Source organism: Brevundimonas sp. TSRC1-1, from assembly GCF_049898245.1.
Taxonomy (GTDB): Bacteria; Pseudomonadota; Alphaproteobacteria; order Caulobacterales; family Caulobacteraceae; genus Brevundimonas; species Brevundimonas mediterranea_A.
Map to the genome: position 1 here is coordinate 109485 of NZ_JAFCXI010000001.1, position 112644 is coordinate 222128.

The window sequence follows — 112644 nt, forward strand, 5'->3', positions numbered from 1 at the left end:
GCCGGAAGCCTATATCGGCAATGTCGCCGGTCTGCTGAACGAAGAGGATGGGACACTGAAGAACGAGGGGACGCGGGAGTTCCTGAAGGGGTTCCTCGATGCGTTCGCGGGGTGGATCGAGAAGACGAAGGGGTGAGGCTGCCAATCGAGAGGCGCTCGTGACCTGGTCCTTCTTCGGACTTCCCGTACAGGCTTCTTTAAACCCGTCCAGGTAGGACCGTCTCAACTCAGGGGGAGTGGATATGGGCCTGGTGACTTGGACGGCGGTGTTTGCGCTGCCCAACCTTCGTGACGCCCCGGAGGACGTGGCGGCTTCGCTTAACGGTCTTATCGGCGCTGACCTTCAAAGAAAGGTGAGGCCACTTCTCGCCCAATCGGGCTGGAACTTCGAGGAAGCATGGCCTGAAGACCACGGGTGGCACTCAGAGGCTGCCGTCATTGATGAGGGCAAGACCATCGTCGCCTCTTTCGTGACGAGCCCCGAGGTTGAAACGGTCGAGCCGAATGATCGCGCTCCAGATGATCGTTGGCGTATCGTTATCGGCCTTGACGTCGGCATGTTCGCAAAGACGAAGGCCCGCCGGTCTGATCTTCTTCGCGCCCTTGCCCGAGACGCGGAAACGGCTTGCTGCACGGTGGGCGCGAGGGGGTTCGTCTGGGAGTATGGCGGACCTGAAACTTCTGGTCTCGCCAAGGCCTGGTAGCCACTTTCGTGATCCGGCCGCCCGATACATTTTCGTTCGGCATCAATCGACGCCCCAATTGAAAACGGCGGCTCCTTTCGGAGCCGCCGTCGCCATATCAGCCGTGAAGCTGAAATCAGCCGATGGTTTGCAGCTGGCCAGCGGATTCCTTGCCCGAACGCTTGTCGCGTTCCAGCTCGTAGGAAACCTTCTGGTTTTCATCCAGGCCGCGCAGGCCAGCGCCTTCAACGGCGGAGATGTGGACGAAGACGTCCTTGCCGCCGTCGTCGGGTTGGATGAAGCCGTAACCCTTGGTCGGGTTGAACCATTTGACAGTGCCGGTAGCCATTTTGAGACCTCCGTTAGAAGTTGACCGAGGGAACGCCCCTTCGGCCTGTCGGGTCTGAATGGGAGCGGCCTTGACTCGTGCGTTCGCAGAGAGAGTGGGCGTTACGCAGAGAGATCGACGAAGTCTATGTACTCAGGTCTTCGTGACAAATGCAAGCGCGGCCGCAACAAGGATTTTACAGTCGGTGGAACGGTCCAGCTTGGAGCGCGTTAGATTGGTACACGCAAAGGCTCTACCATGAACCGCATCCACGTTGTGGAGCGCGCCTACCAGCTCGCCCGCACTCCTGACTGTCTGAACACCGGCGACGTCGTCAAGGCCCTGTCGGCCGAAGGCTATTCCGGCGCCGAGATGTCCCATTTCCAGGGCAGCTCGATCCGCGCCGATCTGAACCGCATCTGCAAGATCCCGGTCGAGACCGAAGTCGCCTGATACGGCCCTTGGCCCGGCCTGGAGATCAGACCAGGCCGGCCAGGGTCGGCGCCTCGGCCGCGCTGTCGGGGAAGACGCGGGTGTCCAAGGCCGCGCGATCAAGGCCCATATGATCGCGCAACACGCCCTTGAACACGGATCTGATGTCCAGGGTCGGGGCCAGGTCGCGCCCTTCGAACAGGCGATTGTCCGCCAGGGTCGGCCAGTCGCCGATCAGGCCGCCGGGCTTGAGACCGCCCCCCGCCAGCAGCAGGGACGAGCCCGTGCCGTGGTCGGTGCCCTGGGTGCCGTTGGCGCGGGCGGTGCGGCCGAACTCGGTGGCGACCACCACGACGGTGCGGGACCACTGGTCGGCCAGCCCGTCCTTCAAGCCTGAAATCAACTGATCCAGACCGGTCAGCCGCGTCTGGAGCTGGCCGCGCTGACCCGCGTGGGTGTCCCAGCCGTCCAGGGAGACGGCGACGATATCGGCCCCCTCGGCCCCCGTCATCAACCTGGCGACGGCGCGACCCAGGGCCTCCACGTCGTTGCGGCGGACGGTCTGGCCCGAACCGTCGGCGACCAGGGCCTCGGTCGCCAGACCGCGCGCCAGGTTCTGGCCCAGCATCGGATCGTCGACATAGAGGTCCTGCAGCAGGGCGGCGATCCGGTCCTCGCCCGTGACGCGGCCGCCCGGCGCCCAGCTGGAGACCGGGGCGTCGCCGCGCAGGATCAAGGGCGTCTGGGCGCCGATCGACAGGCCCTGCAGCCGCGCGCCGCCCGCCGCGACGATGGCGCGGTTCAGCCAGCCGTCCTCGCGTTGGCGCAGCGCCTCGCCGCCGTTCTCCAGGACGTCCTGGGCCTCGAAATGCGAGCGGATCCGCACCGGCAGGGCCACGGCGGGGGCGAACCGCATCTGGCCCTGATCGTGCAGCCGGTGCAGCCCGGCGAGGGCGGGGTGCAGGCCGAACCCCTCGGCGAGATCCAACGCCCCGTTCGGTTCGCCCGGCGCCGCCAGCGCCAGGCCGCCGCGCAAGGGGACATAGTCGGGGTCGGCGTAGGGAATGGTCACGGACAGCCCGTCCATGGCGCCCCGGGCGATGACCACCACCAGTTTGGGGCGGGAGGCATCGGTCTGGGCGGCGACACGTCCGGCGAAGGCCAGGCCCATGCCGGCGGTCGCGGCGCCCAGCAGGGCGCGGCGGTCGAGGGTGAGACGGGTCATCGGCGCTGGAACTCCGGCGACATCAGGAGAAGGGTGAGGGCCTCGGTCCGGCTTTCGGCGCGGGCGACGGCGAGGCGGGTGCGTTCGGACAGCCGGTCGCCCAGGGCGTCGCGCGCCGCGGCGGCGATGTCGGCGGTCCGGGCGGTTTCGGCGGCGGTCCGCGCCCAGTTCAGGCGCTTGACCAGGGCGTCGGGACCGGCCCAGTCGGCCGCCGTGTCGGGCCAGCCCTCGGGCGAAGGCGCGGCGAAGGGGGGCTGGCCCATTTCAATCAGGGCCTGACGCAGGGGCTGGATTCGCTGGGGCGGGACGTCCAGGGCCCGATGGGTCGAGACGATGAACTCGTAGGGCGTCTTGATCTTGGTCGGCTGGGGCGTCCAGGTCTCGGGGGCCTCGACCAGGGCGCGCGCGACCTGGGCCAGGTCGCCGTCGGACCGGCGCCAGGCCTGCTCCAGCCGCGCCACGAGGGGTTCAGGCGGCGTGTCCGCGACGAAATGGGCCGCGATCCGTCGCGACAGACGCCGGGCCGTGGCCGGATGCCGGGCCAGGTCCCGCAGGATGGCCTCGCCCTGGGCCGCGCCTCTCTGCGCATAGGTCCGGCCCATCACGGTGCGGGGGCCGGGCTCATGAATATTGGCGCGGAAGACGAAGCCGTTCGGGCCGGGTTCAACCGCCTGGGCCGCCCGGCGCGCGCGGTCCCGGCCGGGCGCGGCCTGGCGATCCTGGGGCCGGGGGATCGACCAGCCGGTCAGGGCGCGGGCCAGTTCTGTGACGTCGGCCTGGGTATAGCCGGCGTCGGCGCCCACGGTGTGAAGCTCCAGCATCTCGCGGGCCAGATTCTCGTTCAGTCCGACCTTGCGTCGCGTCCCCGCCGGGCTGTCCGGCCCGGTCGAACGCGCCTGGTCGAGGTACAGAAGCATGGCCGGATGCTGTTCGGCGGCGACCACCAGATCCTCGAACCGGCCGAAGACGTTCGGTCGGACGGCCTCGCGCTCATAAAGGTCGATGAAGGCGCCGCTGTCGAACTTGACCGCCGACACGGTCAGGGCGTTGGCCCAGAACAGGGCCCACCGCTCGGCGAATCCGTCAGCCGTCGCGGCGCCCAGCCGGGCGCGCGTCAGAAAGGCCTGGGCGGTGTCGTCGGCGAGCGCGCGACGGGCCGCCTGGCGCGCTGTCCGCACCGCCTCGGCGTCCGCAGATGCGCCGGCCCGCTGGCCCCGATCGCCCTGATAGTCGAGGAAAGCCGCCATCCGCTGGCCGGAATCAGCGAAGGGGCCGGCCGGTTGAGGCGCGCCTTCGGAGCGGATCTGGGCCAGGGCCCAGGCGCGCGGATCGGCCGCGACGCGCGCGATCTCGCCGGGGCGGGCGCCGAGGCCCAGTCGGGTCACGGCGATGGCGGCGTCGGTCGAAGATGCGGCCATGAAGGGCTCCTGATCGTCGGTCTGAGTGTAACGCCTCGGAAACAAAACTCCGTCGCGGATCAGATTCGCGTGCATCTGTCGCCAAGCGGGCGGCGGCGCGCTAGGTTGTGTTTCGATGGCCCTCCTGGACTGGATGAGCGATGTAGCCGGACCCGTGGTCCGGGGCGACGGCGTGCTGTTGAGGCCGCCGCGGGCGTCCGATTATGCAGCCTGGTCCGCCCTGCGCGACGGGTCGCGCGACTATCTTCAACCGTGGGAGCCGGCCTGGCCGGACGACGATCTGAGCAAGGGCGCGTTCCGGCGTCGGCTGTCGATCTATGCGCGGGAGATGGAGCTGGGCAACGCCTGGCCGTTTTTCATCTTCGTCGACGGCGGCAAGACCCTGGCGGGCGCCGTCACCCTGTCGAACGTGCGCCGCGGCGTCGCCGAGACCGGCACCCTGGGCTACTGGATCGGCCAGCCCTACGCCGGGCGCGGCTATGCGACGGCGGCGATGCGGGCGGTGGTCGGCTACGCCTTCGACCGGCTGAAACTGCACCGGCTGGAGGCGGCCTGCCTGCCGACCAACCAGGCCTCGCGCCGGGTGCTAGAGAAATCCGGCTTCCAGAACGAGGGTCTGGCGCGGGCTTATTTGAAAATTAACGGCGAGTGGGCAGATCATCTGCTGTTCGGCCTCGTCGAGGACGAGATCGATCGCGGCGGCCGGACGCCGTCTTGAGAGGGCGACAGCTTTGACCGCGCGACCCCGATCCCTGGCCTGGGACGCCACGAGCGCCATCGAGGCGCTGGCGGCCGCCGATACGGCCCTGTGGGTCTGGACGCCGTCGCAGGATCAACTGCGGTTCACCGGCGCGACGCGCGTCCTGGGCCTGGGGCCGCTGGCGCCGGAATGCTCGGGCGCCGGCTTCGTCGCCTCGACCCTGCCGCAGGACCGGTCGCTGGCCGAGAAGATGCTGAAGCCCCAGGACGAGGGGACCGAGGTCGCCGTGCGCCTGCGCATGCGCGGATCCGACACCTGCATGTGGCGCGGGGTCTGGCTGGAGGACGGGCTGCGCGCCGCCGGGGTGGTGGCGCTGGAGACCAAGTTCGCCGGGTCGGACCGGGATGCGCTGACCGGCCTGCTGGATCGCCGGGCCTTCATCACGCGGGTCGGCGAGGTCCTGACCCAGGCCGGCGAATACGAGATCGTGGTCGGCGACGTCGACCGTCTGAGGCGGCTGAACGAGGCCCTGGGCCACGAACGGACGGATCTGGTGCTGTCGGCCCTGGGGTCGCGCCTGGCGGCCGCCTTCTCCAAGGAGGCCTCGCCTGCGCGGATCGGCGAGGACGAGTTCGCCGTCATCGTGCAGAAGACCGCCTCACACGCCAGCTTTCGCCTGCGCGAGGCGCTGGAGCAGCCGCTGCGGGTCGCGGGCTTCGACATCTATCCGACCGTCTCCATCGGGGCCGTGGTGGTCGAGGGCGGGCCGGACGCGCCGGACGCCTCGGAACTGTTGCGCCGGGTCGAACTGGCGGTCGAATCGGCCAAGGGCGCCGGGCGCGGCGGATCGGCCGCCTATGGCCGGGCGCTGGAGAGCGACAGTCTGAGCCGTCTGGCGCTGGAGGCGGATCTGCGGAACGCCTTCGTGCGCGGCGAGATCGTGCCCTTCTTCCAGCCCATCGTGAACCTGAAGACCGGAGCGGTGGCGGGCTTCGAAGCCCTGGCGCGCTGGCGTCACCCCAAGCGCGGCCTGGTCCCGCCGGACGAATTCCTGGGCCTGACCGCCGACCTGGGCATGATGAACGACCTGGGCCTGCTGATGATGACCCAGTCGGCGCGGCAACTGGCCGAATGGATCCAGCGCCACCCCCTGGCCGGCAAGCTGTTCTGCAGCGTCAACCTGTCGGTCGGCGAGATCGAACGCCCGCACCTGTGCGAGGACGTGGCCCGGATCATCAAGGAAAGCGGCCTGCCCAAGGGGGCGCTGAAGCTGGAAGTGACCGAGGGCGACATCATGCGCGACACCGCGCACGCCGCCGAGGTGTTGCAGTCGCTGAAGGATGTCGGGGCGTCGCTGGCGCTGGACGATTTCGGGACCGGCTTTTCGTCGCTGTCGTATCTGGCGCGCCTGCCGTTCGATACGCTGAAGATCGACCGCTATTTCGTCCTGACGATGAACAAGGACGAGGGCTCGGCCAAGATCGTCAAGTCGGTGGTCAACCTGGGCCGCGACCTGTCGCTGGAGGTCGTCGCCGAAGGGGTGGAGAACGGCGAACTGGCCGCCCTGCTGCTGGAGGCCCAGTGCCACTACGGCCAGGGCTTCGGCTATGCGCCGGCGCTCCCGGCCCAGGAGGCGGAGGTCTATCTGGCCGAGAGCCTGGCCGACGGCACGGCGCCGCTGAAGCAGCGGTCGGCGTAGATTTCACTTTCCAAGTTTCGCCCGCCTAGGCCTTGTGCCTAGGATGGCGGCTCGGGGAGGGGATCGTGACCGACGCCAGACTGGAGATCGCCGCCGGTTTCGCCACTGCGCAGGGGCCGAAGGCGGACAATCAGGATTTCGGTGGGGTGCATCTGGGCACGGCGGCCGAGCAGCGCGAGCATGGGGTCGTGGCGGTCATCGCCGACGGGGTGTCGGGATCGAAGGCCGGACGGATGGCGGCCGAGCTGACGACGCGCAGCTTCATCGACGGCTATCTGGACCAGAACCCGCTGAACGGCATCGCCGCCAACGGGGTCAAGGCGCTGCGGGGCTTCAACCGCTGGCTCCATGCGCGGGGCAGGATCGATCCGGCCATGGAGGCGGCGGCGACCACCTTCACCGCCCTGATCCTGCGCGGGCGGGAGGCGGTGGCCCTGCATGTGGGGGACAGCCGGGCGTATCATTTTCGCGACGGGGTGCTGACGCGCCTGACCGAGGATCACACCCGGGCGCAGCAGGGGCTGAGCCATGTGCTGTACCGCGCCGTCGGGATCGAGGCGGACGTCAAGCTGGACGTGCGTCATGTCGGCCTGGCGCCGCATGACCGGCTGCTGCTGACCACGGACGGGGTTCACGGGGTGCTGACGGACGAGGCCCTGTCGCGGCTGCTGGCGCGACGCGGATCGCCCGACGCCGACGCCCAGGCCATTCTGGCCGAGGTGGCCGAGGCGGGCGCGCGCGACAACGCGACCGTCCTGGTCATCGACGTCATGGGAATCGGGGCGCCCGACTGGGAGGCGATCACCGCCGAGGCCGAGGGCCTGGCCATCCTGCCGCCGCCGAAACAGGGCGAGACGGTGGACGGGTTCCATCTGGAGCGGCTGGTGGCGGACGGCCGCTATACGCGTCTGTTCCTGGCGCGGTCCGGCGACGCCCGATCCAGCGACGAAAGGGTCGTGCTGAAGTTTCCCAAGCCTGCGGCGGTGTCGGAGCGGGGGGCGCGGACCGCCTTCCTGCGCGAGGCCTTCATCGGCCGGCGGATCGACAGCCCCTTCGTCGGCAAGGTGCTGAGCCTAGATGCGGGGCGCCAGAGCCGGCTCTATATCGTCCAGCCCTTCTATCCGGGCCAGACCCTGCACGCGCGGCTGGCCGAGGACGGGCCGTTCGAGATCGCCGAGGGGATCGGCGTGGCCCTGAAGCTGGCGCGGGGCGTGGCGGCCCTGCACCGGGCGGGGGTGACGCACCGCGACATCAAGCCGGACAATGTGATCCTGGAGACGAACGGCGGGCTGAAGCTGGTCGATCTGGGCGTGGCGCGGCTGAAGCGGGCCGAGGAGTTCGCCGAGGCCGAGGCGCCCGGCACCCCCGGCTACAAGGCGCCCGAAATGTACGACGGCGAGAGCGGGAACGCGGCCACCGACCAGTTCGCCCTGGGCGTGACCCTGTACCGGCTGTTCACCGGCGCCTATCCGTGGGGCGAGGTGGATCCATCGGACGCGCCGCGCTTCGACCGCGCGCCCGTATCGCTCGGACGACGCCGGCCCGACATGCCCGCCTGGCTGGAGGCCGCCGTCATGCGCGCCGTTTCCGTCGATCCGGATGAACGGTTCGAGGACGTGGAGGAGCTGATCCATGTGCTGGAGACGGGCAGCGCCGCCGCCGCGCCCGCGCCCCGCCCCCTGTCGTTGATCGAGCGCGATCCGGTGCGGTTCTGGCAGGGGCTGTGCCTAGTCCTGGTCGTGCTGCTGATGGTGTCGCTGGCGACGCGATAGGCGCGGCTATGACACGCCGTTCGGCAATATCGTCGTCGGGTCAGGATTCCGGTCGAGTCAGGACTCAGGCGGCCTCGGCCAGCGGCGGCAGCACATTGTCCAGGTCCAGCAGGCTGATCATCTCGCCGTCGACGGCGAATATGCCGGCGATCACGCCGGGGCCGCCGTCGTCGCCCATGTCAGGCGTCTGTTGGCGCATCCCGTCGTCCAGTTCGACGATGTCCGACACCGCCTCGACCAGAAGACCGACCGTGCGCGAGCCGCATTTCACCACCATGATGGCGTGACGAGCCGAGGGTTCCTTGGTCGGCAGGCCGAGACGCGCCGCCAGGTCGATGATGGGCAGGACGACGCCGCGAAGATTCACGACGCCCTTCATATAGTCCGGCGCACGGGGCAGGGGCGTGGTGGGCGTCCAGCCGCGGATTTCCAGCACCGAGGTGATGTCGATGCAGAAGGCTTGCTCGCCGACGCGGAAGCCGACCAGTTCGCGACGATCACCCTTGGAAATCAGCATCACAAATTCCTCCCGACCCAGGCCAAACCGATTGGCTGATCCCGAGGCAGACCCCAGTCTCGCGCACCAGCCTAGCGATTTCGTTAATGCGGACGGAGTTTCGGATGGCGCGGCCGAAGCCGGGTTCAGGCCCGCCCGCCCTGGCTGGAAAGCCGGCCCGCATCGACGCCCATGCGGGCCAGGGCGCGGGTCCATTTGGACTGGTGGTCGCCGTCGAAAATCAGATCCAGGTCGGCGTCGGCGGTCAGCCAGACGTTTTCGGCCAGTTCGTCCTCCAACTGGCCCTCGCCCCAGCCGGCGTAGCCGAGCAGCAGGGCCGACCGGCGCGGGCCGGCCACGGCGTCGGTCATGGCGGCCAGGGCCTCGCGCGTCCCGGTCATGGCCAGGCCGTCGCCGAAGGGCAGGGTGTCGTCGCCCGTGCTCCAGTCGTCGGTGTGCAGCACGAAGCCCCGTTCACGTTCGACAGGTCCGCCCATCAGGACGACCCGACCGACCGAATCCTCCGGAGCCGGCGCGTCCAGCTTGTCCAGAACAGTCTTCAGATCGACGCCGGGCGCCGGGCGGTCGATCCGCAGCCCCATGGCGTGATCCGGCCCGTGCGCGCAGATCAGGATGACGGCGTGTTCGAACCGGGGGTCGCCGATGCCGGGCATGGCGACCAGGAGACGGCCCGTCAGGGATGAGGCGTCGGTCATGATGATCCTATCATCGGGCGTGAAACGGGCGGGCGCAAGGCGTTGCCGCTTGCGATGACGGCGGCGACGTCTATCTGTCGCGGGCGCACCCAACCAACCCGCGCGGAGAGAGCCCCATGACCATCCAGATCGGCGACAGGATTCCGAACGCGAGCTTCGCCCGGGCGACGGCCGAAGGCCCCAAGCCCGTCAATACGGCCGACATCTTCGCCGGCAAGACCGTGGCCCTGTTCGCCGTGCCGGGCGCCTTCACCCCGACCTGCTCGGCCCGCCACCTGCCGGGCTTCAAGGACAATCTGGAGGCCATCAAGGGCAAGGGCGTGGACGTGGTCGCCTGCATCTCCGTCAACGACGCCTTCGTCATGAAGGCCTGGGCCGAAAGCCAGGGCATCGACGACGAGTCCATCGTCATGCTGGCCGACGGCAACGGCGACCTGACCCGCGAACTGGGTCTGGTGCTGGACGGCTCGGGCTTCGGCCTGGGTCAGCGGTCGCAGCGCTATTCCATGCTGGTCAAGGACGGCACGGTCACCCAGCTGAACATCGAACAGGGCGGCGAGTTCAAGGTGTCTTCGGCCGAGCACCTGCTGGCGCAGCTCTGATAGGGGTTGGTCCAGGCCGCCGCTTCGCGACTTGAGCTTCGTGACTTGAGTTCTGGACCGATCATGAGCACCGACGTCTTCAGTCCTGAACAGCGCAGCGCGGTGATGCGGCGCGTGAAGGGGCGGGACACGTCGCCGGAACTGGCCGTGCGCAGGATCCTGCGCGCGGCCGGGATCGGGTATCGGCTGGGCGGCCAGGGCCTGGCCGGTCGGCCGGATGTGACGATGAAGGGGCGCAAGGTCGCCGTCTTCGTCCACGGCTGTTTCTGGCATGGGCACGACTGCGCGCGGGGGGCGCGCAAGCCCAAGGCCAACGCCGAATACTGGAGCGCCAAGATCGACCGCAACCGCGCCCGCGACGCGCGGGTGACGGCCCAATTGCGGGATGACGGCTGGCGGGTTCTGACGGTGTGGGAGTGCGACCTGCGCACGCCGGGCTTCGCCGAACGGCTGGTCGCGGATGTCCGGGATTAGGCGGCGGCGATCTCGGCCGCCTGAGCGGAGTCGTCCAGCACATGCTGCAGCGCGCCCAGCAAGGCCGGGGGCGTCAGGGGTTTCGACACGAAATAGGCCATGCCTGCGGCCTGACAGGCGGCGACGTCTTCGGGGGCGGTGTCGGCGGTGACCGCGACGACGGGCGTCCGGGCGTTGGGGCCGCCCTCGGCGCGCAGGCGGCGGGTGGTCTCGCGCCCGTCCAGCTCCGGCATGCGGACATCCATGAAGATGACGTCGAAGACCGTCTCGGCGCAGCGCTCCAGCGCGATCATGCCGTCGGCGGCCGTGACGATGTCGCAGCCGAGAGGCTGCAGGATCAGTTGGACGGCGCGACGGTTGATGTCGTGGTCATCGACCACCAGCAGGCGCAGCGGACGGTCGTCGTCGGTCTGGTCGGCGGTTTCGGCCGTCGTCGAGTCGTCGGCGTCCCGTGGGACGGCCGGCGGCGTTCCCGCGTCCGGCCCCGCGGCCAGCGGCCGGGCCGCCAGGGCCAGGGCGATGTCCAGGCGGCTGTCGTCGCCGGGAACCAGGATCGGCGCGGCGTTCTCGCCGAAGGGCAGGCTCAGGGAGACGGTGAAGCTGGCGCCCTGGCCCGGTGCGCTGCGCGCCGTCAGGCGGCCGCCCATCAACTCGACCAGGTCGCGGCTGATCGCCAGACCCAGGCCCGAACCGCCGTACCGGGCGCTGACGCCTTCGGCCGTCTGGTCGAACGGGTTGAACAGCCGCGCCAGCTGATCGCCGGTCATGCCGGGGCCGGTGTCCTGAACCTCAAGCAGAACACAATAGCCGGAGGGCTCTTCGGCCCAGGCGTCCAGGCGCAGGGTGATCCGGCCCTGGGGCGTGAACTTCACCGCATTGGACATCAGGTTGTTCATCACCTGACGGATCCGCATGGCGTCGCCCTTGACGCTGCGGGGCATGCGCGCGGCGCCCTCGACGCGCAGCTTCAGGCCCTTGGCCTCGATCGGTCCGCGCCACAGGCGCAAGGTCTGGGCCAGCGTGGCGCGCAGGTCGAAGTCGACGGCCTCGACCGTCATCCGGCCGGCGCCGATCTTGGAGTGATCCAGCAGGTCGTCCAGCAGGGCCTTCATCATCAGCCCGGCGTCGGTGATCAGATGGGCGTTTGACCGCGAGTTCGCGTCCAGCGCCTGAAGCTCTGCGGCGCCGGTCAGTATGGCGCCGATCGGGGTGCGCAGATCGTGACCGATGGCGGCGAGGAAGGCGGTGTGGGCGACCAGGCTCTCTTCGGCCTTCACGCGCAGGCGCTCGGCCTCGGCGTGGGCGCGCATCTGGTTCTCGGTCGCCTCGCTCATCTTCTGCCAGCTGATGATGGTGAAGAAGATGACCAGGACCACGGCTGCGGCGGCCGTCATCACCAGGGGCGGCGGCGCTCCGAACCAGGCGGCCAGGAAGGGAACCGCCAGCAGATACAGCATCGGCGGCGTCAGGGAGGAGACCAGTATCGATTTCGAGCGCGGCGAATTGATCATCGAGAAGAGCATCAGGGCCGGCAGCATCAGGGCCGCGCAGACCCCGCCCAGCGGACCGCCGATCAGCCACATCGGAATCGACAGACTGCCGAACAGCGAGGCGCTGGCGAACAGGCTCAGGCAGGCCGTCACCCGGCCCCAGAGGGGGATCTTCCCGTCGCCGTCACGATTCACGCGCGCGAAGGCGAGCAGTTCCAGACCCTGCATCAGGCCATAGGCCGCGAACCAGACCAGGCAGATCCGCCAGCCGATCATGGGCGTCACGACAAGGGCGACGGCGGCCCCCAGTCCCAAGCGCTGCAGCAGATTGCTGCGGCGATGGCGGGCGGCCACTGTCCAGCCGCTTGCGGCGGTGTCGACTGCGGTCGTCTTGGACATCCAGCTTCCCGGCAATACGAACCGTGGTCGTTCGCTTGGCGGTACTAGACGCAGATCGAGGCTAACGCTCTGTCAACGCGAGGCCCCGATAGCGGCCGAAATTGAGGAAAAACCATCGGCGCGCAGTCGCGCCGCCAGATCACGCTTGATGCGGGTGATCAAACCGGGCCCGTCGTAGATCAAGGCGGAATAGACCTGAACAGCGCTGGCCCCCAGACGGATGCGAGCATAGGCCTCGGCCCCGCTGTCGATCCCGCCGACCGCGATCAGGGGCAGGCGTCCCTGGGCGGCTTCGGCGGCGGCGCGCAGAGCCTTTTCCGCGAACGGGCGGATCGGGGCGCCCGACAGGCCGCCCGTCTCATGCGCATCGGGGGATCGCAGGGTCTCGGGCCGTTCCAGGGTGGTGTTGGAGACGATCAGGCCGTCAATCCGGTGCGCCAGCGAGGCCTCGACGATCATGCCGATCTCGTCGGCGATCAGGTCGGGCGCGATCTTCAGGAAGACCGGCACGCGGCCGGCGGGGTCGGCGGGGCGGGCGGCGTCGATCCGGCCCAGCAGATCGTCCAGCTGTTCACGCCCTTGCAGGGCGCGCAGACCGGGGGTGTTGGGCGAGGAGATGTTGACGGTGAAATAGGAGGCGCGGCCGGCCAGCCGCTGCAGGCCTGCGACATAGTCGGCGGCCTTGTCTTCCGTATCCTTGTTGGCGCCCAGGTTGGCGCCGACGACCACGTCCGTGGGGCGGCGATCCAGACGGGCGGCGAAGGCCTCCAGACCTTCATTGTTGAAGCCCATCCGGTTGATGATCGCCCGGTCCTCGGTCAGGCGGAACAGGCGGGGCTTGGGATTGCCGGGCTGCGGGCGGGGCGTGACCGAGCCGCATTCGACGAAGCCGAAGCCCAGCCGCGACAGGCCGCGCAGGGCCTCGCCGTTCTTGTCCAGGCCGGCGGCCAGGCCGACGGGATTGGGCAGGGCGAGCCCCGCCAGAGTCGTATGCAGGATCGGATCGTCGGCCGCCGGGGCAGGAAGGGGGGCGAGGGCCAGGCCCTTGATCGCCACCTTGTGGGCGGTCTCGGGATCGAGGCGGCGAAGGGCGGCGGCGCCCCAGTCGGCCAGCAGGCTCATGCCGGATCCTCGAACAGCATGGCTCCGTCCTCGGCGACCGAGAGGGCGCGCACGGCGGTGACGGCGGCGACGGGCAGGGGCGCATACAGATGCGGGAACAGGTCGCCGCCGCGCGACGGCTCCCACACCAGATCCGCGCCGAACCGCGCCAGATCGACCGTCAGCAGCATCAGATCGTCGCGGCCCGCGTAATGGCGGCGCACGGTCTCGACCAGTTGTTCGCCGGTGGACATGTGGATGTAGCCGTCCGCCAGATCGACGGCGGAGCCTTCGTAGCGGCCCTCGGCCACGGCCGCGCGCCATTCCTCGGCGGCGAGGATCTTGTAGGCGGTCCCGGTCATGCGACCTCCAGGTCGCGCGGAGTCAGGAAGCCTTCGAAGACGCAGCGCCCCGCGACATCGACGGTGAACACGGCGGCGGCGGCGGTCGGGAACCCCCCGGCCAGACGGTCCAGAATGGCCGGCGAGGCCGCGCTTTCGGACAGGTATTCGGTGGCCAGCACATGGACGCCGGGATTATGGGCCAGCAGCATCAGGCAGCCGGCCTCGTCCTCACAGGCCTCGACGAAGCGACGCAGCACGTCGGACGGCGCATTGTACAGGCGCGGTTCGTCGCGGACTTCGACGTCGCCGAAGGCGTCATGCATCTGGTCCCAGGTCTGGCGCGTGCGGACGGCGGACGAGACCAGGGCCAGGTCGGGCTTCAAACCGCGCTCGGCCAGGGTCTGGCCCATCCGCACGGCCTCCTTGCGTCCGGTGTTGGACAGGGGGCGGGCTTCGTCGCCGCCGGACGGGCTGGAGGCCTCCGCCTGAGCGTGCCGCATGAGGATCAGTCGATGCATGAGGCTCGCCATAAGGCCGTTCGCGTCCGACGAACAGATGGGACGATCTCAACTCCCTGTCAGGGGTGCGGACGGGGCGTCGGGAAGGAGGTCGAGGCGACGGGCTGGGGCGTCAGCGCCGGCCGGGCCGGAACGCGCTGGGCCAGGCCGCTGGGACGGATGCGCGCATAGGCCTGTCGCGACGCCTCCAGCAGGATCACGCCCGCGGTGTTCGGCGCGATGCGCCGCCCGACCTGTTCGAAACCGTCGGCCAGGGGCAGCAGCGGCGTCCAGGGCGGGACATAGAGGGTCTGGGACCAGGCCACCGGCTCCAGCCCCGCCTCGCGCACCAGCCGCTCCAGCTGGCCCCGGGTGAAGGGGCGGCCGTGGCCGAAGGGGGTGTTCTCGGCCCGCGCCCACAGGCCGCCGCGCGCCGCCGCCGCCAGGATGATGCGCCCGGTGGGGGCCAGGGCGCGCACCGCCTCCAGCAGCAGGGCGGCGGGATCGTCGGCCTCTTCCAGGGCGTGGACCAGCAGGATGCGGTCGAACGACCCGGCGGCGAAGGGCAGGCGGCGGTCGTCGACCAGAAGGGTGCGGTTGCGCCCCACGCTGGGCCAGTGTTCGACGCCCTGGCCGCTCGGCATGGCGGCGACCACGCGGCGGGCGCCGACGAAGGCGTCCAGCCAGGGCGTGGCGTAGCCGACGCCCAGAACGTCGCAGTCGGGGGCCTCGCCCCAGGCGTCGTCCAGGCGCCGGGCCAGCAGACGGCGCACCAGGGCCCCGGTCGGCTCGCCGTAGAAGGTTCGAAGCTCGTCGATGCTGCGCCGCATGGGGTCCACCATAGGCCCGCCGGAGCCGTCCTGCTAGAATGACGTCATGACCCTGGATGTTCACCTGTTTCCGTGCCGCAGCGACAATTACGGCTTCCTGATCCGCGATACGGCGACCGGCGTGGTCGCGGCGGTGGACACGCCGGATGCGGAGCGAATCCTGCAAGAGTTGGAGGCCCTGGGCTGGGGGCGGCTGGACCTGATCCTGAACACCCACTGGCACCCGGATCACACCGAGGGCAACGAACGGCTGAAGGCCGAGACGGGCTGCGAGATCGTGGGGCCGGAGGAGGTGCGCCGCGTCGCGCCGCTGGACCGGGTGGTCGCGGACGGCGACGTGGTGATGGTCGGCGAGACGCGGTTCGAGGTCACGGCCACGCCCGGCCATACGCTGGGCCATGTGGTCTTCCGCTCGGTCGAGAACCAACTGGCCTTCGTCGGCGACACCCTGTTCGCCCTGGGCTGCGGCCGGTTGTTCGAGGGGACGCCGGAGCAGATGTGGGCCAGTCTTCAGGCCCTGGCCGCCTGGCCCGAGGCGACCGTGATCTGGTGCGCCCACGAATATACGGCCTCGAACGCGCGTTTCACCCTGACCCTGGACGACCGGCCCGAGACCCGGGCCCACGCCGAGGCGATCTTTGCGGCGCGGGCGCGGGGCGAGCCCACCGTGCCGACGACGATCGGGACGGAGCGGCGGTTCAATCCGTTCCTGACGGCGGTCGATGCGGCCCAGTTCGCCGCGCGGCGGGCCGCGAAGGACGGCTTCAGCGGCTGAGGACGTCGTCCGCGACCACGCGGACGATCAGGGCCGAGGACGGCCGGCCGGCCACGCCGGCGCGCGGCATGATCACGATGCGCAGGACGCCGCGAGAGAAGGTCGCCTGCGGGCCCCGGCCCTGATCGACGATCTCGATGCGGCGGATCTTGTCCGCCTCGCGACGCAGGGCCGGTGATCGGGCCATGCGGGCGATGGCGTCCACGGCGGTCGACAGGGCGTCGGCGGCCACGGCTTCCGAGCCCGGCTGAATGTCCACGTCCACGACCACCAGTCGGCCCAGGGCGCGGCTGGCCCGGTCGCTCTGGCGGATGATGTAGTTCCACAGCTGGACGGCCGTCAGGGCCGGGGCCAGCAGGGGCGCGGCCTCGCCCGACGGCGAGACGGGCGAGCCCTGGGGCGCCGTGGTGGTGTACAGGGTCATGCCGCCGTCGGCCGTGACGCGCAGCACCTGGTCGCCGTTGTCGTTGCGATAGACGATGTCGCCGCGCGGGGCGGGGGCGGGACGCAGCACCCAGATCTCGGTCGAACGGTCGAACCGCAGCAGGGGGCGCGACCCGGTCACGTCCAGCACGAACCCCTGTCCCGTGCCGGCCACGTAGCGGGCCGAGGGCGGCAGGTTGCGGCGCGACTGGGCGTGGCAGTCCGAAGGCAGGACCGCAGGCGCAGCCACGGACAGACCCACGGTCACGACGGCCGCCAGGGCCATCGCGGTCACGCGAGGCGACTTTTTCGCCCAGTCCGTTTCCGTCAACTTCATGAGACTGTGGATGAAACCGTCACGCGGCGGATTTTGGGCGAAGCCGCTTCACCCGACCAGGTACTGACCGCCGTTCAGAGACAGGGTGCAGCCTGTGACATATCCAGCACGCTCGCCCACCAGCCAGGACACCATGTCGGCGATCTCCTCGCCCTTGCCCAGGCGGCCCACGGGGATCTGGGCCACGATGGATTCCAGCACCTTGGGGTCCATGGCGCCGACCATCTCGGTGTCGATATAGCCGGGGGCGATGCAGTTGACGGTCACGCCCTTGCGGGCGTTCTCCAGGGCCAGGGCCTTGGTGAAGCCGATCATCCCGGCCTTGGCGGCGGAATAGTTGGTCTGGCCCACCTGGCCCTTCTGGCCGTTGATCGAGGAGATGTTGACGATCCGGCCGTGGCCGCGGTCGCGCATGCCGTTGATGACCTGGCGGGTGGTGTTGAAGACGCTGTCCATGTTCACCCGGATCACGTCGGACCACTGGTCATGGCTCATCTTGTGGAAGAAGCCGTCGCGGGTGATGCCGGCGTTGTTGACCAGGATGTCGACCGGACCCAGCTCGGCTTCGACCTCCTGCACCGCGCGCGCGCAGTCTTCGAAGCTGCCGACATTGCCCTTCACCACGAAACAGCCGGTGGCCCTGGCCGTGGCCTGGGCGGCTTCGTCATTGCCGGAATAGCCGGCGGCGACGCGGACGCCGTCCTCGCTGAGGCGCTGGACGATCGCCCTGCCGATGCCTCGGGTGCCGCCGGTCACGAATGCCACACGCGCCATGATCGTTTCCTTGTCCCTTTGGTCCGTCTGCTGCGGACCGTGGTTAAAGGTGTAGCGACGCCTCGGCCGCAGGCAAGCCCGATTTCCGCGGGGGAAACCGGGCTTGATGTCGCACGGATCAGGCCGCCAGCTTTTCCATGTCGATGACGAAGCGGTAGCGGACGTCGGACTTCAGCATCCGCTCATAGGCTTCGTTGATCTGGTCGGGGGCGATGGTCTCGATGTCGCAGGCGATGCCGTGTTCGGCGCAGAAGTTCAGCATCTCCTGGGTTTCGGCGATGCCGCCGATCAGGGAGCCGGCGATGCGGCGACGACGCCACAGCAGGGGCACGGCGAACACCGGCAGGCCCTCGGTGGTCAGGCCCAGCATGACCATGGTCCCGTCACGCGCCAGCAGCTGGACCTGGCTGGAGATCTCGTGCGTGGCCGAGACGGTGTTGATGATCAGGTCGAAGCTCTCGGCCGCGGCCTTCATCGCCGCCTTGTCCGAGTTGATCAGGAAATGCTTGGCGCCCATCCGCTCGGCGTCGGCCTTCTTGCGGTCCGAGGTGGACAGGACCGTGACCTCGGCCCCCATGGCCGCCGCCAGCTTGACCGCCATATGGCCCAGGCCGCCCAGGCCGATGACCGCGACCTTCGAGCCCGGTCCGACGCCCCAGGTCTTCAGCGGCGAATAGGTGGTGACGCCGGCGCACAGCAGGGGGGCGGCGACGTCCAGCGGCAGCCTGTCGGGGATGGACAGGACGAAATGCTGATCGACGGTGATGTGGTCGGAATAGCCGCCCTGGGTGATGGTCTCGGCCGTGCCGCCCTTCCGGTCCTTGCCGCCGTAGGTGCCGGTGAAGCCGGGCACGCAATACTGCTCCAGACCTTCCTGGCACGACGAGCATTCGCGGCAGCTGTCGACCATGCAGCCCACGCCGACGCGGTCGCCTTCCTTGAAGCGGGTGACGTTCGAGCCGACGGCCGCCACCACGCCGGCGATCTCGTGACCGGGCACCAGCGGGTACTGGGCCTGGCCGGTCTCGCTGCGGGCCATGTGCAGGTCGGAATGGCAGATGCCGCAGTATTTGATGTCGATCAGCACGTCGTCGGGGCCGGGATCGCGCCGTTCGAAGCTGTAGGGGGTCAGGGGCTTGTCGGCGGCGGTCGCGGCGAAGGCGCGTGTGGCGATCGGCATGGGGAAGTCCTTCAGGCTTTCGGGCAGGCGGTGGGGCGTGGGGGGCAGATGTGGCCCGGCGTGACCGGTCGCAAGGCGGCGCGCGTCATTTCAACTGGGCGATCAGCGCCTGGGCGGCCGCCGGGTTCCGCACCTTGGCCCCCGAGATGAAATAGGCGAAGACCTCGCCGCGTTTCGCCCAGGCCTTGGCTTGGTCGGCGACGGCGGACAGTTCGGCGGCGGTCATGCCGGTGGGCTCGTCCTCGCGGCTGGACATCAGCCGGGCATATCTGAAGTCAGACGTTTCTTCGTCGATCTGGGGCCAGGTCGGCTCCTCGTCATCGACGGCGTAGACGATGGCGACGCCGTATTTGCGGGCCAGGTCGTAGAACTGCTCGCTGGCGAAGCTCGGGTTGCGCACCTCCAGGGCGTGGCGCAGGCGCAGGCCGTCCTTCTCGGGCGGCAACAGTTTCAGGAAGCCCTCGAAATCCTCGGGGTCGAACTTCTTCGTGCCCATGAACTGCCAGTTGATGGGCCCCAGCCTGTCGCCCAGTTCGGTCAGGCCCTGGGACAGGAATTTCTCGAAGCTCTCGCCGCCGTCCGACAGGATCTTGCGATTGGTGCAGTAGCGGCTGGCCTTGACCGAGAAGACGAAGCCTTCCGGCGTCTCGTCACGCCATTTGCGCCAGGAGTCGGGTTTGAAGGTCGAATAATAGGTGCCGTTGATCTCGATGCTGGTCAGTTTCGACGCCGCGTATTCCAGCTCGCGCTTCTGCACCAGGCCCTCGGGATAGAAGATTCCGCGCCAAGGTTCGAAGGTCCAGCCGCCGACGCCGATGTGGATGGGGTGGGTCATGGCCAGTCGCTTCCCAGAGGTGAGGCCGTCCAGTCCTCGCGTGCGCTGCGGATGCGGAGGACTGCGACGATGTCGTCGATGTGTTCGTAGATGATGACGTGAGCGCCATAGGGCTGAACCCTGACGGGCGGCTGGATATCCGTGTGCAACCGGCCCGTATCGGGGAACAGGAGCAACTGCTGCAACTGGTCTTCCAAGCCTGAAATATAGGTTTCGGTCTGGCGGGCGCCGAACATTTCCAGGCCCTGCCAGAAAATCAGGCGCAGATCCGCTTCGGCGTCTTCGCTCAGCCGCAGGCGGGTCACGCCGCGCCCTTGCGTCTTTCGAATTCGGCGCGGACTTCCTCGAAGATCTCACGTGGGGTCTTTTCGCTGATCCCGCCGGCGCGCGCCTCGTCCACCAATCGCTGCATATGGGCGATCTTCTCGGCCTTGACCTGTTCGCGGCGGATCAGGTCACGGACGACGTCCGAGGCGTTGGCGTAGCGGCCTGATTTGGCCTGTTCCTCGACCCAGGCCTTCATCGGGTCGGGCAGGGAGATGTTCATCGTCGCCATGGGGTCTGCTCCTGTCCGGTCAGAATGGGAGTTTGGCAATCTTTGTCAATTGTCGCAGGGGATTTCAGACGGTGCGGCGAAAAAACAGTGTCTGAATAGTCTGAATTGTCTGAAATCGGGGTGGGACGAAATTGCGCGGAGCCCTCGAACCCAGGGCGAGGCGCCAGAGTCTGCAACTGAATGAGCCTCCCTTCCAATGCCGACGACGGAAGTATAGGCCCGCAGGGAAGGGCGGGGGGTGGCGACGGGATTTTTCAGTCAGGCGGTTGTTTCGTCGACAGAATGTCTGCGGAATTAGGATAGGTGGCGCCTGCGCCGACCGTCCGCGCGCCGGCCCTTATGATCGGCGCGCCATGGTCACGGCGCCGATATGGCCGCCGATGGGGAGCAGACGGACCCTCAGACTCGCGTCGCCCTGGAACCCGCCGCGCGACCGACCCGTCAGGGTGAAGGTCATGCGCACGCCGCCCGAGGCCATGACGACGACCAGCTTGCCGTCCCTTATGCGGCAGTCCGCCGGATCCCCGTCGAGGACGCACGAAAGCCGGCCGCGCGGCTGGGGCGTGACCGTCAATGGGAAATCCAGCTGGTTTCCGCTCTTGGACTTGAAGGAGATGTTGAGGTCCTGCCGCTCGGCCGGCGTGATCTTCAGCATCCAGTCGCCGGCCACCTCGCCACCGGTGATGGGCGGCGCTGCCTGAGCCAGGGCCGTTCCGCAAAGGGCGCAGGCCGCCAGGCCGCCCGCCAGGAACGCTCGCCGCTTCGCCATGCCCGCCTCCGACCGTTCAGCCTGGAGTAGGGTAGGGCGATGATGCTGGATTGCCGCGTGAATTATTGGAAAGGTTGGGGATCAGCGGACTGTGCGGAGGTCTTAAAGGGGTGAAAGGGGTGAGAAGCGGACGACCATGGATTATGCAGCCCGTGTTTCTCCGACGTTCAAAAACGGCGTCACCGCCGCCATCGCGCGCTGGACGTATTCAGCCTTCTCGCCGACGGGCGCGACGTAGTGAATGGCTTCTTCTGCGTCACGCAGGGTCGCCAAGCGCGCAATCATCCAAGCGGCAAGGTATTGCGAGGCTAGGCAACCGCCGGCGGTTGCGACATTGCCGTGCGCGACGAACGGCGCATCAACGACATTTACGCCCGCCTCGATAACCCAAGGCTTGGTCGTCAGGTCGGTGCAGGCGGGCAGGTCGCCGATCAGCCCCAGCTTGGCCAGTAGAAGCGTGCCGGAGCACTGAGCGCCGATTAGCTGGCGCGACGGGTCCAGCGGGAGGCGCGACAGGAACGTGGGATCGGCGGCGTAATCGCGGGTCTTGATCCCGCTGCCAATCAGCACCGCGTCGGCGTCGGCCAAGAACTCCAGCGGCTTCTGGCGCTGAATCGTCACCCCGGCCATCGAGGTGACCTCCGGCGTGGGGCAGGTGATGTGGGCCGCCCAGCCCTGTGATTTCATCCGGTTTAAGATGCCTGCTGCGATGAAGGAATCCAGCTCGTTGAAACCATCAAGGGTTAGGACGGCGATCTGCATGACGGGCACGGCGCTAGGAGATGATGAGGAAGACGGCAGGGTCGCCGAGTTATAGGGCCGCCGCAAGAGCGGACATTCTGGTTGCCCGGTTCGGGTCGTCTTGCGAAATCGCCGCCGGTTCGCAAAGCAGACTTGGGAGCAGGGCTCTCACCCGCTGCTCCGGTTGTGACCGGTATGTTCGATTACACCATCCCAGGCCCAGGTTCAGCGAACCGAGACGCCTCGTCAACCGATGTGAGGCATGGCGTGGTCGGATGCTTCCCCACTCATTCCGCGTCCAAATCCCCCCGCGCCGCGTCCGCCAGGGCGAAGAAGCGGTCGCGGACTTCGGCGGCGAAGGGGTTGTCGCGTTCGATGGCGCGGAAGACCGCGGGGCTGTCGTGGCGGACCATGTCGACGGCCTGCATCAGGCGGTCGAAACTGGCGGTGGTCATACGGGTCGGCAGGGGCTCCATGGCCAGCAGCAGGCGGGCGATCAGATGGGTCAGGCCCTGGACCGTGGCGGCCTCGCGGTCGTGATCCTCGGGGCTGACCTGAAACACCTTCAGGGCCAGGGCGCGGCGGCAGAAGGCGGCGACGCGGCGGGCGTCTCTGCGCGCATCGGGGGCGTCGCGCACGGCGCAGATGGCGATGCGCAGGCCGGCGATGCCGTGCTTGCCGCTCTGGGGGCCGAACAGGGGGTGGGTTCCGACGATCCGCACGCCGGGGGGCAGGAGGTCTTCCATCAGACGGGCGGGTTTGACCTTCACCGAGCCGACGTCGATGACCAGGGCGTCGGGGCGCAAATGGGGGCGGATGGCGGTCAGCGTCGCTTCCAGCGCCTCGACCGGCACGGCCAGAATGATCGTAGGACAGGCGGCGGCCGCAGCCAGGTCGGTCAGGGTGGCGTGGCCGTCGCTGTCGGTCGCCGCTGGATCATGGGCGTAGATGTCGAACCAGGGCGACAAATGCCGCGCCGTCAGCCGCCCGAAGGCGCCGAAGCCGATCAGGCCGAGTTTTTCCTTCTCCCCCGTCATCCTCGGGCTTGACCCGAGGACCGGAGGGTCCGCCGCATTGCGTCAGCGGCGGGCGCACAGCCCGATCCGCGCCCGGTCCTCGGGTCAAGCCCGAGGATGACGGGGGTGGGGGTGAAGCGGGTGACGGATTGTGTAGAGGCCGACCTCACAGCGTCTCCATGAACCGCACCGGCCGGCCGTGCGCCGATCCGATCAGTTCGCCGTCCTGCATCACCACCCGGCCGCGCACGAGGGTCGCCATAGGCCAGCCGGTCGCTTCGACGCCGTCGAACGGGGTCCAGCCGCAGCGCGACGCCTGCTGGTCGTGGGTGATGGTGCGCTTCGCCTTCAGGTCCACGATGGTCAGGTCGGCGTCATAGCTGACGGCCATCCGGCCCTTGTTGGCCGTGCCGAACACCCGCTGGGCGCCGGCCGAGGTCAGGTCGATGAACCGCTCCAGGCTGAGCCGGCCCTGGGCCACATGGGTCAGCATCAGGGGCACCAGGGTCTGGACCCCCGGCATGCCCGACGGCGAGGCCGGATAGGGTTTGGCCTTCTCTTCCTTCGTGTGCGGCGCGTGGTCCGAGCCCAGGACGTCGGCGACGCCCTGCTGCATGCCCCACAGCCACAGGGCGTCCACATGTTCCTGCGACCGGATCGGCGGGTTCATCTGGGCGTAGGCGCCCAGCCGCTCATAGGCTTCGGGCGCGGCCAGGGTCAGGTGTTGCGGCGTGATCTCGACGGTGGCGACATCCTTGTGGAATCGCAGGAACTCCATCTCGTCCTTGGTCGTGACGTGCAGGACGTGGATGCGGGCGCCCGTCTCCTGGGCCAGGCCGACCAGGCGGCGGGTCGAGCGAATGGCGCTCTCGGCGTCGCGGACCTCGGGGTGGCTGGTCCAGTCGCCGGTGCGGGCCAGGCCGCGCCGCTCGACCAGCCGGTATTCGTCCTCGGAATGGAAGGTGGCGCGGCGGCGCACGTTCGACAGGACCTTGCGCACCCCCTCGTCGTCGGCGATCAGCAGGTCGCCGGTCGAGGCGCCCATGAAGACCTTGACCCCGCAGCAGCCGGGCAGCCGCTCCAGCTCGCCCAGATAGTCGGCGTTCTCGTGGGTGCCGCCGACATAGAAGGCGTGGTCGGTCCACATCCGGTCCTTCGCCCGCGCCAGCTTGTCGGCCATGGTGTCGGGGTCGGTGGTGTTGGGATTGGTGTTCGGCATCTCGAACACGGCGACGACCCCGCCCAGGGCGGCGGCGCGTGACCCGGTCTCCAGGTCTTCCTTCCACTCCAGGCCGGGTTCGCGGAAATGGACCTGGGTGTCGATGACGCCGGGCAGGACGGTCAGGCCGGTCGCGTCGAAGGTCTCGCCCGCCGAGGCCTGGGACAGGTCGCCGATGAAGGCGATCTTGCCGTCGATCACCCCGACGTCGGCCCGGCCGCGCCCCGCGTGATTGGCCACCTCGCCGCCACGGACGATCAGGTCATAGATCTGGGTCATGGGGGCGGCTCCTGAGGCTGGTTATGCGAGCTTCTAGCGGATGCGGCACGGGTCGCGAAACGGCTAAACCTCTCCCTCCCCGGACGGGGAGGGAGATTGTCGTCAGCCCCGTTCCTTCAACAGCCGAACCGACGCCTTCAGCACCCGTTCCCACGGCAAGTCCATCATGTGCTGGATCGCCTGGTTCAGCCGGGGGTCCAGCGCCTTGAACTCCTCGAAGCTGCGGGGGCCGCGCACGGCGACGCCGTTCCAGGGGCCGCGCGTCGCCTCGTCGGAGGGGCCGAAGGCGGCCACGACGGGGACGCCCGAGGCGACGGCCAGATGGGTCCAGATCGAGTCCGCGCCGACGTAGAGGCTGGCCTTCGACAGGGCGGCGACGGTCTGGAGCCGGGTGAGTTTGCCCTGGAGTTCGATGACGCGGGCGCGGGGGACGGCGTAGCGGATGGTGTGGGCCGCCTCGCGGTCGATCTCCTCGCCGACCAGCATCAGCCGCCCGCCCGCCAGGGGGCCGTCGTCGGCCAGCAGCTTGGTCGCCACCTTGGCGTAGCGTTCGGCGGGCCAGCGGCGGCCCATCCATTCGACGCCGGGGCCGATGGCCAGGATGGGCCGATCCTTTTCAGAATTGGCGTCGCCGCCGGATGCGGGGATCAGGGCCTCGACCTGGGCGCGCGTCTGATCCGAGACATGGAGGCGGGGGGCCGGAACCTCATGCGGCTCCAGCTTCAGCACTGCGGCCGCCGCCTGGACCGCGTGCAGGCCGGGCGGCGGGGTCTTGTCGCGCACCGCCCGCTTCACACGGCGCAGCTTGCCCGACAGGTCCGAGCCGCGCATGTCCACGATCAGGCCCCACTTGGTCCCGCGCACCTGGTTCCACAGGGCGATCCAGTCGAAACGGCCTTCGCGCTCCAGCACCAGCAGCCGTTCCAGGCGCGGGGTGTCGGCGAACAGGGGGGCGCTGGCGGCCGAGCCGACGACGGTGAAGCCGGCCTCCGGCAGGCTGTCGACCAGATGCGCCAGAACGCCCGAGGACAGCACGGCGTCCTCGGCGTCGGCCTCGGCGATATAGAGGATGGGGAAACGCCCGATCATCCGTGGACCTCATACAGGGATTCTGGCCGGGGTTCAGCGTCAAACGCCCGTATCCACAGGCTGGTTTCCCCTGAAGACGCGATGGGCTAGAGCCACGGCCATGAGCAAGACCCCGAATTCGGCCCCCGATCCCGCCGCCCAGGCCGCCCTGGAACGGTTCAAGGCCCAGCGCGTGACGGCCATCTACCGCCTCGATCTGATCGCCCAGGGCGCGACCATCGCCTATGAGGACGGGACGCCGGTGGACATGGCGTCGGAGAAGACGCGGCTGGAGGCCGTCGTCGCCGACATGGATCGTCGCATCGCCCGGCTGGAGCGGGCGGGCGAGTGAGCCTGCCCCTGCTGCCCGACCGGACCTGCGGGGCCTGCGTCGAATGCTGTCGCGCCATTCCGCTGGACCTGCCCGAACTGGCCAAGCCGACCGGCGAACTGTGCGCCTATTGCGTCGAGGCCGCCGGCTGCTCGGTCCATGCGATCCGACCGAACACCTGTCGCGTCTGGTTCTGCCTGTGGCGGGTGGTCGAGCTGTCGGACGACTGGCGGCCGGACCGCAGCGGGGTGATCGTGCGCCCCGACGGAATCGAGGACGGGGTCATCACCCTGTACGTCATCCGGCCGTCTGACTTCCTGGCCTCGCCGGACTTCTTCGCCACAGTGGCCGGCTGGATCGCCGAAGGGGTCGAGGTGGCGCTGAGCCTTCCCGGCCCGGTCGGGACCTACCCCGCCCGCGCCGTCGTCACCGACTGGCTGCGGCCGGCGGTGGAGGCGGGCGATCCCGCCGCCTTCCTGGCGCGGGTGCTGCGGTCGCTGGACAAGCTGGCGGAGCATGATTTCCAGCCGGACGGGGTCGTGGCGCGCTACGCCGTGGCCTGAGCTGACGGCTTTGGGACGCGCGGCGCATACGGGGTTTCCGCAGGTTCGACTTAGCCGGTTCTTAACAGCGTTCCGTCAGTAATCGTCCTACAATAACCGTCGTCCAGAAAGGGCGCCGCAGCTATGCACGAATGGGACGCCCTGCGTCGCCCGATATGGTTGTTTGATCCGGTCAACCGGCGCGGCGTCTACGCCAATCCGGCGGCGCTGGAGCTATGGGAGGCGGACAGTCTGGAGGCCCTGCTGGCCCGTGGCTTCGGCCAGTTGTCGCCGGCGGCCGTGGCGCGCGTCGAAAGGCTGGCGCGCGAGACCGCCGACGGGTCGGTCGTCTGCGACCAGTGGACCTTCTACCCCAACGGCCACCCGGTGACGGTGGCGGCGGTGATCTCGACCTATCTTCTGGAAGACGGGACGCCGGTGCTGCTGGTCGAGGCCTCGCCCGTCGCGGCGGACGGCGACGAGAACCGCGCGACCGAGGCCCTGCGCCATACCTCGACCCTGATCAGCCTGTTCGATCCCGAGGGGCGGCCGATTTTCTCCAATCCGGCGGCCTTCGCCGCCTACGGCACGGCGACCGACGGGTTCGAGGCGCGGTTCGCCGAGCCGGAGCGCGCGCCGCCGCTGCTGGCCGCCGCCCTGGCCGGAAACGCCGTCACCGACGTCTGCCAGGTCGTCACGCGTGACGGGCTGCGCTGGCATCAGCTCGACGTGCGGCCGGTCACGGACCCGGCGACCGGCCAGATGAGCGTGCTGCTGGACGAACGCGACGTGACCGCGCGGGTCCAGGCCCAGAACGCCCGCGCGGCGGCCGAGCAGAAGGCCGCCATGGCCGAGGCGCGCCAGGCCTTCCTGACCGAAATGTCGCACGAGCTGCGCACGCCGCTGAATACGGTGATCGGCTTCTCGGACCTGTTGGCGACGTCCAGTCTGAATGTCGAACAGGCCGACCATGTGGGGCGGATCAACAACGCCGGTCAGCGCCTGCTGTCGGTCGTCAACGAGATGATCGACCAGTCGGGCAGGGACGCCTCGGAAGGCGACGCCGCGCCCGCAGCGACCGGTCTGACCGTCGTCGAGTCAGAGGTCGGGGCGAAGGTTCCGGCAGAGGTTCCGGCCGAGGTTCCGGCCGAGGTTCCTGGGGCCTGCGAGGCCATCGAGACGGAAGGGTCGGGGCGGACGCCCAGGATCCTGTATGTCGATGATCACGACTGCAACCGGGCCCTGGTGGTCGCGGTGCTGGAGGTCCAGGGCATCGCCTGCACCACGGCCGAGGACGGCGCCCAGGGACTGGAAGCCGCCCGCACCGGCGACTGGGACCTGATCCTGATGGATATCCAGATGCCGGTCATGGACGGGGTCGCCGCCACCCGCGCCATCCGCGCCCTGCCGGGCCATCGCGGCGCCACCCCCATCGTCGCCCTGACCGCCAACACCCTGGCGGAACAGAAGGCCGAGTATTTCGCCGCCGGCATGGACGATTGCATGGCCAAGCCGATCAACATCGTCGAGCTGACCCACATGGTCCTGAGCTGGACCAGCAGCGACTGGCGCCGAAGCGGGCCGCCGCTGATCGCCGCCGTCGCCTGAGACGTGCGCCGCAAGGCGCGCTTGTTTCAGGCGGTCTTCAGGCCGGCAGGACGGACTGGATGCCCGCCAGCAGACTGGCGGCGGTGATGGGCTTGGGCACATGGATGTCGGCGCCGGCCTGGATCGCCTGCTCGCGGTGCTGGGCCATGGCGTTGGCGCTCAGCATGATGATCGGCGTGTGGATGTTGGCGGCCCGCGCCGCTTCCAGTTCGCGGATCGTGCGGGTCGCCGTCAGCCCGTCCATGCCGGGCATCTGCATGTCCATCAGGATCACGTCGAAGCTGCCGGCCTGGAAGGCGGCGACGGCCTGGGCGCCGTCCTCGACCGTGATCAGTTCGACGGGGTGTCCGGCCAGGATCAGCTGAACCACGCGCTGGTTGGTCGGATGATCTTCCGCCAGCAGGACCCGGATCGTGTGCATCGGCGCCGGGACCTCGGCCGCCCGGGCGCGTTCGCCGGCGACATAGTCGGACAGGGAGGTGCTGCGGGCCAAAGGGATCTCGATCCTGAAGCGGCTGCCCTGTCCGGGCGTCGATTCGGCCGTGATCCGCCCCCCCATCATCTCCACCAGGGCGCGGCAGATCGACAGGCCCAGGCCCGTGCCGCCGAAGCGCCGGGTGATGGTGGCGTCGGCCTGGCTGAAGCGGTCGAACAGGCGGGGGGCGTGTTCGGCGGTGAAGCCGACGCCGGTGTCCTGGATGTCCACGATCAGATGGGTCAGGCTGTCGTGGTCTTCGTCCAGGGCGATGCGGACGGAGACGCCGCCCTGGTGGGTGAATTTCACCGCGTTGGACAGGAGGTTGCCGATCACCTGGCGGATGCGGGTGCTGTCGCCGACGAAGACGCCGCGCGCCTCATCGTCGCGGATGACGTCGAATCTCAGGCCCTTTTCGTCGGCGCGGACACGCATGACGTCCAGCGGCGCGTCCAGGGCCTCGTCGAGGTCGAAGGGGCGGGTCTCCAGCGTCAGCTCGCCCGCCTCGATCTTGGAGACGTCGAGGATGTCGGACACCAGCCGTTCCAGGGTGACGCCGGACGCCCGGATCAGATTGACCATCTCGGTCTGGGCGGGATCCAGGGCGGTGCGGGACAGCGCATCGACGATGCCGATCACCCCGTTCAGCGGCGTTCGCACCTCGTGGCTCATATTGGCCAGGAAGTCGGACTTGGCGCGGCTGGCGGCCTCGGCGGCGGCCTTGGCCTCGATCAGGGCCCTTTCGGCGGCGACCTTGGCCGTCACGTCGCGCGCGACCGCATAGATCCGGTCGCCGAACCTCTGGGCGCGCCATTCCAGGGTGACGTAGTGACCGTCCCTGTGCCGATAGCGATTGATCTGACCCAGAACCGGGTCGCCGGGGCGGCGGTTCGTGACCTCCAGGATGGCCGTCTGTGTGGCGGGCTGGTCGTCGGGATGCACGAGACTGGGCAGAAGCTGACCGACCAGTTCATCGGGCCGATACCCCAGGACCGAGAACCAGGAGGCGCTGGCCTTGACCACCGGCCCGTCCAGTTCACGCACGACCAGAAGATCCAGCGACACGTCGAAGAAGGTGTCCAGATCCACGTCGGTCGGCGGTGGGCGCAGCGCCTCGGCGGGCGAACGGATCATTGCAGCAATTCCTCGCGAAGTGATTCAGCCACTACGCCAGATCGGTTAAGGCCGCATTTGCGCGCACGAGGTTGTTTCCACTGGGCTCATATGTCGCGTCGGTCTGGGTGAGGTCATGATCGCCGCACGGCTTGTCTTCGCCGCCCTCCGAACCGTCCCTGCGGCCTCGCTCAAAGATCGGCTTGAGAACGGACAATCGGGCCGGCCCAGCGCGACGGGCTGCGGGTTTCAGTAGGCGAAGTCGGCGTAGATCCGTTTCACGTCGCCCTGCCAGGCCCCGTGATACAGGTCCAGCAGGCGTTCGGCCGGGGTGATCCCGCTGTCGGCGATGTCTTCCAGTTCCGACAGATAGCCGCGCTCGTCCACCATGCCGCCCGAGAAGCGGGCGCGGTTCTTCAGGCCCTGTTTGGCGATATTGACCAGATCGACGGCGATGTCGCGCACGCTGCGGCCCGCCACCTCGGCCTTCAGACCCAGGCGGGTCACGTCGCGGCGCAGGCGCTCGTGGTCGGCGATGTCCCAGTCCTTGACCAGGTCCCAGGCGGCGGCCAGCGACGGGGCGTCGTACAGGACCCCGGCCCACAGGGCGGGCAGGGCGCAGATCCGGCTCCACGGGCCGCCGTCGGCGCCGCGCATCTCCAGATAGGCCTTCAGCCGCACCTCGGGGAAGAGGGTGGTCAGATGGTCGTTCCAGTCCTTGATCGTCGGATATTCACCCGGCAGGGCGGGCAGTTTGCCGGCCTGGAAGTCGCGGAACGACTGGCCCGAGGCGTCGACGTATTTGCCGTCGCGCTTGGCGAAATACATCGGGGTGTCCAGCGCATAGTCGGCGTAGCGTTCGAAGCCGAAGCCGTCCTCGAACACAAAGCCCAGCATGCCGGTGCGGTCGGCGTCGGTGTCGGTCCAGACATTGGCGCGGGCCGACAGGAAACCGTTCGGGCGGCCCTCGGTGAAGGGCGAACAGGCGAACAGGGCGGTGGCGATCGGCTGCAGCGCCAGCGAGGTGCGGAACTTGGCCACCATGTCGGCTTCGGAATCGAAGTCCAGATTGGCCTGGATGGTGCAGGTGCGCAGCATCATGTCCAGGCCCAGGGTCCCGACCTTGGGCATATAGGCGCGCATGATGTCGTAGCGGCCCTTGGGCATGACCGGCACCTGTTCGCGCGTCCACAGCGGGTCGAAGCCGGCGCCCAGGAAGCCGACGCCCAACTGGTCGGCCACCTGTTTGACCTCCATCAGGTGCTGGCCGGTCTCGTTGCAGATGTCGTGGATGGTCTTCAGCGGGGCGCCGGACAGTTCGAACTGGCCGCCGGGCTCCAGGCTGACCGAGGCGATGAAGCCTTCGTCGTTGCGGCGCTCCAGTCCGATCAGGACGCCGTTCTCCTCGACCCGCGACCAGCCGAACCGCTGCAGGCCTTCCAGCATGGCCTTGATGCCGCTCGGCCCGTCGTAGGCGGGGCGGGCCAGGGTGGTCTTGTCGAAGCCGAACTTCTCGTGCTCGGCGCCGATCCGCCACTGGTCCTTGGGCTTGGCGCCCTTGGACATGGCTTCGATGAGGACGTCCCGGCTCAGCGGCGCGTTGTCGGTCATGCGTCAGATCCCCTCCGGCGCGTTTCTGAGCGACCGTGTGTCGCGGCTAGATGGGCGAGGTTTGGGTCCGGCTCAAGGGGATGAGCGGAGGTTTTAACGCTCCCAATCCCCGACCGCCGCCTGCCACAGGGTCATGGCGGCGATGGCGGCCGTGTCGGCGCGCAGGATGCGCGGGCCCAGAGAGACCGCCGTGGTGAAGGGCAGGGACCGCAGCCGTTCGCGTTCTTCCGGTGAGAAACCGCCTTCGGGGCCGATCAGGATGGACCACGGACCTTGGCCCGCGGCGGTCATTGCGGGCACGGCCGGCGCGCCGCCGGTCTCGTCGCAGAACATTAGGCGCCGGCCGGCCTCCCAGCCGTCCAGCAGGGCGTCCAGCTTCACCGGATCATCGACCGGGGGCACGTCCAGCCGCCCGGTCTGTTCGGCGGCCTCCTCGGCGATGGCGTCCAGCCGGTCCAGGCGGATGCGGTCGGCGTTGGTCCGCTTGGTCAGGACCAGCCGCACCCGGTGCGCCCCCAGCTCTGCGGCCTTCTCGACGATGGTCTCGACCCTGGCCTTCTTCACCACGGCGACGATCAGCTCCAGGTCGGGGCCATAGGTCTGGGGCCGCGCCTGTTCCTCGGCGCGCAGGATGACGCCCTTCTTCAGGACTTCGGCGATGGTGCAGCGCCATTCGCCATCGCGGCCGTTGAACACCAGCAGTTCGTCCCCGACCTTCAGCCGCATGACCTGGGTCAGATAGCGCGACTGGTCGAGGGTTGGGGCGACGGCGGCGGCGGCGGCGAGCGGCGATGTGACGTGGAGGCGGATCATCGGTCGTAGTGATAGCGGCATTGGGCGATCAAAAGCGCATCGTCTGTCACGCGATAGACGAGGCGATGTTCCTGGTCGATGCGCCGCGACCACCATCCCGCGAAATCGCCCTTCAGCGGTTCAGGCTTTCCAGTGCCGGAAAATGGGCTGCGTTGGCATTCCATGATCAGCCGATTGAGCTTTCGCAGCATCTTCCGATCATGGTCTTGCCAGTGAAGGTAATCCTCCCACCCGTAGGTCTGGAAGGTCAGCTTCATTCTTCAATCAGTTCGCGAACCTGACCACCGCCCGCATCGAGTTCCGAGACCGCTTCACGCAGACGCGCGGCGTTCGCCGGGCTGCGCAGCAGATACTCGGTCTCTTGCCACGAGGCGAAGTCCTCCAGCGACATCAGCACTGCGGCCGGCTTGCCGCCCTCGCGCGTGATGATGGTGTAGTCATGATCCGCCGTCACCCGGTCGATGGCCGAGGCGAGGTTCTTGCGGAGTTCGGTGACAGACATCGCGTTCATGTTGTGAATGTACATATTTCCGTACATTCACGCAAGCGTGCTTTCAGAGCGTCCGCGCGATCAGCAGCTTCATGATCTCGTTCGTGCCGCCGTAGATCCGTTGCACCCGCGCGTCCTTGTACAGCTGGGCGATCGCGTATTCGTTCATGTAGCCATAGCCGCCGTGCAGTTGCAGCATCTCGTCGATGGTCTCGCCCTGGATGTCCGTGACCCAGTATTTGGCCATGGAGGCCGTGGCGGCGTCGAGCTGGCCCTTGAGGTGCAGGCCGATACAGTGGTCGACGAAGACCTTGGCGACCGTGAGTTTCGTCTTGACCTCGGCCAGTTTGAACTGGGTGTTCTGGAAGTCGATGACCCGCTTGCCGAAGGCCTTGCGCTCCTTGACGTAGGCGAGGGTCGCCTCAAGCCCGCGCTCGGCGGCGGCGACGCCCTGTACGGCGATGTTCAGCCGTTCCTGGGGCAGTTGCTGCATCAGCTGGACGAAGCCCTGGCCCTCGGCGCCGCCGATGATGTTGTCGCCGGGAACCTTCACGTCGTTGAAGAACAGCTCGGACGTGTCGTTCCCCTCCATGCCGATCTTGTGCAGGTTCCGGCCGCGTTCGAAGCCTTCGGCGCCGTCCGTTTCGACCACGATCAGGGAGGTGCCCTTGGCGCCCTCGGCCGGGTCGGTCTTGGCGACCACGATGATGAAGTTGGCCAGTTGGCCGTTGGTGATGAAGGTCTTGGAGCCGTTGACGACATAGCCGTTGCCGGACTTGACCGCCGTGGTCTTGACCCCTTGCAGGTCGGAGCCCGCGCCCGGTTCGGTCATGGCGATGGCGCCGACCAGTTCGCCGGACTGGAGCCGGGGCAGCCAGCGCGCCTTCTGCTCTTCGGTGCCATAGTGCCAGATGTAGGGGGCGACGATGGCGTTGTGCAGGCTGATGCCGAAATGGTCCGCGCCCTTCCAGCCCAACTGGCGCATCAGCACCACCTCGTGCCGATAGTCGCCGCCCATGCCGCCGTCTTCTTCCGGCATGGACAGGCCCAGCAGGCCGTCGGCGCCGGCCTGGCTCCACAGGTCGCGCGGTACGGACGAGTTGGCGATCCAGGACTGAACCTTTTCCGGCGGCGCGTGCTCGTCGATCCATTTGCCGACGCTGTCGGAGAAGAGGACAATCTCCTCTTCACGCATGAAATCGGGGTCGGGGCTGTTGAGGATGTTCATGAGCGTTTCCTGGACGTCTCCCTCCCCGTCCGGGGAGGGGGGCCGCGAAGCGGCCGGGTGGGGACGGCAGGGTGAGCGGGCTCGGTCTTTGTGTCGCCGAGCCTCCCCACCCGGTCGTCGCTGCGCGTCGACCGCCCTCCCCCGAGGGGGAGGGAGAGGTTAGCGCCGGCTCAGAACGCCTCGGCCGGCATGGCCATCAGCACGTCCGCGCCGGTCTTCAGCTTGGCCAGATGGGCGCCGGCGTCGGGCAGGATGCGCTCGACGAAGTAGCGGCCGGTCTGGAGCTTGGTGGCGTAGTAGGGGTCGGTCGAGCCGGACTCGACCTGGGCCTGGGCGACCTTGGCCATCTGGGCCCACATATAGGCCAGCGCCGTCAGGCCGAAGACGTTCAGATAGTCGGTCGAGGCGGCGCCGGCGTTGTCCGGGTTGGCCATGCCGTTCTGCATCAGCCACATGGTGCCTTCCTGCAGCTTCTTCTTGGCGTCGGCCAGGCCGTCGACGAAGGGCTTGATCGCCTCGTTCGCGCCGTTCTCGGCCACGAAGGCGTCGATCTCGCCGAACCAGGTCATGATGGCGCGGCCGCCGTGGGCCGGCAGCTTGCGGCCGACCAGGTCCAGCGCCTGGATGCCGTTCGTGCCCTCGTAGATCATGGTGATGCGGGCATCACGCAGATACTGGCTGGCCGGGAAGTGTTCGGTATAGCCCGAACCGCCGTGGACCTGCATCGCCAGCGAGGCGACGTGGAAGCCCTTGTCGGTCAGATAGGCCTTCAGCACGGGCGTCAGCAGGCCCATGTAGTCCTTGGCCTTGGTCGCGACGGCCTCGTCTTCCGACTTCTCCAGATCGGCGTGCAGGGCGGTCCACAGGATGAAGGCCTGGCCGCCTTCGACGAAGGCGCGGGCCTCCAGCAGCATGCGGCGCACGTCGGGGTGGACGATGATCGGATCGGCCGGGCCTTCGGGGTTCTTGGGTCCGGTCAGGCTGCGGCCCTGCAGGCGGTCCTTGGCGAACTCGGCGGCGGCCTGATAGGCGGCGGTGCCGATGGCCAGGCCCTGCAGGCCGGTGCCCAGGCGGGCCTCGTTCATCACCACGAACATGTTGTTCATGCCGCGGCCTTCCTCGCCCAGCAGCCAGCCCTTGGCGCCGTCATACTGCATGACGCAGGTGGCGTTGCCGTGGATGCCCATCTTGTGCTCGAGGCCGGCGCATTCGAGGGTGTTGCGCTCGCCCAGCGAGCCGTCCTCGTTGACCAGATATTTGGGCACGACGAACAGGGACAGGCCCTTGATGCCCGGAACCGCGCCTTCGATGCGGGCCAGGACGGTGTGGATGATATTGTCCGAGAAGTCGTGCTCGCCGGCCGAGATCCAGATCTTCTGGCCGGTGATCGAATAGGAGCCGTCGCCGTTCGGCACGGCCTTGGTGCGGACCATGCCCAGGTCCGTGCCGCACTGGGGCTCGGTCAGGTTCATGGTGCCGGACCATTCGCCCGACACCATCTTGGGCAGGTATTTGGCCTTGATCTCGTCCGAGGCGCTGGCGTGGATGCCGGCATAGGCGGACGACGTCAGGCCCGGATACATGGAGAAGGCCGCCGAGGCGCCGGCGGTCATCTGACCGAAGGCCGAGGCGACGATGCTGGGCATGCCCTGGCCGCCGTAGGCCGGGTCGGCGGCCAGCGCCATCCAGCCGGCTTCAGACATGGCCTTGTAGGCTTCCTTCCAGCCCTTGGGACCGGTGACGACGCCGCCTTCGGACCAGTGGCAGCCTTCCTTGTCGCCCGGATTGTTGATCGGGGCGATGACCTCGTCGGCGAACTTGCCGCCTTCTTCCAGGATCTGGCCGACCAGGTCCGAAGACACGTCCTGGAAGCCGGGCTGGTTGGTGTAGCGGTCGATCTCCAGCACTTCATTCAGGATGAAGGTGAAATCGCGGACGGGCGACTTGTAGGCCATGGGTCAGGCTCTCGCTTTGAAGGGGTGATGGTCGTGGTTGAGGCGTGCGCGCAGCAGCTTCTCATAGTCTTCCGCGCCGGGCAGCAGGTCCGGCCGGTGTTCGCCCAGCTTGGACTCCATCCAGGCGCAGGCGTCTTCCGCCGTCTGGATGGCGCCTTCGATGTCTTCCAGCTGCTGCTTCAGGGCGGCGATCTGGGCGCGGTGGCGTCTCAGGGCCACCGCCATCTGGTGGACGTTGTGATCCTTGCGGTCATACAGGTCCAGCATCTCCTGGATTTCCTGCAGGGTGAAGCCGATGCGGCGGCCTCTCAGGATCAGTTTCAGCCGCGCGCGGTCGCGGGAATCATAGACGCGCGTCTGCCCCTTGCGGGCCGGCGTCAGCAGACCCTTGTCCTCGTAGAATCTGAGGGCGCGGGCCGTGGCGTCGAACTCGCGGCACAGCTGGCGAATGGAATAGGTGCGGTGATCGTCGGCGGTGGCCATGCGGGCACCATAACTTTACGTGCGCGTAAAGGAAAGGCTTTACGTGCGCGTAAGGGTAAGCTTTCGCCGAGATGGACAGCAGGCAAAGAAAAGCCCGGAGCCAGGGGGGGAGAAGGCTCCGGGCGCGACACGCCGGGACAGGAGGGGGAGAGGGGCCCGGCGATCGATCTTCAGGGGCGGGTCAGGCCGTGCGGCGACCCAGCAGAACCGGGATGGTGAAGCCCAGCAGAATGAGGTTGACCACGGCCAGGCCGATGTCCTGGCTGAGGGCGTGGATGATCAGCATGGTCGATTCCAGCACGATCAGGCCGGCGGCCGAGGTCAGCAGCAGGGGGCGGCCGACGCGCCAGGAGATCAGCGGGGCCAGAACGCCCAGCGCCAGCACCAGCTCGACCACGCCCATGCCGCGCACCATGTTCTCGGGCGCGACGGCGGGCCAGCCCATCAGGGTGATGAGGTTGGTCATCGGCTCCGTCAGCTTGGCGTAGCCGGCGGCGATGAAGAACATCGCGATCCAGCCCTGCAGCGTCCACAGGGTGATGTTCTTGTAGGCGGCGCGGCTGCGGGCCTGGGCGACGGGCAGATGGGTTGTGGTCATCGGGAGGGGCCTGATTGGTAACAGTTGCGATATCGGATTGAGCGGCACCGTTCGCAAGGGGGTATCTAGAGGCCCTTTCATCATTTGTCATCACGCGATGACATCAATTGATGACATCAGCTGATGACTTTGTGTTTCAGGGGCGGCGCGAGTGGCCCGATTCGCGCCGCCCCTGCAACGGGTTCTGACGATATTTCAGCCGATCAGGGTTCTTCCGATTGGGGCCCCGGCGTCTGGACGATCAGGTCGCCGGGCTGGCAGTCCAGTTCGCGACACAGGGCGTCGAGGGTGGAGAAGCGGACGGCGCGGGCCTTGCCGGTCTTGAGGATCGACAGATTGGCCAGGGTGACGCCGACGCGGTCGGACAGTTCGGTCAGGGACATGCGGCGTTCGAGCAGCAGCCGGTCCAATTGGATCATGATCATGACGCGTCTCTCAGACCGTGGTCAGTTGTTCGTCGCGCATGGCCGCGCCCTGGCGGAACACCTCGGCCAAGATGAAGACCACCAGGATGCCCAGCCAGGATCCGAGGTCGAAGTCATAGTCGGACACTGACTGAGGGATGACCTGGGGCGCAACGAGGGCCAGCATCAGGGCGGTCAGCTGAATACCCAGCAGGCCAAACCCGACGGCCTGGAGCCGTTTGACATTGGCGAACTCGAAGGCGTCGCCTTGGTTCACCGAAAGCAGGATGCGGCGCAGCCGATTGATGACCCACCAAGTCAGGCCGCAGGCCAGGAAGCCCCCGAGCAAGGTCAGGCGACCGGTCAGCTCGTAGTTTCCGTCAGGATCCGCCGCCCCGTCGCGCAGCGGCTCCATCCAGTCGATGCCGATGATCATGCTGGCGACTAGGAGGACGCCCACGGCGACGGCTCCGATCGTGACGAAGACGTTGAAGAAGCCCAACAGCCAACGCAGTGCGCTGGCGGCCGAATATTTGCCCACGAGTTTCATCCGATAGCCCTCCACTGGGTCGCCCTCCGCGACGCCTTCGTGACTATCGATATGGATTTATCGATAAACGGGCAAGAAAATTATCGATAAACGAGATGAAGCTTTCGTAAGGTTCAGCTCAGGCGGTGAAGCCCCAGGCGGTGCGGGCGGCCTCCAGCCGCGCCAGCTTGGCCTGGAACGGCCCCCAGTCGTCGGCGGCGTCGATAGCGGCCCAGATCGTCTCGACCTCCTCGATCAGCATCTCCTCTGGCTCGCGGGCGGCGAACATCGGGTGCTCCAGCCGTTCGATCCGGTCGGGCTCATGTTCCATCAGGGCGAAGCGGAAGACGTCGAAGGCCTCGCCCTGGTACAGTCTGGCGCGCGGCCCCGACAGGGCGCGGGCCGAGGAGGCGAAGCCGCCGAACCAGTCGAAGAACAGGGGCTCCCAGCGCAGGGCCTCGCCGCCCTCCCGCAACAGGGCCAGGGTCGCATCGACCAGCCTCTGGTCCGCCGCCTCCCCCAGGCTGAGCACGCCCAGCCGCATCAGGAAGGCGGCGCGCAGTTCGCGGATATAGGCCGGGCCGAAGCTGTTCAGGGCGTCGGTCAGGGGCTCGGCCCCGGCGACCAGTTTCAGACAGCCGGCCAGTTGCGTCAGGTTCCAGAACACCGCCTCGGGCTGGCGCGCGAAGGCGTAAAGGCCGGTCTGATCGAAATAGGCGGCGGTGAAGGCCGGGTCGTATTCGGGCAGGAAGCGCCAGGGGCCATAGTCGAAACTCTCGCCCGTGACGTTCAGATTGTCGGTGTTCAGCACGCCATGGACGAAGCCGGCCGCGATCCAGCGGGCGGTCAGTCGGGCCGAAGCCTCGACGACGGCGCGCAGCAGGCCGGGCGCGTCCCCGGCGGCGACCGTCGGGTGATAAAGAGTGCGGACGTGTTCGATCAGGGTCTCGATCTGATCGGCGCGACCCAGATAGGCGGCGCGCTGGAAGGTTCCGAAACGGATATGGGAGTGGGACAGGCGCACCAGCACGGCCGAGCGGGTCGGCGACGGCTCGTCCCCCCGCTCCAGCGCCTCGCCGGTCTCGATCAGGGAGAAGGCCCGGCTGGTCGGCACGCCCTGGGCCTCCAGCATCGCGGCCGCCAGCACCTCGCGCATCCCGCCCTTCAGCGTCAGCCGCCCATCGCCGCCGCGCGACCAGGGCGTCTGACCCGAGCCTTTTGTTCCCAGGTCGAGAAGTCGACCTGGGGCGCTATCGCTCCCGACGCGGTCGCTCGTTGCCTGAGCGCGCGGCGTTTCGCGCATCTGCGCCGCCAGGAAGCCGCGCCCGTCGCCCAGGTCGGGATTGTACTGGCGGAACTGGTGCCCGTGATAGCGCATGGCCAGGGGGCCGGGCTGACCCGGCAGGGGCGCGAACCGGCCGAAGGCGGCGATCCATTCGGCGTCGCTCAGCCCCTCCAACCCCACATCCGCGGCGGCGCGGTCGTTGCGGAACCGCAGCACGGCCCGGGGAAAATCGGCCGCCTGGACGGCGTCGGCGAAATCGGGGCCCAGATCGAAGACGCGCGCTTCGTGGCGATAGGCGGGGGAGGGGGGCATGGGGGCTAGGTGCGACCGCCGCATCTGTTTCGCAAGTCGCCTATGGTGACGGTTTCGGTTGAACCTCTGGGCCCATGCCGTATTCTTGTCGGCAGACATCAGGCTGCGCTTGCGGCCAGGCCGGCGCCGTCTTCACACGATGAAGCGGCGAACCCGGTCCGACGCCCGTCGATAACCTGGCGTCACGACAGCTCATCCTTTCGATCGGAGGCCGCCGTGGCGCGCAAACTGACTCTCGACTTCCTCAAGACCGAGGCCGCGTCCGGCTCGGCCCTGGCCCTGGCGGCCATCGCGGCGGTGCTGGTGGCCAACTCGCCCTGGTCGGCGGACTATTTCACCTGGCTGAAGAGCTATCATGTGCTTCAGATCGGTCCGATCCGGCTGGAGGAATCGATCTCCGACTGGATCAAGGAAGGCCTGATGGCGATCTTCTTCCTCGTCGTGGGGCTGGAGATCAAATACGAGATCGTGCGCGGGGAACTGAGCGACCCGCGCAAGCTGGCGACGCCGGTGCTGGCGGCCCTGGGCGGCATGGCCGGGCCGGCCGCCGTCTATCTGCTGCTGTCGGCGACGATGGGGGCGCCCCATGCGGGCTGGCCCATTCCGCTGGCCACCGACATCGCCTTCGCCCTGGCCATCTTCGGCTTCGTCGGCAAGGGCCTGCCGTCGTCGCTGCGGGTCTTCCTGCTGACCCTGGCCATCGTCGACGACCTGGGGGCCATCGCCCTGATCGCGGTCCTGTTCAGCGAGGGGGCCAACTGGGCGCCGCTGTTCTGGGCCCTGGGCCTGATCGCCGTGGGCGGCCTGGTGGCGCACCGGATCCGGATCCCGACGCCCTTCTGGGTGCTGGGCTTTGCGGCCGTCTGGTATCTGACGGTCCTGTCGGGGCTGAGCACCTCTCTGACCGCCGTGGCCTTCGCCATGATCGTGCCGATCGCGGCCCGCAAGGAAGATCACCAGAGCCCGCTGAAGGAGGCGATGCACGACCTGCATCCGTGGAACGCCTTCCTGGTCCTGCCCCTGTTCGCCTTCGCCAAGGCCGGGGTCTCCTTCGCCGGCCTGACGATGGACCAGGCCTTTGCGCCCCTGGTCGTCGCCATCGCCCTGGGCCTGTTCTTCGGCAAGCAGATCGGCGTGCTGGGCATGGCCTGGCTGGCCTCGGCCCTGAGGATCGGCGCCCGGCCGACCGACGCCACCTGGCTGCAGGTCTATGGGGTGTCGCTGCTGTGCGGCGTGGGCTTCACCATGAGCCTGTTCATCGGCGTCCTGGCCTTCCCCGGCGCGGTCGATTCGCCCGAACAGGTCGAGGTCAAGCTGGGCGTCATCGGCGGCTCGATCCTGTCGGCCGTGGCGGCGGCTGTCGTTCTGGGTCTGGCGGGCCGTACCCGGTCGAAGGTCGGGGGCGAATAGCCCCCGATTTCGCCGCGAAAGCCGCGACTGCGGTGCAAAAACTGACCTAGCGTAAGCGTTTTCTGTCTCTTCCTTGTCACAGGAAGGTCGAACTGCGGCGAAAAATCGTCGCGGGTAACAACGCTCGCTTGTAGCTCACGCCCAAGCGGGCTTAGCCTCTGCGGTACTGAACGCGTCTCCACGCAGAGGCGCGTCGATTGGGAACTAGGAAACGCTGCGGTCTCGCTCCGCGTGACCGGGCTTCAGAGCCGGGAGGACGCTTTCATGCGCCACACTAACCGCTATCTCCGGACCACCGTGTCCGCCGCCGTCGTCGGCGCCGCCGTGTTCGGCTTCGCCGGGATCGCCGCCGCCCAGGAGGCGCCCACCAGCGTGGACGACATCATCGTCACCGCCCAGAAGCGCGAACAGAGCCTGCAGGACGTGCCGATCGTGGTCACGACCCTGTCGCAGGAAGTGCTGGACGGCGCCGGGGTGCAGGACATCAAGGATCTGCAGATCCTGACGCCGGGCATGACCGTGACCTCGACCCAGTCCGAAGCCTCGACCACGGTCCGCATCCGCGGCGCCGGCACCGTCGGCGACAACCCCGGTCTGGAATCCTCGGTCGGCGTCGTGATCGACGGCGTCTATCGCTCGCGCAACTCGGTCGGCTTCGGCGACCTGGGCGAACTGAGCCGCATCGAGGTGTTGAAGGGACCGCAGGGCACCCTGTTCGGCAAGAACACCTCGGCCGGCGTCATCAACATCATCACCGAACGCCCGTCGTTCGACCCGTCGGTTTCGGCCGAACTGACCGCCGGCAACTACGGCGCCATGGGCGGCTCGGTCTCGGCGACCGGCCCGCTCAGCGACATCATCGCCGGCCGCATCTTCGTGGCGCACCGCGAGCGCGACGGCTTCTATGACGTCAACGTCGGCGACGGCCCGCGCACCCTGACCGAGGACAACACCCAGGACTACTGGACCGGTCGCGGCCAGCTGCTGATCCTGCCCAGCGACGAGGTGTCGATCCGCCTGATCGCCGACTACACCAAGCGCGACGAATTCTGCTGCTCGGCGGTTCAGACCCGCGTCGGCCCGACCCAGGCCTTCATCGCCGCCCTGGCCGCGCCGAACGGCCCCGGCCAGCGGCCGCCCGTCGCCGGCTTCGGCACGGTGCCCTTCAGCCGCACCGCCTATTCGAACCGCGAGACGCCTCAAGAGATCGAGGACATGGGCCTGTCGGCGGAAGCCACCATCGACCTGCCCAGCCTGAACGCCACCCTGACGTCGCAGACCTCGTGGCGCGACTGGTCGTTCCAGCAGGGGATGGACCTGGACTATACGGGCGCCGACATCCTTCACCGCGAGAATGACGGGTCCAACGGCTACGGCGTCGACAACCTGACCCAGGAATTCCGTCTGGCCGGCGCGACGGACAAGTTCGACTGGCTGGTCGGCCTGTTCGCCACCAAGGAAGGCGTCTATCGCGACGACTCCTATTCCTACGGCGCGGACTACAACGGCTTCGCCTCCTTCCTGCTGACGGCGACCCTGCCGGCCGCCGTGGGGGGACCGAGCCCCAGCCGCCTGGGCTGTTTCACCAATCCGCAGGGCTTCCTGGTCACCGCCGCCGCGCCGAACACCCCGCTCTGCGTCGTCGGCGCCGTGGCGCCCAGCGCCGCCGCCCCGACCTTCGCGGCGGGCAAGGCCTATGAGGACCACTATTCCCAGCGGTCGGAATCGGTGGCCCTGTTCACCAACAACACCTGGCGGGTGACCGAGGCCTTCGACCTGAACCTGGGCCTGCGCTACACCTATGACAGCAAGCGTCTGCTGGGGGTTCAGGACAATCTGGGAAGCAATGGCGCGGCCTGCGGCGGCGCCCTGGCGAACCAGAACCCGGCCAACCGCGCGCCGTCGGCCATCCCCGGCACCGTCAATGTGGGGACCCCGGCCGCGGCTGTGGGCCTGCTGTGCCTGCCCTGGTCGAACCCGCTCTATGACAATCGCCGGATCCAGGAGAAGTTCAGCGACACCGACATCAGCGGCACGTTCAAGGGCTCCTACCGGTTCAACGACGCCGTCATGGCCTACGCCTCCTATGCGCGGGGCTACAAGGGCGCGGGCTACAACATGGACCGGGTGCAGACGGGGGTGACGCCGGACGCCTCGCTGTTCTTCGACGCCGAGACGGTGGACAGCTACGAGCTGGGGGTGAAGACGACCCTGTTCAACCGCTCGATGCTGCTGAACCTCACCTACTTCGATCAGAAGTTCGAGAACTTCCAGCTCAACACCTTCCTGGGCACCGCCTTCGTGGTGGAATCCATCCCGGAACTGACCTCGCGCGGCGTCGACGCCGACATGGTCTGGTTCACCCCGGTCGAGGGCCTGATGTTCCAGGGCGGCGTCACCTATACGGACGCCAAGTACAACGACTTCACCGCCGCCGACCTGTCGAACCCGGCGCGCTTCCCCGCCCTGTCCCTGCTGCCGGGCGCCCGCGCCTCGTTCGCTCCGGAATGGTCGCTGACCGGCGCCCTGGCCTTCGACCGCTCGCTGGGCGGCGGCCTGCGCGGCGGCTTCAACCTGTCGGCCAAATATTCGACCGACTACAACACCGGTTCGGACCTGCTGCCTTACAAGGACCAGGAGGCCTTCACCGTCGTCAACGGCCGCATCACCATCGGGTCGGAAGACGAACGCTGGACCATCGACGTCTGGGGCCAGAACCTGCTGCAGGAAGAATACACCCAGGTCGGCTTCGCCGCTCCGCTGCAGGGCACGGCCTTCACCAACACCACCACGCCCCAGGCGAACGGCACCTACTATAATATCGCCACCGACACGGCGACCTACAACGCCTACCTGGGCGCCCCGCGCACCTGGGGCGTGACGCTGAAGGTCAAATACTGATCGTCCAGCCGCCCGGGCCGTAAGGCTCAAAGGGGGGAACGACGAAGGGCCGACCGGGAAACCGGTCGGCCCTTTTTCTTGGGCCTTTCATACGATCGTAGAGGTTTGTTGGCTCTCTAACGGGAGTTGTCTGCGGTCCTTGGGAGGCCTGAAGTCGTGACCAGATCTGCACCGCCTTATGCGAGCTCGCGTGGCCTGGAGCGGGTTCGATGAGGGCGAAATCCGACCAGGGCGAAGGTCGACCCGGTCCATCAACGGGATTGCCGCGCCGGGCGGTGCTGGCCGGTCTGGGCGGAAGCCTGGCAGGCTGCCTCGATCAGGACAGGCCCCCGTCGGGCAATCAGCTGGGATCGCGTTTCCGTCTAACGCTGGAGGTTCTGATCGACGGTCGGCCGATCCGTGGCAGTTCGATCCGTCAGTTCACCTACTTCAACGACCCGGGCTGGTTCCCGTCGGACGGCGCCGGTCAAGGGTCCTGGCAGGGTGACGCCACGCCTCTGGCGTTGCCGGGCGGAGCCTATCTGTTCGCCATGCTCGAGGGCTATGTGATCGTGGATGGCCATCGTCGGCGTTCCTATGGCCCGTGGACGCCCTACGGTGTGGTGCTGGGCCGCCTCGGTAAACGGGTCGTGACTCAAAGCGACTACGAGGGTCTGTCACGGGCAGAGCGGCAGTACGTCCTCAGCCCCGCCCAGGCGCGGGCGCTCGTCGGTACGGCGCCCATCGTTCTGGCGCTCGACGAACTGCCGATCCTCGCGCTCTTTCGAACCCCTCTCGTGCCGGGCAGCGGTCTGATTCTCCCGCCCGAGGATTTGCCCAAGCAGTTCCCCGGCCTGACCTGGGGGCGATGCACGGTTCAGGTCACCGACGAGCCGCTCGACATCGGGCAGGTCGAGAAGATCATGCCGTGGACGAATAGCCCGAACTGGGGGGCTAAGTCGCCGGATGGCATTAGCTTTAATGCAGGAGATTTTTCGAGGGATTGGTAGGTGCGCTGGGAATGCTGCCAGTTCGCATCCCCACGGACGCCCATTCTCTAAACGCGTTTCGGGACGCTGAGCACCTTAAACCTATTAAACCTGTCACCCTCGGGCCCACCCTTCCGCCCCGCCTAAGTGTGGAGGGAGCGGCGCCGTGCGACGCATCTAAAGCCCGCATCTGAAGCCGCCGTGGGCCCTCGGGACAAGCCCGAGGGTGACGGGGAGTGGGGTGACGGGGATGAGGTTGGAAGCCGTCACTCCACCAACGGCGCCTGCCGCGGTTTCGCCAGTTCCCGCTGTCCCGCCGTCGAGCGGCGCAGGATGCGCCGCGCCCACTGGGCCACGTCGTCGACGATGGTGAAGATGGCGGGGATGTAGAGCAGGGACAGGAAGGTCGAGGAGATCAGCCCGCCCAGCACGGCGATGGCCATGGGCGAGCGGAACTGGACGTCGGCCCCGATGCCCATGGCGATTGGCACCATGCCCGCGCCCATGGCGAAGGTGGTCATCAGGATGGGGCGGGCGCGCTTGTGCGCGGCGTCCATGATGGCCTCGCGGCGCGGCATCCCGTCCTTCTCGGCCATGATGACATAGTCGACCAGCAGGATGGAGTTCTTGGCCGCGATCCCCATCAGCATCAGCACCCCGATCAGGGCCGACATGGAGAAGTTGGCGCCGCCGATGGCCAGGGCGATGAAGGCGCCGCCGATGGCCAGGGGCAGGGCCGCCATGATGGTGATCGGATAGGCGAAGCTTTTGAACAGCAGGGTCAGCACCGCATACATCAGCAGAATGCCCGAGGCGAAGGCGATGCCGAAGCCGGTCAGCATCTCCTGGATGAACTCCTCGTCGCCGGCCGGCACCTGCCGCACGCCGGCGGGCAGGTTCTGGACCGAGGGCAGGCGGTTGACCGCCACGCTCGCCGCGCCGGTGGTGATGCCGTCCAGTTCGGCGCTGATCGAGGCGATGCGCGACCGGTCCTGACGGGTGACGGTGGCCGGACCGGCGCCGAACTGGATGTCGGCGACGGCGCTCAGCGGCACCGAAGCCCCGCCCGTCGCCGGCACCCGCAGGTTCTCCAGCACGCTCAGGTCCTCGCGCGCCGCTTCGGTCAGCTGCAGCCGGATCGGGATCTGGCGGTCGCCCAGGTTATATTTGGGCAGGTTCTGATCGACGTCGCCGATGGTGGCGACCCGCACCGCCTGGGAGATGGCGCCGGCCGACACGCCCGCCAGGGCGGCCTCGTCCGGACGCGGCGTGACCAGGATTTCGGGACGCGCGATGGCGGCCGAGTTGACGACATTGGCCAGACCCGACACGCCGCGCATTTCTTCCTCCACCTTGCGCGCCGCGGCGTTCAGGGCGACGGGATCGTCGCTCAGGATCGAGAAGGTGTAGGTGGTGCCGTCGCCGGGACCGCCGCCCTGCTGGCTGATGCCGGCGCGGATGCGGGCGCCGGGGATCTGTTTCATCTCGTCGACCATGACCCGCGCGAAGGCCTGCTGGCTCAGCTCGCGGTCGCCCTTGGGCACCATGTCGGCGTAGATATTGGCCTGGGTCACGTCCTGGCCGCCGACGGCGGCATAGACCGAGGTGACCTCGGGGCGGGCCTCCAGCTTGCGGGTGATCTGCTGCACCACGGCGTCGGTCTGGCGCAGGGTCGAGCCCGGCGGCAGCTCCACCTGGAAGGCCGCGCGCGCCGTGTCGCCGGGCGACATGAACTCGAACGACATCTTGGCCACGATCGAGGTCGCGATCGACCCGACCAGGAACAGGATGCCGATGATGAAGACCTTCCAGCGGTTGCCCAGGCACCAGTGCAGGGCCTTCAGATAGCCGCCCATCCAGAACGGGTCGCGATCCTCGTGGTGGGAGTGTTTCAGGATGAAGGCCGCCATCAGCGGCGTCAGTGTCCGCGCGACCAGCAGCGAGAAGGCCACGGAGACACAGGCCGCCAGGGCGAAGGCCTTGAAGAACTGGCCGATGATGCCGGGCATGAAGCCGACCGGGGCGAAGACGGCGATGATGGTGGCGGTGGTGGCCACGACCGCCAGACCGATCTCGTCCGCCGCCTCCAGCGAGGCGTCATAGGGCGGTTTGCCGTCGCGCATGTGGCGGACGATGTTCTCGATCTCCACGATGGCGTCGTCGACCAGAATGCCGATGGTCAGGGACAGGGCCAGCAGGGTGACGACGTTCAGCGACTGGTCCAGCGGGCCCAGGATGGCGAAGGTCGGGATCAGCGACATCGGCATGGCCGTCGCCGCGATCAGGGTGGCGCGCCAGTCGCGCAGGAAGATGAAGACGATGATGACGGCCAGGACGGCGCCCAGCAGCAGGGCCTCCAGCGAGGCCAGATAGCTCTCTTCGATCTCTTCGACGCTGGCCGTGACCTGGCTGATGGTCAGCTCGGGATGGGCCTCGTCGATCTTCTTGACCTCTTCGCGGACCTTTTCGGCGACCTTGACCTCGGACGCGGTGCGCGAGCGCAGGAAGTTGAAGGTGACGGCCTCCTGGCCGTTGTAGCGGGCCAGGCGGCGCGGTTCGCTCCACTTGTCCTCGACCGTGCCCAGATTATCCAGGCGCACGGTCTTGCCCTCGCCCAGCGGCACCAGGGTCTCGCGCAACTGCGCCACCGAGGTGGCGGCGCCCAGGGTGCGGACGGCGCGCTCGGACCCGGCGATGGTGACGCGGCCGCCGGGCAGGTTGTTGTTGACGTTGGTCAGGGCCTGGCTGACCTCGGCCGCCGTGACGCCGTAGGCGGCCAGCCGCTGCGGATCCAGCTCGACCCGCATTTCGCGGTCCACGCCGCCCGAGCGGTTGACCTGGCCCACGCCGCCCAGGGCCAGCAGGGCGCGGCTCATCTCGTTGTCGATGAACCAGCTGATCTGTTCCGGCGTCATGGTGGGCGAGCGGACCACATAGGTGATCAGGGCGTCGCCGGTGATGTCGATGCGCTGGACCCCCGGCTCCTGCATGTCCTGGGGCAGGCTGGCGCGCAGGCCGGTCATGGCGTTGCGCACGTCATTGGTCGCGCGGTCGGTGTCCGTGCCCAGTTCGAACTCGATCACCGTCGTCGAGACGCCGTCGCTGATGTTCGAGGTGATGTGGCGCACGCCCGACAGGCCGGCCAGCGAGTCCTCGATCAGCCGCGTGACCTGGACCTCCATTTCCGCCGGGGCGGATCCGGGGCGGGCGGCGGTGACATTGACCAGCGGGAAGTCGATGTCGGGGTTGGAGTTGATCCGCATCCCCATGAAGCCGACCACGCCGCCGAGGGTCAGCAGCAGGAACAGCAGGATGATCGGAATCGGGTTCTTGATCGCCCAGGACGAGATCTGGTTCATGGGTCGGTCCTACTTGGCCGCGGGCTGGGCGGCGGCGGGGCCAGCAGAACGGGCGCCGCCGGGGGCCTGGGCGACGTTGACGCGGTCGCCCTCGTTCAGGAAGCCGGCGCCGCTGACGATGACCTGGGCGCCGACATTGACGCCGGTGACGGCCGTCTGGGTGTCGGTCCGCGACAGGATGACGACGGGCTGGAAGTGAACCCGGCCGTCGGCGACCAGGGTGAAGACCCCCGGCTTGTTGTCGCGATACAGGACCGCGCCGGTGGGCACGGTGGTGGCCGGCTGGTCGCCGACGTCGATGTCGGCGCGGGCGAACATGCCCGGCCGCAGCTGGGCGCCGGGCGACAGCGAGATGCGCGCCAGGCCCAGGCGGGTGCTGGCGTTGACCTCGGGCGTGACGATCCGGACCGTGCCCGCGGTGGTTCCCGCCTCGCTGGAGGTCACGGTCGCCGACTGGCCGGCGCGAACCTGGGCCAGCTCGGTCTCGGGCACCTGGGCGTCCAGCTCCAGCCGGCCGTCGCGGACCATGCGGAACAGTTCGGTCCCGGCCGAGATGATCTGGCCCTTGGTCACGCTGCGGCTGATGATCAGGCCGGCGACGGGGGCGCGGATGGTGGCCTGGGCCAGATGGGTCTGGGTCTGGGCCAGGGTGGCGCGGGCGGCGGCCAGATTGGCGTTCGACGCCCGCTGGTTGGCCAGGGCGGTGTCCAGCGAGGCCTGAGACAGGAAGCCGCGCGCCTTCAGCTGCTGCGCCCGCTCCAGCGCCGCGTCGTCGCGCGCCACATTGGCCTCGCCCAGCTGCACCTGGGCCTGCTGCTGGCGCAGCTGGGCGCGCAGCAGGACGTCGTTCATCTGCACCAGGGGCTGGCCCTGACGGACGTAGGAGCCCTCATCCACATAGACGGTGACGGCGGTCAGGCCGCCGGTCTCGGCCGCGACCGGCACTTCCTCCCAGGCCGAGACGGTGCCCGAGGCGGTGACGGTGCGGCGCAGATTGGTCAGGGTCACGGTGGCGGCGGTGACGGTCTGGCGCGAGCCGCCGGCGGCCCTCTCCTCGGTCTTCTCATCGCCATGTCCGCCGCAACTGGCCAGCAGGAAGGCCGACAGGGCCATGGCGCCGAGGTTGAGAGCGTTTCGGGTCGTCTTGGACACGGGGAGTTCCTCGGTTGCAGGCCCCGGCTCGCGCCGGTTATCGGGAGGCGCGACCCATACCGCGTCCGCGAGCCGTTCTCAAACGCGGATACATATTGTTGCAAAGCCTTAATCTAGCACGGCCAGCGGGCGCGGATCGCCGCGCCCGCTGGTCCCGGACCTCTACGCGTGATAGGGCCGCGCGGATGACGACTCCCCCTATCTCGAACATTCGGAACTTCAGCGTGGTCGCGCACATCGACCACGGCAAATCCACCCTGTCCGACCGACTGATCCAGTTCACCGGCGGCCTGACCGCGCGCGAGATGTCCGAGCAGGTGCTCGACAATATGGATATCGAGAAGGAGCGGGGGATCACGATCAAGGCGCAGACGGTGCGCCTGAACTACCGCGCCAAGGACGGGCAGGACTATGTCCTGAACCTGATGGACACGCCGGGGCACGTGGACTTCGCCTATGAGGTGTCGCGCAGCCTGGCGGCGTGCGAGGGGTCGCTGCTGGTGGTCGATGCGTCGCAGGGGGTCGAGGCCCAGACGCTGGCGAACGTCTATCAGGCCATCGACAACAACCACGAGATCGTCCCCGTCCTGAACAAGGTCGATCTGCCGGCGGCCGAGCCCGAGCGGGTCCGGGCCCAGATCGAGGACGTCATCGGCATCGACGCCTCCGAGGCCGTGCTGTGCAGCGCCAAGTCCGGCATCGGCATCGAGGACGTGCTCGAGGCCATCGTCACCAAACTCCCGGCGCCCAAGGGCGACCCCGACGCCCCGCTGAAGGCCATGCTGGTCGACGCCTGGTACGACCCCTATCTGGGCGTCGTCGTCCTGGTCCGCGTCTTCGACGGGGTGCTGAAGACCGGCATGCGGGTCAAGATGATGCGCAACGGCTCGACCCACCTGATCGACCGGGTCGGCGTCTTCCTGCCCAAGAACACCCCGGTGGACCAGCTGGGCCCCGGCGAGGTCGGCTTCATCACCGCCCAGATCAAGGAAGTCGCCCACGCCGCCGTCGGCGACACCATCACCGATGAAAGAAAGCCGACCGCCGAGCCGCTGAAGGGGTTCAAGGAGGTCCAGTCGGTGGTCTTCTGCGGCCTGTTCCCGGTGGACGCCGCCGATTTCGAGGACCTGCGCGCCGCCATCGGCAAGCTGCGGCTGAATGATGCGTCATTCACCTACGAGATGGAATCCAGCGCCGCCCTGGGCTTCGGCTTCCGCTGCGGCTTCCTCGGTTTGCTGCACCTCGAGATCATCCAGGAACGGCTCAGCCGCGAGTTCAACCTGGACCTGATCGCGACCGCCCCGTCGGTGGTCTACAAGATCGGCCTGCGCGACGGCTCCGAGATCGACCTGCACAACCCGGCCGACCTGCCCGACGTGATGCAGATCGAGACCATTTCCGAGCCCTGGATCAAGGCCACCATCCTGACGCCCGACGAATACCTCGGCAGCGTGATCAAGCTGTGCCAGGACCGCCGCGGCCAGCAGATCGAACTGTCCTACGTCGGCGCCCGCGCCATGGTGGTCTATGAGCTGCCGCTGAACGAGGTGGTGTTCGACTTCTACGACCGGCTGAAGTCGATCTCGAAGGGCTACGCCTCGTTCGACTACGAGATCACCGAATACAAGGTCGGCGACCTGGTGAAGATGAACATCCTGGTCAACGCCGAACCGGTGGACGCCCTGTCCATGCTGGTCCACCGCGCCCGCGCCGAGACGCGCGGCCGGGGCATGGTCGAGAAGATGAAGGAACTGATCCCGCCCCACCTGTTCGTCATCCCGATCCAGGCGGCCATCGGCGGCAAGATCATCGCCCGCGAGACCGTCCGCGCGCTCCGCAAGGACGTGACCTCGAAATGCTACGGCGGCGACGCGACGCGCAAGAAGAAGCTGCTGGAGAAGCAGAAGGCCGGCAAGAAGAAGATGCGCCAGTTCGGCAAGGTCGAAATCCCGCAGGAAGCGTTTATCGCCGCCCTGAAGATGGACGAGGACTAGACTCCAGCGCACCGCCCTCTCCCTCCCCCTGCGGGGGAGGGGCGTTGCGAAGCAACGGGGTGGGGGCGGCCAGGCAAGGCCGCACCGCTCTGATCTAGGCAGGCCGTTGGGGCGTCGCCCGGCCGTTGTGATTTAGGCAGGTCGGTGGGGCGTCGCCCTGCCGTTCCCACCCGGTCTCGCCTCCGGCTCGACCCCCCTCCCCGGAACGGGGAGGGAGAGGAATTAGGAGGGCTGGCGGGTTTGAACTGACATATCGACTTGTGTGATTTCAGGCTCTTAACCCTGAATATCGCCGACTTTCCAGCCAGGGTTTCTCCATGGCCCATACTGGCGGCATGGAAAGACGCAAATACAAGATTCAACCCGCCGAAGTCTGGGACAAGGTGCGCCAGGACTATCTGGCCGGACTGGGCGCCGAAGAGGTCGCCGCCAAATATGACGTGACCGCCCACGCCCTGCGCGCCCGCGCCACGCGCGACGGCTGGTCCCGCTATCTGCACGCTCCGGCCGAGCCGGTCGATCCGCCGCCCCCGCCGCCGAGCCTGTTCGACGTATCATCCGACGATGCGGCCGGCGGGGATCCGGCCGTCCTGGCCGAAGCCGCCGCCCTGGCCTCGGGGCGGGCCATGCGGGCCGGCCGGCTGTTGGAGGCGCGCGCCCTGGCGGGGCTGGCCGCCACCTATCGCAAGCTGGAGGCGCGGGGCGAGACGGCGCACGGGGCCATGACGGTCGAGAATGCGCCGCTGCAACTGGTGTACGACATACTGATGAACCCTCTGGCGGCGAGCGACCGATTGGCCATCCGCCCCGGCGCCGCCGACACCCATCTGGCGCTGAAAGAAGCCTACTGGACCCAGCAGCAGACCCTGGGTGAGAAGAACCAGGAGTTTCGGCACGCCCAGCTGCACCGGCGCGCGGCGCTGGACCGTCGGGTCGCCGCCCTGGAGGACCAGCTGAAGGCGGCCGGGATGGAGCCGGTCGCCGAGACGGAAAGCGCCCGACGCATCCGCACCGGGGTCGATATGGTCATCGACTGCTGCGGCAAGGTCATGTCCGCGAAGGACTGGGACAAGACGCTGGACGGGTTGTGAGCGACGTCTTCCTTCCCCCCTTGCGGGAGAAGGTGGCCCGCAGGGCCGGATGAGGGGGCGGTTCGGCGTGGACCGTAAGGGCCGGTGAAACCCCTCATCCGTCAGCCTTCGGCTGCCACCTTCTCCCGCAAGGGGAGAAGGAAGGTTTAGTCGCGCGTCAGGCCTTCCTCCGTCGCCGCCACAATGGCCGACAGCACCTCTTCCCGCTGGTTCCCGATCATCCCATTCGCAAACCGCAGCACCCGGAACCCCTGTTCGCGCAGCCAGGCGTCCCGCTCGGCGTCCTCGATCCGGTCGTCATGCTGCGGCCCGTCCGCCTCGACGATCAGCCGATGCCTCAGACAGACGAAATCGACGATATACCGCCCGATCACCATCTGCCGCCGAAACTTCAACCCCGCCAGCCGCCGATCCCGCAACAGCCCCCACAGCCGTCGCTCATAATGGACGGGCTCGCGGCGCATCTGTTTGGCGCGGGATTGCAGCCAGTCGTTCATCTCAAAGTTGTGCTATAGTGCGTGGAAGATTGCAATGGAGGCGTGTATGAAACGGTCAGCGTGGGCCGCTCAGGTGGATCGTCGATTGAGCCGCCGTTGGTGCATCACTCTGTCAGACATGGGATTTGACGAGGACGAGATCGCCAGCCTGTGGCGATCCGGCGAAGCCCCGGACGCGTTCGTTGAGCGCATCACCGAAAAATACGCCCTGATCCCGCTCGAACCTCTCCGCCCCTAACCCCTTCCTTCTCCCCTTGCGGGAGAAGGTGGCCGAGCGCAGCGAGGTCGGATGAGGGGTCAGAAGGACGCCCGCCACGCCTCCGGCGTCAGCACCACCGCGCTTTCCAACGGCGGCGCGAGGACGAAGAATTCCGGCCGGACGGGCAAGCTATGCACCCGGTAAAGCCGCCATGCGTCAGGCCGCTCCTGCGCCACCTCGCATTCCGTTCGGGTCAGGAAGAAGTCCGTCGATGCGCCGCCACGCGTGGCCTTCACCTCGATCAGTCGCTCACGACCATCCGTCGGGTCGAAGCTGCGAATGTCGTATCCGGCCCCGTCTCCGCGCTCTTGCGACGTCCATTCGACCTTCTTCGCTAGATCCGCCCGATCATGGGCGATCAGATGGGCGCGTTCGTGGTGGAAGATGCGCTCCTCGCCTAACAAGCCAAGCTGCCGGTTCCGCTGATCGCGAGCCGCCGGATCGAATTTCCGAACCAGTCGCGACAGGCCCGCGGGTCGTCTGGGCCTCTCCGCGCCAAGGCGAGGGGCCGAGGTCATCAGCAGGGGCGCCGGCTCAAACGCGGTCGAGGGCTCCGACACCCCGCTTCCATACGTCGGCTGTTCGGTCGCTTGGACCCGCATGGGGTCGCGCAATGGCATCCCGATGTCCCAAGCGGCTGGATTCTGGTCGAGATGGCGTTCCAGTGCGGAGAAGATGGCCTCTTGGTAGTTCGGCCGACTACCGAAACCATTCAGCTTGGGCATGCCCAGTTCGGTCAGGACGGCGGAGATGTTTCCGTATTTCTGGCCGACCGAGCCGACGGTTCGGCCGATCTGATCGGACAGCGCCTTGGCGTGATGGGCCTTGATCAGCGGACGACCAGAGACCGCGTCGTCGAGCATGGCGAAATAGTCGGCGACGATGAGGTCCAACTCCTCCTCATCCCAGTTGCGGCCATATTTGCCCTGATCGACCAACCCAGTCTCCCCGCCAACCTTAGGTTAGTATGACGCCGACGGTCTTTACCAGGGCGCTAATCGCCCTTCCTTCTCCCCTTGCGGGAGAAGGTGGCCCGCAGGGCCGGATGAGGGGTCGGTTCAGCGTGGATCGTCAGGGCCGGTGAAACCCCTCATCCAGATTGATTGTCCGCCGACGGCGCTAGACTCCCGTGCCGGTTGCGGCTTAGCTATCGTTGTTCAATAAGGGGGAAAGCCTTGGACATTCAAACGAAACTGGGCGAACTTCAGAAACGCACGATGGAGCATCGAGAGGTGTTGCTGACCGAAGAGGCCGCAAAGACGGCCTTGGTCATGCCCTTCATCCAAGCGCTGGGCTACGACGTGTTCAACCCGTCCGAGGTCATTCCGGAATATACAGCCGACGTCGGCACCAAGAAGGGTGAGAAGGTCGATTACGCCATCTGCCATGGTGGCAAGATCCGCATTCTGATCGAGTGTAAGCCTAGCAATGTGGCGCTCAACCTCAACCACGCCAGCCAGTTGTTTCGCTATTTCTCGGTGACGGATGCCCGGCTGGCTATCCTGACCAACGGCGTCGTCTACCAGTTCTATTCCGACGTCGAAGCCACCAACAAGATGGACGACAAGCCGTTCTTCACCTTCAGCATGGACGCGCTGAAGCCGACCGATGGCCGCACGGTCGAGAAATTCACCAAGCTCTCGTTCGACATCGACAAGATCGTTCAGGAAGCGGGACTGCTGAAACTCCAGTCCCTGCTTCGCAAGGAACTGGAAAAAGAGATGGCCGAGCCCTCGGAGGAGTTCGTGCGGATGATGGCCACCCGTGTCCACGAGGGGCGCGTCACTGCTCAGGTACGCGAGAATTTCGGCAAAATGGTCGTGGCGACCTTTTCTTCGATCATTCGCGACAAGGTCAACGAGCGCCTGTCCACGGCCCTGAACGCGACCGGCCCGTCTATGACCGACCAAGACGAAGCCCCGCCGAGCGATCCGGAAATCGTCGTGACAACGGAAGAAGAGGTGTCCGGCTTCCACATCATCCAGGCCATCGCCTCTAAAGTCGTAAAGCCCAAACGCATCGTCATGCGCGACGCCCAGTCCTATTGCGCGATCCTGCTGGACGACAACAACCGCAAGACCATCGCCCGCCTGCACTTCAACGGCGTCACCAAGAAGTATGTCGGCACCTTCTCCGACAAGGACGAAACCCGACATCTGATCGGCGACCTGACGGACATCTATCAACTGTCTGATCAGATCGAGAAGCGGATCAAAGAGCTTGAAGGCTCGGAAAAGCCCTGAGCGAAGGTTACCTCTAAATTGCGTGTCCCTTCTCCCCTTGCGGGAGAAGGTGGCCCGAAGGGCCGGATGAGGGGTCGGTTCGGCGTGGATCGTTAGGGCCGGCGTGACCCCTCATCCGACCTCGCTTCGCTCGGCCACCTTCTCCCGCAAGGGGAGAAGGAAGCGGGAGCCCCGCCTACAGCCGCCCCTTCCTAAACGCCTCCGCCTTCTCCGCCGCCGCTTCCGCGCGCCACTTCTTCGGCGCCGACCGGTCCACCTCTTCGCCCGCCCCCGTCAGGGCCTCGTTGGCGAATTCCAGGTCCAGCAGCTTCATGCGCTTGATCTCGTCGCGCAGGCGGCCGGCCTCTTCGAACTCCAGGTTGGAGGCGGCTTCGCGCATGCGGCCTTCCAGGTCCTTGAGCGCGGCCTGGAAGTTTGAGCCGACGAAGGGTTTGGAGGCCTCGGCGACGCCGGGGCGGGTCAGGCGGTCGATTTCGCGGGACTCATAGGGGCTGTCCATCAGCTCCTTGATGTCGCGCTTGACGCTTTCGGGCGTGATGCCGTGTTCGGTGTTGTAGGCCATCTGGCGTTCGCGGCGGCGGTCGGTCTCTGCGATGGCGCGTTCCATACTGCCGGTCATGCGGTCGGCGTACAGGATGACGCGGCCGTCGATGTTGCGGGCGGCGCGGCCGATGGTCTGGATCAGCGACGTCTCGGAGCGCAGGAAGCCCTCCTTGTCCGCGTCCAGGATGGCGACCAGGCCGCATTCGGGGATGTCCAGCCCCTCGCGCAGCAGGTTGATGCCGATCAGGCAGTCGAAGGAGCCCAGACGCAGGTCGCGCAGGATCTCGATCCGCTCAAGCGTATCGACGTCGGAGTGCATGTAGCGGACGCGGATCCCCTGTTCATGCATATATTCGGTCAGGTCCTCGGCCATCTTCTTGGTCAGGGTGGTGACCAGGGAGCGGTAGCCGGCGCGGGTGGTGGCCTTGACCTCGTCGATGACGTCATCGACCTGGTTGCGGGTGGCGCCGCTGACCGGGCGGATCTCGACGGGGGGGTCGATCAGGCCGGTGGGGCGGATGACCTGTTCGACGAAGACGCCGCCGGCCCGCTCCATTTCCCACGGGCCGGGGGTGGCGCTGACGTGGACCGTCTGGGGGCGCATGGCGTCCCATTCCTCGAACTTCAGCGGGCGGTTGTCGATGCAGGAGGGCAGGCGGAAACCGTATTCCGCCAGGGTGGATTTGCGGCGGTAGTCGCCGCGGAACATGCCGTTGATCTGGCCGATGGTGACGTGGCTCTCGTCCACGAACAGCAGGGCGTTGTCGGGGATGTATTCGAAGAAGGTGGGCGGGGGCTCGCCGGGGGCGCGGCCGGTCAGCCAGCGGGAATAGTTCTCGATGCCGGCGCAGCTGCCGGTGGCCTCCATCATCTCCAGGTCGAAACGGGTGCGTTGCTCCAGGCGCTGGGCCTCGAGCAGTTTGCCGTTCTCGATCATCCAGTCCAGCGTCTCCTTCAGCTCGGCCTTGATGCCCTGGGTGGCCTGGTTCAGCGTGGGGCGAGGCGTGACATAGTGGCTGGCGGCGTAGACGGTGATCTCGGTCAGGTCGGCGGTCTTCTTGCCGGTCAGGGGGTCGAACTCCTGGATCGCCTCCAGCTCGTCGCCGAACAGGCTGATGCGCCAGGCGCGGTCCTCAAGGTGGACCGGGAAGATCTCGATCACGTCGCCGCGCTTGCGGAACATGCCGCGGTCGAAATTCAGGTCGTTGCGCTTGTACTGCAGCGCGATCAGATCGGCCCGCAGCTTCGCCTCGTCGATCTGGTCCCCGACCTTCAGGGTGAAGGTCATGGCCGTATAGGTCTCCACCGAGCCGATGCCGTAGATGCAGGACACCGACGCGACGACGATCACATCCTCCCGCTCCAGTATCGCCCGCGTCGCCGAGTGCCGCATCCGGTCGATCTGCTCGTTTATCGACGAGTCCTTCTCGATATAGGTGTCCGTACGCGGAACATAAGCTTCGGGCTGATAATAGTCGTAGTAGCTTACAAAGTATTCGACAGCGTTGTCCGGGAAGAAACTCTTGAACTCGGAATAGAGCTGGGCCGCCAGGGTCTTGTTGGGGGCCAGGATCAGGGCCGGGCGCTGGGTCTGTTCGATGACCTTGGCCATGGTGAAGGTCTTGCCCGAGCCGGTGACGCCCAGCAGCACCTGATCGCGGTCGCCCGCCTCGGCCTGGGCGACCAGTTCGGCGATGGCGGCGGGCTGGTCGCCGGCGGGGGTGTATTGGGTCTCGAGCCGGAAGCGGCCCCCCTTCTTCTTGCCCTCGTGCGAGGGGCGGTGGGGCACCCAGTCGGCGGGCGCGGCGACCGGTTCCTCCGGCGTCAGGCGCGGGCCGGTGACGGGGGCGAACATCGGCATCTTGCCCGTATCCCGCTTGAAGGCGGCGGCGGCCTCTCGCACGCCGGGGTCAGGCGTGTGCACGGGCTTGGCGGGTTTGGCGGCGGGCTTCGGCGTCGAAGAACGGTTCATGAACAGAACTTAGTACGCAGGAAGCGGCGGCGCCAGAGAGGGGCTTCCGGCCGCTTTCGAAGATCAAGCATAAAGCGTAGCCTGTTGAAAGAAGACCCGCGGACCATTTCGTCAGGCTATTACAATCGGGTCGGCAACGCTCCGCTGTAGTTGGGCTATGACTAGCTGGGCCGCACGGCCTTCGTAAACCTGACCAAGACCCTCTCAGGCACGCGTCAGTTGAGCCGAATAAGGGCGGCGGACTTCAGTATGCTGCCTTTTTGGTTACACATCCTCCGGATGGAGGGTTGGCAACTAAAAGACGTAAATGCGTCACTAAAATGATACGATAAAGCCGGACTTGTGTCCGTTTTGAGAAAATAGGGTGGCGCTGCCCCGCTCTCGTGTGCTTTGCGGCGATTGTTGGTCGCTTAAATCGGGGAATATGCATGCGAGTAAAATATGACGCTGGCCGGACTATGCGCGGAGCTTTGCTCGCCGGGACGGTCCTCGCGGGAGTGATGGGGACCGCAGGCGTTGTCGCCGCTCAGGAAGCCGCTGCCGAAGTTGGGGAGATCGTCGTCACCGGGTCGCGCATCCGCCGCGACGCCACCACCGCCGCGACGCCCCTGATCCAGATCGGCCAGGAAGAGGTTTTGCAATCGGGTGAATCTAACGTCATCGACTTCCTCGCCGACATTCCCGCGCTTTCATTCTCTCAAGTGCCGGAAGACACTACAGGATCGAACCTGAACGATGGCGGCCTGTCGCTGCTGAACCTGCGCGGCTTGGGCTCGGCTCGTACGCTGGTCCTGGTCGATGGCCGTCGCCATGTCGGGTCCTCGCCCGGTTCGCTGGCCGTCGATGTCGATACGATTCCGCGTCTTTTGATCGAGAACGTCGAAGTGATCACCGGCGGTGCTGCGGCCGTTTACGGTGCAGACGCCGTGTCGGGCGTGGTCAACTTCACGCTGCGCAAGGATTTCGACGGGCTCGAGGTCGATGCATCGCTGGCCGAGGTCAACCAAGACGGACAGATGAGCGAGCGGCTCTCCGCCCTGTGGGGGGGCAAGTTCCTGGAAGATCGTCTGAACGTCTATGTCTCTGGCGAGTATCAGCGCAGCGACGAGGTATTGGACCGCGATGTCGACTGGCGTCGGGAGGGCTGGGGTTTCATCAGCAACGACGCAGACCCGTCCTCAGCGTCCAGCGACGGCGTCATCGATCTGATCCTGGTCAACAACCTGCGCACCTATATTCGCGGCACAGACCGAGGCGGGATCACGATTCTGTCCACCGGCGTGCAACGTAGCCCGGCCAGCGATCCGGACGTGCCGTTCGCGACCTGCTCGGCCACCTCGTTCTCGGCGAACTGCTTCTCGGTCGCGCCGACCAACAATCCGAACAACAGCTATCTGTATACCGACGCCGGCGCCTCGCAGGCTGTGGTGTTCGGCCCGATTCGCCAGCAGACGGGTCTGTCGCGCACCGTCAGCAACGGCGGGCTGGGTCAGAACCCCAATACCGAGCAGGGCCAGAACAGCCGCCTTCCGGAATCGGAGAACTACCGCTTCCAGACCGGCTTCAACTTCAAGCTGACCGATTCCATTGAGGCCTTCGGCGAGGCCAAGTATGTCAAGGAAGAAACCTATGACGCCGGTCAGCGGGTATTCCACGACTTCAACATCCGCCAGTTCGCGCCGGGCACGGTCGGGGCGATCACGGCGACGTCGGCGTTCGAGATCGGGCTGGACAACGCCTATCTGCCGGAAGATGTGCGCCTGGCGATCACGAATAACCGCCGGCAAGTCTATAACTCGGCCGGGGTTCTGACCGGCACGGTCGCCGACCCGCGCGCCCAGCACAAGCTGTATGGCCCATCCCGGACTCAGGAAAACACCCGCGAACTGCAGCGTTATGTGCTGGGTCTGCGGGGCGATGCGCCGGACTTCGGCTTCGTGCGCAATATTCGGTGGGAAGCGGCCTATACCTATGGCCAGATGGACAATGAAAACGTCGAACTGGGCGTGGATATCGTTCGTTATCAGGCGGCCGCTGACGCGGTGGTTGACACCGCTGGCATCGTCAACGGCCGTGCGGGCGAGGTGGTCTGCCGCGTGCAACTGCTGAACGCCCAAGGCGTCGCCGTGCCGAACGCAAGCCTTACCAGCGGCGGCGTCACCACAACCTATTCGCGCCAGGGCGACGTCATCAGCGACTGCACCCCTGTGCGGGTGTTCGGCGCCGGCGGCTTCTCGCAAGAGGCGCTGGATTATATGCAGGCTTCGATCAAGGTCGAAGATCAGAACAAGCAGCACGATTTCGTCGCCTTTACCGGCGGCGATCTGTGGGACTTCTGGGGCGCCGGTCCGATCGGTGCGGTCGTCGGTTACGAGTACCGCAAGGAGATCACCAGCGGCATCGGGCGTGATCGGGACCGCGCAGGGCGTCTGCTGTTCCTGAACAGCGGCGCGGATTTCAAGGAAGCGTCGTATGACACCAACGAGATGTTCGCCGAGCTTCAGGTCCCGATCATGCGCGACACCTGGTTGGGCCGGTCAATGGACATCAACGGGGCTTACCGCTTCTCCGATTATTCCAACGTCGGCGAACAGGAGACGTATAGCCTGGGCGTAACCTATCGTCCGTTCGACCAACTGCTGCTGCGCGCCACCAAATCGACCGCGATCCGCGTGCCGAACCTCAGCGAGACCAACGAGCCGCTGGGGCAGACCTTCGCCAACGGCTTCTCGGATCCTTGCAGCGCGACCGTCATCAACAATCTGGCTGACCGCTCGATCGCGGCCAACCGGATCGCCAACTGCGGCGCGCTTGCCTCGGCCGCGGGTCTGAATCTGAACTTCGCCGACCTGGGCGCGACGAACGCCTATCTGCCGAACTACGGCAGCGGTTCGGTGCCCGGCCTGGCGGGCGGTAACCAATTCCTGCAGCCCGAGACTTCGGAAAGCTTCAGCTACGGCTTCGCCTGGACGCCGGACTACCTGCTGCCGAACCTCGCGATCACGATGGATTACTACGATATCGAGATCAACGACGCCATCGACTCGGTGAGCGCTCAGGCGGCCGCAAACCAGTGCGTCAGCGGCGATCAGGTCAATACTCTGGCCTGCTTGACCCAGACGCGGGACGCAACCAGCTTCCAGGTGACCAGCTTCATCGAGGGCTCGCTCAACTATGCGGCGTTGACGGCTAAGGGCGTCGATTTCTCGGCCCGATGGGGCGGCGATCTGTTCCGCTTCGGCGGGCGTGGATGGGGCTCGTTCCGTCACGCCATCCGCGGCAACTGGCTGATCGAACAGGTCGATTACGTGAACATCGACGATCCGGCGGACGGTACGGACTATCAGGACACCGTCGGTTCGCCGCGCGTGCGCCTGCTGTCGACCCTGACCTGGTCGCCGACCGACACCCTGTCGTTCAGCTGGGACTGGGACTGGCAGGCCAGCCAGGAAATCGAGGATATCGACAATATCCTGGCCAATCCGGACCGCTACGAGAGCCTGAAGTACATCGAGACGGGCGATTTCAGCCAACACGATTTCTCGGTGCGTTGGGATGTGCGGGACGACGTCACCCTGCGCGCAGGCGTGGTCAACGCCTTCGACGCGGAGCCGGCGCGCTGGCTCGGCAATACGACCGACGACAACTTCGACCTGTTCGGCCGACGCTTCTTCATCAGCGCAAACTTCCGCAGCTTCTAAGCGGATCGACGCATCGTCGGCATTGGGGCGCGGAGGGGAAACCCTCCGCGCCCTTCTTCATGCGGAGACCATCGCGTCTTGACTTCCTCACACAGTATGCCGCATACACTGTGTATCACACACTATACGACGTCGTGGATCGGGAGCGCGGGTTTGAGCCAGGATGAGGAACTGCTGTTTGAGAGTCTGCGGCTGGAGCTGCGGCGGGGGTCGTTGATCCTGGCCGTGCTGGCGAGCTTGCGGCGCGAGCAATACGGCTATTCGCTGCGGGTCGCCCTGGGCGAGGTCGGGGTCGAGATGGAGGAGAGCACCCTCTATCCGCTGCTGCGGCGGCTGGAGAGCCAGGGGCTGCTGGACAGCGAGTGGCGCGAGGAGGAGCGGCGCAGGAAGCGGTTCTACCGTCTGTCGCCGCGCGGGGAGGCCATGCTGGCGCGGCTGGCGGCCGAATGGCGGGGCCTGTCGGCCTCGCTGGAGAAGATGCTGTGAACATCGGGAAAGAGGGAGAGCGTGGGATGGACCTGGTTGAATCCTATCTGAAGGCCGTGGCGGCCCAGCTGCCGAAGGCGACGCGCGAGGACATCGTCGCCGAGCTGCGCGACGATATCATGGGGCGGCTCGAGGCGCTGGAGGCGCGGCTGGGCCGGGCGCCGAGCGACGACGAGGTCGAGGCCCTGCTGCGCGAGGTCGGCCATCCGCTGACGGTGGCGGCGCGTTATCGGTCGGGGCCGCAGGCGCTGATCGGGCCGGAGCTGTATCCGTGGTGGCTGTTCGCGGTGAAGACGGCGCTGCTGGTGACGGTTTGCGTCACCCTGATCGGACTGGCGGCGCGGGTGCTGGCCGGCGACATCTACGCGGGTCAGGCGATAGGCCAGGCCTTCGCCAGCCTGTTCAGCGGGGCGGTGTCGGTGATCGGGGTGGTGACCCTGATCGGCTTCGTGCTGGAGCGGCAGGAGAAGAAGCCCGATTTCATCGCCAAATGGCGGGTCAAGGATCTGGGCCTGTTCGAACTGGGCGGCGATATCGACGCCGAGACCTGGGGCCAGAGGCTGGCGCGCGGCGGGGCGACGCTGCGTGAAGACGCGGCCGCCAAGTCGGGGCCAGCGGTGCGCAAGAGCGCCGAGATGTCGCCGGCCGCGCGGGCGGTGTCCAGCGCCATCGCCTGGGGCGTGCTGCTGCTGTGGTGGACCGGCCTGTTGCCGATGGCCTCGATCCGGCCGGAGGAACTGGCCGGCGTGGTGGACGGCGTCGACTATGGCCGGATCCTGGTCCAGGTCGTCGACGCGGCCTACTGGCCCGTAACCCTGTTCGTCGTGGCGCGGATCCTGTTCGACCTGACGCGGGCGGCGTCGGGGGGGAATGTGCGGCTGACGGCCCTGGGCGACATGGCCTTCGGCGCCGCGGCGGCCTGGGGCGTGGCGTGGCTGTGGTTCTGGTCGCCGCTGACGCCGGTGATCTGGGTCGGGACGGTGACGGAGTTCGCCGAGCGGGCGCGGGCGCTGTTCCATCCCACGGCGGATGACGTGGGCGGTCTGGCGGCGATCCTGATGATCATCGTGGTCTGGGCCTTCCTGGCCGAGATCTGGCGGATCCTGCGGGCGGCGGGGCGACTGGTCGTCGGCCGGTAGGGGACGCCGGCGCGGATGTGTTGAACCTCCGGCCGTTTCCGCCGTTGCTGTCCGTCGGCGGCGCTGGGCGGCCGGGGGCGAGAGCATCTGAGTGACACTACAACAGGGTTTGGCCTTCGGCCTGGTCGGCCTGACGGTCGCGGCCTTCATCTGGGGCCGGTTCCGGTATGACCTGGTCGCGGTGGCGGCCCTGGTGGCGGGTCTGGCCATCGGGGTGATCCCGGCCGAGGCGGCGTTCGAGGGGTTTTCCAACGATGTGACGGTGATCATCGCCTGCGCCCTGGTGGTGTCGGCAGCCTTCGCCAAGTCGGGCATCGTCGAACTGGCGCTGAAGCGGATCCTGCCGCACCTGAAGACCGAACGCAGCCAGGTGCCGGTGCTGACGGCGGCCGTGACCCTGTTGTCGATGGTGACCAAGAACGTCGGCGCCCTGGCCATCATGATGCCGGTCGCGCTGCAGGTCAGCCGGCGCACGGGGACCAAACAGTCGCGGCTGCTGATGCCCATGGCGTTTGGGGCCATGGCGGGGGGGATGGTGACCCTGGTCGGGACCGCGCCCAACATCCTGGTCGCCGAGGTGCGTCAGGACATGGTCGGGGCGCCGTTCCAGATGTTCGACTATGCGCCGGTGGGCCTGATCCTGACGGGGGCCGCCCTGGTGTTCCTGACGTTCGGCTATCGGCTGCTGCCCAAGGACCGGACGGGGACCATCGGTCTGTCGGCGGCCCTGTCGGCCAACGCCTATCTGACCGAGGCGCGGGTTCCCGACGACTGGACGCTGGCGACCAAGCCCATCAGCGCCCTGAAGGCCATGGCGCCGGACGAGATCCAGGTGATGGCCCTGATCCGCGACGGCAAGCGCAAGGCCCGGCCGCGCGGCAATACCCTGATCCGGGCCGGGGACACCCTGCTGATCAAGGGGGATCAGGAGGCGCTGGAGGAATTCATCGTCGCCACCAAGCTGAAACTGGTGCGCGGCGACCGGCCGGTGCTGCTGGAGGAGGCCAAGGACGAGGTCCATCTGGTCGAGGCGGTGATCGGGGCGGACTCGTCCCTGACCGGACAGTCGGTGCGGTCGCTGGACCTTTACGGCCAGTACGGGCTGAACCTGCTGGGGGTGTCGCGCAGCGGCTATGAGCTGACGCAGCATCTGCGGACGGCCAAGCTGCAGGCGGGGGATGTGCTGTTGCTGCAGGGGTCCGAGGCCGGCCTGCCGGGGCGGCTGGCGACCCTGGGTCTTTTGCCCCTGGCGGAAAGGGACATGCGGCTGGGCGGCCAGCGGCGGAAGTTCCTGCCCGCCGTGGTTCTGGCTGTCGCCATGGTGATGGTGGGGTTCGGCCTGATCCCCGTGGCCATCGCCTTCTTCGGCGCGGCGGTGGTGATCGTGGCCCTGGGCGGGTTGAAGATGCGCGAGGCCTATGCCGCGCTGGACGGGCCGCTGCTGGTGCTGATCGCCGCCCTGATCCCGGTGTCGGACGCGATCCAGCAAACGGGCGGGGCGGATCTGATCGCCGGGGGGCTGAAGTCGATCTTCCAGGGCATACCGCCCGTGGTGGCGGTGGCCGGCATGATGTTCGCGGCCATGGCGGTGACGCCCTTCCTGAACAATGCGGCGACGGTTCTGGTGGTGGCGCCCATCGCCGCGACCCTGGCCCAGCAGCTGGGCTATCGGCCCGACCCCTTCCTGATGGCCGTGGCGGTGGGGGCGGCGTGCGACTTCCTGACCCCCATCGGGCACCAGTGCAATACGCTGGTCATGGGGCCGGGCGGGTACAGGTTCTCGGACTATCCCAAGCTGGGGGCGCCGCTGAGTCTGCTGGTGCTGGTGATCGGGCCGCCGGCGATCCTGTTATTCTGGCCTATGTGATCGGGCCCATGTGATCAGACCCATGTGATCAGGCCCGGCCCCGGCGCATCCGGGGCCGGGTCGGGCGTCAGCGTGTGCGGGCGGCGGGCGCGGCGTCGCACGTCAGGCGGCCGTTGTCGTTGCGGACCTGGGCGCCGCGGCAGGCGCGGACGCTGAGGGTCGAGGCCACCGACTGGCCGTCCTTGGCGATGCAGCGTGCGCGCAGCCGATCCCCGTTCAGCGAGATGTTGCGGCAGGTCTCGCGATAGCTGCCGACAGGCAGGGCGCGGCCGGAAACGGCCGGCTGGGGATCAGGACGAGTTTGGGCGACAGCGACGGCGCCCACGGCGAACAGGGCGGCGGCCGCCCCGACCGAGGCGCCGATCGAGACGAGTTTGGAAACAGACAGACGAACCAAGGCGTAACTCCCATTTTTCTATTTGCGCCTCTGCGGGCGAAAAACGAGGTTATGCGCGTCTGAGCCTGTGTCCAGTCCTGATCGCGATCAGGCGTCTGGGACTTCACCAGCGCGGCGAGACGTGGGCCGGTCCCTTGAACACCGCATTGGCGAACAGGGGCTTCAGGCCTTCCAGATAGCCACGCACCGTCGGATCCTGGGTGAAGGCGATCAGCTGGCCTGAGCCCAGGGTCTCGACCATGACGACGGGCTTGAAGCCCAGCTGGGCCTGGTTCTCGGCCCACAGTTGGCCCGAGGCCAGCAGCCGGTCCGAGCCTTCGAACCGCACGGCGTTGGTCCCTTCGCCACGCTTCAGGGGGGCGTAGATGTCGGCCCCACGCACCAGGACGTTCAGCGTTTCGGGCAGGCCGGCGCCGATCCAGTGGTCGGGATCGACATGGGCCCGGGCCAGGACGCCGGCGACCGAGTCGGGGCCGTGGTCGCTGTGGGCCAGCAGGGCGGCGTAGTCGGTCTGGTTGGCGATCCGGGCGGGGGCGGCGGGCTTGTCCTCGTCCTTGTCCAAGGCGCCGTCCTCGCGACGCGAGGCCAGCATGTCGCTGTCGGCGTCGGCCAGCAGGCGGGTGGCGGTTCCCAGGCTGATCAGGGTGCCGCCGCGCGAGACCCAGTCGTGCAGAGCCTTGACCCCGGCCTCGCCCAGGACGGAGGCGTAGTCGCGGCCCTCGGGCAGAATCAGGACCTGATAATGGGCCAGGTCGGCCTCGCCGAAGCTGGCGGTGCGAATGGCGGTGACAGGATAGCCCAGGTCGCGTTCCAGCAGCCAGCGGGTCGCGCCCGCGGCGTCGGGGGCGGTCGGACTGTCCCAGGCCAGGGCGATGCGGGGCGCGCGGAGACGCACCACGTCGCTGGAGCCGAAGCCGGCGCCGCGCTCGACCCAGGACTCGTCTACGCCCACGACTTCGGCGCCCGTGTCGGCGGCGAGGCGGTTCAGGGTGGCGATCAGGTCGGCGGGCGCGCCCGCCTTCGGCAGGATCAGGGTTCCGGCGGGCCAGTCGCGGCCGTTCTGGGTGAAGGGCTGGTCGGCGGAGTTGATCGTCAGCCCGGCCTGAAGGGCGGCGGCGAGGAAACGGGGCTGGGCCGATCCGGGCGCGACCAGGAAGCCGTAGCGGGCCTCTGCGTTCCGGACGGCGGCGGGCGTGACCAGTTCGGGGCCGCGCGCCTCGACGGCGACGCTCGGCGCGCTGTCGCAGCGGGTCGCATCGACGCCGAACATCAAGGGCAGGGACCAGGCGGTGACGTCATAGATCTCGTCGCCCAGGCCGCGCGCGCGGCGGCGCTCCTGTTCGGCCAGGAAGTCGGGCGGGACAGGCACGTCGCGGGTCAGCAGCACCTCGGCCATCCGGCGCTGGGGCTGGGCCAGGTTGATCACATAGTCGCCCGCGCGGTGTTGGCCGGCGCAGGCGAAGGCCTGGCGCGCGACCCCGACCTCGATGCCCGAACGGACCAGCAGGCCCGCCAGACGGTCCGCCGCCGCCGGATCCGACGCACGCGACAGAACATAGGCGCCCCGTCCCGCCACGCCGTCGCGGTGATAGGCGTAGAAGTCGTTCAACAGCCGGTCGTGATTGCGCGAGGCCGTCTCGATGGTGGCCAGGGTGGCGGTCAGGTGGGCGCGCACCGTGTCGGCGTAGGTGAAGACCTCGCCCGAACTGCGGCGGGCCGCCAGGCCCCGGGCCGACCCGACCTCGTAGGTCATGGAGACGGCGCCCAGATAACCCGGCCAGCCGTCGCCATAGCCGGGATAGAAGGCGTCAAAGACCTTGCGGTTGAAATAGGCCAGACCCGCCGCATCGAACCGGGCGCCGGTGTTGCGGCCGAACAGGGCGCGGTTCTCCAGGGTGCGCGGCCAGATCCACGGGTTCAGCGGCTCGGCCTCGGGCGGGAAGAAGAAGGTTTCGTCCGAGCCCATCTCGTGGCTGTCGACGACCACCTGGGGCCGCCAGTCGCGAACCAGGGCGGCGTGACCCTGGGTCTCCGGCTGGGTCTGGATGAACCAGTCGCGGTTCAGGTCGAACAGATAATGGTTGTAGCGGCCGCTGGGCCAGGGCTCGTCCCGCTCGGCCGAGGCGGGGTCGGGATTGGGCGTGGAGCCGCGGCCCGAGGCGAAACTGTTGAGGAAACGCTCGCGTCCGTCCGGGTTCTGGGTCGGGACAAAGACGACGACGGTGTTGGCCAGCCAGGCCTGGGCGGTCGGATCGGTCAGCAGGCGACGGGCGGCCTGCATGGCGGCGTCGGCGGGGCTGATCTCGTTGCCGTGGACCGAATAGGCCATCCAGACCAGGACCGGCTGATCCGCGATCAGGGCGGCGGCCTGCTGGGGCGAGGTGCGGCGCGGATCGGCCAGGGCGCGGGCGTCGGCCTTGATCTGGTCCAGCCGGGCGATGTTGGCGGGCGAGCCGACGGCGGCCCAGAACAGGGGGCGGCCCTCCCAGGTCGTCGCATAGTCGCCTATCGCCACCCTGTCCGGAGCGGCGGTCTTCAGCGCTTCGAAATAGCGACGGACGTCGGCGGCGCGCGTGATCTCCTGACCGCTGTCATAGCCCAGGGTCTGGCGGACGGTGGGGATGTCGGCGGCGGTCTGACGCGCCGAGACGGGCTGGACCGCGAGCAAGGCGGCGGCGCAGGCGCTGGCCAGGGCGAAAGCGAGCGGACGCACGGAACGACGATGACTGGACATGAACTGAACCCCCGGGAGGCGGACACCTTAGTTGGGGCACGGAAAAAGAAAACGGTCTTGACGTGTAACCTATAGGTGATATGTCACCTCAAGGTTACGTCAGGAGGGCGACATGAGCAACAGCGACGATCAAGCGATCCAGCGCGTGAAACTGGAAAGAAGACGGTGCTGGTGGACGGCGCTCGCCCTGGCCGTCGTCGGCGCCGTAGCCATGGTCGGCGGCGCGGGGTTCGCGATGGTCTCCGGCGCAGAGGGCGACCGGGCGACGGCGGCCGGTGTGGCGACAGGGATCGGATTCGCCCTGACCCTGATCGGGGCGATCTGGGCGTGGAGCGCGCGTCCGGGCCAGTCGATCATCGTGGCGGCGAGCGGAGAAGGGGCGCGGCGTGACAAGTTGGAGCGGGCGCGCACCCAACAACTGGTGATGCTGCCCGTGGTGCTACTTCTCTTCATGGCTCAGGCGCATCGGGCGATGGAGCGGATCCTGGGTGGAGACCATAATCTGGGCGCCTATGTGCAGGTTCTTCTGCCGGTTCTTTACGGCTGGCTGATCCCGCTTATCGTCATGGGCTGGGACGCACACACACGCAAAAACCGCCGGTTCCTGGAAGACGAGCTGACCCAGCTCATGCGGGCCAGATCGATGATCCTGGCCTTCGTCGTGCTGATGGCGGGCCTGACCGTGGCGCTGGGCCTGGGGCTGTGGCGTCCACAGTACGGGGTCATGGCCTTGCCCTATGTCCTGGCTCTGGGCGGGGCCTCGGCGGGGCTGCGGTTCGCCTGGCTGGATCGGGAGGCCGGTCGCGATGGGTGATTTGCAATCGGATTGCGGGCCGAGAGTCTTGAGGAGCGGCGTCCATGGATGAGGATGAAAAGCAGGCGGCTCTGGCGCGTGAGCGCCGCCGCCGGCGCCGGCACGGGTTCGCCCTGGTGGTCTTCACGCTGGGCATCGTCGGGATCGGCGCGCTGGCCGCCAGCGAAGATAGTGCTGATGCGCAATGGGACATGGCGGTCGCGGCGGCGGGCGGCGTCGCCATGCTGGTCGGGGCGATCCTGGCCTGGTTCAGCAAGCCCGGCCAAGATCGACGACGGCTGGACGCGATCATGACGTATCGGGACCGCGTTCAACGGAACAGGACCATCCAGTTGTTCACCATGAGCCTGGTGGTTCTGATCGAGGGGATCATAATCATCGGCTTTTCGGACGACCTGCTCGCCGGGCGTGTCAGTGAGGCTGTGGTTCCATTGCTGATGGCCGTCACGGTCAGCTGGATCATTGTTATGACGGTTATGGAGTGGGACGGCGGTTCGCGGAAAGTGAAGAAATTCCTCGACGACGAACTGTCCCGTCATATCCGGGCGCGCGCGACGGGCCTGGCCTTCATTGTCCTGATGGCGGGCGCCACCCTGGCCCTGGCCGCCAGCGTGTGGGCGCCGAACTGGACGCCGCTGGTGTTGGCCTTCTCGCTGCTGGCTTCGGCGGGGGCGGCGGCCTTGCGGTTCGCGCTTCTGGATCGAGAGGCGTCCGGCGATGGGGAGTAGTCGGCTGGGGTTGAGGCTGAAGGAGGTCCGCACGGCGGCCGGCCTGACCCAGGCCCAGCTGGCCGACGCCGCCAAGGTGTCGCGCAAGACGATCAACACGGTGGAGAACGGGGTCTTCATCCCCTCGACCATTGTGGCCCTGGAGCTGGCGCGGGCGCTGAACACGACGGTCGAGGCGATCTTCTATCTGAAGGACTGAGCATCCATGTCCGAAAACCGCGAGACATCGCCGGACTGAACGCCCATCCTGCGGCCTATGAAACAGACGCTGGATCAGGAGGCCTGCTGGCGGGCCTTGGGCGCGCGGGACGCTCGGTTCGACGGGCGGTTCTTTACCGGCGTGACCTCGACGGGGATCTACTGCCGGCCGGTCTGTCCGGCGCGGACGCCCCGGCGCGAGAATGTGGTGTTTCATCCCACGGCGGCCTCGGCGGAGGCGGCGGGGTTTCGCGCCTGCCTGCGCTGTCGGCCCGAGACGGCGCCCGAGATGGGGGCGTGGCGCGGCACGTCGAACACCGTCAGCCGGGCCCTGGCCCTGATCGAGGCGGGGGCGCTGGACGGGGGCGATGCTGATGCGCTGGCGGCGCGGCTGGGGGTGGGCGAGCGGCATCTGCGGCGACTGTTCCGCCAGCACCTGGGCGCGGCGCCGGTCAGCGTGGCCCAGACGCGGCGCGTGCTGCTGGCCAAACAGCTGATCCACGAGACCGACTTGTCGATGGCCGAGGTGGCGATGGCGTCGGGCTTCGGCAGCGTGCGGCGGTTCAACGAAACCTTCCAGGCCCTGTATGGCCGTCCGCCGTCGGAACTGCGGCGGCGCAAGGCGGAAGGCGAGGGCGGAGGCCCGGTGAAGCTGGGCCTGGCCTATCGCCCGCCCTATGACTGGAGCGCGATGATGTCGGCCCTGGCGGCGCGGGCCGCCCCGGACGAAGCGGTGGCCGACGGGGTCTGGCGGCGCAGGCTGCGGACGGCGACGGACGGGACGGACGGCGAGGTCTCCGTGCGGTCCGGGTCTGAGGGCAAGGCGGCGGTCGAGGCGCGGGTGGACGAACTGAAAGCCCTGCCCGGCGTGCTGGCGCGGGTGCGGCGGGTGTTCGATCTGGCGGCTGATCCCGAGGCGATCCGGCGGGACCTGTCGGCGGATCCGGACCTGCGTGCGGCGCTTGAGGCCTGGCCGGGACTGCGGCCGGCGGGCGATTGGATCGACGCCGGAGAGGATGCGCCCAGCGACCGGCTTGCGCCCGTGGATGCGGCCCTGGCGGCGCGGGCCGAAGCCTGGCGCCCCTGGCGCGCCTATGGCGCCCTGTACTGGAACCGTGTGACGGAGACGGCCGATGCCTAGACAATCAACGCCGATGACCCTGACCCTGGATCGGATCGGCTCGCCGGTGGGCGAGGTGCTGGTGGCGACCGATGGCGAGGGGGCGGTGCGGGCGCTGGATTTCCATGATTATGAAGACCGGATGCGCCGGCTGCTGCACCGCCACTACGGCCCGGTCGAACTGGTCGAGGGGCGGGCGCCGGAGGCGGTGCGTCGGGCGGTCGAAGCCTATTTCGGCGGTGATCTGACGGCGTTCGACGCGGTGGTGGTGAAGACCGGCGGGACCGTGTTCCAGCAGGCGGTGTGGGCCGCGCTGCGGGCCATTCCGGCGGGCGAGACGCGCAGCTATGGGCAGCTGGCGGCGGCGATCGGGTCGCCCAGGGCGGTGCGGGCGGTGGGGCTGGCCAACGGCTCCAACCCGGTCGGGGTGATCGTGCCTTGCCATCGGGTGATCGGGGCGAACGGGACCCTGACCGGCTATGCGGGCGGGCTGGAGCGGAAGCGCTGGCTGCTGGCGCACGAGGCCGGCGGCCGGCTGCTCTGATCGGCGAGGCAACGGCATCGGTCCCCGACCGTTACCCAAGTCCACAGACCGAAAGAGTATCGACGATGAAACTATCCAATGGCGCCCTGGTGGCGGTGGTCGACGGCGAGAAGCTGGTCCTGTTCAAGAACACGAACGCCCAGGAAATCCGGCTGTCGCCGCTGGAGATTCCGGCGATGGAGGATCGGGTTTCCGGCTCGTCCGGCCGCCGTTCCAGCGAGGCCAACCCGGACAACGACACCCAGGCCGAGGACGGTTTCGCCATGGGCGTGGCCGAGGTGCTGAACAAATGGTCGGTCACGAACAAGATCGACGAACTGCTGGTGATCGCGGCGCCCAAGACTCTGGGGGAACTGCGCAAGCACTGGCACAAGGATCTGGAATCCAAGCTGGCCGGCGAAATCGCCAAGGATTTGACCGGCCACTCCAGCGACCAGATCGCAGCGGCGATCGAAAAAGCCTGAGCTGAATCAGGTTGATTTGAGGGCGGCGGCCGGAGACGGCCGCCGCCCTTGGCGTGTCTAGACGCCGTCCAGGAACAGGCGGCAGGCGGGGTTGGCGGTTTCGTCGACATAGGGGTAGCCCAGGTCGGCGAGGGCGGCGAACAGTTGGGCCTGTTCTTCGGGTGGGACGCTGACGCCCGCCAGCACCCGGCCGACGTCGTCGCCGTGGTTGCGGTAGTGGAACAGGGTCAGGGCCCAGGCGGGCTGGAGGCTGTTGAGGAAGCGCAGGAAGGCCCCCGGCCGTTCGGGGAACTGGAAGCGCAGGATGCGTTCGTGGGGCAGGCCGACGGTGCGGCCGCCGACCATGTAGCGGACGTGCAGTTTGGCCGTCTCGTTGTCGCTCATGTCCTCGACGGCGTAGCCGCCGTTGCGAAGCGCGGCGATCAGGTCGTCGCGCTCGTGCGGGCCGTTGCGCAGGGCGACGCCGACGAAGATCTGGGCGTGGCCGTCGCCGGACCAGCGATAGTTGAACTCGGTCACCGAGCGGCCGTCGAGACTGTCGAGGAAGCGGCGGTAGTCGTCGCGGTCGTCCTTCATCGCCACGGCCAGCAGGGCCTCGGCGCCCTCGCCGATCTCGGCCCGTTCGGCGACATGGCGCAGACGGTCGAAGTTCAGATTGGCGCCCGAGTTGATGGCGATCAGCGTGCCTGCGCCAGGGTGGGCGGCCGCCCAGGCCTTTAGCCCCGCCAGGGCCACGGCGCCCGAGGGTTCGGCGATGGCGCGGCTGTCGTCGAAGATGTCCTTGATGGCGGCGCAGATGGCGTCGGTGTCCACCAGGACGATCTCGTCCAGCAGGTCCTTGCACAGGCGGAAGGTCTCCGTCCCCGCGCGGCGCACGGCGACCCCGTCGGCGAACAGGCCGACCTCGTTCAGGGTCACGACCTCGCCGGCGTCGATGGCGGCCTTCATGGTGGGGGCGTCGACCGGTTCCACGCCGATGACGCGGGTGTCGGGGCGCAGGAATTTGATGATGGACGCGACGCCGGCGGCCAGGCCGCCGCCGCCGATGGGCACGAAGACGGCCTCGATGGGGTCGGCGTGCTGGCGGGCGATCTCAAGCCCCACCGTCCCCTGGCCGGCGATGACCTCGGGATCGTCGAAGGGGTGGATGAAGGCTGCGCCGGTCTGGCTCTCCAGATGGCGGGCGTGGGCGTAGGCCTCGTCGAAACTGTCGCCGTGCAGGACCACTTCGCCGCCCAGGGCGCGGACGGCGGCGACCTTGATGCCGGGGGTGGTGGTGGGCATGACGATGACAGCGGGGATGTTGCGGCGGGCCGCGGCCAGGGCCACGCCCTGGGCGTGATTGCCGGCCGAGGCGCAGATCACGCCCCTGGACAGTTCGGCCTGCGACAGGCCGGCGATCTTGTTGTAGGCGCCGCGAATCTTGAACGAAAACACGGGCTGCAGATCCTCGCGCTTCAGCAGCACGAGCCGGTCCAGCCGCGCCGACAGGCGGCGCAGCGGATCAAGCGGGGTCTCCTCCGCCACGTCATAGACGCGGGCGGTGAGGATGCGGCGGATGGTGTCTTGCATCAAAATGTCGGTCGAGGCGTGGGTGAGGAAATGAAGTCGCCGTTCGTCTAGGCGATTTTGCCCCATTTGTGAAAGGTTCGTGCGCTCAAGACGGCGAGTCTCCCGTGCTTGGCGGGGACGCGATGATTTCTCTTGCGCGCGGCCCCCATCGGCCTACATTGGATGTGCTTATGCTAACTTTGAGCATAAGGGTCGATAGGAGAGGCTCATGGCGGACGGCGCCTTTGGTCTGACGAAGGAACTGGAGCGGGAGACCGCCGGGGTGTGGGCGAAGGTCAAGGACCATGTCACGCCGCTGGAGTGGCCCGAACAGGCGCGGCTGATCAGCGAGATCAACCGGCTGAAGCGCGAGCGCGACGCCGTGATCCTGGCTCACAACTACATGACGCCCGAGATCTTCCACGGGGTCGGCGACTATGTCGGCGACAGCCTGGGCCTGGCCAAGGAGGCCGCGCGGTCGGATGCGAAGGTGATCGTCCAGGCGGGCGTGCATTTCATGGCCGAGACCTCGAAGATCCTGAGCCCGGAAAAGACGGTGCTGATCCCCGATCTGCGGGCGGGATGCTCGCTGGCGTCGTCGATCACGGGGGCGGATGTGCGGCTGATCAAGTCGCGCTATCCGGGGCTGCCGGTCGTGACCTATGTGAACACCACGGCCGATGTGAAGGCCGAGACCGACATCTGCTGCACCAGCGCCAACGCCGTGCAGGTGGTGGAATGGGCGGCCAGGGAATGGGGCGTGGATCGAGTCATCCTGATCCCCGACGAATATCTGGCGCGCAATGTGGCGGCCCAGACGACGGTCGGCATCATCGCCTGGAAGGGCCGTTGCGAAGTGCATGAACGGTTCACGGCCGACGATATCGCCGAGATGCGCGCCGCCTATCCGGGGGCCGAGATTCTGGCCCACCCCGAATGCCCGGAAGACGTGCTGGCGGCGGCGGACTTCGCCGGTTCGACGGCGGCCATGACCGACTATGTCGAGGCGCGTCGGCCCAAACAGGTGGTCATGATCACCGAATGTTCGATGGCCTCGAACGTGGCCGGGGACGTGCCGGGCGTGCAGTTCATCGGGCCTTGCAACCTGTGCCCGCACATGAAGCGGATCACGCTGGAGAACATCCGCGACTGCCTGTTGCACATGCAGTTCGAGGTGACGGTGCCGGAGGTGATGATCGAGCGCGGGCGGATGGCCGTGCAGCGGATGATCGACCTGCCGCCGCCCGTCGTTCCGGCCCGCTATGACCTGGTCAAGGCGCGGCATCACGTCGATGTGGAGCTGATCTGAGCGAGACGCGGCGATCGGTCCCGTGGTCGGGACCGATTGCTGCGCCCATCTGGACGCCATGAGCAATATCGACACCCCGAACCGCACGCCCGATCGCATCCCCGGCCCCTGGGATCCCAAGCCCGAGGACCCGGCCGTGCGCGTCGCCCCCGCAGCCCCGGCCGAGATTCCGGTCGAGAAGGATCAGAGCCTGGTCTGGGCCCTGCTGTCCACGGCCCTGATGGGCGGCTTCCTGTGGTGGATCACCGGCAGCGCCATCGTGGCGGGCGCGGTGCTGATCGGCCTGTTCGTCCATGAGGCGGGGCACGCCCTGGCGATGAACAAGATGGGGATGGGGCCGGCGCGGATTTATATCATTCCCTTCCTGGGCGGGCTGGCCAAGGCGCGGCGGGAGCCGAAGAGCGAATGGGACGGGGTGCTGGTTTCGCTGGCGGGCCCGGCGTTCGGTCTGTTGGCCATGATCCCGTTTGTCGGGGTGTGGATGGCGACCGGGCAGGGCGAATGGCTGATGGGCGCCTTCTTCATCGCCATGCTGAACCTGGTGAACCTGGTCCCGGCCCCGCCTCTGGACGGGTCCAGAGCCCTGGGGCCGGTGCTGACGCGGGTGCATCCGCGGCTGGAGCAGATCGTGCTGCTGGTCATCGGCGTGGCCGTGGTCTGGTGGGGACTGTCCACCGGGCGATTCATCCTGGCCGCCTTCCTGGCCCTGTCGGTCTTCGCCCACTTGAAGCGCGGCGTCTGGCGCGCGGCCTGGGGCACGCTGAGCTGGCCCGAGGCGGGCAAGAGCCTGGTCCTGTACCTGCTGACCCTGGCCGTCTGCGCGGCGGCGGCCCTGGGCGCATTGCTGCCCATGGTCGGGGGCGATCCGGCCGGGGCGGTGAGCCTGGGCCTGAACTCTCTTGGAGTGCGCTGATGAACCGAACGCGACATGACGGGCCCTTGGTCGTCGGCGCCGGTCTGGCGGGCCTGTCGGCCGCGCTGGAGGCGGCGCGGGCGGGGGCTGAGGTTCTGGTGCTGACGCCGGAGCCCTTGCTGAACGCCTGTTCGTCCGCTTGGGCGCAGGGCGGGATGGCGGCGGCCCTGACGGCTGTGGATTCGCCGGAACTGCATGCGAAGGACACCGAGGCGGCGGGCGCGGGTCTGGTCGAGCCGACGGCGACGCGGGCCCTGACCGATGCCGGGCGCGAGACGGTGGAATGGCTGGCGGCCCTGGGCGCGCCGTTCGACCGGGACGCGGACGGCGGCTTCGTGGTCAGTCTGGAGGCCGCCCATTCGGTGGCGCGGGTGGCGCGGGTCGGCGGCGACGGGGCCGGGCGGGCCATCCTGTCGGCCGTGGTCGCGGCGGTGCGGGCCGAGAAGCGGATCACGGTCTGGGAAGACGCGCGGCTGAAGGCCCTGTTGCTGGACGCCGACGGCCGGGTGGTCGGGGCGGTGGCGGCGCGCGGGCCGGGCGGGCGTCTGGTCGAGATCACGGCGACGGCGGTGGTTCTGGCCACCGGCGGGGCGGGCGGTCTGTTCGCGGCCACCACGACGCCGGCGGCCCTGAAGGGCGAAGGCCTGGCGCTGGCGGCGCGGGCGGGGGCGGAGATCCTGGATCCCGAGTTCGTGCAGTTTCACCCCACCGCCATCGACGTGGGTCTGGATCCCGCGCCGCTTGCGACTGAAGCCTTGCGCGGCGAGGGTGCGCGGCTGATCGACGGCGAGGGCCGGTTCCTGCTGGGCGAGGCGCCGGACGCGGACCTGAAGGCGCGCGACGTGGTGGCGCGGGCGGTTCATGCCGCGCGGATGGAGGGGCGGGGCGCCTATCTGGATGCGCGCGCGGCCATCGGCGAGGCCTTCCCGCACGAGTTTCCGGCCGTGTTCGCCGCCTGTATGCGCAGCGGCCTGGACCCGCGCATCAGTCCGATCCCGGTGATGGCGGCCTGCCATTATCATATGGGCGGGATCGCCGCCGACGCCGACGGACGCACCACGGTGGCGGGCCTGTATGCGGTCGGGGAATGCGCCGCGACCGGGGTTCATGGGGCGAACCGGCTGGCGTCCAACTCCCTGCTGGAGGCGGCGACCTTCGGGCGGCGCGCGGGACGGGCGGCGGCGCTGGAGACCGGCGGCGGACGGCCATTGCCGGTCGAGGTCACGCCGGACCTGCCCGAGGCGGCCATGTCCGAACTGAGAACCGCGATGACGGCTCATGCGGGGGTGGTGCGGAATGAAGCGGGCCTGTCGGGCCTGATCGCCCTGATCGACCGGCTGGAGGCGCAGTATGGCTCGGCGGCGGCGCTGGAGGCGGCGCGTCTGGTCGTGCAGGCGGCGCTGGATCGGCGTGAGAGCCGGGGCGGGCACTATCGCTCGGATTATCCGCAGACGGCGGCTGTGGCGGACCATACGCGGGTGCGGAATGTGCGCCCGGCGATGCGTCCGGCCGTGCTGGAGCCCGCCGCGTGAGCCGGTCCCTGCCGGATGTGCTGATCGAGCCGGTCGTGCGGATGGCCCTGGCCGAGGATCTGGGCCGGGCGGGCGATGTGACGGCCATGGCCTGCATTCCCGCAGACGCCCGGATGAAGGCAGGATTCGTGGCGCGCAAGCCCGGCGTCCTGGCGGGGATCGACTGCGTGCGGCTGGCGGTGCTGGCGATGGATCCGCAGGCGTCGGTCGATCTGCGGCTCGAGGACGGCCACGCCTTCGAGGCCGGGGCGGTGCTGGCGGTGGTCGAAGCCGAGGCGCGGGCCTTTCTGTCGGCCGAGCGGACGGCGCTGAACCTGGTCGGGCGGTTGTCGGGCGTGGCGACCCTGACGCGGGCCTATGTTCAGGCGGTCGCCGGGACCAAGGCGCGGATCGCGGATACGCGCAAGACCACGCCGGGCCTGCGGGCGCTGGAGAAACATGCGGTGGCGTGCGGCGGGGGGATCAACCATCGCTTCGGCCTGGATGACGCCATTCTGATCAAGGACAACCATGTGGCCGTGTGCGGCGGGGTGGCCGAGGCGGTCCGCCGGGCCAGGGCCTTTGCGCCCCATCTGATGAAGGTCGAGGTCGAGGTGGACGGACTGGATCAGCTGGAGGCGGTGCTGGGTCTGATCGCCGAGGGAGCGGCGCCGGACGTGGTCATGCTGGACAACTTCAGCCTGGACGACCTGAGGACCGCCGTGGCGCGGGTCGCGGGGCGGCTGACGCTGGAAGCCTCGGGCGGGGTCGATCTGACGACCGTGCGGGGCATCGCCGAGACCGGGGTGGACGTGATCTCGGTCGGGGCCCTGACCCATTCCGCGCCCGTGCTGGACATCGGTCTGGACGCGCTTTGAGCCTTTAGAGCGGGAGCGGTCTCTCGAAGCCGCTCCCGTCCATGGATCAGACCGGGTTGGATACGTCCGTGGCCTCGACCTTTGCGGCGGTCTTGGCCGACGTGACCGCAGGGCGGCTCGTGCGGGCGGCGGCGGTCTGGGCGGCCGGCTGGGGCGACGGCTGGGCGCGCGAGGCGGCTTCCGGTTGCGGCTGGGCTTGCGGGCGCGGCTGAGCGGCGGGGGCTGCCGGTTCCGGCGCTGACAGGCCTTCCTGGGCCAGGACCAGGGAATAGGCCACGGCCTGTCCGGCCTGGCGGGCGGCCTCGACCGGATCGAGCCCGGCCTGGATCAGACGGGGCTGGTCGCCCGCGGTCGAGGGCCGGGCGGCGTAGGTGAAGGCCCCGCTGGCGCCCGAACGTCCGCCGAAGCGATAGAAGAGGTGGCTGCCGACCTGATTCACCCGGATCAGCGAGTTGCGCCAGACCGGCGAGACGCCGGTGGTGTGGAAATGGGTGGCGTTGCCGACGGCCGAATAGACCGATCCCGACAGGGCGCCCGAGGCGATGCTCTTGGCGCGGTTCCAGGCCCCCGAGTTGACCCGACCGCGCATCGCGCCGTTGCAGGTGAACGAGAACTGGCAGCCGGTGCGGCGCGCGGCGCCCTGATAGACGACGCCGCAGATGGTCTTGGGGAAGGCGGGGTGGCGGACGCGGTTCAGGACCACCTGGGCCACGGCCTTCATGCCGTCACGGCCTTCGCCGCGGGCTTCATAATAGACGACCTGGGTCAGGCAATCGAGATCGCGGCTGGCGTCCAGGGCGTTGGCCATGCGGAACGGCCGGGCGCCGACCGGCGTGGTCAGATTGGCGCGACGCAGGTTCGGATCGCGGTTGTCGTTCAACTGATCGAGGCGGGCGGCCAGGAGTTCCGCCTGGCGATCGCGCTGGGCGGCGCCCGCGCTGGTATAGGGATCGTGTCGGCGTGCGATCGAGAGCGCGCTGGCGTCCAGGCCCCCGGCGGCGGCCGAGAGCGCTTCTTCGGTGAAGCCGGCGGCGGTGGCGCCGTGAATCCGTTCGGCCTGGGCGCGCAGCGTATTCGCCTGCGCCAGGGTTCCGCCCAGATAGGCGCCGCCAATCGCCAGTCCCACCAGACCGCCAAAGGCCGCTGCAGCCGTCATGGGCTTGATCTTCGCCACACGATCGGCGCGCGACGCGGCGCGCGTCTGAGAGGAATGCGACAACGAGTTAGTCCTGTTCAGCAGGGCGAGAAACGCTGCCCCCGGGGTAGTCTCGCCTGCTGGGCGACTCTGACGGTCGCGTTCCAACTGCGGTCAACGCACGGCTCATGCTGCCCGGCGTCGAGGACGGGCCTATATAGCGAAGTTTGTGACCTGAATGTGGCTGATTCGCAAGCCTGCGGTTAAGGCGTCGAAACGATTAGGTATTTTCACTGTATCGCACGGGGGGAATGACAATCCGGGCCGGAATGTGACAGTCGTGACAACGAATACTGTATTGTATTGCAGTAGGTCTTCATTCGCAAATGTGACAGCCCGCGATATCAGCTAAAGCGCCTGCCGGGTTCTGTTCATTTTGCGATCATGGGCCGTATTCGCGACTTGACGCTGGGAAGGGAACCTGTGCGTTGCGGTCGCGTTGAAGCGTGACCTTTGGAGAGAAGCCCCATGTCGAGACCCCTTGTGATGGCGGCTGTCGCCGCCGCGACCCTGGCCCTGGCCGCCTGCGGAACCACGATCGAACAGAAGGCGGCGAGCGGCGCGGTGGCCGGCGCTGTCGTCGGCGGACCGGTCGGCGCGGCTGTCGGCGGCGCCGCCGGGGCCGTCGTCGGCCAGGCCCAGAAACCCAACTAGAACGCGTCGCGCCCTTGTTTCGGCAGGGGCGCGACCTATCTGCATCACTGGACGGGCGATGCGCGGCATATGCGCGTCAAATCGTGCGTCCGTCCGATTTCGCTGCGGTGAACCTTGCTTTTGGCGCGCGTATCGGCTTTGTGCGGCCCGCTTCTGGCCGTGCGTTTTTTCGTCGCCGCCTGATCCCCGATAGCCGCCCCTGGCTGTTCACAAGGAACCCTGACGCTTTCGCATGAAAGATCTGAAGACCGGATTTTCCGACCGCATTACCGCCCAGCAGGAGGCCAAAAAGGCCCTGCTCGCCAAATTCAAGCCGAAGGCCGCCGCCCCCGACCCTGAATTCGAACGCCTGGCTGAAAAGCGCGCCGCCGAAAAGGAGGCCCTGCGCCAGCAGCACGAGCTGGCCAAGGCCGAGCAGCGCCGTGAAAAGGCCGAGAAGGACGCCGCCCGCATGGCCGCCGATCTCGAAGCCCAGGAAGCCCTCGAGGCCGAGAAGCGCGCCGACCGCAAGGCGCGCAAGCAACTGACCAAGGAAGAGCAGAAGGCCAAGCGCGACGCCCGCTACGCCGCCCGCAAGGCGCGTCGCTAAGTCTCTCAAGCCCTGCACTGAAGGATCGACGCGTCGCGGGTTTCTGCGGCGCGTTTTTCTTTGGCCGCTCTATCGGGCCGACGGACCTATTCGGCGGGAAGACCTATTCAGCAGGAAGGCTGGCGCGGCCGTCGATGATGCTGCGCAACTGTTCCGTCGAATAGGGTTTGCGCAGGAAGGGCCAGGGGGTGTCGGCCAGCACCTGGTCCACGTCGTCGCCGACATAGCCCGAGGTCAGGGCGATGCGCATGTCCGGCCAGTCTCGCGCCGCCTGCCGGGCCAGATCGACGCCGCTCATGCCGCCCGGCATGACGATGTCGGTCAGCATGATGTCGAAGCGCGCCGCCTGTAGCGCCTTGAGCGCGTCGGGACCGCTTTCGGCCAGCACCACTTCGAGACCGAAACTCTCCAGAAGATCCAGAGCCACGGCCGCCACGCTGGCGTCGTCCTCGACCAGGAGCATGCGGCCGCCCTTGGCGAAGGCGACGTCCGCGCTGACGGGAACGGGGGCGGGGGCCGCGGTCTCCTGGGGCTGGAGGGGCGGCAGATAGAGACGGATTTCGGACCCGCGCCCGACCGTGGAGGCGATATGGACCCCGCCGCCCGACTGGCGTGCGAAGCCATAGACCTGGCTGAGCCCCAGTCCCGTGCCCTTGCCGACGGGCTTGGTCGTGAAGAAGGGTTCGAAGACGCGGTCGATGACCTCGGCCGGCATGCCGGATCCGTTGTCCGACACCGACACGCAGACATAGTCGCCGGGCGCCAGTTCGGCGACCTGACCGGGTTCGACCGAACAGGTCATCGTCTGGACGGTGATCCTCGCTCCCTCGCGGACCTGCGCGGCCGGGGGCGCGCCCATTGGGGCGCCGTCGCGCATAGGGCCGCCGGTGACGTCGCCCAGGGCGTCGCGGGCGTTGACGATCAGATTCAGCAGGGCGGCCTCGAACTGGGCCGGGTCCACGTTCGCGCGGACGCCCCCGCGCTTCAGCTTGACCTTGAAGTCGACCGCCTCGCCGACGGCGCGACGCAGCAGGGGTTCGCCCTCGCGGATCAGGCCGTTCAGGTCGATGGCTTCGGGGCGCAGGGCCTGGCGGCGCGAGAAGGCCAGCAACTGGTGGGTCAGGCTCTCGCCGCGCCGAGCGGCGGCCAGGGCGGCCTCGCCCAGTTTCTTCTTCTTGGCCGGGTCGTCCGAGCGCAGGATGATGTCCAGGGCCCCGATGACGACCGTCAGCAGATTGTTGAAGTCGTGGGCCACGCCTCCGGTCAGCCGGCCCACGGCCTCCATCCGCTGGGCATGCATCAGGTGGGCCTCGGCGGCGGCCTTTTCCGTCAGGGCCTCGGCCACCCGGTCCTCGAGCAGCTCATTGATGCGTTTCAGGTCGTCCTCGGCCCGTTTGGCGTCGGTGACGTCCAGGCTGGCGCCGACATAGCCCTGGAAGACGCCCGAGGCGTCGAAGCGCGGCACGCCCTCGGTGCGGATCCACCGCAGGCCCAGGGTGGGATGATTGACCCGGCTGAGCGCCTCGAACCGGTCGCGGGCCTGGAAGGCGCGGGCGAAGGCGGCGTCGAAGACCGTTTCGTCGTCGGGATGGATCAGGCGCCGCCAGGCGTCGGCCAACTGCCGATTGGAGCGGATGCCGCAGAAGATGCGATAGCGCTTGTTGCCGAAGATGATCGACGGCGTGGCGTCCGTCATCCAGATCAGGGCCGGGGCGCTGTCGGCGACGGTGCGGAAGCGGACTTCCGATTCAGTCAGCCGCGCCTGGGCCTCGCGCATGTCGGTGACGTCGAAGGCGACGCCGACGAAACCGACCACCGCCTGTCCCGTCAGGCGGGGACGCGAAAAGGACTTGAGCCAGCGCCATTCGCCGTCATGGCGACGATAGCGGGCCTCCATGGAAAAGGGCTGGCCGGTCGCCTCGCCGTCGGCCGATTCCTGGACGATGCGGGCGACGTCGTCGGGATGGAGGGACGAACGCCAGTCTGCGGCCCGCGCCGATTCATAGTCGGCGCCGAAGAAGTCGACATAGGCCTGGTTGACGAAGGAGCGCTGGCGATCCTGATCCGTGACCCAGATCAGCACCGGCGCCGTATCGGCGATGGCCCGGAACCGTTCCTCGCTCTCGCGGGTCTGGGTCTCGGCGCGGGCGCGCTCGACCTCGGTCCAGGTGCGGGCGGCGACTTCCTCCAGAAGGCGCGCCTCGGCCTCGGTCCATCGACGGGGACCAGAGGCGTGGGCGAACAGGAAGGCGCGCAGACGGCCTGCGCGGATCAGGGGCGCGCGGATCAGGGCGCGAGTCCCGATGGCGTCGAAGGCGCCCGCGACGTCGGCGGTGCGCGGATCCTCGTACACGTCGTCGATCCGGACGGTGCGGCCCTGGGCCAGGTCGGCGATCAGGCCCTCGCCAAAGGCGTCAAGGCTGATCCTGTCCCGAACGGCCCCGTCGTCGGCGGCCCACTGGCCGGTCACTGAGATGAGGCCGCTGTCGGGATCGATCTCGCCATAGCCGACGCGGTCGGCTGCGATCAGACGTCCGATCGACGCCTCGACCTCGCTCATGATGAGACCCGGGTCGGACAGGTCGCGCAGCCGGTCGCTGAGGGCCAGCAGGAAAGCCTGCTGCCGTTCCGCGCGGGCGGCGGTTTCGAGCGCCTCCCGGTTCTCGGTGGTGTCGAAGGAGATGCCGGCGTAGCCGAGAAAGACCCCGGCCTTGTCAAAGCGCGGCTCCACGGCGACGCGCATCCAGCGCCACGCCCCGTCGTGACGCCGGAACCGAGCCTCGAACCCATAGGGGCGAAGATCAGGCCGGGCGCCGGCCTGGGCGGCCTCGACCTGCGGCTGATCATCGGGATGGATGGTCTGTTTCCAGCCGTGGCCGCTCAGGGAGGCGGCCGTGCCGCCGTAGAAGTCGGTCAGGGCGATATTGGCGAACTCGACCGCCCCATCGACATCCGTCAGCCAGATGGGCGAGGGGGCCGTGTCCGCCAGAAGACGGAACCGGGTTTCGCTGTCGCGCAGGGCGGCCTCGGCGGCGCGGGCCTCGGTGACGTCGATGTTGACCCCGATCATGCCCATGAAGCGGCCGTCGGCGTTCAGACGAGGCCGGGCCTCGCTGCGCAGGACGCGCCATTCGCCGTCGTGGCGACGGTGACGCCCCTCGACGACATAGGCGACATGGTCCCGATCAGCCTGACGGCAGACGGACAGCACATGGTCCCGGTCGTCCGGGTGAAGGAAGGCGTCGGCGTCGAAGTCGCTGGGATCGTCCAGCCCGCCCCAGAACAGGCGCTGGTCGTTGTTCAGATGGATGACGCGGCCGGTCTCGTCGGTCATCCAGAGCATGACGGGGGCCAGTTCGCTGACGATCTGCAACCGTCCTTCGGTCTCGTCGATGCGCGCGTTGGACAGGGACAGCGCCGAGACGACCGCGTCCAGCTGCGCCAGCGCGCCGCGCAGGCAGGCGCCCATCCAGGCGCAGAACAGGCCGACCACGATGAAGTTGAAGGTCGCCACGACGCTGAGACCGGGGGGCATCCCCGGCTTCGAGCCGCTGCTGACGATCACCAGGGACCAGCCCCCGATCAGGCATGCCGCCAGCGCCGTGGCGCCCGAAAGCCGGCCCCCCGCCAGGGCCGCCAGGATGACGCCGGGCAGAAGGATCATGAAGCCGGTGATTTCGCCGTAGAAGGCCGCTCCGGCTGCGCGCAGCAACAGGGCGGCGCCGGCCCCGATCAGTCCGATGACAATCCGGGTCCAGACCGAACCCGGCTTGAGCCGCGCGAGCGCCAGCAGACCTCCGTCGGCGTCCCGAAGTCGCCTGAAGACCACGGCTGGGTCCATGCTTCGCCCGCTCCCGACGCGTCGTTCTAAAGTGACGCTTGTCCATGCAACGCTCGCTCGCGCTTCGCGTTCCTGACAGCCATATTCGACCGGACCCGTTCCGGCGTAAAGTTAATCAACCCATGGAGCGCAACATGACTGACACGATCGACACCGGCCTGTCCCAGACCGAGCGTGGCGACGTCGCCCAACAGCTGACACGCGTTCTCGCCGACGCCTACGCCGTCTATCTGAAGACCCACGGCTATCACTGGAACGTGCGGGGGCCGGAGTTCTTCGCCCTGCACAATCTTCTGGAGCAGCAGTATCGCGATCAGTGGGAGGCGCTGGACGACATCGCCGAACGTATCCGGGCGCTGGGCGAGTTCGCGCCTCAGGGCTATGGCACCTTCGCCAATCTGACCAGCATCCGCGACGGCGACCCGGAAAAGGACGCGCCCGAGATGCTGCGCGAGCTGATGCGCGACCACGAGACCCTGATCGCCACCATGCGGGCGGCTCTGGACGTGGCCGACGGCGACGGGGACGACGTGACCGTCGATCTGCTGACCCAGCGCCTGGGCTCGCACGAAAAGTTCGCCTGGATGCTGCGCTCCACGCTCGGCGGCCGATAACATCGGTCTGCGGGCGCCCGAAAACGGCCCCGAAGTCCGCGCATAGGGCTGACGACGACGACGCTCCGGCTCCCGGAGCGTCGTCTCCTTTCTGGATTTGAATGACACTGGCCCACTGGAAGATGATCTGGACGGCGCTGAAGCGCTCGGCGGCGGCTCTGCCCGCGGCCGGCGCGGTGCTGGGCGTCGCCATGGCCGCCGGGTCCAGCGTGCGTCCCGACGCCGACCGGACGGCCGAGGCCGTGGCCCGGATCACCGGCGGGGACATGAGTGCTCAAGGCCTGGACGCCGTGAAGGGGCGTCTGACGCCTTCGCAACTGGCCCTGGCCCAGCGTCATGACCCGAGCCTGCTGCAGCCCGCGGCCTATTCCACCGACGGGGCGATCCTGGCGACCGGCGCCCTGCGTCCCGCCCGGTCCTTCGTCTTCAAGGGCAGCGCCGAGGATCGGCGCCGCGCCCTGCGATGCCTGACCCAGGCCGTCTATTTCGAAGCGGCGCTGGAGCCGGACGCCGGTCAGGCCGGCGTGGCCCAGGTGGTGCTGAACCGGGTGCGCGATCCCAACTACGCCAACACCATTTGCGGCGTTGTGTTCGAGGGCGCCGAGCGGACCACGGGCTGTCAGTTCAGCTTCACCTGCGATGGATCCCTGTCCCAGGCGCCGGTCGCCTGGGCCTGGGAGCGGGCGCGCAAGGTGGCGGAGAAGGCGCTGAACGGCGCGGTCGCCCAGCAGGTCGGGACCGCCACCCATTACCACGCCGACTATGTGAACCCCTGGTGGTCGCCGTCGGTGGCCCGGGTCAACAAGATCGGCGTGCATGTCTTCTATCGCTGGAAGGGCCTGTACGGCGAAACCGCCGCCTTCCGCACCGTCTACAAGGGCCATGAGCCGGTGATCGACGAGGCGCGGTTCTCGCGGCCGCGGCCGGGCGTCCAGCCCGGTCAGGCGACCGGGGGCGCCGATCCGGACACTGTGGCGGCGCCGGGCGGGGATGCGCCGATCAAGACCGTCGAGATCAACGGCCAGCAACGCGTTGTCGGCGTGGTCAGTCTGGGCGGTCGTCGCCTGCCGACCCAGGAGGAAGTCGTCGCCATAAACGCCCGGCTGCGGACGCTGGAACAGCCCGCTGCAGCCGTCGCGGTCGCGCCCGAAGGCGTGGCGGACATGCCGGTCGAGGAAATCGGCCGACCGGCGTCCTGAAACGCGCCGACCCGCGCTTTGCAACGCTTCGCGTGGGCAGAGCATTCACATGATCGACCGGAACGACCGGCCCAGCGAGGACGCCTGCTTGACCCACGCCGATAAAGACAGTCCGCGGTGGGACGAGTCCAAGCGCCTGGCGATCCTTCGGGACTACGGGGTCCTGGACACCGACCGGGAGGCCGCCTTCGACGACATCGTCGCCCTGATCGCGCGGATCTGCGAGGCGCCCATCGCCGTGGTCAATCTGATCGATGCAGACCGCCAGTGGTTCAAGGCCGAGGCAGGTCTGGGCGTGCGAGAGACGCCTCTGGCCACCTCCTTCTGCGCCCATACGCTGTTGCAGGCGGACGGAATGGTGGTGCGCGACGCGTCCCTGGACCCGCGCTTCGCCGCCAATCCCCTGGTGACGGGCGAACCCCATTTGCGTTTCTACGCCGGGCGGCTGTTGAAGACGCAGGACGGCGTGCCGCTGGGTGCCCTGTGCGTGCTCGACACCAAGGCGCGTCCCGAGGGACTGACCGATCTGCAGCAGATGGCGCTGCAGACCCTGGCCGACCAGGTCATGTCCCAGCTGGAGCTGCGCCGCGTCCTGCGCCAGCGCGAGGAAAGCGAGGACACCACCCGCCGGGCGTTGCAGGCGTCGAACTATGTCGGCGCATGGGACTGGGACATCGTGGCGGACCGGGTCGTAGCCGACGAACGGTTTGCGGCCATGTACGGCGTCGATCCCGTCGTGGCCCGCGCGGGCGCGCCGATCGCCGACTTCACCCGATCCGTGGATCCCCAGGACGAAGCGCGGGTCCAGGCGGAGATTCAGGCCGCAATGTCGGGGGAAGGTCGTTTCCATAGCGAGTACCGGGTGCGCGACGCCCAGGGCCAGGCGCGCTGGATCGTGGCCCGCGGCCAGGTCTATTTCGATCCGACCGGCGCGCCCGTGCGGTTTTCGGGCGTCGTCGTGGATATCACCGACCGGAAACAGGCGGACGCCGAGCTGGAGGCCATCGCCGCGCGGCTCAGCGCCAGCGAGGCCCAGTTTCGGGTCCTGGCGGACGCCATGCCGCAGATGGTGTGGTCGACGCGACCGGACGGCTTCCACGATTACTACAATGCGCGCTGGTACGAGTTCACCGGCGTGCCCGCGGGATCGACCGACGGCGAGGGCTGGACCGACATGTTCCATCCCGAGGACCAGCCCAGAGCGATGGAGCGCTGGAGGCGATGCCTGGCGACCGGCGAGCCCTATGAGATCGAATACCGGCTGAAACACCATTCCGGCGTCTATCGCTGGACCCTGGGGCGGGCGGCGGCCGTGCGGAACCCGGACGGCGAAATCAGCCGCTGGTTCGGCACCTGCACCGACATCGATGAGCTGAAGCGGTTGGAGCAGGGCCGCGAACTGATCAGTCAGGAGCTGAGCCACCGCATCAAGAACATCTTCGCCGTCATCACGGCCCTGGTGGCCCTGTCGGCGCGGCAGTACCCGGAGGCGCGGGCGTTCGCCGCCTCCTTGCGGACGCGGATCACGGCCCTGGCGCGCGCCCACGAGTTCGTGCGGCCGCACACCGAGACGTCGCAGCCGACGGTCGGCGCCAATACGCTGCACGCCTTCCTGTCGGACCTGTTCCAGGCCTATGCCGATGACGCAGGCGCGGCCCGGGTCCATCTCGCGGGCGACGACGCGGTCTTCGACGATCAGGCGGCGACGTCGGTGGCCCTGCTGTTCCATGAACTGGCGACCAACGCCGCCAAGTACGGGGCCCTGTCCCGGACCGGGGGGCGGGTGGATCTGGCGACGCGGCGGGAAGAGGACCGGTTCATCCTGACCTGGATCGAAACCGGCGGCCCTCCTGTGTCAGAGGCGCCGACACGAACGGGCTTCGGATCGTCCCTGGCCTCGCTGTCCGTCGAAGGCCAGCTGGGCGGGCGGCTGGTTCGGGATTGGCGTCCCGAAGGCCTTCGAATCCTGGTGGATTTGCCGGCCACGGCGCTTTCCCGTCGCAGGGCGGCCGAAAAGGCGCATTAGATCGCCTTGGCTGAAACCGATCCCGTCCATCTGCGTTGTGTTCGTTCCCGCACACAAGTTCAGTATCCATGACCGCGCGTATCCTCATCATCGAAGACGAAGCCCTGGTCGCCATGGAACTGCGCTTCGTCCTGGAGGATCTGGGTCATGAGGTCGTCGGCGTGGCCACGACGGCGAAGGGCGCGCGCGACATGGCGCGAGAGATCGATGTGGATCTGGCCCTCGTCGATATCCACCTGTCCGACGGACCCACCGGCATCAGTCTGGGGCGGGAACTGGGTCAGGACATGGGCGTGACCGTCCTGTTCATGACGGCCAATCCCGGCATGGTGCGCGACGGCGTGGCCGGCGCCATGGGCGTCCTGTCGAAGCCGACCGACGAGCGATGCGTCCAGAAGGCGATCGACTACGCCCTTCGCTGCAGACACGGCGAGCCGGTGGAATACGCGCCGCCGGGCCTGCAACTGTTCGCCTGACGTCCTCCCGGCCCCTGAGGTTTCAGACGGCCGGGCGGCAGGCGTTCACCAGACCCCGATCTTTTCCGCTTCCTTGTGGCTGATCGGATGGTGAGCCTTGGCGTGGTCTTCCTCGGCCAGGAAACGGCTGACCTCCAGCGCGGCCATACAGCCCATGCCGGCGGCGGTGACAGCCTGGCGATAGATGTCGTCGGTCACATCGCCCGCAGCCCAGACGCCCTCGATGGCCGTCGCGGCCGTGCCCGGCTTGACCCGCAGATAGCCGCCCGAGTTGGTTTCGAGCTGGCCCTTGAACAGTTCCGACGACGGGGCGTGGCCGATGGCGATGAAGACGCCGTCCGCCGGGATTTCCTGCGTCGAGCCGTCCTGGACGTTCTTCAGCCGCACGCCGGTGACGTTCTTGGCCATGCCGTCGACGACGCCGACGATCTCCTCGATCGCCGAGTTCCAGATCACCTCGACCTTTGGATTGGCGAACAGGCGGTCCTGCAGGATCTTCTCGGCGCGGAACTCCTCACGGCGGTGGACCACCGTGACCTTGGCGGCGAAATTGGTCAGGAACAGCGCCTCTTCGACGGCGGTGTTGCCGCCGCCGACGACCACGACGGTCTTGCCGCGATAGAAGAAGCCGTCGCAGGTGGCGCAGGCCGAGACGCCGAAGCCCTGGTAGGCGGCCTCTGACTCCAGACCCAGCCATTTGGCCTGGGCGCCGGTGGAAATGATGACCGTCTCGGCCAGGATCTCGTCGCCGCCGTCCAGCTTCAGCTTGAACGGGCGCTGCGACAGGTCGGCGGAGACGACGATGTCGTGGATGACTTCCGTGCCGACGTGCAGGGCCTGGGCCTGCATCTGCTCCATCAGCCAGGGGCCCTGGATTGTCTCGGCGAAGCCGGGATAGTTCTCGACGTCGGTGGTGATGGTCAGCTGGCCGCCGGGCTGGATTCCGGCGATGACGACGGGGTTCAGCGAGGCGCGGGCGGCGTAGATGGCGGCGGTCCAGCCGGCGGGGCCGGAACCGATGATGGCGACGCGGACGGTACGAGCTTGGGTCATGACGCCTATTTAGGCGCTGATTCCCGTTTGCGCGATGCTAGTCTCGCCTCGGGTGCAAAGGGAGGCGGGGATGAGCGACAACAAGGCGGCTGTCTTTCCGGTCGGCATAGGCGTGGGGATAGCGATCGGGGTTGCGCTGGGCCTGGCCCTGGACAATCTGGCTCTCGGGATCGGGGTCGGGGTCGCCATCGGCGCTGGGCTGGGCATGGTCTTCAGCGCGAAACCCAAGTCGAAGAGGGGCGAGGGTTCGGACGGCGGCGGGCCAGTGATTTTCGACGGAGGGGACACGCATCATTACGGCCATGACGGGGGTTCCGACGGCGGCGGAGACGGCGGAGGCGGGGACTGACGAGACCATCTTCCGCTCATCCCGGCGAAAGCCGGGACCCAGTTCTTTCGCTCGGCACTGCGCTGGACCAAAGGCGGTGAGTCCGCCTCACATCTAAACGCCCAAAGCCCTGGGTCCCGGCTTTCGCCGGGATGAGCGGAACGTAGTTGGGCTTAGCGTGTCCCCATCGCTTCCAGCACAGCCCGCGCCGCGCGCTCGGTTTCGGCCAGGGGGTCGTAGGTCCAGCCGTCCAGCGTTCCGTCGAACGGACGGGTGGCGCCGCGTTCGGCCAGGTCATCGTGCAGCCGGGCGAACTTGTCGCCGGACTTCAGCGGGATCATGGGCAGGACGTGGACGGGCTTTCCGGTCGAGGCGGCCTCGGCGGCCATATTGGCGCTGTCCTCGGTGACCAGGATATGGTCGGCGAAATGCAGGAAGCCGAACAGGGGGTTGTCGCCGGTCCCGTCCCAGATCCAGCCGGGCAGGTCGGACAGGCGCGCGGTCATGACGGCCTTGGCGGCCTCGGGCGTGCGGCGCGAGAAGGTCAGCATCAGCGATCCCCCGGATGCGCGCACGGCGTCCGCGATCTGGTCGGCCAGGTCCGCCGCATGGGCCTCGGTCAGGTCGAAGGCCTTGGATCTGCCGCCGATCAGCACCGCGACACGGGGATGGGGCAGGGGGGCGATCCGGTCCGCGAAGGCCGGCGCGGCCTGGGCGATCCGGTCGGGCGTGATGCGGTGGGGCGAGCCGGTGATCTCGAAGACATTGTCGCCCGACAGGCCGTCGTGTGCGGGGGCGACGACCATGTCGTAGCTGGCGTTCGACCAGCGCGGGTCCTGGGTCTGGACCACGAAGGTGCGGCCCTGGCTCCAGGCCTTGACGCGGGTCGAGAGCGGCAGGGTGGCGCGGCCGGTGGCGATCCACAGATCGGGCCATGGCGTCGTCAGCGGGTCGGACGTCGGCGCCAGCATGGCCGGGGTCTTGAAGGCCGACGGCAAGCGGTCGAACAGGGGGCGCCAGCGGATGTGTTTGACGGCGATCTCGGCCGGGGTCAGGCGTTCCACCGCCTCGGCGAGGCCCAGGGCCTGGTTCTCGATCCCGGCGCGGCCGTCCGAGACGACCCAGATGGTCAGGACGCGGGAAGACGAGGGGGCGGTCACGCGTCGATCGACGCCGGCCTGACCCATGTCATGGCCTCGAGCTTGTTTCCGTCAGGGTCGCGCAGGAAGGCGGCATAATAGCCCGGCGCGTAGTCGGGCCGGAACCCGGGGGCGCCGTCATCGCGGCCGCCGGCCGCCAGGCCCTGGGCGTGGAAACGATCAACAGCGTCCCGATCGGATGCGGCGAAACAGACATGCACGCCATTGCCTGCGGAGCATGGCTGGCGATCATGGGGGATGGAGGCCCAGAATTCGGGAAAGGCGCGGCCATAGGCCATGCCCATGACATGGTCCATGACCCTGCCGATCCCCAACGCGCCGAGCGCGGCGTCATAGAAGGCGCCCGCCTTCTCAAGATCGGAGACGCCCACAGAAACATGCGACACCAAAGGCGGGCGTGTTCCTGCGGCGTCGGTCACGATCTTACTTCCACTCGACCTTGAGGATCTCATAGGCCTTGACGCCGCCGGGGGTGTTGACCTCGACCACGTCGCCGACCTCCTTGGAGATCATGGCGCGCGCGATGGGCGAGGCGATCGAGACCTTGCCCTTTTTCACGTCGGCTTCGTGTTCGCCGACGATCTGGTACCGGGCCTCGTCCTCGGTGTCCTCGTCGACCACGGTGACCGTGGCGCCGAATTTGACCTGGCTGCCCGACAGTTTCGACACGTCAATGACCTGGGCGCGGCTGATCTTGTCCTCGATCTCGGCGATCTGGCCTTCGATCCAGCCCTGACGCTCCTTGGCGGCATGGTATTCGGCGTTTTCGGACAGGTCGCCATGCTCGCGGGCCTCAGAGATGGCCGCAATGACGCTCGGCCTTTCGACCGACTTCAATTGCTTCAGTTGATCGTCGAGGACACGGTAGCCCTCGGCCGTCATCGGCACTTTTTCCATTGGTGTCGTGATTTTTCTGGTTCGCCCGGAGACTGGAAAGACGCGGAGTAGGCACACAAAAGGCCGCGGGGCGGGCGCGGCCGGGCATCAATATTAGGGTTTCTCGTTCAGGATTTCAAGAGCGAGCCCCGTTATCGATGGAGGCGTCAGGCGCGGGCCGGCGGTTCGGACTTGTCGTCGCGGTGCACGACGCCCTTGATCAGGCTGTAGGCCAGCCAGGCGACCGCCGCGAGACCGGCCAGCATGAAGAGGCCGGACACGAGGGCGGCGCCGGCGGCCATGAAGGCCAGAACGAAGGCTACCGCCGCCGTCAGGCCCGCTACGATCTGAATGGTTCGAAACTGCATGGGCTCTTAACGCCCGTGACGTCGCCGGGTTGCGTCCGAGCCGTGTCTTCGCCTCAGGCGTAGCTGTAGGCCCCGCCCCGTTCCAGTGCGCGGCGATAGGCCGGGCGGGCGTGGATCTTGTCGAGGAAGGCCCTCAGTCGGGGTTTGGTCGCCGGGTCGAAGGCCCGGTCGGCGCCGGCCTCCACCGGGAAGCTCATCATGATGTCGGCGGCGGTGAACTGGTCGCCTGCGAACCACTCCGACCGTCCCAGTTCGTCCTCCCAGAAGCCGACATGGGCCCGCAGCTGCGGATCGACGAAACCGGTCAGGGCCTTGGCGGCTATGCTCTTGACCAAGGGTCTGACGAGGCCGGGCGCGCGCCGCGGCAGCATGGAGAACACCAGCTTCAGCAGCAGGGGCGGCATGGCGGAACCCTCGGCGTAGTGGAGCCAATAGGTGAAGCGTCGGGCGTCCTCGGAACCGGCGGCCGGGCGCAGGCGGCCCTCGCCATAGGTGTCCAGCAGATACTCGACCACGGCGCCGGTCTCGGCGACCGTGACGCCGTCGTCCTGGATCACGGGCGACTTGCCGAGCGGATGGATGGCCAGCAGTTCCGGGGGCGCAAGCCGGCTGGTCGCGTCCCGTTCGTAACGGACCACCTCATAGTCCAGGCCCAGTTCTTCCAGCAGCCACAGCACGCGCTGAGAACGGCTGTCGTTCAGATGATGGACTTTGATCATGGAGGCTCCGTTCGAACGGGTTCGACTATCCCCATCGTGAGGCCGGAAGTCGAGGCCTATCGCGGGGAGCGGCCGCTCCAGCGCGGACGGGGGCCGGGGCGGACCTTGGGGCGGGCGCCCTCGCGTCGGTTGCGCCAGACCTCATAGGCCAGGGTGGCCAGGGCCAGCTTGCCGGCGTGACGCCCGGCGACGCGGCGGCCGCCCCGGGACAGCAGCAGGCCGCCGAGCAGGGGAACGAGTTTGTGCAGACGGGACATGGAATCTCCTTCGTCGGCTCAACGCCTCGGCCGGCGGCGCGTTTCGACCTGCGACGACATGAACTGAAGGCCGATCACAGAAGGTTTGGCGCGCGCGACGGCGAAAGCGATGCTAGCCGTGCGTCATGAACAGATCTCGCGTCGCCGCCTTCTTCACCTCGCTGAGCTTTTTCGTCATCGCGGCCCTGGCCGCCGGCGTCATCGTCGGCGCCCTGGCGCAGGAGACTGACGCCCCCTGGCTGACCGGCGCGCTGGGCGTGGTCGAGAGCCTGGGCCAGGTGTGGTTGAACGCGCTGCGGATGACCGTCATCCCCCTGGTGTTCAGCCTGCTGGTGACGGGCATCGTCTCGATCGCCGACGCGGCGGCGACGGGGCGGATCGCGGTGCGGTCGCTGACGGTGTTCGGCCTGCTGCTGGTCGGGGCGACGGTCTATGCGATCCTGGCGGGCCTAGGGCTGCTGGCCCTGTGGCCCATCGATCCGGAGGCGGGGCGGGCCCTGCTGGCCGGGGTTCCGGCGGATTCGCTGGCGACGGTGGGCGAGGCGGCGCGGACCGACGGCCTGCGCGCCTTCCTGGCCAGTCTGGCGCCGGCCAATCTGATCAAGGCGGCGGCGGACGACGGGGTCCTGGCCGTGGTGGTCTTCGCCCTGGCCTTCGGTTTCGCCGCGACCCGGATCAAGGCCGAGCTGCGCCGGCCCCTGGCGGGCTTCTTTGAGGCGGTGGCCGAGACCCTGGTGGTGATCGTCCACTGGGTGCTGCTGGCCGCGCCGTTCGGGGTGTTCGCCCTGGCGCTGGGCGTGGGCCTGAGAGCCGGGCTGGGGGTGGCGGGCACCCTGGCCCATTATGTCGCCATCGTCTGCCTGAGCCAGATCGGCCTGATCATGATCATCTATGTGGTGGCTACGGTCTGGGGGCGGATCTCGCTGGGCCGGTTCGCGCGCGCCGTGGCCCCGGCCCAGGTGGTGGCGGTCTCGACCCAGTCGTCCCTGGCCAGCCTGCCGGTGATGATCGAGCGGGCGCGCGACTGGCTGGGCGCGCCCCAGACCTCGGCGGGTCTGGTCCTGCCGCTGGCGGTGGCGGTGTTCCGCATCACCAGCCCGGTCGCCAATCTGGCCGTCTGTCTGTATGTCGCCCAGCTGAACGGGGTGGAGCTGAGCCTGGCCGCCCTGATCGCAGGCGGGCTGACGGCGATCGCCGTCTCCATCGCCTCGGTCGGCCTGCCGGGTCAGGTCAGCTTCTTCGCCAGCGTCGGCCCCATCTGCCTGGCCATGGGCCTGCCGCTGGGGGTGCTGCCCCTGTTGCTGGCGGTCGAGGTCATCCCCGACATCTTCCGCACCGTCGGCAATGTCACCGGCGACCTGGCCGCGACGCGGATCGTGGCGGGCCAAGACGGGGAAGAAGAGGCGGCCGAAGCCGCCTAGTTGACCTCTAGTTCGTGCGGGGCATCAGGCCTTCGGCGGCCGCGACCGAGGCCTCGACGCCCAGGGTGACGGCCGGTTCCGGCGTGATCTTGAACAGGGGCGAATGGTGGCCGGCGGCCTGTTCCAGCTCGGCCTCGGGCGTGCCGCCGACGCTGAAATAGACGCCCTTCACCCCGGTCTCGGGCTGGACGAAATAGGCGAAGTCCTCGGCCCCCATGCCGCCGCGCGGCGTGTCGCGCAGCACGTCAGGGCCGAAGGTCGAGGCGAAGATGTCGCGCACCCGCTGGGCGGTCTCGCGGTCATTGATGGTCGCCGGCGTGGTCTCGGTCGCCGAGCGGGTCACGACGGGCAGCCGGTCCTCGGGCACGTTCAGGGCCAGGGCTGTGTTGCGGGCCACCCGGTCGATCCCGTCCAGCAGGGTCGTGCGAACCTCGGGGCTGTCGGCGCGGACGGTCAGTTGCAGATCGACCTGTTCGGGAATGATATTGTGCTTGATCCCCCCGTGGATCGATCCGACGGTGACCACCGCCCCCTCCAGCGGATTGACCTCGCGGCTGCGCAGGGTCTGGAGCGAGACCACGATCTGGGACGCGACCAGCACCGGATCGACCCCCATGTGCGGATAGGCGCCGTGCGTGCCCACGCCGCGCACCGCGATATCGACGCTGTCCGAACTGGACGAGGTGATGTCCAGCGGGGCCTCGATCTTGCCGGTCGGGGTGTCGGCCGAGACGTGGAAGGCCAGGGCGTAGTCCGGCTTGGGGAAGCGGGAATAGAGGCCGTCCTCCATCATGGCCCGGGCGCCGAAGATCCGTTCTTCCGCCGGCTGGCCGATCAGGACCAGGGCGCCGGACCAGTTGGCCTTGCGCGCAGCCATCTGACGCGCCGTGCCGACCAGGGCGGTGATGTGCACATCATGGCCGCAGGCGTGCATGACCGGCTTTTCGACCCCGTCGGCGTCCAGCTGGCGCGCCGTCGAGGCGTTGGCCAGGCCCGAGCGTTCCTGAAGCGGCAGGCCGTCCATGTCGGCGCGGATCATGACCGTGGGCCCGTCGCCGTTCTTCAGCACGGCGACCACGCCCGTGCCGCCGACGCCGGTCGTGACCTCATAGCCGAGGGCCGTCAGCTCGCGCGCCAGCCGCGCCGAGGTCTGGACCTCCTGCCCCGACAGTTCGGGATTGCGGTGGAACCAGTCGAACAGGGTCGCGAGATTGGCGTCATAATCCGCCTTCACCGCCGCCTTCAGACCGGCGTCCTGCGCCAGGGCGGGCGTTACCGCCGCCAGGGCCAGAGCCATCGCCGCCGTCGTCAATATCGCGCGTTTCATGTTCGATCCCCCAAGTCCCCGCAGAGACCTTAGACCGGGATCGCCGCGAGGCAAGGGGCGCCCCATTGAGGTTTGCTCACGAGGGGCGGAGGAGGGCGCTGATGCGCGCCGCCGCATTGGCGGCGCCGTCCTGGGCGCGGACCTGAGGGGCGACCGCCTCGGCGCGGGCCGAAACCAGCGGATCCTCCGCCAGCGCGCGAAGGGCCACAGCGACCGTCTCAGACCTGTAGCGAGGTCGCGCCAGCGACCGACCGCAGCCCAGCCGAACCACGCGGGCGGCGTTGTCATACTGGTCGCCGAGGTGAGGCACGACCAGTTGCGGGCGACCGCTGCTCAGGGCCTGATGGACGGTGCCGATCCCGCCCTGATGCACGATCGCCGCCGCGCGGGGGAACAGAAGGGAGAAGGGGGCGTAGGCCGCAACATGGATGCCGGGGTCGGCTTCGGCCAAGGTTCGGTCGCCGTCGGGACCAACCAGCAGGACGGCGCGACGGCCTAGTCGGCGGGCGGCCTTCAGGCTCTCGACATAGAAATCGCCCGGAATGTTCACCGCCGCGCTGCCGAGGGTGAAGACCAGCGGCGGAGGCCCGGCCTTCAGGAAGGCCTCTAGCTCGGGAGAAAGGGCGGAGGGCGCGCCGGTCTCGCTGTCATAGGCGGCGTAGCCGACGACGTCGAAGTTGGGAGCGGCGTCGGCTTGGCGGGGGCTCAGCAGGGGCGAATAGAGGCCCAGATACAGGTCCGCCGAACGGCCTGCGTCGAAGACGATGTTGTCCTTGGTCTGCGGCAGAGCCAGCGAGGCGCGGATGGCGTTCATCGGCGCGGTCCAGCGGGCCGTGCTCATGCGACCGAGCGTCCTGGTGAGATCATTCAGCCAGAGTTGAGGCCCGCTGGTCGCCGGTTTCAGCCAGGGCGCGGCGGGAAGGAAGGGCGGGTCGTAACGCGAGAAGACCATTGTCGGCTGGAGCGACACGGCCACGGAGGGAATGCGCCAATGCTCGGCCGCAAACTGCGCCCCGATGGCGAGGGTGGAGCCCACGACGGCGGCGGCGCCCTCGGTGACGGCGATCAGCTGTCGGGCGGCGTCTTCGGCCCGAGGCAGCAGGATGTCGCCGAACAGGAAGCGATCAGACTTGGCGATGGCGGCGGTCAGGGCCGACAGGTCCATGCCGGTGTCGCGCGTCAGGTCGGCGATGCTGGGGCCGACCTGATGAAAGGTCAGACCCGCAGCCTCGATCTTGTCGCGGTAGTCGACCGCCGTGGCGATCCCGACGTCATGGCCGAGCGACTGCAGGGCGCGGCCCAGGGCGATGAAGGGATGCAGGTCCCCGAGGGAGCCGCCGGTCGCGAGAACGATGCGACCGGCGGCCTCCATCAGGCGTAGTCCTGGATCGGCCGGACATCCAGGTCACCGGCCTTGATGGCGCCGATGGCCTGGGCGGCGGCCAGGGCGCCGGCGGTGGTGGTGTAGTAGGGGATCTTCATCATCAGGGCGGTGCGGCGCAGGCTGAAGCTGTCCTGAAGCGACTGTTTGCCCGAGGTGGTGTTGAAGACCAGGTGGACCTCGCCGTTCTTCATGGCGTCGACGATGTGCGGGCGGCCTTCCAGCACCTTCTTGACCAGGCCGACATCGATGCCTTGGGTGGCCAGATAGTCGCGGGTGCCGCTGGTGGCGATGATGGAGAAGCCTTCGGACAGCAGGGTCTTCACCGCATCGACGATGAAGGGCTTGTCGTCCTCCTTGACCGAGACGAAGGCGCAGCCGGCGGTGGGCAGGGTGGTGCCGCCGCCGATCTGGGACTTGGCGAAGGCGCGGGCGAAGGCGGGGGCCATGTCGGCCTCGCCCTCACGCTTCCAGTCCAGGCCCATGACCTCGCCGGTCGAGCGCATTTCCGGGCCCAGGATGGTGTCCACCCCGGCGAAGCGGGCGAAGGGGAAGACGGCTTCCTTGACCGCGATATGGTCATAGGGCTTGTCGGTCAGGCCGAAGGATTTCAGCGGCACGCCGGCCATGACCTTGGCGGCGATCGAGGCGATCGGCTGGCCGATGGTCTTGGCCACGAAGGGCGCCGTGCGGGACGCGCGCGGGTTGACCTCGAGCACGAAGATGCGCGGGTTCTCGCTGTGCGGCTCTTCGATCGCGAACTGGACGTTCATCAGGCCGCGGACCTTCAGGGCCTTGGCCATTTCGGTGGTCTGGCGCTTCAGCTCGGCCACCGTCTCGGCCGACAGGGACCAGGGCGGCATGGAGCAGGCGCTGTCGCCCGAGTGGACGCCGGCTTCCTCGATATGCTCCAGCACGCCGGCGACGAAGACCGTCTCGTCGTCGCACAGGGCGTCCACGTCCACCTCGGTGGCGCGGTTCAGATAGTGGTCGATCAGGACGGGGTCGGAGCCCGAGACGCGCATGGCCTCGTGGACGTAACGGTCCAGCTGCTCGCGGTCGTGGACGATCATCATGCCGCGGCCGCCCAGGACGTAGGAGGGTCGCAGCACGACGGGATAGCCGACCTCTTCCGCCTTCTGCGCGGCCTCTTCGGCGCTGCGGGCCAGGCCGTTGGGCGGCTGTTTCAGGCCGATGGCCTCCAGCATCTGCTGGAAGCGCTCGCGGTCCTCGGCCAGGTCGATGGAGTCGACGCTGGTGCCCAGGACGGGGATATTGTCCTCTTGCAGAGCGTGGGCCAGCTTCAGCGGGGTCTGGCCGCCGAACTGGACGACGCAGCCGATCAGGTCGCCGTTCGAACGCTCGACCTCGATCAGCTCCAGCACGTCCTCGGCCGTCAGGGGCTCGAAATACAGGCGGTCGGAGGTGTCGTAGTCGGTCGAGACGGTCTCGGGGTTGCAGTTGACCATGATCGACTCGACGCCGATGTCGTCGAAGGCGAAGGCCGCATGGCAGCAGCAGTAGTCGAACTCGATCCCCTGGCCGATCCGGTTCGGACCGCCGCCCAGGATGATGGCCTTCTTCTTGTCCGACGGCTGGGACTCGCACTCGGGGATCTGGCCCAGGGCGCCGGTCTCATAGGTCGAATACATATAGGCGGTGGCGCTGGCGAACTCGGCCGCGCAGGTGTCGATCCGCTTGAAGACGGGGCGGACGTTCAGGCCGCGACGGGCGGCTCGGACGGATTTTTCGGTCTGGCCCGTCAGGGCGGCCAGACGGGCGTCGGAGAAGCCCTTGGCCTTCAGGCGACGGAACTCGGTCGGGTCGGTCGGCAGGCCCTTGACCCGGACATGGCCTTCCTCGCGCACGATGTCGGCGATCTGGCGCAGGAACCAGGGCTCATAGGAACAGGCGGCGTTGACCTCTTCCACCGTCAGGCCGTGGCGGAAGGCCTGGGCGATGACGCGGATGCGGTCGGGGGTGGGGATGCCCAGGGCGCGGACCACGGCGGCGCGGGCGGCGCCGGCGTCCTCGACGTCAGCGACGCCTTCGATCTCGATCTCGTCGAAGCCGGACAGGCCGGTCTCAAGCCCGCGAAGGGCTTTCTGCATCGATTCCTGGAAGGTGCGGCCGATGGCCATGACCTCGCCGACCGACTTCATCGAGGTGCCCAGCAGGGGCTCCGAGCCGGGGTATTTCTCGAAGGCGAAGCGCGGGATCTTGGTGACGACATAGTCGATGCTCGGCTCGAAGCTGGCCGGCGTGACCTGGGTGATGTCGTTCTGCAGTTCGTCCAGGGTGTAGCCGACGGCCAGACGGGCCGCGACCTTGGCGATGGGGAAGCCGGTGGCCTTGGACGCCAGGGCCGAGGAGCGCGACACGCGCGGGTTCATCTCGATCACGACCATGCGGCCGTCCTTGGGGTTGATCGCCCACTGGACGTTCGAACCGCCGGTCTCGACGCCGATCTCGCGCAGGACGTTGATCGAGCCGGTCCGCATCCGCTGATATTCCTTGTCGGTCAGCGTCAGGGCGGGGGCGACGGTGATGGAGTCGCCCGTATGGACGCCCATCGGGTCGATGTTCTCGATCGAGCAGATGATGATGCAGTTGTCCGCCGTGTCGCGGACGACCTCCATCTCATATTCCTTCCAGCCCAGCACCGATTCCTCGATCAGGACCTCGGTGGTCGGCGACAGGTCGAGGCCGCGCAGCACGATCTCCTCGAACTCCTCGCGGTTGAAGGCGATGCCGCCGCCGGTGCCGGCGAGCGTAAAGGACGGGCGGATGACGGCGGGCAGGCCGACGTACTCCAGCCCCTCCAGGGCCTCTTCCATCGAGTGGGCGGCCTTGGAGCGGGGCGATTCCAGGCCCAACTTGTCCATGGCGTCGCGGAATTTCTGGCGATCCTCGGCCTTGTCGATGACCTCGGCTTTCGCGCCGATCATCTCGACGCCGTACTTCTTCAGCGCGCCGGACGCATCCAGGGCCAGGGCGGTGTTCAGCGCGGTCTGGCCGCCCATGGTGGGCAGAAGCGCGTCGGGGCGTTCCTTGGCGATGATCTTCTCGACCATCTCGGGCGTGATCGGCTCGATATAGGTGGCGTCGGCCACCTCGGGGTCGGTCATGATGGTGGCGGGGTTCGAGTTGACCAGGATGACCCGGTACCCCTCGGCCTTCAGCGCCTTGCAGGCCTGGACGCCGGAATAGTCGAACTCGCACGCCTGGCCGATGACGATCGGGCCGGCGCCGATGATGAGGATGGATTTTATGTCTGTGCGCTTGGGCATCGCCAGCTCTTCTTCTTATTGAACGCTAATGGGTCACGACCGCGCATTCCCAGCCGTCGTACTCCAGCTGGAAGGCTGCGGCCCAGGTCTGCATCATGGACGAGACGGGAGCGAAACTCTCCGCATCGACGGCCATGGTGGTCTCGAGAATCGTCATGTCGCCGTCGCCGCGCGCGATGAAGCCGGCGCGCCGCGCCACCTCGCACAGGTCGCCATGGGCGTCTTCGTCGCCGAGGAAGAAGAACAGCGTGTGGCGCGGAGTCACGCCGCTGTCGCCCTGTTCGGCCAGCGCCGCACGCACCATGGCGTCGCGTTCGTCATGACTGATGTCCGAGGCGTCCAAGGGGCGACCTGATCCTTCGTAGTTTGCGCGCGCGTAGCCGCCGCAGGGCGTCGCCATGCGGAGCTCGCGTCGGGTTGTCGGTTAAGCGGCCCGTTTAGAGAGGGAGGGGCGGGGGGGCAACTGGAAACATCAAGCGGCGCCATATCGCCAGATTTGCGCGATCTGGACACAAAGACGCCACGAACCGACCCGCGCTTCAGCGATCCACGTTATGAGTGATCATTTGTGACCGTTATGTTGCTTGATGGTCACATTCAGGGCTTGGATGGGGCGATGCAAAGGCTCTAGGGTTCGCCACCCAAACTTGCGTCCCCCACGTGAGTATTAATGCGCAGCTTGTTCAAGGCTGCGGCTTGATGACTTTGAGAGGTCTCGCTTTGACATATCGTCGTTCTCGGTTGCTGGCAGGCAGCATGCTGTCTGCATTCGGTCTAATGGCGGCACTTCCTGCCGTTGCTCAACAAACGTCGGTCGATCAGGAAGCCGTCACGGTTGACGAGATCGTGGTCACCGGATCGCGAATTCCGCGCCCGAACCTGGAACAGCCGACCCCCGTTTCGACGGTGTCGCGCGAGGCCATCGATAACGCCGGCACCCAAAATCTGGGCGACATCCTGGCCCAACTGCCCGCGCTGAGCGCGAACGCGACGGTTCGCGGCAATTCCGACAGCTTCGGGGACGCCGGCGGCCTGAACTTCGCAAACCTGCGCAGCCTGGGCGCCTCGCGCACCCTGACCCTGGTGGACGGCAAGCGCCACGTCGGCGGCGACGCCGGTAATGCGGCCGTGGACCTGAACGCCATCCCCGCAGCCCTGGTGGACCGGGTCGAAGTCATCACCGGCGGCGCTTCGGCCGTCTATGGCTCGGACGCCGTCAGCGGCGTGGTCAACATCATCCTGAAGGACGACTACGAAGGCGGCGAGATGACCGCCCAGTACGGCGGCGCCCAATCGGGTGACGGCAAGGCGTGGTCGGTCAACGGTGTTTATGGCCGCAACTTCATGGATGGTCGCCTCAACCTGACGGCGACGGCCTTCTACGATCACTCCGACCAGGTTCTTGCGTCCGACATCAAGGCGATCAAGAACTGGGGCACTATCCTCAATCCGGCCGACACGGGCCCTAACGACGGCATCCCGAACCGCTTCCTGGTTCCCAATGTGCTGACCGATTTCCTCGACGAGAACGGCGTGATTCTTGACGCCAATACGGGTGGAATCATCAGCGCCCTGACTCGCGACGGTCGCCCTGTGCCGCAACAACCGCGCCTTGGAACCAACAGCGCCGCCTTCGGCCAGTTCGCGGACTGCGAAACCTGCGCCTCGCTGGACGACTACGTCGTGCTGGTGCCCAAGACCGACCGCTATGGCGCGAACTTCCGGGGTCGCTTCGACATCACGGACAACGTCACGGCCTATGTCGACGCCAAATACGTGCGTTCCGAAATCGAAGACTTTGTCCAGCCGTCCTTCACCTTCGGAGAATACCTGATCGAGGCCGACAACGCCTTCATCACGCCCGATATCGCAAGCGTCGTCGCCGGCCGCGACATCACCTTCGGCCGCTTCAACGAGGACATCGGCGTCCGCACCACCGACATCACCCGCGAGACCTATCGGGGCGTCGCTGGACTGAAGGGCAAGTTCGAGACCGGCCTGGCCGATTTCGGCTGGGATCTGTCGTACAACTACGGTGAGACTCAGAACACCTTCAAGAGCACGGGCAGCACCATCCCCGGCAACTACGCCGCCGCTATCGATGCGGTTCGCGCGCCGGACGGCTCGATCCAGTGCCGCGTCAACGTGCCATCGGCTCAAGGTGCGGATTATGAAGCGCCGGCCGGCATGACCGGCGACGCCTGCGTGCCGTTCAACGTGTTCGGCCGTCAGAACAGCGCCGCGGCGATCGACTATGTCAGCCACGACGCGACCCGAACCCATACCATCACGCAGGAAGTGGTCTCGGGTCTGTTCAACTTCGACACTTCGAAGTTCTTCAACCTGCCGGGCGGACCTCTGGCCTTCGCCGGTGGCTTCGAATACCGCAAGGAAACCAGCGAAAATCTCAACGACCCGTTCATCAAGTCGGGCCTGTCCGACAGTGCGCCGCAGCCTGACGCCTATGGCGAGTTCGACGTCACCGAAGGCTTCCTGGAGTTCAACGCGCCGCTGCTGGCCGACATGCCGTTCGCCTATCGTCTGTCGATCGACGGCGCCTATCGCTACGCCGACTATTCGACCGTCGGCGGCGCGGAGGCCTGGAAAGTCGGCGGTGTCTATGCGCCGGTTCGCGACATCACCTTCCGTGGCACCTATTCGCGTGCGGTTCGTGCGCCGAACATCACCGAGGCCTTCCTGCCGGCGACGGCGGGCTTCTTCTCGGTTACTGATCCTTGCGACGTCGACAACATCCAACTTGACCCGGATCGCGTCGCCAACTGCGCTGCAGCGGGCGTGCCGACGGGCTTCAGCTCGAACACCAATGCGTCGATCGAGGGTGTTTCCAGCGGCAACCCCAACCTCGACGCTGAAGAGGCCGAGAGCTGGACGGCGGGCGTCGTGCTTCAGCCGCGTTGGATGCCGGGCTTCAGCTTCACGGCCGACTACTATGATATCCAGATCGACAAGGCGATCGCGCTGATCGAGGCTCAAGACATCATCGACAACTGCTACGACGCCAGCGGCGGGTTGGACGGCAACTTCTGCTCGCTGTTCACGCGCGGCGCCGACGGCAACATCGACTCGGTCTCCACGACCTTCGTGAACGCCGCCGCGCTGACGACCAAGGGCTGGGACTTCGAGGTGGCCTACACCAAGAACCTGGAGCAACTGGCCGAAGATCATCCGCAGATGTTCGGCGGCCTGCGTGGCCGCATCACGGCCCAGCTGACGGCGAACTATCTGGAAGAGCTGAACTTCTTCGCCTTCGCCGATCGTCCTGACGAGATCGACAACAACAAGGGCGAGATCGGCAATCCGGAGTGGTCGTTCAAGTCGCGCGTTGGATACGTCAACGGTCCGCTGTCCCTGAGCTGGGAAGCCAGCTTCCAGGACGAGGTCGCGCGCTTCGAAACCACCCCGACCCCGGGCGTCAGCGGACCTGAACGCGTCTATCCGTCCTACGTCCGGGCCCAGATGTACCATGATTTCACTGTCCGGTACGCCTTCGACAACGTGCCCTATACGCGCGGTTTCGAAGTGTTCGGCGGCGTCAAGAACGCCTTCGACAACACCCTGCCTTACGGCTTGAGCGGCAACGGTGAATCGTCGGCCTACGACCTCTATGGTCGTCAGTTCTTCGGCGGCATCCGCGCCCGCTTCTAAGTCGAAGCCAAGACTGAAATGGAAAGGGCGGCTCGAAAGAGCCGCCCTTTTTCTATGCGCCGGCCACGGCCGCAATCCAATCCGGCAGTTCCCCGATCCGGCTCAGCGAGACATAACGCGGCTCGTTCACCGGGGCGTCGGCCAGTTCGTGGGCCCAGGTGACGTGGTAGGGGATGTGGACGCCGAAGGCCCCGGCGGCGATGGCGGGCAGGACGTCGGACTTCATCGAATTGCCGGCCATGACGGCCTCGGCCGCGCCGGTGCCGTGGCGGGCGAAGACGCGGTCGTAGGTGGCCCGGTCCTTTTCGGAGACGATCTCGACCGCCGCGAACCGGTCGCCCAGGCCTGACGCCGCCAGTTTGCGCTCCTGGTCCAGCAGATCGCCCTTGGTGATCAGGACCAAGCGGTAGTGTTCGGCCAGTTCGGAGACCACCTCGTCCACGCCGGGCAGGGTCTCGACCGGATGGGCCAGCATTTCACGGCCGGCGGCCAGGATCTCGCGCACGACCTCCGGCGGGGCGCCGCCGTCGCACAGCTCCATCGCCGTCTCGATCATCGACAGGGTGAAGCCCTTCACGCCGTAGCCGTAGAGGCGCAGGTTGCGTTGCTCGGTTTCGGCCAGGCGCGCCTCGATGGTCGCGGCGTCGCCGTGATCGTCCAGCAGGTCGACGAACCGCGCATGGGTCAGGCGGAAGATCGTCTCGTTGTGCCAGAGGGTGTCGTCGGCATCGAGGCCGACCGTGGTGATGTTCATGCCGCGCCCCTATCATGGGACGAAACGCGAGGGGAGACGGGATGAACGGATCGGCGGTGGTGATCGGGGCGACGGGCGGCCTCGGCCGGGCCCTGGTCGATCGCCTGATCGTGGAGGGCAAGCACCAGACCGTCTGGGCGATATCGCGAACCGGGGAAGAGGTCGCGGGCGCACAGGCCCTGGCGGCCGACCTGGAGGAGGAGGCCAGTCTGGCGGAGGCGGCGCGGCGAATCGGCCAGGGCGCGGCGCCGACGCTGATCGTGCTGGCGACGGGCGTGCTGCATGACGGGTTCCAGCCCGAACGGAGCCTGAGGCAGCTCGAGGCGGATCACATGCTGAGGGACTATCGCGTCAACGCCGTGGGGCCGGCGCTGGCGGCGAAACACCTGCTGCCGCTGACGCCGCGCGACCGACGGGCGGTGTTCGCGGCCCTGTCGGCGCGGGTGGGGTCGATCGGCGACAACCGGTTGGGCGGATGGCACAGCTATCGGGCGTCCAAGGCGGCGCTGAACATGATCCTGCGCAATCTGGCGATCGAGATGGCGCGCAGTCATCCGATGGCCGTGATCGCGGGCCTGCATCCCGGCACGGTGGATACAGGCCTGAGCGCGCCGTTCCAGAAAGGGGTGGCGGAGGGGCGGCTGTTCACGCCCGACTATTCCGCCGAACGGCTGCTGGCGGTCATGGCGGGGCTGACGCCGGCCGACAGCGGCGGGGTGTTCGCCTGGGACGGGGCGCGTATTCCCGAATAACGCATATTCGTGACTTGAGGACGGGACCGGTCTTGCGTCACATGGCTGGCATGTCCGTCAAAGGTTCCGCCCGGCTTTTCAGCCTCTTGTTGCTCAGCTTGCCGCTTTGCGGCGGGCCGACGGCCCTGGCTTACGCCGAGACCCCGGCGGCGGTCGTGGCCGCGCCCAGCCGCGAGCGGGCGCGGATGAACCAGCGGGTGTTCGACACGGTCTGGAGCGAGGTGCGGCGCGGCTATTACGATCCTGATCTGCATGGAGTGGACTGGGGCGCGGCCCGCGACCGGTTCCGGCCCCAGGCCCTGGCGGCGGCCGACGACCGGGCGCTGTACCGGGTCGTCAATACGATGCTGGACCTGCTGGACGACGGCCATGCCGGCGCCAGCCCGCCGGCCGCCGTGCGCCGCCAGGACGCCCAGTATGCGCGCCGGGCCGTCATGGGCATGACCCTGATGCGGGGCGAGGATCCCGACCTGTGGACGGTGGAGCGGGTGCGCGACGGCTCTCCGGCCCAGGCGGCGGGGGTGCAACTGGGCTGGACCCTGGACAGCGTCGACGGCCGGCCCTGGGGACCGGACGTGGAGGTGCAGGAGGGGACGCCGGTCCATCTGGTTCTGACGGACGAGACCGGGATGCGCCGCGACACCATCCTGACCCCGCAGCTGATGGACGGGCCGCAGCCGTTCACGGCCGACAAGTCCCGGCCGGGGGTTCTGGTGCTGACGGTGGAGCAGTTCGATGCGGGACTGGGGCGCTGGCTGGGCGGCGAGTTGGACGGCCTGCCGTCGGATGTGGACGTGATCCTGGACCTGAGAGCCAATCCCGGCGGCCGGCTGTGGGAGGCCGAGTCGGTGTTGACCTGTTTCCTGCCCCGCGATCAGGTCTGGGCGACGCGGACCGGACGGAACGGGCAGCCCGTGACCCTGCGGGCTTCAGGCGATTGCGGCGACCGCAGCGCGCCGGTGGCCAATCCGGTCGCGGTCCTGGTGGACCGGGGCAGCCGCAGCGCGGCCGAACTGACGCCCGCCGCCCTGCAGGAGGCCGGGCGGGGCATAGTGGTGGGCGAGAAGACCATCGGCTCGGTCCTGATCGCCCAGGAGACGGACCTGCCGGACGGGGGCAAGCTGACGCTGAGCCGGGCGAACTTCGTCACGGCGGGCGGGGTGCGGCTGGAGAAACGCGGCGTCACCCCGGACATCGCGGCGCCCCGCACCGTGAGCCAGCGCCGCGCGGGCGAGGACCCGACGCTGGAGGCGGCCATCGCCGCGCTCCAGGCGCAGGGAGCGGACCGGGTCCGGTCGGCCGACCAGCCCGCCGGCCTTTAGATCAGCAACACTTGAAGGCGCCCGAGCCGCCGAAGCGACGCTGTTCGTGCAGGCGGAAGAAGGCGATCTTGTCCAGCGGGGGCTGGTCGGGGTGGGTCGTGGCCGCGTGGCGGACATAGGCGTCGTAGTCGGGCTGGCCGATCATGGCCCCCGCCGTCCGCTTGACGCCGCGACCCCACCGCAAGGCGGTGTCGCGGCACAGGCAGAGCAGGTCGTCCGGCGTGGCGGCGGGAGCCGGCCCGGACTGGAGCCCGGACTTAGGCACGGGCGATATCCGCCGCGTCGTCGGACGCCGTCAGCTCGTGCGCCTCGGGATATTCGCGCACGGTCGGCCGGTTGCTGCGATAGGCCTTTAGGCAGGCCAGGACGCCGTAGACCACCATGGTCACGACCACGAACAGGAAGGCCGCCGTCAGCGTCGAGTTGACGTAGTCGTTGACGATGATGCGGTGCATGTCGCCCACGGTCTTGGCCGGGGCGATCAGTTCGCCGGCGCCCAGAGCCTCCTGGTACTTGCGGGCGTGGGCCAGGAAGCCGATGCGGACCTCGGGGTGGAACAGCTTCTGCAGGCCCGCCGTCAGGGTGCAGATCAGCAGCCAGGTCGCCGGGACGACCATGACCCAGGCGAACTTCTCGCGCTTCATCTTGAACAGGACGACCGTGCCCAGGATCAGGGCGATGGCGGCCAGCATCTGGTTGGCGATGCCGAACAGGGGCCACAGGCTGTTGATGCCGCCCAGGGGATCGACGACGCCGGTGTAGAGGAAATAGCCCCACAGGCCGACCGTCAGGGCGGTGGCGACGACATTGGCGCCCCAGGACTTGGTCTCGCGCATCTTCGGCACGGCCACGCCCAGCAGGTCCTGGATCATGAAGCGGCAGACGCGGGTGCCGGCGTCGACCGTGGTCAGGATGAACAGGGCCTCGAACAGGATGGCGAAGTGGTACCAGAAGGCCATCATGGCCTTGCCGCCGATCACGCCCGACAGGATGTGGGCCATGCCGACGGCCAGGGTCGGGGCGCCGCCCGCGCGCGACAGGATCGAGTGCTCGCCCACGTCGCGGGCCAGTTGCTCCAGCTCGCCGGGGGTGATGTGGAAGCCCCACTGGGCCACGGCGGCGGCGGCCGAGACCGCATCATTGCCGATGATGGCGACCGGGCTGTTCATGGCGAAATAGACGGCCGGGTCCAGCACCGTGGCGGCGATCAGGGCCATGACGGCGACGAAGCTTTCGCACAGCATGGCGCCATAGCCGATCAGCGGAATCTGGCTCTCGTTCTCCAGCAGCTTGGGCGTGGTGCCCGACGAGATCAGGGCGTGGAAGCCCGAGACGGCGCCGCAGGCGATGGTGATGAACAGGAAGGGGAACAGCGCGCCGGCGAAGACCGGGCCGGTGCCGTCGATGAAGGGGGTGACGGCCGGCATCTGCAGGTGTGGACGCACGATCAGTATGCCGATGGCCAGGGCGACGATGGCCCCGATCTTCAGGAAGGTCGACAGATAGTCGCGCGGGGCCAGCAGCAGCCAGACCGGAATGACCGAGGCGATGAAGCCATAGACCATCATCAGTATGGCCAGGGTCGGGCCGGTCAGGGTGAAGGCCGGGCCCCAGAACGGGTCGGCCGCGACATGGCCGCCGCCGATGATGGCCAGGATCAGCAGGACCACGCCGATGACCGAGACCTCGCCCACGCGGCCGGGCCGCAGATAGCGGGTGTACAGGCCCATGAAGATGGCGATGGGGATGGTGGCGGCGACGGTGAAGGTTCCCCACGGGCTCTCGGCCAGGGCCTTGACCACGACCAGGGCCAGGACGGCCAGGATGATGACCATGATCATCAGCACGCCGACCTGGGCGATGATGCCGGGGATATTGCCCATCTCGGTGCGGATCATGTCGCCCAGCGACTTGCCGTCGCGCCGGGTGGACATGAACAGGACCATCATGTCCTGCACCGCACCGGCCAGCACCGCCCCGACCAGGATCCACAGCACGCCGGGCAGATAGCCCATCTGGGCCGCCAGCACCGGCCCGACCAGCGGGCCCGCGCCGGCGATAGCCGCGAAGTGGTGGCCGAACAGGACGTTCCTGGGCGTCGGCACATAGTCGAGGCCGTCGTCGCGACGGACGGCGGGTGTCGGGCGCGAGGGCTGCAGCTGCATGACCTTGTTGGCCAGGAAGCGGCTGTAGAAGCGATAGGCGATGGCGTAGGTGCAGACCGCCGCCACCACCATCCAGACCGCGCTGATGCTCTCCCCCTGGTGCAGGGCGATGACGCCGAGGGAGACGGCCCCCAGAATGGCGATGACGCCGAAGATGATAGGGGTGCTGAGTTTGCCCACGAAAATACTCCTGCCTGACCGCCTGGCGGTCACTCAACGCCTGTTTGCACGACAAGCTTCCGCAAGGCCAATCGACTAAAGTCGTAGGCGGCCGAGCGGCGGCCGTTTCAGACCCTGTGCCCGAAAAACAGGGTCTGAATAGTCTGAATAGTCTGAAATCGACCGAACCGCGTTCGCCGTCGTGCCCGTTCTCCTGCGCGACGCCTATCACGTCCCGACGTCGGAATTGGACGCAGACACCCCCGTGCATTCCGCCCGATCCCTTGCTAAGCGCATCGGATGATCGCTCGCCTTCGCCCCGTCCCGTTCGACCTCGGTCCCGTCCATTTCGTCGGCATCGGCGGCATAGGCATGAGCGGCATCGCCGAGATCATGCTGAAGATCGGCTATTCGGTTCAGGGCTCGGACGCCAAGGCCAGCGCCAACACCGAACGGCTGGAGAAGCTGGGCGCGCGGATCTTCATCGGTCACGACGCCGCTCACGTCAGCGAGGGCGTGTCGGCCGTGGTCTATTCGACGGCGGTCAAGGCCGACAATCCGGAGATGAAGGCCGCCCGCGAGCGCCGCATCCCCCTGGTGCGCCGGGCCGAGATGCTGGCCGAACTGATGCGTCTGCAATTCTCGATCGCGGTCGGGGGCACCCACGGCAAGACCACGACGACCTCGATGGTCGCGGCCCTGCTGGATGCGGCCGGTCTGGACCCGACGGTGGTCAACGGCGGCATCATCAACGCCTATGGCACCAACGCCAAGGTCGGCGACGGCGACTGGATCGTGGTCGAGGCGGACGAGAGCGACGGCAGTTTCCTGCGACTGAAATCGACGGTCGCCATTGTGACCAATATCGACCCGGAACATCTGGACCATTACGGCGACTTCGACGCCGTGCGGAAGGCCTTCGTCGATTTCGTCGAGAACATCCCCTTCTATGGTTTCGCCGCCGTCTGCCTGGACCACCCCGAGGTGCAGAAGCTGGTCGCCTCCATCGATAACCGGCGGCTGGTCACGTATGGGACCAATCCCCAGGCCATGGTGCGGGCCGACAACTGCCAGATGGGGCCGGACGGCGCCCGCTTCGACGTCGTGATCCAGAACGGCGAGACCCACCGGATCGAGAACCTGCACCTGCCGATGGCCGGCTGGCACAATGTCTCCAACGCCCTGGCCGCCATCGCCGTGGCGCGCGAGCTGGACGTGTCCGACGAGGCGATCCGCGAGGGTCTGGCCGGCTTCGGCGGGGTCAAGCGCCGCTTCACCACCACCGGCGTCGTCAACGGCGTGCGCATCGTCGACGACTACGGCCACCATCCGGTCGAGATCGTCGCCGTGCTGAAGGCCGCGCGCCAGGTGACTGAGGGCCGGGTCATCGCCGTGGTCCAGCCGCACCGCTACACCCGGCTGCGCGACCTGATGAACGAGTTCTCGACCGCCTTTTCCGACGCCGACAGCGTGATCGTCGCCGACGTCTATCCGGCCGGGGAACAGCCGATCGAAGGGGTGGACAAGCACGCCCTGACCGACGGCATCCGCCGCTATGGCCACCGCCATGTCCAGGCGCTGGAGAACGCCGCCGTCCTGCCGCGCCTGATCAAGGAAGAGGCCAAACCGGGCGATGTGGTCGTGCTGCTGGGCGCCGGCGACATCACCAGCTGGGCCTATGGCCTGCCGGCGCAGCTGGAGGCGTTGGGGTGAGGCTCGGCTTGTCCGGGGGGTTCGAAAGTATATATTATGGCGTGACGGTATATCCCTGGAGGATGTCGTGGCGCTTTATGTGAAGGACCCGGAAGTCGATCAGATGGCTGAACGCCTCAGCCGCATCGGAGGGATCAGCAAGACGGAGGCGGTGCGCCGCGCGCTGCGCCGTCAGTTGGAGCAGGTCGAGACGCCGTCCGACTTTGTCGAGCGCGGCCTTGCCTTCACCCGCGCTCTAATAGCTCGGGGCGACCTCGCCGAGGGCCAGCCGGTGGACAAGGCTTGGATCGACAGCCTCTATGAGGACGACTGATGTTCGTGGACGCTTCGGCGCTTACGGCCATCCTGACCGACGAGGACGACGCGCGGCTACTCTATGCGCGCCTGGAAGCCTATCGTCTTCGGACGACGTCGCCCCTGGCCGTCTGGGAGGCGGTCCTCGCGGTCGCGCGTCGGCTGAAACTGGACATCACCGACAGCGAAGCCGCCGTTGAGGCGTTCTTGAAGACCTTCAATATCGAGGTGGTCGCCATTCACGCCGAGGTGCGACACGAGGCGATCCGCGCCCACGTCCGATACGGCAAGGGCCGTCACCCGGCGGCATTGAATTTCGGCGACTGTTTCGCCTATGCCTGCGCCCGCCACGCGCGGTCGCCCCTGCTGTACAAGGGCGACGACTTTTCCCGGACCGACATCGAAGCCGCATGACCGAGATCACCCTTCCCCCCGTTCGCGGCAAGCTTCTGCGGGACGAACCGCTCGGCCCCTACACTTGGTTCCGCGTCGGCGGCGCGGCTGAGGCCCTGTTCATTCCGGCGGACGCCGAAGATCTGGCTGATTTCCTGAAGGCGCTGGACCCGTCCGTCCCCGTGACGGTGCTGGGCGTCGGGTCGAACGTCATTGTGCGCGACGGCGGGGTCGAGGGGGTGGTGATCCGTCTGGCGGGCCGGCCTTGGGCGCTGGTGACGACGGACGGCGACACGATCACGGCCGGCGCCGGTGCGCTGGACTCCATGGTGGCCAAGGCGAGCGCCAAGGCGGGGCTGGCGGGGCTGGAATTCTACGCCGGCATTCCGGGCACGGTCGGCGGGGCGCTGACCATGAACGCCGGTTGCTACGGATCGGAGACCAAGGATGTTCTGGTCTCGGCCTGGGGCCTGACGCGGTCTGGCGAGCGGGTCGACTACGCTCTGGCCGACTTCGGCTACACCTATCGCCATTCGCAGGCGCCGGCCGACATCATCTGGGTCGAGGCCGTCTATCGCGGAACGCCGGACGATCCCGCCGCCGTCCAGGCCCGCATCACCGAGATCACCAGCCGCCGCGAAACCACCCAGCCGATCCGCGAAAAGACCGGCGGTTCGACCTTCAAGAATCCGCCCGGCCATTCGTCGTGGAAACTGGTCGACGAGGCCGGCTGGCGCGGCAGACTGCACGTGGAGACCGGGGGAGGGGCCATGTTCAGCGACCTCCATTCCAACTTCATGATCAACCCCGGCGAGGCCACCGCCGCCGACATCGAAGGCCTGGGCGAGGCGGTGCGCGCCGACGTCCTGGCGAAGACCGGCGTTCAACTGGACTGGGAGATCAAGCGGATCGGCCGGCCTCTGTCGTAAATCTGAGATTGATTGACGGGGCGAC

General features: G+C 67.8%; 104 protein-coding genes and 1 pseudogene (1 of these 105 cut by a window edge). 48 read left to right on the plus strand and 57 right to left on the minus strand.

Translation table 11 applies throughout. The features are described 5' to 3' along the window. Together ACP7CK_RS00575 and ACP7CK_RS00580 are read left to right on the plus strand one after the other, a co-directional pair. Window positions 1-136 carry the final stretch of an NADPH-dependent FMN reductase gene (locus tag ACP7CK_RS00575; RefSeq protein WP_426024811.1) on the plus strand. It extends 422 nt beyond the left edge of the window, so 136 of the gene's 558 nt are visible here — the last part of the coding sequence; its start codon lies beyond the left edge, outside the window; its stop codon occupies window positions 134-136. 106 nt (window positions 137-242) lie between these two features. After that, window positions 243-704 (plus strand): hypothetical protein, encoded by a 462-nt coding sequence (locus tag ACP7CK_RS00580; RefSeq protein ID WP_426024812.1) that lies wholly within the window; start codon window positions 243-245, stop codon window positions 702-704. Between the two features lie 115 nt (window positions 705-819). Here the strand turns inward: ACP7CK_RS00580 and ACP7CK_RS00585 are convergent, their stop codons facing one another. After that, window positions 820-1032, minus strand: coding sequence for a cold-shock protein (locus tag ACP7CK_RS00585; RefSeq protein ID WP_008260410.1), 213 nt, complete (start codon window positions 1030-1032; stop codon window positions 820-822). A 237-nt stretch (window positions 1033-1269) separates the two neighbouring features. Between ACP7CK_RS00585 and ACP7CK_RS00590 the strand changes: the two genes are divergently transcribed. After that, on the plus strand, window positions 1270-1464 hold the full coding sequence (locus ACP7CK_RS00590) for a hypothetical protein (RefSeq protein WP_008262034.1): 195 nt from the start codon (window positions 1270-1272) through the stop codon (window positions 1462-1464). A 25-nt stretch (window positions 1465-1489) separates the two neighbouring features. Here ACP7CK_RS00590 and ACP7CK_RS00595 read toward each other — a convergent pair whose 3' ends face one another. Both ACP7CK_RS00595 and ACP7CK_RS00600 read right to left on the minus strand, forming a co-directional pair. After that, on the minus strand, window positions 1490-2668 hold the full coding sequence (locus ACP7CK_RS00595; RefSeq protein ID WP_426024813.1) for a DUF1501 domain-containing protein: 1179 nt from the start codon (window positions 2666-2668) through the stop codon (window positions 1490-1492). Beyond that, complete coding sequence (locus ACP7CK_RS00600; protein WP_426024814.1) at window positions 2665-4086, minus strand: DUF1800 domain-containing protein; 1422 nt, start codon at window positions 4084-4086, stop codon at window positions 2665-2667. The genes ACP7CK_RS00595 and ACP7CK_RS00600 overlap by 4 nt, the downstream gene beginning before the upstream one ends. Window positions 4087-4201: 115 nt before the next feature. On the opposite strand from ACP7CK_RS00600, the gene ACP7CK_RS00605 reads away from it, so the two are divergent. From ACP7CK_RS00605 to ACP7CK_RS00615, 3 genes are all read left to right on the plus strand, one after another. Beyond that, window positions 4202-4804 (plus strand): GNAT family N-acetyltransferase, encoded by a 603-nt coding sequence (locus ACP7CK_RS00605; protein WP_035309900.1) that lies wholly within the window; start codon window positions 4202-4204, stop codon window positions 4802-4804. Window positions 4805-4817: 13 nt separating this feature from the next. After that, window positions 4818-6485: a putative bifunctional diguanylate cyclase/phosphodiesterase gene (locus tag ACP7CK_RS00610; RefSeq protein WP_035309903.1), complete on the plus strand. Its 1668-nt coding sequence runs from the start codon at window positions 4818-4820 to the stop codon at window positions 6483-6485. A gap of 65 nt (window positions 6486-6550) precedes the next feature. Next, window positions 6551-8257: a bifunctional protein-serine/threonine kinase/phosphatase gene (locus ACP7CK_RS00615; protein WP_426024815.1), complete on the plus strand. Its 1707-nt coding sequence runs from the start codon at window positions 6551-6553 to the stop codon at window positions 8255-8257. A gap of 64 nt (window positions 8258-8321) precedes the next feature. Here ACP7CK_RS00615 and ACP7CK_RS00620 read toward each other — a convergent pair whose 3' ends face one another. Together ACP7CK_RS00620 and ACP7CK_RS00625 are read right to left on the minus strand one after the other, a co-directional pair. Next, window positions 8322-8774, minus strand: coding sequence for a chemotaxis protein CheW (locus tag ACP7CK_RS00620; RefSeq protein WP_035309906.1), 453 nt, complete (start codon window positions 8772-8774; stop codon window positions 8322-8324). Window positions 8775-8899: 125 nt separating this feature from the next. Continuing rightward, complete coding sequence (locus ACP7CK_RS00625) at window positions 8900-9469, minus strand: YqgE/AlgH family protein (protein WP_372705124.1); 570 nt, start codon at window positions 9467-9469, stop codon at window positions 8900-8902. Between the two features lie 116 nt (window positions 9470-9585). On the opposite strand from ACP7CK_RS00625, the gene ACP7CK_RS00630 reads away from it, so the two are divergent. Both ACP7CK_RS00630 and ACP7CK_RS00635 read left to right on the plus strand, forming a co-directional pair. Further along, window positions 9586-10071: a peroxiredoxin gene (locus ACP7CK_RS00630; protein ID WP_008263696.1), complete on the plus strand. Its 486-nt coding sequence runs from the start codon at window positions 9586-9588 to the stop codon at window positions 10069-10071. Between the two features lie 63 nt (window positions 10072-10134). Then, a complete protein-coding gene (locus ACP7CK_RS00635) occupies window positions 10135-10545 on the plus strand; it encodes a very short patch repair endonuclease (protein WP_426024816.1) in 411 nt (136 codons plus the stop codon). On the opposite strand, the gene ACP7CK_RS00640 is transcribed toward ACP7CK_RS00635, so the two are convergent. The 5 genes from ACP7CK_RS00640 to ACP7CK_RS00660 all read right to left on the minus strand — a co-directional run bounded on the left by ACP7CK_RS00640 (window position 10542) and on the right by ACP7CK_RS00660 (window position 15206). Then, complete coding sequence (locus tag ACP7CK_RS00640; protein ID WP_426024817.1) at window positions 10542-12434, minus strand: ATP-binding protein; 1893 nt, start codon at window positions 12432-12434, stop codon at window positions 10542-10544. The genes ACP7CK_RS00635 and ACP7CK_RS00640 overlap by 4 nt on opposite strands. Before the next feature lie 72 nt (window positions 12435-12506). Then, the gene (locus ACP7CK_RS00645; RefSeq protein ID WP_426024818.1) at window positions 12507-13556 is read right to left on the minus strand and encodes a quinone-dependent dihydroorotate dehydrogenase; all 1050 of its coding nucleotides are present in this window, start codon (window positions 13554-13556) and stop codon (window positions 12507-12509) included. Further along, window positions 13553-13897: a DUF952 domain-containing protein gene (locus ACP7CK_RS00650; RefSeq protein WP_426024819.1), complete on the minus strand. Its 345-nt coding sequence runs from the start codon at window positions 13895-13897 to the stop codon at window positions 13553-13555. The genes ACP7CK_RS00645 and ACP7CK_RS00650 overlap by 4 nt, the downstream gene beginning before the upstream one ends. Next, window positions 13894-14397, minus strand: coding sequence for a SixA phosphatase family protein (locus ACP7CK_RS00655; RefSeq protein ID WP_426024820.1), 504 nt, complete (start codon window positions 14395-14397; stop codon window positions 13894-13896). The genes ACP7CK_RS00650 and ACP7CK_RS00655 overlap by 4 nt, the downstream gene beginning before the upstream one ends. Window positions 14398-14456: 59 nt before the next feature. Continuing rightward, window positions 14457-15206, minus strand: a complete 750-nt coding sequence (locus tag ACP7CK_RS00660) for a methyltransferase domain-containing protein (protein WP_426024821.1) — start codon at window positions 15204-15206, stop codon at window positions 14457-14459. A 46-nt stretch (window positions 15207-15252) separates the two neighbouring features. Here ACP7CK_RS00660 and gloB point away from each other — a divergent pair, with 46 nt between their 5' ends. Continuing rightward, on the plus strand, window positions 15253-15981 hold the full coding sequence (gene gloB, locus ACP7CK_RS00665; protein WP_008260401.1) for a hydroxyacylglutathione hydrolase: 729 nt from the start codon (window positions 15253-15255) through the stop codon (window positions 15979-15981). On the opposite strand, the gene ACP7CK_RS00670 is transcribed toward gloB, so the two are convergent. The 11 genes from ACP7CK_RS00670 to ACP7CK_RS00720 all read right to left on the minus strand — a co-directional run bounded on the left by ACP7CK_RS00670 (window position 15971) and on the right by ACP7CK_RS00720 (window position 25199). Then, window positions 15971-16690: a DUF4908 domain-containing protein gene (locus tag ACP7CK_RS00670; RefSeq protein ID WP_230307690.1), complete on the minus strand. Its 720-nt coding sequence runs from the start codon at window positions 16688-16690 to the stop codon at window positions 15971-15973. The two genes, gloB and ACP7CK_RS00670, sit on opposite strands and share 11 nt — an antisense overlap. A 99-nt stretch (window positions 16691-16789) precedes the next feature. Further along, window positions 16790-17515 carry an acetoacetyl-CoA reductase gene (gene phbB / locus ACP7CK_RS00675; protein WP_035310400.1) on the minus strand — a complete coding sequence of 242 codons (726 nt, stop codon included), beginning with the start codon at window positions 17513-17515 and terminating at the stop codon, window positions 16790-16792. A gap of 118 nt (window positions 17516-17633) precedes the next feature. Further along, window positions 17634-18695 carry an NAD(P)-dependent alcohol dehydrogenase gene (locus ACP7CK_RS00680; protein ID WP_035310401.1) on the minus strand — a complete coding sequence of 354 codons (1062 nt, stop codon included), beginning with the start codon at window positions 18693-18695 and terminating at the stop codon, window positions 17634-17636. A gap of 85 nt (window positions 18696-18780) precedes the next feature. Further along, the gene (locus ACP7CK_RS00685) at window positions 18781-19530 is read right to left on the minus strand and encodes a DUF72 domain-containing protein (protein WP_154726579.1); all 750 of its coding nucleotides are present in this window, start codon (window positions 19528-19530) and stop codon (window positions 18781-18783) included. After that, entirely contained in the window at window positions 19527-19835 is a 309-nt protein-coding gene (locus ACP7CK_RS00690) for a type II toxin-antitoxin system RelE/ParE family toxin (RefSeq protein WP_008263996.1), read from the minus strand. Before ACP7CK_RS00690 ends, ACP7CK_RS00685 begins: the two co-directional genes overlap by 4 nt. Next, entirely contained in the window at window positions 19832-20125 is a 294-nt protein-coding gene (locus ACP7CK_RS00695) for a type II toxin-antitoxin system ParD family antitoxin (protein WP_369733658.1), read from the minus strand. Before ACP7CK_RS00695 ends, ACP7CK_RS00690 begins: the two co-directional genes overlap by 4 nt. Before the next feature lie 298 nt (window positions 20126-20423). Continuing rightward, entirely contained in the window at window positions 20424-20855 is a 432-nt protein-coding gene (locus tag ACP7CK_RS00700) for a hypothetical protein (RefSeq protein ID WP_008264126.1), read from the minus strand. Window positions 20856-20996: 141 nt separating this feature from the next. Continuing rightward, window positions 20997-21617 (minus strand): DJ-1/PfpI family protein, encoded by a 621-nt coding sequence (locus tag ACP7CK_RS00705; RefSeq protein WP_008263552.1) that lies wholly within the window; start codon window positions 21615-21617, stop codon window positions 20997-20999. Window positions 21618-21883: 266 nt separating this feature from the next. Continuing rightward, the gene (locus ACP7CK_RS00710) at window positions 21884-22633 is read right to left on the minus strand and encodes a prephenate dehydrogenase/arogenate dehydrogenase family protein (RefSeq protein WP_154726580.1); all 750 of its coding nucleotides are present in this window, start codon (window positions 22631-22633) and stop codon (window positions 21884-21886) included. Between the two features lie 145 nt (window positions 22634-22778). Next, the gene (locus ACP7CK_RS00715; protein WP_426024822.1) at window positions 22779-24110 is read right to left on the minus strand and encodes a dihydroorotase; all 1332 of its coding nucleotides are present in this window, start codon (window positions 24108-24110) and stop codon (window positions 22779-22781) included. 102 nt (window positions 24111-24212) lie between these two features. Then, on the minus strand, window positions 24213-25199 hold the full coding sequence (locus ACP7CK_RS00720) for a glycosyltransferase family 9 protein (RefSeq protein ID WP_426024823.1): 987 nt from the start codon (window positions 25197-25199) through the stop codon (window positions 24213-24215). A 100-nt stretch (window positions 25200-25299) separates the two neighbouring features. On the opposite strand from ACP7CK_RS00720, the gene ACP7CK_RS00725 reads away from it, so the two are divergent. From ACP7CK_RS00725 to ACP7CK_RS00735, 3 genes are all read left to right on the plus strand, one after another. Then, window positions 25300-25530, plus strand: a complete 231-nt coding sequence (locus tag ACP7CK_RS00725) for a hypothetical protein (protein WP_008260114.1) — start codon at window positions 25300-25302, stop codon at window positions 25528-25530. Further along, the gene (locus tag ACP7CK_RS00730) at window positions 25527-26072 is read left to right on the plus strand and encodes a hypothetical protein (RefSeq protein WP_426024824.1); all 546 of its coding nucleotides are present in this window, start codon (window positions 25527-25529) and stop codon (window positions 26070-26072) included. Before ACP7CK_RS00725 ends, ACP7CK_RS00730 begins: the two co-directional genes overlap by 4 nt. Window positions 26073-26195: 123 nt before the next feature. Beyond that, the gene (locus ACP7CK_RS00735) at window positions 26196-27659 is read left to right on the plus strand and encodes a response regulator (protein WP_426024825.1); all 1464 of its coding nucleotides are present in this window, start codon (window positions 26196-26198) and stop codon (window positions 27657-27659) included. A 37-nt stretch (window positions 27660-27696) separates the two neighbouring features. Here ACP7CK_RS00735 and ACP7CK_RS00740 read toward each other — a convergent pair whose 3' ends face one another. The 12 genes from ACP7CK_RS00740 to ACP7CK_RS00795 form a co-directional block, all read right to left on the minus strand. Beyond that, window positions 27697-29268, minus strand: coding sequence for an ATP-binding protein (locus ACP7CK_RS00740; RefSeq protein WP_426024826.1), 1572 nt, complete (start codon window positions 29266-29268; stop codon window positions 27697-27699). 228 nt (window positions 29269-29496) lie between these two features. Further along, entirely contained in the window at window positions 29497-30858 is a 1362-nt protein-coding gene (locus ACP7CK_RS00745; RefSeq protein ID WP_426024827.1) for a glutamate--cysteine ligase, read from the minus strand. A gap of 93 nt (window positions 30859-30951) precedes the next feature. Beyond that, a complete protein-coding gene (locus ACP7CK_RS00750; protein ID WP_426024828.1) occupies window positions 30952-31671 on the minus strand; it encodes a 16S rRNA (uracil(1498)-N(3))-methyltransferase in 720 nt (239 codons plus the stop codon). Then, on the minus strand, window positions 31668-31928 hold the full coding sequence (locus ACP7CK_RS00755) for a Txe/YoeB family addiction module toxin (RefSeq protein ID WP_292149754.1): 261 nt from the start codon (window positions 31926-31928) through the stop codon (window positions 31668-31670). Before ACP7CK_RS00755 ends, ACP7CK_RS00750 begins: the two co-directional genes overlap by 4 nt. Further along, a complete protein-coding gene (locus tag ACP7CK_RS00760; RefSeq protein WP_292149755.1) occupies window positions 31925-32182 on the minus strand; it encodes a type II toxin-antitoxin system Phd/YefM family antitoxin in 258 nt (85 codons plus the stop codon). Before ACP7CK_RS00760 ends, ACP7CK_RS00755 begins: the two co-directional genes overlap by 4 nt. Window positions 32183-32225: 43 nt before the next feature. Continuing rightward, window positions 32226-33389: an acyl-CoA dehydrogenase family protein gene (locus tag ACP7CK_RS00765; RefSeq protein WP_008258988.1), complete on the minus strand. Its 1164-nt coding sequence runs from the start codon at window positions 33387-33389 to the stop codon at window positions 32226-32228. Window positions 33390-33559: 170 nt separating this feature from the next. Further along, a complete protein-coding gene (locus tag ACP7CK_RS00770; protein WP_035310776.1) occupies window positions 33560-35344 on the minus strand; it encodes an acyl-CoA dehydrogenase C-terminal domain-containing protein in 1785 nt (594 codons plus the stop codon). Between the two features lie 3 nt (window positions 35345-35347). Then, window positions 35348-35827 carry a MerR family transcriptional regulator gene (locus ACP7CK_RS00775; protein WP_008261152.1) on the minus strand — a complete coding sequence of 160 codons (480 nt, stop codon included), beginning with the start codon at window positions 35825-35827 and terminating at the stop codon, window positions 35348-35350. Window positions 35828-36008: 181 nt separating this feature from the next. Next, on the minus strand, window positions 36009-36425 hold the full coding sequence (locus ACP7CK_RS00780; RefSeq protein WP_008263834.1) for a DoxX family protein: 417 nt from the start codon (window positions 36423-36425) through the stop codon (window positions 36009-36011). A gap of 203 nt (window positions 36426-36628) precedes the next feature. After that, window positions 36629-36850 (minus strand): helix-turn-helix domain-containing protein, encoded by a 222-nt coding sequence (locus tag ACP7CK_RS00785; RefSeq protein ID WP_008264105.1) that lies wholly within the window; start codon window positions 36848-36850, stop codon window positions 36629-36631. A gap of 10 nt (window positions 36851-36860) precedes the next feature. After that, window positions 36861-37379: a DUF2975 domain-containing protein gene (locus ACP7CK_RS00790; protein ID WP_426024829.1), complete on the minus strand. Its 519-nt coding sequence runs from the start codon at window positions 37377-37379 to the stop codon at window positions 36861-36863. 118 nt (window positions 37380-37497) lie between these two features. Next, window positions 37498-38955, minus strand: a complete 1458-nt coding sequence (locus tag ACP7CK_RS00795) for a protein adenylyltransferase SelO (RefSeq protein ID WP_426024830.1) — start codon at window positions 38953-38955, stop codon at window positions 37498-37500. 216 nt (window positions 38956-39171) lie between these two features. Between ACP7CK_RS00795 and nhaA the strand changes: the two genes are divergently transcribed. The 3 genes from nhaA to ACP7CK_RS00810 all read left to right on the plus strand — a co-directional run bounded on the left by nhaA (window position 39172) and on the right by ACP7CK_RS00810 (window position 44255). Continuing rightward, complete coding sequence (gene nhaA, locus ACP7CK_RS00800) at window positions 39172-40365, plus strand: Na+/H+ antiporter NhaA (protein ID WP_035309728.1); 1194 nt, start codon at window positions 39172-39174, stop codon at window positions 40363-40365. A gap of 264 nt (window positions 40366-40629) precedes the next feature. Next, complete coding sequence (locus ACP7CK_RS00805) at window positions 40630-43266, plus strand: TonB-dependent receptor (RefSeq protein WP_426024831.1); 2637 nt, start codon at window positions 40630-40632, stop codon at window positions 43264-43266. A 209-nt stretch (window positions 43267-43475) separates the two neighbouring features. Then, complete coding sequence (locus ACP7CK_RS00810) at window positions 43476-44255, plus strand: hypothetical protein (RefSeq protein ID WP_426024832.1); 780 nt, start codon at window positions 43476-43478, stop codon at window positions 44253-44255. Between the two features lie 245 nt (window positions 44256-44500). Here ACP7CK_RS00810 and ACP7CK_RS00815 read toward each other — a convergent pair whose 3' ends face one another. Both ACP7CK_RS00815 and ACP7CK_RS00820 read right to left on the minus strand, forming a co-directional pair. After that, window positions 44501-47593, minus strand: coding sequence for an efflux RND transporter permease subunit (locus ACP7CK_RS00815; RefSeq protein ID WP_154726990.1), 3093 nt, complete (start codon window positions 47591-47593; stop codon window positions 44501-44503). Between the two features lie 9 nt (window positions 47594-47602). After that, complete coding sequence (locus ACP7CK_RS00820; RefSeq protein ID WP_426024833.1) at window positions 47603-48745, minus strand: efflux RND transporter periplasmic adaptor subunit; 1143 nt, start codon at window positions 48743-48745, stop codon at window positions 47603-47605. Between the two features lie 185 nt (window positions 48746-48930). Between ACP7CK_RS00820 and lepA the strand changes: the two genes are divergently transcribed. Then, the gene (gene lepA / locus ACP7CK_RS00825) at window positions 48931-50739 is read left to right on the plus strand and encodes a translation elongation factor 4 (protein ID WP_426024834.1); all 1809 of its coding nucleotides are present in this window, start codon (window positions 48931-48933) and stop codon (window positions 50737-50739) included. A 317-nt stretch (window positions 50740-51056) separates the two neighbouring features. Beyond that, on the plus strand, window positions 51057-51830 hold the full coding sequence (locus ACP7CK_RS00830; protein WP_426024835.1) for a hypothetical protein: 774 nt from the start codon (window positions 51057-51059) through the stop codon (window positions 51828-51830). 223 nt (window positions 51831-52053) lie between these two features. On the opposite strand, the pseudogene ACP7CK_RS00835 reads toward ACP7CK_RS00830, so the two are convergent. Beyond that, window positions 52054-52270: pseudogene (locus tag ACP7CK_RS00835) on the minus strand (DUF559 domain-containing protein); the annotation flags it as partial. 103 nt (window positions 52271-52373) lie between these two features. On the opposite strand from ACP7CK_RS00835, the gene ACP7CK_RS00840 reads away from it, so the two are divergent. Then, window positions 52374-52565, plus strand: a complete 192-nt coding sequence (locus ACP7CK_RS00840; RefSeq protein ID WP_426024836.1) for a hypothetical protein — start codon at window positions 52374-52376, stop codon at window positions 52563-52565. A gap of 59 nt (window positions 52566-52624) precedes the next feature. Here ACP7CK_RS00840 and ACP7CK_RS00845 read toward each other — a convergent pair whose 3' ends face one another. Next, window positions 52625-53524, minus strand: a complete 900-nt coding sequence (locus ACP7CK_RS00845; RefSeq protein ID WP_426024837.1) for a DUF3883 domain-containing protein — start codon at window positions 53522-53524, stop codon at window positions 52625-52627. A gap of 165 nt (window positions 53525-53689) precedes the next feature. Between ACP7CK_RS00845 and ACP7CK_RS00850 the strand changes: the two genes are divergently transcribed. Beyond that, window positions 53690-54829: a type I restriction endonuclease gene (locus ACP7CK_RS00850; protein ID WP_426024838.1), complete on the plus strand. Its 1140-nt coding sequence runs from the start codon at window positions 53690-53692 to the stop codon at window positions 54827-54829. 175 nt (window positions 54830-55004) lie between these two features. Here the strand turns inward: ACP7CK_RS00850 and uvrB are convergent, their stop codons facing one another. After that, window positions 55005-57344: an excinuclease ABC subunit UvrB gene (uvrB, locus tag ACP7CK_RS00855; protein ID WP_426024839.1), complete on the minus strand. Its 2340-nt coding sequence runs from the start codon at window positions 57342-57344 to the stop codon at window positions 55005-55007. Between the two features lie 500 nt (window positions 57345-57844). Here uvrB and ACP7CK_RS00860 point away from each other — a divergent pair, with 500 nt between their 5' ends. The 4 genes from ACP7CK_RS00860 to ACP7CK_RS00875 all read left to right on the plus strand — a co-directional run bounded on the left by ACP7CK_RS00860 (window position 57845) and on the right by ACP7CK_RS00875 (window position 64537). Next, window positions 57845-61045: a TonB-dependent receptor domain-containing protein gene (locus ACP7CK_RS00860; protein WP_426024840.1), complete on the plus strand. Its 3201-nt coding sequence runs from the start codon at window positions 57845-57847 to the stop codon at window positions 61043-61045. A 153-nt stretch (window positions 61046-61198) separates the two neighbouring features. Then, window positions 61199-61531 carry a PadR family transcriptional regulator gene (locus ACP7CK_RS00865; RefSeq protein ID WP_426024841.1) on the plus strand — a complete coding sequence of 111 codons (333 nt, stop codon included), beginning with the start codon at window positions 61199-61201 and terminating at the stop codon, window positions 61529-61531. A gap of 26 nt (window positions 61532-61557) precedes the next feature. After that, complete coding sequence (locus ACP7CK_RS00870) at window positions 61558-62670, plus strand: HAAS signaling domain-containing protein (RefSeq protein WP_426024842.1); 1113 nt, start codon at window positions 61558-61560, stop codon at window positions 62668-62670. A 91-nt stretch (window positions 62671-62761) separates the two neighbouring features. After that, window positions 62762-64537: an SLC13 family permease gene (locus ACP7CK_RS00875; protein WP_040349734.1), complete on the plus strand. Its 1776-nt coding sequence runs from the start codon at window positions 62762-62764 to the stop codon at window positions 64535-64537. A gap of 67 nt (window positions 64538-64604) precedes the next feature. Here ACP7CK_RS00875 and ACP7CK_RS00880 read toward each other — a convergent pair whose 3' ends face one another. Beyond that, window positions 64605-64934, minus strand: coding sequence for a hypothetical protein (locus tag ACP7CK_RS00880; RefSeq protein WP_008261145.1), 330 nt, complete (start codon window positions 64932-64934; stop codon window positions 64605-64607). A 103-nt stretch (window positions 64935-65037) separates the two neighbouring features. After that, a complete protein-coding gene (locus tag ACP7CK_RS00885; protein ID WP_426024843.1) occupies window positions 65038-67647 on the minus strand; it encodes a M14 family metallopeptidase in 2610 nt (869 codons plus the stop codon). A 133-nt stretch (window positions 67648-67780) separates the two neighbouring features. Between ACP7CK_RS00885 and ACP7CK_RS00890 the strand changes: the two genes are divergently transcribed. The 6 genes from ACP7CK_RS00890 (at window position 67781) to ACP7CK_RS00915 (ending at window position 71536) form a co-directional block, all read left to right on the plus strand. Beyond that, entirely contained in the window at window positions 67781-68482 is a 702-nt protein-coding gene (locus ACP7CK_RS00890; RefSeq protein WP_426024844.1) for a hypothetical protein, read from the plus strand. Window positions 68483-68526: 44 nt separating this feature from the next. After that, on the plus strand, window positions 68527-69210 hold the full coding sequence (locus tag ACP7CK_RS00895; protein WP_426024845.1) for a hypothetical protein: 684 nt from the start codon (window positions 68527-68529) through the stop codon (window positions 69208-69210). Continuing rightward, complete coding sequence (locus tag ACP7CK_RS00900; RefSeq protein WP_426024846.1) at window positions 69200-69409, plus strand: helix-turn-helix transcriptional regulator; 210 nt, start codon at window positions 69200-69202, stop codon at window positions 69407-69409. Before ACP7CK_RS00895 ends, ACP7CK_RS00900 begins: the two co-directional genes overlap by 11 nt. 57 nt (window positions 69410-69466) lie before the next feature. Then, window positions 69467-70549: a bifunctional transcriptional activator/DNA repair enzyme AdaA gene (locus ACP7CK_RS00905; protein ID WP_426024847.1), complete on the plus strand. Its 1083-nt coding sequence runs from the start codon at window positions 69467-69469 to the stop codon at window positions 70547-70549. Continuing rightward, window positions 70542-71072, plus strand: coding sequence for a methylated-DNA--[protein]-cysteine S-methyltransferase (locus ACP7CK_RS00910; protein ID WP_426024848.1), 531 nt, complete (start codon window positions 70542-70544; stop codon window positions 71070-71072). Before ACP7CK_RS00905 ends, ACP7CK_RS00910 begins: the two co-directional genes overlap by 8 nt. 65 nt (window positions 71073-71137) lie before the next feature. Beyond that, window positions 71138-71536 (plus strand): host attachment protein, encoded by a 399-nt coding sequence (locus ACP7CK_RS00915; protein WP_008259789.1) that lies wholly within the window; start codon window positions 71138-71140, stop codon window positions 71534-71536. Between the two features lie 57 nt (window positions 71537-71593). Here ACP7CK_RS00915 and ilvA read toward each other — a convergent pair whose 3' ends face one another. Next, a complete protein-coding gene (ilvA, locus tag ACP7CK_RS00920) occupies window positions 71594-73108 on the minus strand; it encodes a threonine ammonia-lyase, biosynthetic (protein ID WP_426024849.1) in 1515 nt (504 codons plus the stop codon). Window positions 73109-73316: 208 nt separating this feature from the next. Between ilvA and nadA the strand changes: the two genes are divergently transcribed. The 4 genes from nadA to nadC are packed head-to-tail and all read left to right on the plus strand — an operon-like array spanning window position 73317 to window position 77698. Beyond that, window positions 73317-74396, plus strand: a complete 1080-nt coding sequence (gene nadA, locus ACP7CK_RS00925) for a quinolinate synthase NadA (RefSeq protein ID WP_426024850.1) — start codon at window positions 73317-73319, stop codon at window positions 74394-74396. A 22-nt stretch (window positions 74397-74418) separates the two neighbouring features. Beyond that, entirely contained in the window at window positions 74419-75309 is an 891-nt protein-coding gene (locus ACP7CK_RS00930) for a metalloprotease (RefSeq protein WP_426024851.1), read from the plus strand. Beyond that, the gene (locus tag ACP7CK_RS00935; protein WP_426024852.1) at window positions 75309-76841 is read left to right on the plus strand and encodes an L-aspartate oxidase; all 1533 of its coding nucleotides are present in this window, start codon (window positions 75309-75311) and stop codon (window positions 76839-76841) included. Before ACP7CK_RS00930 ends, ACP7CK_RS00935 begins: the two co-directional genes overlap by 1 nt. Beyond that, a complete protein-coding gene (gene nadC, locus ACP7CK_RS00940) occupies window positions 76838-77698 on the plus strand; it encodes a carboxylating nicotinate-nucleotide diphosphorylase (protein WP_426024853.1) in 861 nt (286 codons plus the stop codon). The genes ACP7CK_RS00935 and nadC overlap by 4 nt, the downstream gene beginning before the upstream one ends. Before the next feature lie 46 nt (window positions 77699-77744). Here nadC and ACP7CK_RS00945 read toward each other — a convergent pair whose 3' ends face one another. Continuing rightward, window positions 77745-78917 (minus strand): cell wall hydrolase, encoded by a 1173-nt coding sequence (locus ACP7CK_RS00945; RefSeq protein WP_155988186.1) that lies wholly within the window; start codon window positions 78915-78917, stop codon window positions 77745-77747. 444 nt (window positions 78918-79361) lie between these two features. Between ACP7CK_RS00945 and ACP7CK_RS00950 the strand changes: the two genes are divergently transcribed. Together ACP7CK_RS00950 and ACP7CK_RS00955 are read left to right on the plus strand one after the other, a co-directional pair. After that, window positions 79362-79547: a hypothetical protein gene (locus ACP7CK_RS00950; RefSeq protein ID WP_035310966.1), complete on the plus strand. Its 186-nt coding sequence runs from the start codon at window positions 79362-79364 to the stop codon at window positions 79545-79547. A 232-nt stretch (window positions 79548-79779) separates the two neighbouring features. Beyond that, window positions 79780-80136, plus strand: a complete 357-nt coding sequence (locus tag ACP7CK_RS00955; RefSeq protein ID WP_008263506.1) for a DUF6481 family protein — start codon at window positions 79780-79782, stop codon at window positions 80134-80136. Between the two features lie 103 nt (window positions 80137-80239). Here the strand turns inward: ACP7CK_RS00955 and ACP7CK_RS00960 are convergent, their stop codons facing one another. After that, window positions 80240-83977: a PAS domain S-box protein gene (locus ACP7CK_RS00960; RefSeq protein ID WP_426024854.1), complete on the minus strand. Its 3738-nt coding sequence runs from the start codon at window positions 83975-83977 to the stop codon at window positions 80240-80242. Between the two features lie 134 nt (window positions 83978-84111). Here ACP7CK_RS00960 and ACP7CK_RS00965 point away from each other — a divergent pair, with 134 nt between their 5' ends. From ACP7CK_RS00965 to ACP7CK_RS00980, 4 genes are all read left to right on the plus strand, one after another. Further along, window positions 84112-84591, plus strand: coding sequence for a Dps family protein (locus ACP7CK_RS00965; RefSeq protein ID WP_035310050.1), 480 nt, complete (start codon window positions 84112-84114; stop codon window positions 84589-84591). Window positions 84592-84692: 101 nt separating this feature from the next. Beyond that, window positions 84693-85790: a cell wall hydrolase gene (locus ACP7CK_RS00970; protein ID WP_426024855.1), complete on the plus strand. Its 1098-nt coding sequence runs from the start codon at window positions 84693-84695 to the stop codon at window positions 85788-85790. A 49-nt stretch (window positions 85791-85839) separates the two neighbouring features. Next, entirely contained in the window at window positions 85840-87816 is a 1977-nt protein-coding gene (locus ACP7CK_RS00975; RefSeq protein WP_426024856.1) for a PAS domain-containing protein, read from the plus strand. Between the two features lie 68 nt (window positions 87817-87884). Further along, complete coding sequence (locus ACP7CK_RS00980) at window positions 87885-88292, plus strand: response regulator (RefSeq protein ID WP_426024857.1); 408 nt, start codon at window positions 87885-87887, stop codon at window positions 88290-88292. 45 nt (window positions 88293-88337) lie between these two features. Here ACP7CK_RS00980 and trxB read toward each other — a convergent pair whose 3' ends face one another. After that, complete coding sequence (trxB, locus tag ACP7CK_RS00985) at window positions 88338-89345, minus strand: thioredoxin-disulfide reductase (RefSeq protein WP_426024858.1); 1008 nt, start codon at window positions 89343-89345, stop codon at window positions 88338-88340. 70 nt (window positions 89346-89415) lie between these two features. Between trxB and ACP7CK_RS00990 the strand changes: the two genes are divergently transcribed. Next, the gene (locus tag ACP7CK_RS00990; protein WP_426024859.1) at window positions 89416-89694 is read left to right on the plus strand and encodes a hypothetical protein; all 279 of its coding nucleotides are present in this window, start codon (window positions 89416-89418) and stop codon (window positions 89692-89694) included. 152 nt (window positions 89695-89846) lie between these two features. Here ACP7CK_RS00990 and ACP7CK_RS00995 read toward each other — a convergent pair whose 3' ends face one another. From ACP7CK_RS00995 to ACP7CK_RS01020, 6 genes are all read right to left on the minus strand, one after another. Beyond that, entirely contained in the window at window positions 89847-90833 is a 987-nt protein-coding gene (locus ACP7CK_RS00995; RefSeq protein ID WP_426024860.1) for a mitochondrial fission ELM1 family protein, read from the minus strand. Then, a complete protein-coding gene (locus tag ACP7CK_RS01000) occupies window positions 90830-91252 on the minus strand; it encodes a VOC family protein (protein WP_035311218.1) in 423 nt (140 codons plus the stop codon). The genes ACP7CK_RS00995 and ACP7CK_RS01000 overlap by 4 nt, the downstream gene beginning before the upstream one ends. A gap of 4 nt (window positions 91253-91256) precedes the next feature. Next, window positions 91257-91730, minus strand: coding sequence for a transcription elongation factor GreA (gene greA, locus ACP7CK_RS01005; protein ID WP_008260399.1), 474 nt, complete (start codon window positions 91728-91730; stop codon window positions 91257-91259). A 146-nt stretch (window positions 91731-91876) separates the two neighbouring features. Further along, window positions 91877-92077, minus strand: a complete 201-nt coding sequence (locus ACP7CK_RS01010) for a hypothetical protein (RefSeq protein ID WP_008259424.1) — start codon at window positions 92075-92077, stop codon at window positions 91877-91879. A 53-nt stretch (window positions 92078-92130) separates the two neighbouring features. Continuing rightward, complete coding sequence (locus ACP7CK_RS01015) at window positions 92131-92796, minus strand: glutathione S-transferase family protein (RefSeq protein WP_426024861.1); 666 nt, start codon at window positions 92794-92796, stop codon at window positions 92131-92133. 56 nt (window positions 92797-92852) lie between these two features. Then, window positions 92853-93053: a hypothetical protein gene (locus ACP7CK_RS01020; RefSeq protein ID WP_008264128.1), complete on the minus strand. Its 201-nt coding sequence runs from the start codon at window positions 93051-93053 to the stop codon at window positions 92853-92855. 125 nt (window positions 93054-93178) lie between these two features. On the opposite strand from ACP7CK_RS01020, the gene ACP7CK_RS01025 reads away from it, so the two are divergent. After that, window positions 93179-94474, plus strand: a complete 1296-nt coding sequence (locus ACP7CK_RS01025) for a dicarboxylate/amino acid:cation symporter (RefSeq protein WP_426024862.1) — start codon at window positions 93179-93181, stop codon at window positions 94472-94474. A 7-nt stretch (window positions 94475-94481) separates the two neighbouring features. Here ACP7CK_RS01025 and ACP7CK_RS01030 read toward each other — a convergent pair whose 3' ends face one another. The 4 genes from ACP7CK_RS01030 to ACP7CK_RS01045 form a co-directional block, all read right to left on the minus strand. Beyond that, a complete protein-coding gene (locus tag ACP7CK_RS01030) occupies window positions 94482-95801 on the minus strand; it encodes an amidohydrolase (protein ID WP_426024863.1) in 1320 nt (439 codons plus the stop codon). 76 nt (window positions 95802-95877) lie between these two features. Next, on the minus strand, window positions 95878-97173 hold the full coding sequence (locus tag ACP7CK_RS01035; RefSeq protein WP_426024864.1) for a glycosyltransferase: 1296 nt from the start codon (window positions 97171-97173) through the stop codon (window positions 95878-95880). Then, window positions 97173-100472 (minus strand): carbamoyl-phosphate synthase large subunit, encoded by a 3300-nt coding sequence (carB, locus tag ACP7CK_RS01040; RefSeq protein ID WP_426024865.1) that lies wholly within the window; start codon window positions 100470-100472, stop codon window positions 97173-97175. Before carB ends, ACP7CK_RS01035 begins: the two co-directional genes overlap by 1 nt. 25 nt (window positions 100473-100497) lie before the next feature. Next, complete coding sequence (locus tag ACP7CK_RS01045; protein ID WP_271164329.1) at window positions 100498-100872, minus strand: ribonuclease E inhibitor RraB; 375 nt, start codon at window positions 100870-100872, stop codon at window positions 100498-100500. A gap of 377 nt (window positions 100873-101249) precedes the next feature. On the opposite strand from ACP7CK_RS01045, the gene ACP7CK_RS01050 reads away from it, so the two are divergent. Next, the gene (locus tag ACP7CK_RS01050; protein ID WP_426024866.1) at window positions 101250-104138 is read left to right on the plus strand and encodes a TonB-dependent receptor domain-containing protein; all 2889 of its coding nucleotides are present in this window, start codon (window positions 101250-101252) and stop codon (window positions 104136-104138) included. 52 nt (window positions 104139-104190) lie between these two features. Here the strand turns inward: ACP7CK_RS01050 and ACP7CK_RS01055 are convergent, their stop codons facing one another. Further along, window positions 104191-104892 carry an HAD family hydrolase gene (locus tag ACP7CK_RS01055; RefSeq protein WP_426024867.1) on the minus strand — a complete coding sequence of 234 codons (702 nt, stop codon included), beginning with the start codon at window positions 104890-104892 and terminating at the stop codon, window positions 104191-104193. Window positions 104893-104933: 41 nt separating this feature from the next. Here ACP7CK_RS01055 and ACP7CK_RS01060 point away from each other — a divergent pair, with 41 nt between their 5' ends. Continuing rightward, on the plus strand, window positions 104934-105644 hold the full coding sequence (locus tag ACP7CK_RS01060) for an SDR family NAD(P)-dependent oxidoreductase (RefSeq protein WP_426024868.1): 711 nt from the start codon (window positions 104934-104936) through the stop codon (window positions 105642-105644). Window positions 105645-105694: 50 nt separating this feature from the next. Beyond that, entirely contained in the window at window positions 105695-106966 is a 1272-nt protein-coding gene (locus ACP7CK_RS01065; RefSeq protein WP_426024869.1) for a S41 family peptidase, read from the plus strand. 1 nt (window position 106967) lies between these two features. Here the strand turns inward: ACP7CK_RS01065 and ACP7CK_RS01070 are convergent, their stop codons facing one another. Both ACP7CK_RS01070 and ACP7CK_RS01075 read right to left on the minus strand, forming a co-directional pair. Beyond that, complete coding sequence (locus tag ACP7CK_RS01070) at window positions 106968-107231, minus strand: YbdD/YjiX family protein (RefSeq protein ID WP_369733635.1); 264 nt, start codon at window positions 107229-107231, stop codon at window positions 106968-106970. Beyond that, window positions 107224-109311, minus strand: a complete 2088-nt coding sequence (locus ACP7CK_RS01075) for a carbon starvation CstA family protein (RefSeq protein WP_426024870.1) — start codon at window positions 109309-109311, stop codon at window positions 107224-107226. The genes ACP7CK_RS01070 and ACP7CK_RS01075 overlap by 8 nt, the downstream gene beginning before the upstream one ends. A gap of 279 nt (window positions 109312-109590) precedes the next feature. On the opposite strand from ACP7CK_RS01075, the gene murC reads away from it, so the two are divergent. The 4 genes from murC (at window position 109591) to murB (ending at window position 112619) form a co-directional block, all read left to right on the plus strand. After that, window positions 109591-111003, plus strand: coding sequence for a UDP-N-acetylmuramate--L-alanine ligase (gene murC, locus ACP7CK_RS01080; RefSeq protein ID WP_292150262.1), 1413 nt, complete (start codon window positions 109591-109593; stop codon window positions 111001-111003). Between the two features lie 67 nt (window positions 111004-111070). After that, window positions 111071-111316, plus strand: a complete 246-nt coding sequence (locus tag ACP7CK_RS01085; RefSeq protein ID WP_292150264.1) for a type II toxin-antitoxin system VapB family antitoxin — start codon at window positions 111071-111073, stop codon at window positions 111314-111316. After that, on the plus strand, window positions 111316-111711 hold the full coding sequence (locus ACP7CK_RS01090) for a type II toxin-antitoxin system VapC family toxin (RefSeq protein WP_426024871.1): 396 nt from the start codon (window positions 111316-111318) through the stop codon (window positions 111709-111711). Before ACP7CK_RS01085 ends, ACP7CK_RS01090 begins: the two co-directional genes overlap by 1 nt. Continuing rightward, window positions 111708-112619 carry a UDP-N-acetylmuramate dehydrogenase gene (murB, locus tag ACP7CK_RS01095; protein ID WP_426024872.1) on the plus strand — a complete coding sequence of 304 codons (912 nt, stop codon included), beginning with the start codon at window positions 111708-111710 and terminating at the stop codon, window positions 112617-112619. Before ACP7CK_RS01090 ends, murB begins: the two co-directional genes overlap by 4 nt. Window positions 112620-112644: the final 25 nt, after the last annotated feature.

Excerpts from the sequence above, each read along its gene's own strand:
- ACP7CK_RS00580 (WP_426024812.1), top strand. The coding sequence starts at position 243 with ATGGGCCTGGTGACTTGGACGGCGGTGTTTGCGCTGCCCAACCTTCGT.
- ACP7CK_RS00585 (WP_008260410.1), bottom strand. The coding sequence starts at position 1,032 with ATGGCTACCGGCACTGTCAAATGGTTCAACCCGACCAAGGGTTACGGC.
- ACP7CK_RS00590 (WP_008262034.1), top strand. The coding sequence starts at position 1,270 with ATGAACCGCATCCACGTTGTGGAGCGCGCCTACCAGCTCGCCCGCACT.
- ACP7CK_RS00595 (WP_426024813.1), bottom strand. The coding sequence starts at position 2,668 with ATGACCCGTCTCACCCTCGACCGCCGCGCCCTGCTGGGCGCCGCGACC.
- ACP7CK_RS00600 (WP_426024814.1), bottom strand. The coding sequence starts at position 4,086 with ATGGCCGCATCTTCGACCGACGCCGCCATCGCCGTGACCCGACTGGGC.
- ACP7CK_RS00605 (WP_035309900.1), top strand. The coding sequence starts at position 4,202 with ATGGCCCTCCTGGACTGGATGAGCGATGTAGCCGGACCCGTGGTCCGG.
- ACP7CK_RS00620 (WP_035309906.1), bottom strand. The coding sequence starts at position 8,774 with ATGCTGATTTCCAAGGGTGATCGTCGCGAACTGGTCGGCTTCCGCGTC.
- ACP7CK_RS00625 (WP_372705124.1), bottom strand. The coding sequence starts at position 9,469 with ATGACCGACGCCTCATCCCTGACGGGCCGTCTCCTGGTCGCCATGCCC.
- ACP7CK_RS00630 (WP_008263696.1), top strand. The coding sequence starts at position 9,586 with ATGACCATCCAGATCGGCGACAGGATTCCGAACGCGAGCTTCGCCCGG.
- ACP7CK_RS00635 (WP_426024816.1), top strand. The coding sequence starts at position 10,135 with ATGAGCACCGACGTCTTCAGTCCTGAACAGCGCAGCGCGGTGATGCGG.
- ACP7CK_RS00640 (WP_426024817.1), bottom strand. The coding sequence starts at position 12,434 with ATGTCCAAGACGACCGCAGTCGACACCGCCGCAAGCGGCTGGACAGTG.
- ACP7CK_RS00645 (WP_426024818.1), bottom strand. The coding sequence starts at position 13,556 with ATGAGCCTGCTGGCCGACTGGGGCGCCGCCGCCCTTCGCCGCCTCGAT.
- ACP7CK_RS00650 (WP_426024819.1), bottom strand. The coding sequence starts at position 13,897 with ATGACCGGGACCGCCTACAAGATCCTCGCCGCCGAGGAATGGCGCGCG.
- ACP7CK_RS00655 (WP_426024820.1), bottom strand. The coding sequence starts at position 14,397 with ATGCATCGACTGATCCTCATGCGGCACGCTCAGGCGGAGGCCTCCAGC.
- ACP7CK_RS00660 (WP_426024821.1), bottom strand. The coding sequence starts at position 15,206 with ATGCGGCGCAGCATCGACGAGCTTCGAACCTTCTACGGCGAGCCGACC.
- gloB (WP_008260401.1), top strand. The coding sequence starts at position 15,253 with ATGACCCTGGATGTTCACCTGTTTCCGTGCCGCAGCGACAATTACGGC.
- ACP7CK_RS00670 (WP_230307690.1), bottom strand. The coding sequence starts at position 16,690 with ATGGCCCTGGCGGCCGTCGTGACCGTGGGTCTGTCCGTGGCTGCGCCT.
- phbB (WP_035310400.1), bottom strand. The coding sequence starts at position 17,515 with ATGGCGCGTGTGGCATTCGTGACCGGCGGCACCCGAGGCATCGGCAGG.
- ACP7CK_RS00680 (WP_035310401.1), bottom strand. The coding sequence starts at position 18,695 with ATGCCGATCGCCACACGCGCCTTCGCCGCGACCGCCGCCGACAAGCCC.
- ACP7CK_RS00685 (WP_154726579.1), bottom strand. The coding sequence starts at position 19,530 with ATGACCCACCCCATCCACATCGGCGTCGGCGGCTGGACCTTCGAACCT.
- ACP7CK_RS00700 (WP_008264126.1), bottom strand. The coding sequence starts at position 20,855 with ATGGCGAAGCGGCGAGCGTTCCTGGCGGGCGGCCTGGCGGCCTGCGCC.
- ACP7CK_RS00705 (WP_008263552.1), bottom strand. The coding sequence starts at position 21,617 with ATGCAGATCGCCGTCCTAACCCTTGATGGTTTCAACGAGCTGGATTCC.
- ACP7CK_RS00710 (WP_154726580.1), bottom strand. The coding sequence starts at position 22,633 with ATGACGGGGGAGAAGGAAAAACTCGGCCTGATCGGCTTCGGCGCCTTC.
- ACP7CK_RS00715 (WP_426024822.1), bottom strand. The coding sequence starts at position 24,110 with ATGACCCAGATCTATGACCTGATCGTCCGTGGCGGCGAGGTGGCCAAT.
- ACP7CK_RS00720 (WP_426024823.1), bottom strand. The coding sequence starts at position 25,199 with ATGATCGGGCGTTTCCCCATCCTCTATATCGCCGAGGCCGACGCCGAG.
- ACP7CK_RS00725 (WP_008260114.1), top strand. The coding sequence starts at position 25,300 with ATGAGCAAGACCCCGAATTCGGCCCCCGATCCCGCCGCCCAGGCCGCC.
- ACP7CK_RS00735 (WP_426024825.1), top strand. The coding sequence starts at position 26,196 with ATGCACGAATGGGACGCCCTGCGTCGCCCGATATGGTTGTTTGATCCG.
- ACP7CK_RS00740 (WP_426024826.1), bottom strand. The coding sequence starts at position 29,268 with ATGATCCGTTCGCCCGCCGAGGCGCTGCGCCCACCGCCGACCGACGTG.
- ACP7CK_RS00745 (WP_426024827.1), bottom strand. The coding sequence starts at position 30,858 with ATGACCGACAACGCGCCGCTGAGCCGGGACGTCCTCATCGAAGCCATG.
- ACP7CK_RS00750 (WP_426024828.1), bottom strand. The coding sequence starts at position 31,671 with ATGATCCGCCTCCACGTCACATCGCCGCTCGCCGCCGCCGCCGCCGTC.
- ACP7CK_RS00755 (WP_292149754.1), bottom strand. The coding sequence starts at position 31,928 with ATGAAGCTGACCTTCCAGACCTACGGGTGGGAGGATTACCTTCACTGG.
- ACP7CK_RS00760 (WP_292149755.1), bottom strand. The coding sequence starts at position 32,182 with ATGAACGCGATGTCTGTCACCGAACTCCGCAAGAACCTCGCCTCGGCC.
- ACP7CK_RS00765 (WP_008258988.1), bottom strand. The coding sequence starts at position 33,389 with ATGAACATCCTCAACAGCCCCGACCCCGATTTCATGCGTGAAGAGGAG.
- ACP7CK_RS00770 (WP_035310776.1), bottom strand. The coding sequence starts at position 35,344 with ATGGCCTACAAGTCGCCCGTCCGCGATTTCACCTTCATCCTGAATGAA.
- ACP7CK_RS00775 (WP_008261152.1), bottom strand. The coding sequence starts at position 35,827 with ATGGCCACCGCCGACGATCACCGCACCTATTCCATTCGCCAGCTGTGC.
- ACP7CK_RS00780 (WP_008263834.1), bottom strand. The coding sequence starts at position 36,425 with ATGACCACAACCCATCTGCCCGTCGCCCAGGCCCGCAGCCGCGCCGCC.
- ACP7CK_RS00785 (WP_008264105.1), bottom strand. The coding sequence starts at position 36,850 with ATGATCATGATCCAATTGGACCGGCTGCTGCTCGAACGCCGCATGTCC.
- ACP7CK_RS00790 (WP_426024829.1), bottom strand. The coding sequence starts at position 37,379 with ATGAAACTCGTGGGCAAATATTCGGCCGCCAGCGCACTGCGTTGGCTG.
- ACP7CK_RS00795 (WP_426024830.1), bottom strand. The coding sequence starts at position 38,955 with ATGCCCCCCTCCCCCGCCTATCGCCACGAAGCGCGCGTCTTCGATCTG.
- ACP7CK_RS00805 (WP_426024831.1), top strand. The coding sequence starts at position 40,630 with ATGCGCCACACTAACCGCTATCTCCGGACCACCGTGTCCGCCGCCGTC.
- ACP7CK_RS00810 (WP_426024832.1), top strand. The coding sequence starts at position 43,476 with ATGAGGGCGAAATCCGACCAGGGCGAAGGTCGACCCGGTCCATCAACG.
- ACP7CK_RS00815 (WP_154726990.1), bottom strand. The coding sequence starts at position 47,593 with ATGAACCAGATCTCGTCCTGGGCGATCAAGAACCCGATTCCGATCATC.
- lepA (WP_426024834.1), top strand. The coding sequence starts at position 48,931 with ATGACGACTCCCCCTATCTCGAACATTCGGAACTTCAGCGTGGTCGCG.
- ACP7CK_RS00830 (WP_426024835.1), top strand. The coding sequence starts at position 51,057 with ATGGCCCATACTGGCGGCATGGAAAGACGCAAATACAAGATTCAACCC.
- ACP7CK_RS00840 (WP_426024836.1), top strand. The coding sequence starts at position 52,374 with ATGAAACGGTCAGCGTGGGCCGCTCAGGTGGATCGTCGATTGAGCCGC.
- uvrB (WP_426024839.1), bottom strand. The coding sequence starts at position 57,344 with ATGAACCGTTCTTCGACGCCGAAGCCCGCCGCCAAACCCGCCAAGCCC.
- ACP7CK_RS00860 (WP_426024840.1), top strand. The coding sequence starts at position 57,845 with ATGGGGACCGCAGGCGTTGTCGCCGCTCAGGAAGCCGCTGCCGAAGTT.
- ACP7CK_RS00870 (WP_426024842.1), top strand. The coding sequence starts at position 61,558 with ATGGACCTGGTTGAATCCTATCTGAAGGCCGTGGCGGCCCAGCTGCCG.
- ACP7CK_RS00890 (WP_426024844.1), top strand. The coding sequence starts at position 67,781 with ATGAGCAACAGCGACGATCAAGCGATCCAGCGCGTGAAACTGGAAAGA.
- ACP7CK_RS00895 (WP_426024845.1), top strand. The coding sequence starts at position 68,527 with ATGGATGAGGATGAAAAGCAGGCGGCTCTGGCGCGTGAGCGCCGCCGC.
- ACP7CK_RS00900 (WP_426024846.1), top strand. The coding sequence starts at position 69,200 with ATGGGGAGTAGTCGGCTGGGGTTGAGGCTGAAGGAGGTCCGCACGGCG.
- ACP7CK_RS00905 (WP_426024847.1), top strand. The coding sequence starts at position 69,467 with ATGAAACAGACGCTGGATCAGGAGGCCTGCTGGCGGGCCTTGGGCGCG.
- ACP7CK_RS00910 (WP_426024848.1), top strand. The coding sequence starts at position 70,542 with ATGCCTAGACAATCAACGCCGATGACCCTGACCCTGGATCGGATCGGC.
- ACP7CK_RS00915 (WP_008259789.1), top strand. The coding sequence starts at position 71,138 with ATGAAACTATCCAATGGCGCCCTGGTGGCGGTGGTCGACGGCGAGAAG.
- ilvA (WP_426024849.1), bottom strand. The coding sequence starts at position 73,108 with ATGCAAGACACCATCCGCCGCATCCTCACCGCCCGCGTCTATGACGTG.
- nadA (WP_426024850.1), top strand. The coding sequence starts at position 73,317 with ATGGCGGACGGCGCCTTTGGTCTGACGAAGGAACTGGAGCGGGAGACC.
- ACP7CK_RS00935 (WP_426024852.1), top strand. The coding sequence starts at position 75,309 with ATGAACCGAACGCGACATGACGGGCCCTTGGTCGTCGGCGCCGGTCTG.
- ACP7CK_RS00950 (WP_035310966.1), top strand. The coding sequence starts at position 79,362 with ATGTCGAGACCCCTTGTGATGGCGGCTGTCGCCGCCGCGACCCTGGCC.
- ACP7CK_RS00955 (WP_008263506.1), top strand. The coding sequence starts at position 79,780 with ATGAAAGATCTGAAGACCGGATTTTCCGACCGCATTACCGCCCAGCAG.
- ACP7CK_RS00960 (WP_426024854.1), bottom strand. The coding sequence starts at position 83,977 with ATGGACCCAGCCGTGGTCTTCAGGCGACTTCGGGACGCCGACGGAGGT.
- ACP7CK_RS00965 (WP_035310050.1), top strand. The coding sequence starts at position 84,112 with ATGACTGACACGATCGACACCGGCCTGTCCCAGACCGAGCGTGGCGAC.
- ACP7CK_RS00970 (WP_426024855.1), top strand. The coding sequence starts at position 84,693 with ATGACACTGGCCCACTGGAAGATGATCTGGACGGCGCTGAAGCGCTCG.
- ACP7CK_RS00975 (WP_426024856.1), top strand. The coding sequence starts at position 85,840 with ATGATCGACCGGAACGACCGGCCCAGCGAGGACGCCTGCTTGACCCAC.
- ACP7CK_RS00980 (WP_426024857.1), top strand. The coding sequence starts at position 87,885 with ATGACCGCGCGTATCCTCATCATCGAAGACGAAGCCCTGGTCGCCATG.
- trxB (WP_426024858.1), bottom strand. The coding sequence starts at position 89,345 with ATGACCCAAGCTCGTACCGTCCGCGTCGCCATCATCGGTTCCGGCCCC.
- ACP7CK_RS00990 (WP_426024859.1), top strand. The coding sequence starts at position 89,416 with ATGAGCGACAACAAGGCGGCTGTCTTTCCGGTCGGCATAGGCGTGGGG.
- greA (WP_008260399.1), bottom strand. The coding sequence starts at position 91,730 with ATGGAAAAAGTGCCGATGACGGCCGAGGGCTACCGTGTCCTCGACGAT.
- ACP7CK_RS01010 (WP_008259424.1), bottom strand. The coding sequence starts at position 92,077 with ATGCAGTTTCGAACCATTCAGATCGTAGCGGGCCTGACGGCGGCGGTA.
- ACP7CK_RS01015 (WP_426024861.1), bottom strand. The coding sequence starts at position 92,796 with ATGATCAAAGTCCATCATCTGAACGACAGCCGTTCTCAGCGCGTGCTG.
- ACP7CK_RS01020 (WP_008264128.1), bottom strand. The coding sequence starts at position 93,053 with ATGTCCCGTCTGCACAAACTCGTTCCCCTGCTCGGCGGCCTGCTGCTG.
- ACP7CK_RS01025 (WP_426024862.1), top strand. The coding sequence starts at position 93,179 with ATGAACAGATCTCGCGTCGCCGCCTTCTTCACCTCGCTGAGCTTTTTC.
- ACP7CK_RS01030 (WP_426024863.1), bottom strand. The coding sequence starts at position 95,801 with ATGAAACGCGCGATATTGACGACGGCGGCGATGGCTCTGGCCCTGGCG.
- ACP7CK_RS01035 (WP_426024864.1), bottom strand. The coding sequence starts at position 97,173 with ATGGAGGCCGCCGGTCGCATCGTTCTCGCGACCGGCGGCTCCCTCGGG.
- carB (WP_426024865.1), bottom strand. The coding sequence starts at position 100,472 with ATGCCCAAGCGCACAGACATAAAATCCATCCTCATCATCGGCGCCGGC.
- ACP7CK_RS01045 (WP_271164329.1), bottom strand. The coding sequence starts at position 100,872 with ATGGCGACGCCCTGCGGCGGCTACGCGCGCGCAAACTACGAAGGATCA.
- ACP7CK_RS01050 (WP_426024866.1), top strand. The coding sequence starts at position 101,250 with ATGGCGGCACTTCCTGCCGTTGCTCAACAAACGTCGGTCGATCAGGAA.
- ACP7CK_RS01055 (WP_426024867.1), bottom strand. The coding sequence starts at position 104,892 with ATGAACATCACCACGGTCGGCCTCGATGCCGACGACACCCTCTGGCAC.
- ACP7CK_RS01060 (WP_426024868.1), top strand. The coding sequence starts at position 104,934 with ATGAACGGATCGGCGGTGGTGATCGGGGCGACGGGCGGCCTCGGCCGG.
- ACP7CK_RS01065 (WP_426024869.1), top strand. The coding sequence starts at position 105,695 with ATGTCCGTCAAAGGTTCCGCCCGGCTTTTCAGCCTCTTGTTGCTCAGC.
- murC (WP_292150262.1), top strand. The coding sequence starts at position 109,591 with ATGATCGCTCGCCTTCGCCCCGTCCCGTTCGACCTCGGTCCCGTCCAT.
- ACP7CK_RS01090 (WP_426024871.1), top strand. The coding sequence starts at position 111,316 with ATGTTCGTGGACGCTTCGGCGCTTACGGCCATCCTGACCGACGAGGAC.
- murB (WP_426024872.1), top strand. The coding sequence starts at position 111,708 with ATGACCGAGATCACCCTTCCCCCCGTTCGCGGCAAGCTTCTGCGGGAC.